The sequence below is a fragment of the Bifidobacterium colobi genome (genome assembly GCF_018555455.1).
Taxonomy (GTDB): domain Bacteria; phylum Actinomycetota; class Actinomycetes; order Actinomycetales; family Bifidobacteriaceae; genus Bifidobacterium; species Bifidobacterium colobi.
On the sequence record NZ_JAFEJU010000001.1, the window covers coordinates 115,344 to 230,686 of the forward strand.

Genomic DNA, 115,343 nt, shown 5'->3' on the forward strand with positions numbered 1-115,343 from the left:
CTTGCGCATGCGGCCGGTCGGCACCGAACCCATAATCCTTGTTGCCGGTAAAACTGCCGTGATCTTCCGGGAAGCCGGAAATCGTAATGGTGTCGCTCAACTCAGCACCAACAGCAGCGGAATGTTCGGTCACCGTGGATTCCACTTCAAGCTTGCTCCTGTTCGAGTTGCTTTCAGCGGTTTCCAAAAACGTACTGCTCCAATCACCAACAAGATATTCTTGCGCTTCCTTGCTTTGGTGTGTTTTACGGAACACCCACACCCAGGTGCCGAATCCTCCTGAGCTTGGTGTCACATACGGCTTGCTGCCATCAGGCTTGGTCATAGCCTGCACACGCGCGTGCTGATTAGGACCGGTAAACGATACGCTGCCATACGCCGATGGCTTATATCCATCGCCCTCAATGTTCGCTATGTAGTCATCCGCGCTTTGGCCAGTTCCGGGAGCAAGCATCTTACCTAAATCCTCTTTCGCCAAGCCATCGAAATAGTAGCCCTGCGCCTCAAGCAACATATTTGGCACCCAGTGGCTGTCCGCATCAGCCACCCCGCTGGTCACCTCGTCGAACACCTGCGAACCAGCATCCAACACTTTGTCGGAAGCCACAGTCGAAACCGATGGTGTGAAATCCTTGCGCACCTTGAAGTTCACCGCTTCGCCGGGCGTGGCGCTCATCGAATCGAATGCCATCATGTCCTGCAAGCCAATCATGCGCTTGAGCTGTCCGGAATCATAGGACGTAGTCGCCTTGACCGTGCCCCGCCCTGTGGCTTTCCAAGTGAAACTCTTGGCCGATGACTGCGAAGTATCACTGATGCTCGCCTTGCCATTCGCGGCGAACACCGCAGGACCTTCCAACGTCACGGTGAACGGCACGCCGGCAATCGGCTGCTGCGCACCATTGGTCACCGCTACCTTGACTTCGCCCTGCCGAAGGCCTTCGGCATAGGTGCGCTCCACCGTGGCGTTCGCCGGCGCATGGCGTTCCGCTTCAGCCCAAATCTCCGCCGCGCGGGCGATGATGTCCGCGCGAGTGGATTCAATCACCTTTCTATGCGATCCCCAGCTCGCGGCTCCGTACTTATCCTGTACGACCACCGCCACCGCAGCATGATCAAGCGTGCTGGCACTGCGGTACTTATCCAGAAGCCAAGCCACTCGAGCCGCATATTCATTCTTGACTATTTCAATCGGACCGATCTCATAATCAGTGAGAATTCCCGCCTCAATGCAGTAGAACTGGCTGCCGTCCGGACTGATTCCAGCCATCCCTACCGCATACTGCTGCCCACCGTGGTGGTACAGCACATAGGTATTGCTTGGCGCCTGCGTCAGCGAAGCTGCCTGCGCTGTAACCGGCAGCCCAACTAGCACGCCAAGCATCAGCGCCATACCCACTGCCATGGCACCGATTGCCATCATTCGTTTCCTCAACCATGAAGTCTTCATGCTCGTCCTTTCGCCGTGAGGATCGCTCGCGTCGTTGCGAGCCGATAGCCCCTGAGCATGGCAGATTGCAGCCGTTGAACGCTTGTTTTTTGACCCATGTGGTTCGAGCTTGCCGTTTTCCGGCGAGTTGTGGATAACTTGGGTATCGAGTTATCCACTTCAAGCCATTTATCGAACGTTCATCCAAAAGTTGTCCACAATGCACGCCAAATGTTGGATTCCCCTTAGAATGGGCGGTATGGCAGTACAACATAGCGCGGATTCGCGCACATATTCCGACAACAACTCCAAGGCCGTTGAGGCCGCTCAGACCGCAAAGGTCTCCAAGTCCGCCAAGTCGGCGAAGTCAAAGACGACCACCCGATCCAAGGCCGCACAAGCATCCAAGACCACCAAGACCACTCGCAAGCGCGTCGATGCGGAAACCGCACGCGCCAACGCAGCCCTCAAGGGTCTGACCGGCGAAGCTCCGGCTCCCACCATTGAGGCCAAGGAACTTGGCCAGTTTGGCCGCATCAACGTTATGGACATCACTCCGAACGAGGAACGCGGCATCTACCCGGCTCGCGTGGAACTTGGCGAACCGTTCAAGGTGACCGCCCAAGTGTTCATCGAGGGTCGTACCAAGGTGGGCGCCACCGCCATCGTGCGTAACGCCCGCGGCAAGGAAATGCTGCGCCGCGCCATGACCTGCACCAATCCTGGCCTCGACCGCTGGGAAGTCACGCTGAAGTGCGGCGAGCATAGCGATCTGAAGCCTTGGGAAGATGGTCACGCCGCAATCAAGCGTCAGCTTGGCGAATGGACCGTGACCATCGAAGGCTGGGAAGATACCTACAAGTCCTGGCTGCACGACGCCCGCATCAAGGTGAAGGTCCATGACGATGTGGACAACGCTTTGAACTCCGGCGCCGAGCTGCTGGCCCGCTGGGCGGTGACTCCGGACGCCGGACTTCCGGCCCGCGAGCGCAAGGCTCTGCAGCAGGCCGCTGAAACAATGGCTGATGAGTCCTTGAGCCCCGAGGAGCGTCTGGCCGCTGGCGACAACCCGCATATCGCCGCCTTGCACGAGTCCAACCCGCTGCGCGACGGCATCTCCCCCAGCCAGCCGCAGCGCTTCAAGGTGGAGCGTCCGAAGTCCAGCTTCGCCGCCTGGTACCAGTTCTTCCCGCGTTCCGAAGGCGCCACAATCGACCCGAACACCGGCAAGATCATTCAGGGTACGCTGAAGACCTCGATTGCCGGTCTTGAACGCGCTAAGAAGGAAGGCTTCGACATTGTCTACCTGCCGCCGATCTTCCCGATTGGTGTGACCAACCGTAAGGGTCGCAATAATTCGCTGGTCGCCGGTCCCGACGATCCGGGTTCCCCGTTCGGCATTGGCTCCGAGCTCGGCGGCCACGATACCGTTGACCCGCTGCTCGGCACGATGGATGATTTCAAGGCCCTGACCGCCCGCGCTCATGAGCTGGGCCTCGAAATCGCCCTTGATTTCGCACTGCAGTGCTCTCCTGATCACCCGTGGGTCAAGCAGCACCCGGATTGGTTCCGCCACAAGCCGGACGGCACCATCGCCTTTGCCGAGAACCCGCCGAAGAAGTATCAGGACATCTACCCGATTGACTTCAACGCCGATATGCCCGGCATCGAGAAGGAAGTCGAGCGTGTGCTGAACCTGTGGATCGACGCGGGCGTCACCATCTTCCGTATCGACAACCCGCACACCAAGCCGGTTCGCTTCTGGCAGGATGTGATCGCCGCCGTGACGCGCAAGCACCCGGAGATTCTGTTCCTGGCCGAGGCTTTCACCCGCCCTGGCATGATGCGCGCGCTGAGCTACGTGGGCTTCACCCAGTCCCACTGCTACTTCCCGTGGCGTAACACCAAGGAGCAGCTGGAGGAGTACCTGCCGGTCACCAATGGCGACGACGGCTACTACCAGCACAACACCTTCTGGCCCACCACCCCGGATATCCTCACCGCCTATGTGCGCGACAACGGAATCGCCGGCCATTGCGTGCGTGCGGTGCTCGCCGCCATGGGCTCGCCGAGCTGGGGCATCTACAATGGCTTCGAGCTCATCGAAAACAAGCAGCGTCCTGGTTTCGAGGAGCAGATCGACAACGAAAAGTATGAGGTCAAGGTTCGTGACTGGTCCAAGGCCGAGCGTTATGGCGTGGCCAAGATGCTCATTGCGCTGAACAAGATCCGTCGCGCTCACCCGGCTGCGCTGAGCTACCATAACCTGACCATCCTGCCCACCTCTGATCCGAATATTCTGGCATTCGCCCGCCATACTCCGGCCGAACTGACCGGCACTGGCCAGGCGGATACGCTGATTGTGGTGGTCAACCTCGATGGTCACAACGCGCATCAGTCGATGGTGCACGTTGAGCTCGGCGAGCTTGGTCTGCCCACCGACCGTCCGCTGACGGTGCGCGATGAGCTGACCGGCCGCGAATTCCAGTGGGGCTGGGACAACTACGTTTCGCTCGCCCCGTGGGCTGACGTGGCGCACATCCTGTCGGTGCAGTGAAAACCCGATGATGCCGACTTGCGCAGTCGGTAGTAGTGTGTGTAACGAATAGTTTCCAGATAAGGAGATAAACAATGGCAGAAACCTTCAACGTTGTGGTCGAGATTCCGCGCGGCTCCAAGAACAAGTACGAAGTCGACCAGGAGACCGGTCGCGTGTTCCTGGACCGTGAGCTCTTCACCGCTATGGGTTACCCGGATGACTACGGCTACATCGAGGGCACCCTGGGCGAGGATGGCGATCCGCTGGACGCCCTCGTGATGGTCACCAACTCCGTGTTCCCGGGCTGCGTGATTGAGTGCCGCGCTGTTGGCCTGTACCACATGGAAGACGAAGAGGGCGGCGACGACAAGGTGCTGTGCGTGCCGGCTGACGTGCGCTACGACGGTGTCAAGGACGTCAAGGATGTCAACGAGTACCACCTCGCTGAGATCAAGCACTTCTTCGAGCAGTACAAGGCCCTGGAGCCCGGCAAGGAAGTCAAGCCCGGCGATTACTGGACTGGTGCGGACGTGGCCGAGAAGGAAATCAAGGAGGCGCGTGAGCGTCTGGCCGAGGCGTCTAAGTGACAGCCCAGTGAGCTGTCACTAGCCGAGGTGAGCGGCTATGCCGCGAAGGCGCGTGAAACGCGCACGGCGAAGTGATTTCCGTCAGGACAGCCCAGTGGGCTGTCCGCGGCCACGTGCGAAGACGCGACAGCGGCTGAGCCAATAATGAGCCAGCCGAAGGCTGTCCGTAATTGCAGGACCGTGGCCGAGAAGGAGATCGCTGAAGCCCGCGAGCGCCTCGCCGCTTCCCAGAAGTGATTTCGACTGCGCTTCAGCGTAATACAGCATGACGAAAGGCTCCCTCGGGGGCCTTTCGTTGTATCAGGCGTCGGTTTCACCGACATGTTCTCCATGGCCGCTCTCCCTCCGTCCGGCTTCGCCGTCCACCTCCCTCAACAGAGGGAGGCATTATTAATCGCCCCTAGTGTTATGATGATGTTTTGTCTTTTCAACTAGGCGTAGGCGGCGTGTGGGAACGCTGGTCGAGGCCCATCGCACGAAGACGATTCGGCGATGAACCTTTTGCACTCTCTATGATTTCGATAATCATCCAAACCCTGTTGATTTCCATTTCCTTCTCCATGGACGCATTCGCCGTGTCTATCGGCAAAGGCCTCACCGTTCATAAAGTCCGCACGGTGGATGCCATCAAGACCGCGCTGTGGTTCGGCGGCTTCCAAGCGTTATTCCCTTTGCTTGGATATTTTGCCGCATCCGCATTCAGCTCATATGTCACCGAATTCGATCATTGGATCATTTTTGCTCTTCTGGCGTTCATCGGCGGCAACATGGTGCGTGAGGCGTTCGAAGAACCTGAGGAGAACGCCAAGGAAACCCCGCAGTTCGACTGGAAGCATATGCTGCCTCTCGCCGTGGCATGCAGCATCGACGCGTTTGCCGTGGGCGTGAGCTTTGCGTTCATGAAAACCAATGTTGTTTTCGCTGTGACATGCATTGGCGTGGTCACCGGCCTGTTCTCCGCGGCAGGCTTGTACATCGGACGTATTTTCGGATCCCGCTGGCAGCAGCCATCGCAGATCGCCGGTGGCGTGGTGCTGATCCTCATCGGCGTTAAAGTGGTGCTCGAACACCTCGGCATCATTGCTTTCTGACCCTAATCCTCACTATGTATGCGGCACAACGTACGTACCGCATACATAACGCCGATTCAATGCCGAAAACCCTCACTATGTATGCGAGTACATGGCTGGTACGCATACTTAGCGCCGCCACTCCACCGAACGGCGTAGGATAATACGGAGCATTTGACTTTTCGAGAGGTTCATATGACCGAGATCACTCAGAAGAATTGGAAGCACAAGGCGTTGAGCATGCTGCTGACCCAGCTGACCGCCTATGTGCTGCTCATCGCGGCCACAGCTATTCCTACGCGCAGCATGTTTCCGGCGATTCCACTGATTATCGCGGCATTGGTGCTGGGTGAGTTCGTGCTGTTCTGGCCTTTCCGCGGCTCCACGTTGGATCGTGCGGTTACCATCGCGTTCGGCGTGGCATCGCTGATTTTCGTCGCGGTACCTTTCCCCTCCAACGATATTCCACCTGAGCAGATGTCCAAGAACGGCGATGCCTACCCGTGGTATTCCTGGGCAGTGGCCGCCGGTCTGCTGCTCGTGGTGCTCGTCATCTTCTCCTTCGGCCGTCAAATGGCCCGCAAAGAACGCTCTCATCTGATTCGCGCCCTCTCCCATGCCGTGACGTCCGGTGTGGCCGCCATCGCAGTGGCTGGCTGGTGTTTCCTTCCCGCGCTTGGCTCCATGCTGCTCAAAGGCGACACCGAAAGCACCATCACCATCATCGCGCTGGTGATTCTAGCGCTGGCGCTTGCTGTGGCATCCACGCTCTGGGTTCGTGATGCCGACCCGGATCCGACGATTCGCCATCCGTGGATCGGCACCGGTCTGTTGCCGGTCATGCTCATGGGCGTCACCATTGCGTCCGCCACATTGATTCTCGCCCGCCTCGGCGCCTGAATCAGACTTAGTCCATCAGCCAAAACCCACTATGCGTGCGCTGTCTGTGAACCATATCGCAGACAGCGCACGTTCATATTCCGCAAAGGTACACCCCTGTCCCGTACGCGCGCGTACAATAAAGGACAACGTGACGGCGCTGACGTGAGAGCGTCCGTCTCACAGGTCACATATCGGTACTGTTCGTGAGCTACCTTGCGAATGTAAGCATGAGGGGGAATCAACGTGACGGATTTGACGTTGATGACATTCGCCAGCGACCCCGCCACCGTGTTGCCATCCCTTGCTCTGCTCTCCCATCGCGTGCGCGTGCTGCCCATGGACGCAGCCAGCCTGGTAAAGATGCCGGAGAACACCATTCTCTTCCTTGACGCCCGCGACGACTTGGCCACCGCGAAAACCCTGTGCCGATTGATTCACGCGTCCGGGCTGTCTACGCCGATCGTACTGGTGTTGACCGAAGGCGGTTTTACCGTGGTCAACTCCCAATGGGGCATCGCCGACGTGGTGGTCACCACCGCTTCTCCCGCCGAGGTCGAAGGCCGTCTGCGTTTGGTATCCGAACGAGGCAATGCCCCGGCTACCACCGCTTCCGGTTCAACTTCCGAACCGACCACCACGGTGGAAGATGGTCAGATTCGTTCCGGCGACCTGATTGTGGACACTAATGGATACACCGCTTCCCTGCATGGCCGTCCTATTGACTTGGCGTACAAGGAATTCGAGCTGCTGAAATACTTGGTGCAGCATCCCGGTCGCGTGTTCACGCGCGCTCAGCTGCTGCAGGAAGTATGGGGCTACGACTACTACGGCGGCACCCGCACCGTGGATGTGCACATCCGTCGTCTGCGCGCCAAACTCGGCGGCGAATACGAGCATCTCATCGGCACGGTGCGCAATGTGGGCTACCGTTTCGACCCGCCTGAAAACGACCGGGGCGATGCAGCCGCTCAGGAAGCTGCCAAAGCAAACGCGCACAACACTGCTGAGGCCGACGGCATTGCCGGCCAAGCTGCGTAAGACCATCTTCCATGCGCGAAAGTAAAACCGCTCGCATCGCACGCATGCACAATGAATATGCTGTGCTCTGCCAAGTAATCCCAACGCCAAAATGCGCGCTGCACTTCACATCTCCGCTGGAACTGCTGATTGCCACGGTATTAAGCGCGCAAACCACCGATAAACGCGTCAACACAGTCACTCCCGAACTGTTCGCCACCTATCCGACTGCTGCGGCATTGGCTGCAGCAAATCCCGCACAGGTTGAGGATATTATTCATCCGCTCGGCTTCTACCGATCCAAAACACAGCATTTGATTGGCTTGGCCACTGCTCTGGATGAGCAGTTCGACGGTGTGGTGCCGCATACGATGGATGAGCTGACGAGTCTGCCGGGCGTAGGCCGCAAAACCGCGAACGTAGTGCTGGGCAATGCGTTTGGAATCCCCGGCTTTCCGGTCGATACGCATGTGATGCGTGTGACAGGTCGGTTGCGTTGGCGTTCGGATTGGCGGACCGCGCATCCTGATCCGGTCAAAATCGAAAAGGAAATCACCGCGTGCTTCCCTCCTGAGGAGTGGACCGATCTGAGTCATCGACTGATTCTGTTCGGTCGTGTCACCTGTCATGCGCGCAAACCTGACTGCGCGCACTGCCCGCTGGCACAGTCCTGTCCAAGTTTCGAACCTGCAGCATAAGCCCCTGATGTGCGATAGCGACTTGCATAGGGCCGCGGCGCTACACTGGGCCGTATGCAGCATAGGAAAGCGAATCGTCACAGCAATGCACACGGATTGAGGAATTGGGGTATTTTCCTCGGCGTAGCCTGCGCACTGGCCGCTGCAGTATGTGCGGGGCTGTTCTTCATGGGCAATCGCGGTTCAATCGACGATTTGATGTTGCCTGAACCGGGCGGCACAGTGAAGGTGGGCGTCACCGATCTGCCGCAATCATTGGATGTCCGTTCGCAAAGCTCTCCTGCCGCCGAACGCATATTGCTGGACAACGTGTACGAAACCCTGATTCGCGTTGACCAGAAGAACCAGCTGCAACCATCGCTCGCCACCAGTTGGAAAATCTCAAGCGACGGGCTTACCTACACCCTGAGCATTGTCGACAAAGTCAGGTTCTCCAATAATCATCCTTTGGACGCCTCCGACGTGGTGTGGTCCCTGCAGCAGGCAGTCTCTCAAGATCATGCCGATGTGGATCAGCTCGGTGAACTCAAATCCATCACCAATCCCAACGCTTCTACCGTGGTCATCACCTTGGCCAAGCCAAATCCCACACTGCTGCGCGCACTGTCCGGCAGACTCGGCATCGTCTATGATTCCGAAGCCGGCGATGTTGACTACAGCAAGCAGGCCGTAGGCTCCGGCCCATTCACCGCCTACCTTGACACCGGCAGGCGCCTCACACTGACTGATAACCGCGAATACCACGGTGATCATCCCCAAGTCAACAACATCATGTTCGTTAAGGAAGCCGACGAGGCAACGCTGATCAAGCAGCTCAAGGCAGGCGACCTTGACATGGCGATGCCGGCCAGCACATCAGTGGCGCAGGAATTCGCCGCAGCAAGCGGATTCAAAGTCAGCGAGGGCACCACAACCAGCAAAGTACTGTTGGCATTCAACAATGGTACGGATTCGCTGATGTCGGACGAGCAAATCCGCAAAGCCATGCGTCACCTGATTGACGCCTCGGCCATCGCCTCCAGTCAGCCCGACTCAGCCGGGCCACTGGGCGGCCCCATCAGTCCGCTGGAGTCTGGATATGAGGATCGAACAGGGGACTTTCCGCACAATGTAGGCACAGCGCGCACCATGCTCGGCTTCTTCAGTCCAGAATTTATTCAAACAGTCAACTTGGTAGTCACCGAACGCTACCGTACATTGGGCGAGAACATTGCCCAGCAAATCAGCCAAGTACCATTACCGAAAGTCAACCTTGAAGTGGTCTCCGACGAGGATTATGCCAAGCGCATCCAGGATGGTGCATGGGAGCTGACCTTGATGAGCATGGACGATACCGATGATGCCGGCACCTTCGCGAATCCGGATTCCATGTTCCATTACGATCATGCGGAAGCCGAACAGGCGTATGCATCCGCGCGCGAAGCAACCAATGATCAGGAGTATGCCGAACGTATGAAGGCCTATGCGAAGATTCTTAGCGAGGATGCGGCCAGCGACTGGCTGTATACGCGCAAATGCTTCACCGTGGCCAGCGATACGGTATCCGGCTACCCGACGTCGCTGATCGAGACGCGCATGCCATTGGTCTCGCTGAAGAAGAATCAGCAGTAGTCTTTCCGCCGGTTATTCCTTGTCATACAACATGCATAAACTTTGGCCTTATGACTGAAGGCAATTCCATCATCAACGCCAACCTCACCCCGCTGCCCGACAAGGTCGGCGTAGACGGTCTTGAGGATAAGTGGCGCGCCGTTTGGGATGAGAACGGCACCTACAAGTTCAACAACACTCGTGACCGCAAGGCCGTGTATTCCATCGATACCCCGCCGCCCACCGTCTCCGGTTCGCTGCACGTGGGTCACGTGTTCTCCTACACGCATACCGACGTGATCGCTCGTTACAAGCGCATGCGCGGCTATGACGTGTTCTACCCGATGGGTTGGGACGATAACGGCCTGCCGACCGAGCGCCGTGTGCAGAACTACTACGGCGTGCGCGTGGACGTCTCCCTGCCGTACGACCCGGATTTCAAGCCGCCGTACGAGGGCACTGACGGCAAGAAGATCCAGGCCAAGGATCAGGTGCCGATTTCCCGTAAGAACTTCATCGAGCTGTGCGAGAAGCTGACCGCCCAGGATGAGAAGCTGTTCGAGGCACTGTGGCGCAAGCTGGGCCTGTCCATCGACTGGTCCCAGACCTACCACACCATCGGCGAACACCCGCAGCGTGTGGCCCAGAAGGCGTTCCTGCGCAACCTTGCCCGCGGCGAGGCCTATCAGCAGGACGCTCCGGGCCTGTGGGATGTGACCTTCCAGACCGCAGTGGCTCAGGCCGAGCTGGAATCCCGCGAATACCCGGGCTTCTACCACAAGATCGCCTTCCGCTTCGAGGACGGCACCCCGATTTACATCGAAACCACCCGTCCGGAGCTGCTGGCCGCCTGCACCTCGCTGATCGCCAACCCGGATGACGATCGTTACAAGAAGTACTTCGGCCAGGAGGTCTACTCCCCGCTGTTCAAGGTGAAGGTGCCGATTCTGGCCCACCCGGCCGCCGAAATGGACAAGGGCGCCGGCATCGCCATGTGCTGTACGTTCGGTGATGTGACCGATGTGCAGTGGTGGCGCGACCTCAAGCTGCCGACCCGTTCCATCATCCAGCGCAACGGCCGTATCGTGATGGACACCCCGGATTGGATCACCGATCCGGCCGGCCGCGAGATCTTCGCCGAGACCGCCGGCAAGACCACGTTCTCCGCTCGCAAGGTGATTGTCGACAAGCTGCGCGAATCCGGCGACATGGACGGTGAGCCGACGCCGACCAAGCGTATGACGAACTTCTACGAGAAGGGCGATAAGCCGCTCGAAATCGTCACATCCCGCCAGTGGTACCTGAAGAACGGTGGCACCGACCCGAAGCTGAACGCCGAGCTAATCGAACGCGGCAAGGAACTGAACTTCCACCCGGACTTCATGCGCGTGCGCTACGAGAACTGGGTGCACGGTCTGAACGGCGACTGGCTGATCTCCCGCCAGCGCTTCTTCGGTGTGCCGTTCCCGCTGTGGTACCCGGTCAAGGCCGACGGCTCCGCCGATTACGATCACCCGCTGACCCCGTCCGAGGATCGTCTGCCGATCGATCCGACCATCGATGTGCCGGAAGGCTACACTGAGTCCCAGCGTGATGTGCCCGGTGGCTTCACCGCCGAGAAGGACATCATGGACACCTGGGCCACCTCTTCCTTGACTCCGCAGATCGTGACCCACTGGGCCGAGCCGGATGAGGCATCCAAGGCGCTGTTCGCATCCACCTTCCCGATGGATCTGCGTCCGCAGGGTCAGGACATCATCCGCACCTGGCTGTTCTCCACCGTGGATCGTGCACACCTCGAGAACAAGTGCCTGCCATGGGCACACGCCACCCTGTCCGGTTGGATCTTGGATCCGGACCACAAGAAGATGTCAAAGTCCAAGGGCAACGTCGTGGTGCCGAACGAGCCGATTGAGAAGTTCGGTGCCGACGCCGTGCGTTACTGGGCTGCCGCTGCTCGTCTGGGTCTCGACGCCACCTACGACGTTGGCCAGATGAAGATCGGCCGTCGACTGGCCATCAAGCTGCTGAACGCCACCAAGTTCGCCCTGGCCATCGGCCGCGAGGACGAGAACCATCACGTTGGCGAGGCTGCCACCGCTGCATGGAACCCGGCCGATGTGACCGAGCCGCTGGATCGCGCCGCCATGGCCAAGCTGGCTCATGTGGTGCGTGCCGCCACCGATGCGCTGGAGGCTTACGAGCATTCCAAGGCTCTGGAAGTCATCGAAAGCTACTTCTGGCAGTTCTGCGATGACTACATCGAGCTCGTGAAGAACCGTGCTTACGGCACCCCGGACGAGAAGGGCGAGGCTCCTTCCGAGAAGGCCGTGCGTTCCGCCCGTACCGCTCTGGGCCTGGGTCTCGACGCCTTCGCGCGTCTGCTGGCTCCGTACCTGCCGTACGCCACCGAAGAGGTGTGGAGCTGGATGCACGCCGGCTCTGGTTCCGTGCACCGCGCCTCCTGGCCGACTCCGGAACCGTACATTGAGGCTGCAACCGGCGTTTCCCCGGAGTTGCTGACTTGGGCTGGCAAGGCTGTGGAGCAGCTGCGCAAGATCAAGTCCGAAGCCAAGGTCTCCATGAAGACCCCGATTCTCTCCGTGGCGCTGACCGCCGCACAGGATGGTGTGGACGCTATTCACGCCGCTCTGGGCGATATCGCTCAGGCCGGCCGTGTGGTAGGCAAGTTCGATCTGGTCGCCAAGCATGCCGAGGAATCCGCTGCCGAAGACGCTCCCGAGACCGAAGTGGCAGTAGCCGCCAGCGAGCTCGGAGAGCCGCCTGTTAAGAAGAAGTGATTCCACTTCTTCTTAACAGGCGGCCTTCGCGGCTGCTTATAGGGCAGCCGCTCACCTCGCCTACGGGAAGCCCACTGGGCTTCCCGCTATACGGCTCGGCCTGTTAAGAAGAAGTGATTCAGCTCATCTCTCCGTCAGCACTAACTGACTGAGAGGTTGCAAGCCGCTGAACTGATGCAACGTCGGTTCAGCGGCTTCTTTTTTCGAAATCATCCTTGAGCTCGTGAAAAACCGCCACTGAGTCAACCTCAGTGGCTTATTTTTTCGAAATAATCGAATACCTCGTGAAAATGCGCCACTGACCGAATCTCAGTGGCTTATTTTCACGACGGTGCCCCTTCTCCCAGGAACACCCAGGAACAGAGCACAACAATCTTTCCTTACACCGTGGGAACAACGATGAGATAACTTGGCGTCGAAGAATCCGGCTGCCGCGAAGTCACCGTCGAATTCAACTGTGTTGCAGCTTGCGCAATCAGCTGCCCAGCATCACCGATTTCCACAGTCTCACTAATCAACGTACTCATATCATGAGTCAGCAATGTAGCGCTGTCGCTTTGCCGAAGACCAAAGAGGACCGGCGCGGCATCCGTAGAATTATCAGCAGTAGCATCAGTCGTCTTATTCGAGGAGTTCGCATCCTTCTTCGCCGACGAAGCGTGCGACGAAGAGTCCGCAGCAGACGATTTGCCACCGGTACCAAGCGCTGAGGTCAAACCATTCGCATAACTCATCACATCACTGGCAGCCATCGACATCGTGTCATCAACCAGCGAAGCACCAGCATCCTGAGATTGCTGACGCTGAGCAGCCTGAGCCTGTTTGCGTGCAGCAGCGGCCTTGCGCTGAGCCGTAGCGGCCTTCGCTTTGCCATAGAACGACTGCGATTGCGGGTCAGCCAAACCTTGCGTAAGGATACGCGCAGCATTATCAGAAGCAGCAGTCTTCGATGCAGACGTGGCGCTATCATCATCGCTCTCGAACTGGTCGGCGAATCGCAGCAGAATCTGCTTCAGCGCTTGCGACTTACCGGTATGTTCCGAAGCAGCGGCGAGCGCAGCCATTGCCGCGTCCACCTTGGCTTGGGAATCCTTGAGCTCATCGCTGTTGTTGGTTTCGTCAATGGCCTGCTGCGCGTATGCCGTGGCCCCTGTTGAAGATCCACCAGTCAAAGCACTGAGCTTGGCTGTATACACATCCGTGTACTTCATCGAATAAGGAATCATCGCAGCGGACAGCTGCTTCTGACCGGCCGCATACTGCTGAGCACCTTTGGTGGCTTCCTCGGCCGCCTCCTTGGTGAGATCATCGGTCAAACCGGTGGTGCCCTGCTGCTGTATTCGGCGAATCACCTCATCCAGCGCGTCCACGGCACCATCGTGCATGTGAGCAGCACTCACATTGTTGACCGCATTCGCCAAGTCGAGCACCGCCTGAGCGAGCGGCGTATCACCAGACAGCTCGCCAGCCGTACCGACCAGCGCGGGCAGTTGTGTGGAAGTGCCAAGAGAACCGGAAAGATGGGTGGTATAGGAGCCCACATACGCGGCCATATAGTTCTGGAATGTCTGCTTATGCGCGGCTGCACGTTCGCTCGTGACGGTTTGGGCAAGCTGCTGCTCGTTGGTGCGCAAAGCTTTGAGCTGATCGACCAGCTGCTGATGTTCGCCGGAACCGGCATCGGTAAGGGAATCGACCAACATTGATGCATTGGCAGTCAATTGCTCTACCGCTGACTGCTGCCCATTGTTGGGCGCGGCAGCAGTGCCCGCGGCATCCGGAGCGGCACCTATTGCAGGAGTATCAGATTGAGTCTGACTATGCTGGTCCGGGTCTGCTGTCTTGGCACTGGAATCAGACGGTAGTATGGCGAGCGCGAGAGCACTCATCGTAAAGTGCTTCGCGTTCATGTAGACGTTGAAATCCAATGGAGCGGCGGCATGGCCCGTGGCAGCAATCACTGTAGTGGTGCCTTGGGTGTTTACGGTCACATTATCGTCTGCAGAGACGTCGCTGGCCACTTGACTGGGGATGGTGAATGCCACTACTGGAACACTGCGATTCGCGGTTTTGCCGGCTGTCTGTTGCGGGCGGACTGTGATGTGCACGCCGACCAGACCGCTGGCGTTGGATACCTGCTCAGCTTCCACATTCGGACCGTCTAGGGAATACGTGACGCTGACGTTCCATGGCAATTGCGCTTCGGATTGCGGTACTCGGCTCACCATCGCAGCACTATTGTTTTGGGTGCTATCCGAGGTTTTTACCGCATAGAACCGGCTGGGCTCGCCTTGCGCATCGGTCACCGCATATATGCTGCTTGCGGCTTCAAGTTCCGCAGCATAATCCGGTTCAGGCGGACGAACCAGCCATGCGCCGCCAACGGCACCGGTCGTGCACAAGGCGCAACTCAGCACCGCGGCAGTAAGCTTCATTTTCCGAATCCCCATTTCTGCATATAATCCAGCAGCATCCTAATGTAGCTGAGATTACGGTAGCTTCATATAGGCAATTCGCTCAGCGGTAACCAAATAGTTGTCTACGATATTCGCCTTATGTTGCCCAATATGGAAAAATGATCCGATGTCAAACAGCCAAACTTAGGCGAACACATCGAGGACGCCCGGATCGCCGCCGGCATCGGCGATGCGCTGATGCCGTTTCTTGGCCTCGGTGACCACGAATTCGCGGTATTTCTCCGCAATCTCCGGATCCAGACCAGCCTCGATGGCAATACGGTGCAGACGCTCGATCTGATAATCCTCACGTTTCATATCCTCAGGCGCGAATCCTGCATTGGCCTTCAGCACGCCCACCTGTGACGTGGTCTTGAAGCGCTCGGCAAGCAGGGAAATCACAGCGGAATCGATATTGTCGATGGATTGGCGCAATGCCTTGATCTGCGCCACCGCCTTTGCGGTCTCAGGATGGGCCGCCGCTTGGGCGGAATCGATGGTTGTCCTCTGCCAGTCACTGTTCGTTGCGCTCATAGTTTCGAGGATACTCCCCCGTCAGGGTTTTACGCGATCATCAACGTCTCACACGCCTCAGTATTCAGTACTTCGTACCTAATAAGGCATCCAAACAATGACCTAATGGCCCATCTCGCTTAGCAGGGGTTGATTCGGCCTTTCGGAAACATCTATCTGCTTTACGAGGGGTACCTTATCCGATGTATTGGCAGTATCCAGCACATTCACGTACCACCATTCCGCCATTTTGCAGACATCGATATTTGGCTTGCAACCCCTTGTAACGCAGATAGACCTCCGGCATATCGCAAATCAACCCCTTGTAACACAGTTACCGCGTTTCATGCCTGGGCGATCGCATTCCTGCTCAACAATCACTCATAATCGCTGCTAGGACCGATGGCGAGAGCATCATCATGCGTACGTCCCGTATGAATTGCAGTGTTAACCGTTTCAATTTCCGTCGAATCGTAGTCATAAGTCTGACCGTCCAGCTCATTTACCGGAATCACCCAACCTCCGTGCACCATGTAAAGTCGATCAGCTTCACGCAATTCAGCAAATGGCAACTTCTTATAGTACGTATGCTGACCTTCCTGAAGAGCCCACGCGAACAGCTCTCGCTGCGAAGTGCCATGAAGAATACCAATACGTGGATCGGGAGTAATCAACGTATCTCCGTAACGCACCACAATTGATGAATTGGGGCATTCCAATGTGCATCCGTCTTCAGTGAACAATATGGCATCGTCTACGCCACGGCGATCACATTCCCTATGCACCGCGCAATTGAATGCATAGCTCAGCGTTTTGGCGCCATGCAGAAGACGCTGCTGTGCAGTCCCGACAAGAGATTCATGCATCCGAGCGGAGTCATTGCATCGCAGATTACGCACAGGGGCGAATACCGAAATAACCGGTATTCGCCCCTTTAGCATCAAATCTGAAGCTATACAGCTCGATCAGTTGCCGTTGACCGCGTTGCCATTATTTGCCTGCTGCACGATGGCAGCGAGGAAGTCGCGGTTGGTGGCGGTCTTCTTCAGGCGCGGCACCAGCGTCTGGTAAGCCTGCTCCGGCTCCATGCCGCCGAGCAGTCGGCGCAGACGGTAGATGATCGGCAGTTCCTTAGGCTCGGTGATGAGCTCTTCACGGCGGGTACCGGAGGCGTTGATGTCGATGGCCGGGAACAGGCGCTTGTCCGCGAGCTCGCGGGAGAGACGCAGCTCCATGTTGCCGGTGCCCTTGAACTCTTCGAAAATCACCTCATCCATCTTGGAGCCGGTTTCCACCAAAGCGGACGAAATAATGGTGAGGCTACCGCCATTCTCGATGTTACGTGCGGCACCGAAGAACTTCTTCGGCGGGTAGAGCGCCTGAGCATCCACACCACCGGAGAGGATTCGTCCGGAAGCCGGGGCTGCGATGTTGTAGGCGCGAGCCAGACGGGTCATGGAATCGAGCAGCACGACCACGTCCTGACCAAGCTCCACGAGACGCTTGGCGCGTTCAATGGCGAGTTCGGCAACCGTGGTGTGGTCGGATGCCGGGCGGTCGAAGGTGGAGGAGATGACTTCACCCTGCACCGTACGCTCCATGTCGGTGACCTCTTCCGGTCGCTCGTCCACGAGTACCACCATGAGATGCACTTCAGGATTGTTGGTAGTGATGGCGTTGGCGATGTTCTGCAGGGTGATGGTCTTGCCGGCCTTCGGCGGGGAGACAATCAGGCCACGCTGGCCCTTGCCAATCGGAGCCACGATATCCATGATGCGGCCGGTGAGCTTGTTCGGCGTGGTTTCCTGCTTCAGACGCTCCTGCGGGTAGAGCGGGGTGAGCTTGGAGAACTGCGGGCGGTTCAGGGAGTCCTCGACGCTTTGGCCATTGATGGAATCGATGGCCTGCAGCGGCACGAACTTCTGACGCTGGTTGCGACGGTCGCCCTCACGCGGAGCACGAATGGAGCCATGTACGGCATCGCCCTTGCGCAGGCCGTACTTCTTGACCTGGCCCATGGAAACGTAGACATCGTTCGGACCGGGCAGGTAGCCGGAGGTGCGCACGAATGCATAGGAATCAAGCACATCGATGATGCCGGCAACCGGAACCAGATCTTCCTGCGGCTCTTCACGACGATTGTCACGGAGCTCATCGTCGGCGTTGTTATCGCGATCGCGGCCACGCATGCGACGGTTACGGCGATCATTGCGATCATTACGGTCGTTACGGTCGCCACGATTACGGGTACGACGAGTGAATTCGACGCGATCGTCGTCCGTATCGTTGTCCTCAACGGTTTCCTCGCGCTTCTGCGTAGGCAGCGTGGCGAGAATATCGTCGAGATCACGCACTGTTTCCTCATCCTGATCGCCACGGCGACGGCGACGCGGCTGTGCATCGTCATCATCATGTACGCGGCGAATCAGCGGGGCTTCCTCATCATCGCGACGGCGGCGACGGTCACCGCTCTGGCGGGAACCGCCCAGATCAAGACCGGCGAGCAAATCATCGGTGGATGCTTCGTCTGCATTTCTACGCTGCTTGCGCGTGCCGTAATCGCCGTCACCATCATGACGGTCAGTGCGATCGGCACGCTTGCGGTAGGAGCGCGGCTCTGCTTCAACGCGGTCGGCGTTCTCACGACTCCTGCGACGAGTGCGACGCTCGGTCAGCTCAGGAAGGTCGATCTTCGGCTCGGCGGCAGGCTGAGCAGCTCCAGCATTGGCATCTTGCTGAGCAACCGGTGCTTCAGCAGCAGAATCAGCAGCAGCCTCAACGTGATCGGTTACGGCCTCGACGGGCTTAGTGGCAGCCTTGGAACCTTTAGCGCCCTTGGCGCCCTTGGGCACACGTACCGTGACGCCAGCCGGGGGTTCACCTCCGCTGCGCGCGGCCTGTAGGGTGGCGAGGAGCTCGGGCTTACGCATAGTCGAAGTGCCGCGCAATCCCATCTGCTTGGCAAGTTCCTTAAGCTCAGGAAGCTTCATATCTTCTAGATTTTGGCTATTGGCCACTGGTTGCCCTTTCCATACCGAACAGGCATATGCCCACTTACGGAGTTAAGAGTGATTTTGCGGTTGTACCGCTCATGAATGTTCGCTGCATCTCTGGGGTTATCGCGAACTTCGTATACTCTACAACGCATCACCGACCAACGCAAAACGGCCTATCGCACAATGCGATAGGCCGTTTAGAAGCTCCGCCAACTACTTCTGCTCGTGGTAGGACTTCTCGGTGTTGACAGACCACACGTTCTTCTTGGAGGTCTTGCCGGTCTTGATGTTGTCCACTGCCTCCATGGCGGTGGCCATGGAATGATCCATGTTGTTGTAACGATGCTGACCGTTACGACCAACACAGTAGAGGTTACCGAAACCGTCGAGGTATTCGATGAGCTCATCCATGTGCTCGTAGGTGTCGAAGTAAGCCGGGTAAGCCTTCTTGACACGCTCACGATGGGAGTCGATAACCTCTTCCGGACCGTTGATCACGCGCATGCGGGTGAGCTCAGAGATGGCGAACTTGGTGGCATCTTCCTCAGACATGTTCCAGAAGGAGTCACCTTCCTCGCAGAAGTATTCGAGACCGATCCAAACGGTGTTGTCCACATCCTTGACCAGGTACGGGCTCCAGTTGTTGAAGATCTGCAGACGACCAACCTTGTAGCCCGGATCCTGCACGTAAATCCAGCAGTCCGGCACAATCGGCGGATTGCCGAGGGTGGGGATGTCGGTGGTGTTCTTGAGCTTCAGGTGCTTGACCAGAAGACCCACGGTCACGAAGTCGCGGTACGGCAGGCCATTGGCCACTTCGGTCATATCTGCTGGAGCTGCCTTGGAATCGGCGGCATCCGGATCGGCACCGGCGGCGTCGATGGCGTTAACCAGATCCTTGACCGGCATGGAGGAGATGAACTGATCGCCGGCAAGTTCGGTACGGTTGCCTTCGGAATCCTCGTACACCACGGACGAGATGGCACCATTGGTCTGACGCAGCTCGATCACCTTGGCATCGGTCAGCACCTTGACACCAGCGGCCTCGCAGTTGGATTCCACGGTCTCCCACAGCTGGCCGGGACCATACTTCGGGTACCAGAATTCCTCGATGAGGGAGGTTTCCACTTCAGCATTGGAACGCTTCTTGGGCAGCAGCTTCTGGAAAGCGTTCTTCAGCACACCCATGATGGACAGGCCCTTAACGCGCTGGGCACCCCAGTCGGCGGAAATCTGAGAGGGGTGACGGCCCCACAGCTTCTCGGTGTAGCCTTCGAAGAACATCGAGTACAGCTTGCGACCGAAACGGTTGATGTAGAAGTTCTCCAAGTTGTCTTCCGGCAGCTTGTGGAACATGGACTTCAGGTAGCTGAAGCCTGCCACCAACGTGAGCTTGAAGCCCATGGCCTTGAAGGTGTTGAGGCTCAGCGAAATCGGGTAATCGAAGAAGCGACGATTCCAATAAATGCGAGACACGCGGTGACGCTTCAGCATCACCTTGTCTTCAGTCTCAGGATCCGGGCCACCCGGCTCCATGTCGTGCTCGCGACCCAGCTTCTTATCATCGTAGGAAGGAGCGCCCTGCAGCGGCAGAACGGTCTTCCACCACTCCATGATGCGGTCGTCCTTGGAGAAGAAACGGTGGCCGCCAATATCCATGCGGTTGCCGTTATGCTTCACAGTGCGCGAGATACCGCCGAATTCACGGGTCTCCTCGAGCACAGTCACGTCATACTTATCAGAGCCGCCATCCTTGACGAGCTCCCATGCGGCGGTCAGACCAGCGGGGCCACCGCCGATAATCACCACGGATTGCTTTTCGCTCACTTGCATCTCCTTACAACAAAATCAGCGATAGTTTACCCTAAGCCTTGGAAACGCACGTTTTGTTTGTGTATTTCCTTACGATTTCTCTTCGGAACTAGCCGCTAGACCAATGGCCTTACGACTAATGCGCATGCATGGATTTAGTGGATGTCGTCAGGGATGTCGATATCGGTTTTCTGCACTTCTTCGACATTGACATCCTTGAAGGTCACGATGCGCACGGACTTGACGAATCGGCTGGAGCGATACACATCCCATACCCATGCGTCGGTCAACTGCACATCGAAGTACACGTCCTGGCCAGCAGAACGGACGTTGAAATCAACCTTATTCGCCAAGTAGAAGCGACGCTCGGTTTCCACAACATAGGTGAACAGCTTGATTACGTCGCGGTATTCCTTGTACAGGGCGAGTTCGGCGTCGGTTTCGTAATTGTCGAGATCCTCGGCACTCATGCTCGGTTCACTTCTCGCTTTCCGTATCACGCTTGCGGCCACGGCCCAGCGTACGCCACCAAGCTTCCTTGGAAGTCTTGCGTTCGCTCTGCCCATATGGCCAGTTGCTTTCCTCTTCCGCACTCAAACGGGACTTTTCATGAGTGACTTGAGACTCTTCGTTTGACTGCGATTGCACATGCACGGTCTGATCGTGCGCGCTCGGCTCAGTGTTGGGCGCAGTTCCGGAGCCCGGCCGGTCGGACTTGTGTGCCGGGTCATCGCCACCGTTCGCTGTATTCTGGCGCAATGCCACCGAATGTTCGCGTGCCGCCAAGGCCTCCTGCACACCAGGATTGTTTTCGATCAGATGCATGCCGAACGCATCCAGCGAACGAATCGGATCGTATTCGTCCACCAGAGTATCCATCACAATCAAATCCTGATACTTGCTGTTTTCCGCATCCCACAACGCATCGCGCGAAGTACCAGACGGCACAAAGCCAAGCGACTGGTAGACGGAAATTGAGCGCGTGTTCTTCTCAGGAACAGCCACCCAAATACGATGCATGCCCAGGCCAGCCGGTTCGGAAGCGAAGCCGTACGTCATCACGCGAGGCATGGCGTCGCGTGAATAGCCGCGTCCGCGATAGTCGCGACCAAGCACAATCTGGATGCGCGCGGAACGGGACCAGCCATCAATATCGATGAGGAAAATCATGCCGATCACATTGTCGGTGGATGCGGCATCAGTGGTGCCATCTTCATCATGATCAGCATCGGTGACCACCGCCCAAGCGATGGTGCGACGCAGTTCCGGATCGCCCACGCCGGACTCACCCGGAGTTAAACCAGCCTCCCAGGCCTGGGAGCGACGCACCCACGTGTGAATCATCGAACGTTCGGTAGCCGCATCCTTGCCCGTGATTTTGGATGCACCATAGAATGCATCGAGCTCGTCAAGACGTGGAAGATCCTCCACAGTAGCGGGGCGCAGATGCACCATTTCGCCCTGAATCGGCGGAATGACGATGCTCTGCGGCAAGTCACGCTTGACCTGTGCATCCGCTGGCATGCTCAACGTCTCGTTGGTCTCGGTCATTTGTTGTTCGTCCCCTGTTTCGGCTCACAATGACTCATGGTTCATGGCTCATGAATAGCTCACGATCAATGCCGAACATATCTTACTCTGCTGGGTGAACGCTGGAAAGCGGCTGTGCTCGTCAGCGTGCTGTGGCTCTGCCTGAAACCGCACTGGTATCGAGACGAACGCTCGGCGAGCGGGGCACACCCCCACTACCGCGCAGCAATGGTCTCCTTATGCAACAAAACAGGCCGTAACCGCGCGGAACTGTTTGGTTCGCGCAGTTACGGCCTGTTCAGCGGGTTATATGCTTAACGGCTCAGGACTTGATCTTGCCCATGACCACCTTGGTGACGGCCTTAGCATCAGCCTGACCACGTGTGGCCTTCATCACAGCACCGATGATCACGCCCATCGGCTTCATGTTGCCGCTCTTGAGCTTCTCAACCACGTCGGGGTTGGCCTCGAATGCAGCGTCGACGGCCGCTTCAATAGCGCCGTTGTCTTCGACGATCTTGTAGCCGTGCTTCTTAACGACCTCATCCGGAGTGCCTTCGCCCTTCAGCACACCTTCGACGGTCTGCTTGGCGAGCTTGTCGTTGAGCTTGCCGTCGGCGATGAGCTTCTCGACTTCAGCCACATCGACCGGAGTGATCGGCAGCTCTTCGAGGGAGACACCCTTGGCATTGGCGGCGCGGGACAGCTCGCCCAGCCACCACTTGCGGGCACCGGCAGCCTTGGCACCGGCCTTGACGGTCTCCTCGATCAGATCGAGGGCGTCAGCGTTCAGGATATCGCGCATCTGCAGATCGCTCAGACCCCATTCGGCCTTGAGACGGTTGCGGCGTTCGCGCGGCATCTCCGGCATCTGAGCCTTGATCTCTTCGATATGCTCCTTGGTGATGTGCAGCATCACCAGATCCGGATCCGGGAAGTAGCGGTAATCATCCGCATCGGACTTCACGCGGCCGCCTGCGGTGGTCTGCGTTGCTTCATCCCAGTGGCGGGTCTCCTGCAGAATCTCCTTGCCATCGTCCAGACGGGCGGCCTGACGGCGAATCTCGTACTGGATGGTCTTTTCGATACCGCGGAAGGAGTTCACGTTCTTGGTTTCGGAACGGGTGCCGTACGGGGCATCGGCGGACGGACGCAGGGAGACGTTCACGTCGGCACGCATGTTGCCCTGCTCCATACGGGCGTGGCTGATGTTCAGCGCACGAACGATGTCGCGGATGGCGCGCATGTAAGCGCCTGCGATTTCCGGAGCGCGGTCGCCAGCGCCTTCGATCGGCTTGGTCACAATCTCGATCAGCGGCACACCGGCACGGTTGTAGTCCACGAGGGAGTGGTCGGCGCCTTCGATACGACCGTCGGCACCACCGACGTGGGTGTTCTTGCCGGCGTCATCTTCGATATGCGCACGCTCGATCGGCACGCGGAATACGGTGCCGTCCTCCAGTTCCACATCCAAGTAACCATTGCCGTTGGTCGGCTTGTCGTACTGGGAGATCTGGTAGTCGCGCGGCATGTCCGGGTAGAAGTAGTTCTTACGGGCGAACTGGCTCCACTCGTTGATTTCGCAGTGCAGGGCAAGACCCAGCTTGATGGCGTAATCAACGGCGGCCTTGTTGACCACCGGCAAGCTGCCCGGCAAACCCAGGGAAACCGGGGTCAGCTGGGTGTTCGGTTCGCCACCGAACTCGATGTGAGCCGGGCAGAACAGCTTGGTGTTGGTGCTCAACTCAACGTGGGTTTCCAGACCGAAGACCACATCGTATTTCTTGGTGGCATCGGCGTACTTCATCAGTTTTTCAGCCATGATGTTGCTTATCTTTCCTTCCGATGCTGCTTACTTGGTGAGGCCGTCCAGCCACGGGGTCTTGAGGCTGTTCCAAATCGGACCGCCCCAGCTTTCCTCAAGTGCTGCCTCGAGTGCGGCTGCCGGCTTGTACATGACCTCGTCGCGCTGCTGCGGGGCGATGAACTGGAAGCCGACCGGCAGACCGTCGTCGGACAGACCGGCCGGGATGGACATGGCCGGCACACCGGCGAGGTTGGCCGGGATGGTGGCGATGTCGTTCATGTACATGGCCAGCGGATCATCCATCTTCTCACCGAACTTGAAGGCGGTGGATGGGGAGGTCGGGGAAACCAGCACATCAGCCTGCTCGAAGGCCTTCTTGAAGTCCTGGATGATCAGCGTACGGACCTTCTGAGCGGAACCGTACCAGGCGTCGTAGTAACCAGCGGACAGCGCGTAGGTGCCGAGAATGATACGACGCTTGACCTCGTCGCCGAAGCCAGCCTCACGGGTGTAGGCCATCATGTTGGCGGCGGTTTGCGGCACGCCGGCCGGCGGCATCACGCGCAGACCGTAGCGCATGCCATCGTAGCGAGCCAGATTGGAGCTCACCTCGGACGGCATGATGATGTAGTAAGCACCCAGGGAGTAGCCGATGTGCGGTACAGAGACCTCAACGACTTCGGCACCCATCTCCTTGAGCTTGTCGACGGCCTCGTTGAAGCGGGCCTCGACTCCGGGCTGGAAGCCGTCGCCGCCGAGCTCCTTGATGAGGCCGACCTTCAGGCCCTTGAGATCGCGCTTGGCGCCTTCACGGGCGGCGGCGACCATCGGACGCGGACCTTCCGGGATGGAAGTCGAATCGCGGCGATCATGGCCACCGATGACTTCCTGCAGCAGTGCGGAGTCGAGCACGGTGCGGGAGACCGGGCCGATCTGGTCCAGCGAGGAGGCCATGGCGATGGCGCCGAAACGGGAGACGCCACCGTAGGTGGGCTTGACTCCGACGGTGCCGGTCAGAGCGCCCGGCTGACGGATGGAGCCACCGGTATCGGTGCCGAGGGCCAGCGGAGCTTCGAACGCGGCGACTGCGGAAGCGGAACCGCCACCGGAGCCACCGGGCACGCGCTCGGTATCCCACGGGTTGTGGGTGGTCTGGTAGGCGGAGTGCTCGGTGGAGGAGCCCTGTGCGAACTCATCCAGGTTGGTCTTGCCGAGCAGCGGCATGCCAGCGGCCTTGAGCTTTTCGATGACGGTGGCATCGTACGGCGGCACCCAGCCTTCGAGGATCTTGGATGCTGCGGTGGTCTCGATGCCCTTGGTAACGATCATGTCCTTAATGGCGATTGGCACGCCAGCCAGCTCAGGCAGAGCAGCCTTGTCTTCGGCGGACTTCTTGTCGAAGGCGTCGGCCTGCTCGAGAGCCACATCACCGGAGACCTTCAGGAAGGCCTTGATGGACGGTTCAGCGGCTTCGATGACCTTGAGGTGGGCTTCGACCAGCTCGCGAGAGGTGACGTCGCCCTTCTTGATGGCGGCGGCCTGCTCGGCGGCGGATAGCTTAACGAGAGTTGCGGTTTCGTTGCTCATCGGGTTCACTCCTCACTTCCCAGGATTCGCGGTGCCACGAACATACCGGCCTCGGTCTTCGGGCCGCCGGCGAGCGCCTCTTCCTGCGTGAGCGGGGTTTCGGCGACATCCGGGCGCAAGTAGGCCTCAAGCGGCACCGGGTTGGCGGTGGGCTCGACGTCGTCGGATGCGACTTCCTGAACCTTGTTGATGGAGTCTGCGATGACGTTCAGTTCGCCCTGCAGACGGGTGATTTCCTCATCGGTGAGCGCGATTCGGGCCAGATCGCCCAAATGCACGATTTCTTCGCGTGAAAATGTTGGCATGCGCCTTACTATACGAGCGGTTTGTGACACGTGATTATCGAAATCACTGATTGGGACGCTTATCGGAATCCCCCAGCGGGGCAAAGTCTCTATCCACTCGAATCTTCGCCCCGGCTACTACCAACCATCGCGGCAAAACCCATATCTGGCCAAGGTAACGACCCTCTACGATCCTTCCGAGCGTGGCAAAACCTCGAGCCGGCCGACACCATGCACCAACTAAGCTCTCTCAACGCGGCAAAACCTTGAGTCAGCCGATGGTCAGCCCCGCTACCATACTGTCACTAGGGCAAATCCTCGGTAGCACCGATGAAAGACCCCGCCAACGCCCCATCAGCGCATCAAATCTCAAAGCCGACCGAGGAAACGCCCCACTAGGAGCCTCTGTGAGGGGAAGAACCTCGACTGCGCCGAGCATTCACCCCGCTCATCACCAATCGAAAGAGTACATCCTCGACTCAGCCGTAAGAATGCACCGCCATAGACCGCACTCGAACACATGAACGACAAATAACACGTATCTCGCGCCGGTTATCCACATTCACCCAATATCGCTCACAAGCCGGATACTCTCAAAACCGGCCACAATCGTTCAAAAACCGGCATAATCGACCGTAGCCTCATTCAGACGCCAAAGCTAGAACCACATTACCCCACACGACTGGAAGCCATTGCCACTATTGGCATACCGTCGAATCATGAAACATCACAAAGTTGTGGACGCCCTAATCACACAAGCCGAAGCGGAGCGCCGATGCGCATATGGCACGACCAAAGCACTCCGTTCGGCACTGGCACGACGGGCTCAGGCACTCGAGCTCCAACGCGTGTTTCCCAATATGTATGCCGCGCCAAAATATTGGGAATCACTGAAGCCAGATGAACGTACACGGCATTTGGCCCGAACCGCTCATCGCAAGCATCCCCATTGGGTTTTCGCGGGGATCACCGCGGCAGCCATTCATGGCCTCGAACATCAATGGCATCTTCATGACGGATCCATCACCATTATGACAACATCACAGGGGTGTAATGCCAGCAGTTCACACGTGAAACGCATATTTATGCCAGAGTGCACCCCGGAATACGTCAAGGGTCTTCCCGTCACCAGCAAAGCCCGCACGGCGGTGGATTGCGGTCTTTCCACCGATTTTCGTTTCGCATTGCCCATCATCAATTCGGCATTGCGCACCGATGTTACTGTTACCGACATCCTTACAATCTGCGGCTCCATGCGCCGCGATTGCACGCCGATGTTTCGATTGCTGCACTACGCCAACCCGGTATGCGAGAACGGCGGCGAATCATTGGCACTGGGCACCATCATCGACGGTGGGCTCATGGTTCCCGAGATGCAGCAGGAAATCATCGATCCACAGACCGGAACGCAGTATCGGGTGGATTATCTCTGGCGGCTGCCTTCAGGGCGTCTGGTTGTGGGCGAATTCGATGGCTACGAAAAATACGTGAATCCTCAGATGAATGACCGGCAAGGGGTCCGCGGCGCAGTCCATGCGGAAAAGGAACGGGAGACAGGACTCTATCGCGCCAACGTTGATGCCATAGTCCGCTTTACTTATGAGGATGTGATGGCACAGCATCCTATGCTCAACAAACTGCGCGCAGTCGGCATACCGAATGCGGTATCAACGACGGCATCAACGCTGACTATGGATTAGTGGGCGTGCGGCCGGACGCGCGGCTAGACACGGGCTATGCCGACGCGTACATAGCTGCACGGTGGTGTGTGATAGTTATTTGACATCCGCTTTTTTGGTGACAAGAAGGCCGCCGACCCAAGCCGCGGAGACCCAAGCAAGCAATATCAATACGGATTGCCACCATTCGGGAATCCAATAATCCTGCTGCGAGGTGACGGAGGAGACGGCATCGCTGCGGATGCTGGCTCCGAGGAAGTTGTTCATCGCCATATCCGGGGTGAGATACGCCAATGTGCCGAGCCAGGAAACTTGACTGACCGCCAGGGATACGATGGCCAACACGGATGAAAGCACCATAAGCAGTACAACTACCGCGCTGATGCCACCCACCGTGGAGCGGGTCAGAGCGCCCAAGCCCAACGCCATCAACGCAATACACATGATGGTCATCGGAAACCCAACCACGGTGATGGGGATAATACGCCACTGGTCGTCTGTGAGCGGCGTGACATCATGCCCCTCAACGAACAGCCAAAGCACGCCGGAGGCCAGCAGAATGCCGACGATGCCCGAGGCAAGTGCATAGAGCGCCACGGCGATTGATTTGCTGAGGTAGAACATGCCGCGCCTGGGATTAGCGGTCAGGCTGGATTGGATGGCGGAGGTGGTGTATTCGCTGGTGATGGCCATAACACCGAAGATGCCGATTACGAGCGCGGCAGTGCTGCCTGATGATGCCAGTACCGCCCATAAATCGACGGCGGCGAGTGGCTTGGGATGGTCCAGTGTTTTGCCGGTGGTGAGGTCAACGGTCGCCATGAACGTGGTGGTCCATGCGCTCAGTGCTGCCATACCCACCATGAGGGCCGCGGCCAGCCCCAGTAGAATCCATGTGGATTTCAGTGATTTGAGCTTGAGCAGCTCGGCTTTGAGCGAGCCAGCGAACGTCAGCCGAATGCGGCGATTCCATCGATTGGCGCGCCGGCTGACAGGGCGCTGCCCGGTACTGTTTGTGGCGCTGGCGCCGGTCATCGTCACGTTACTCATCGAGTCACCTCCGCAGCCGACTTGGTCTGATATTCAACTTGGTTATGGGTTAATGCCATGTAGGCTTCCTCAAGGGATGCGCGCTCTTCGATAAGTTCGTAGGTGATGAGTCCGGCTTGGGCGAACACGTGGGCTGCGGCTACCAGGTCGGCGCCGATGATGCGAAAGACTTCCCCGACAGGAGGATCTGCAGGCGCGCGCTGATCGGATACAACGCGCACTTCCTGAGCAGCGGCGAAAATCGACCTGAGTTTGTCTGGTTCAGGGGTGACCACGCGAATGGAGCGCGTGGAATGCTCGGCTACAAACTTGCTGACTGTCGTGGTTTCCAGAATATGACCTTGCCCGATGATGACGAGGTCGTCTGCGGTAAGCGCCACTTCGCTCATGAGATGCGAGCTCAAGAGTACGGCACGTCCTTGTGCGGCGTAATAGCGGCATAATTCACGTACCCATTTCACGCCTTCCGGGTCGAGTCCGTTAATGGGCTCATCCAGCACCAGATTATGAGGGTCGCCTAAGAGGGCTGCGGCAATGGACAGACGCTGGCTCATGCCGAGCGAAAAACGTCCGGCTTGGCTTTTGGCCACATTGGTCAGGCCGGTCATATCAATGACTTCGTCTACGCGACGTTTGGGAATGTTGTTGGTGTACGCCAGCGCGAGCAGGTGATCACGTGCCGAACGTGACCGATGCGCGGATTTGGCATCCAGCACTGCTCCGACCGTGCGCATGGGAGCGCGCAGCTTGGTGAACGGCTTACCATCGATGAGCGCTTGCCCACTATCCGGGGCGATAAGCCCCAACATGGCACGCATGGTAGTGGATTTGCCTGCTCCATTAGGCCCCAAAAAACCGGTGACCTTGCCATCCTCGGCAGTGAAGGTCACCTTGTTCAATGCTTGTTTGGTCTTGAATCGCTTGCTGAGCCCCTCAACCTCAATCATGATTCAACTGTAGCCGATAAACCGACACTACTTGCGGGAGTGTCAATGTAAACCGCCCCCATGCAGGTAAACAGCTGAAGAATTCTGTGAGCAACTATCCCGTATCTTCGGAACCGGTAGCAGTTCAGACTGTTACCGGAGCTGCATGTTGCGCAATCCATGCATGCATGGCTACAGCTGCCGCCGCACCGGCGTTGATGGACCGCACGGAACCGAACTGGGAGATGTAGACCACATCGTCCGCGAGGTCGAGGGCTTTTTGGCTCAGACCTGGACCTTCCGCGCCGAACAGCAGCAGGCAACGCTTGGGGAACTGATAGGTTTCCATAGGCACTGCGCCTGGAATGATATCCAGTGCGATAACGCGAGCTGCTTGCAGCTCTTTGATGCGAAGGTCTGCGTCGGCAAGTTCCTCCATTGCGTGCTGCATGGGAGAGCCCGCACCAGTGCTGTTCGCGCTGAATGAATCAGGAATCAATGACTGCGCCCCAAATTCAGTGGCATTCGCACCATATTGGTGAATGTGGATGGCAGCTGCAGCAGCCCGCGCACGCTCGGCTGCGATTTCTCCGGCAATGCGATGATGCCAGCATTCCACCAATTCGGCGATGGATGGATGATGCTCTACATGCTGGTAGAGCTCGGTCATCAAAGCACCTTTGCGGTTCCACTTGTGCGGGCCGACGATATGCACTCGCTTGGCTTGGAAGGCGTTGGCGGTTCGTACCATGGAACCGATGTTGAAGTCATGGGTCCAGTTTTCCACAGCGACTTCGAAATCATGGCGTCCGCGCGTATCCAAATCGTCTTTGATGGCTTGCACCGACCAATAGCGGTAGCGGTCGAGCACGTTGCGCCGATCGCCATCGTTCAACAGCGCGGTATCGAAACGTGCATCATAATTCGGTGATGCAGGGTCATCCGGGCGCGGTTCGCCAGGGTGAGTCTCGCTCCACGGTCCTACGCCGACTTCGCGGAATTCAGGTTCGCCCGAAGCTTTGGCGGCCAAGGAAATCTGGTTCGGTGCGTGCACTATTGCTCCTCTGCAAGCATCAGCATCGTGAGACGAGTCGTTGATTCTCTATGGAATATGGAACACGTCTCACAACAGTCGCCTCGGCTTTCCTCGCGTACGGAGGGAAGCCTACGACACGATTAACGAAGTTCGGATTCGTCAAACACTTGGACGAAAGGCAGTACCTGGCTGTCTCCTGTTGTCGGATTGACTACGTTGATGTCCTTGGCTCCGCCGCCGACAAGCGATGCAATAGCCACGACTTCGGCTCCCAGCTGCTTGACGATGCCGAAGTCGAGACCCAATTCGTTACCGTTACGCAGGGTGACCAGCGAGCTTGTCTGTACATAGGATTTTTCGGACAGCCAAGCGTCCAGCAGCACCACTCGGCGGCCTTCGATGGATGGCCCCTTGATAGAGGGGTATACGAAGTCCATTACAAAACCATCCAAGTCCTCGCCACGGGAGGCGGCGGCCTGAATCATGGCGGACACCATCGGCACTGCAGCTGCCGTCAATGCGCCGACCGCGTCGAAATCATCGACTGAGTAGCCGGCGTCTTCCAAGGCATCGATGAGCACATGACCCATAATCGGCGCTGCGTGGTGGTCAAAGGTCACTGCAGCCAGTTCGGAGAACGGGCGATCCACCACATGCTCTTTCAGCAAAGTGGCGAGCTGCTCACGCGGGTCCATCATGGCGAAGTTAGTGGTGTTCTTCGCGCCGGCTAGATCCGGCGTGCCAGTCGGGCGGAATCCTGATTCAGTCATGGTGCAAGCCTATCGCCTGAGGGGGTCAGAGAGCGGGACCAGTAGAAGAACATACACTGCCCATATTCCCTGCACATCACCTTGTACAACCGTTCCTAGGCCATCAATCTCACGCATCGCAGTCAAACCACCTGACCGCTCTCACCGTCCGGCGGCACGACTTCGGGTGCGGAAAGCTCACTGATGTTGCCTTTGTCGGATTCGATAAGCGGCACTTGCGCAATCACTTTGGACGGCTCGATTATCTGCAATTTGCGAGCCGTAGGCAGCACGCGGCGTTCCAGGCTTGCCGCGAACTTGTTGTAAGCGCCAACCGTCTTGGAAATCTGGGTTCCCAGTTTGGTGGCGTAATCGCCCAATACCGCGAATCGTTCATAGATTTCACGCGACAGATCAAACAGCTGCTTGGCATCATCAGTCAGCGATTGCTGCTGCCATGCGTAGGCCACGGATTTCAGCACCGCCCACAACGTCACCGGAGAGGTCAGCGCCACCTTACGGGAGAATGCATCATCCATTAATGTGGGATCAGCTTCGAGGGCGGCCTGCAGCAATGACTCGTTGGGGATGAATGCCACGACGAAATCCGGTGCGGTCGCAAACGCGTTCCAATAGGCCTTCTCCCCCAGCGCGCGCACATGCTCTCGCAATGCTTTGGCGTGGGAACGCAGCAGCTCATCACGCCGGGCCAACTCCTCAGGACTTGCGGTTTCAGGAATCTCACATGCCCGCTGATAATCGGCATATGGCACTTTGGCATCGATGGGAATGGTTTTGCCGCCGGGCAGATGGACAATCATATCCGGGCGCAGCGTGCGCCCATCGGCACCGGTAACCACTACCTGTGTATCGAAATCCACATGCTCTAGAAGACCTGCTGATTCGACAATGTTCTTCAACTGCGCCTCGCCCCATGCGCCACGCACCTTGTTGTTGCGCAACGCAGCGGAAAGCGAGCTGGTCTCTTTGTCCAGTCGGACTTGCTGATCGTTCAGCCCTTTGAGCTGAGCGCCCAGCGCACCCATCTCCTGTTTACGGCCTTCTTCGATCTGCGCGACCTTATTTTGCAGGGCATCGAGGTTTCTGGCAACCGGGGCGAGCGCCTCCAGTACCTTGCTCTGCTCTTTCAGCCGCGCTTCCTGCTCCTGGCGCTTCACTTCGGCGGCTTGCATGTCGGCCAATCGCTTTTCTTCAGCCGCCTTTGCTTCGGCGTTGCGGCGTTCCTCCGCTTCAGCCGCAGCACGTTCCCGCTCATGCTGTATGCGAATCTGTTCAGCCTGCTGCGCCTGCGTCAACTGCGATTTCACGAAGGCAAGCTGCTGGTTCAGCCCCTCAATCTGAGCGCGTGCGGCAGCGTTGGCAGCACCGAGTTCAGCCGATTCATGACGTGCATCCTGGAGCAGGGCCCGGGACTCCTCCAGTTCCTCCGTCTTGGCATTACGAGCCATTTCCTGGCCTTTATTTCTGCCCAGTACGAAGCCCGCGAAGAGTCCCAGACCTGCACCGACCACCAATACCGCAATCAGCAGTATCACGTTTCCCGTTTGTTCAAACATGCCCTCAGTATTGCATGAGTTTTTCGAGAGGGAATATTTTTTCCCTCTCGATTTTTATGGTGCATGATGGAAGAGCCTTGTTCCACGGTCCTATGATTTGACCAACCTCGCGATGGCCGCCGAAGCCTCTTTGAGCTTCTCGTCAGCCACCGCCCCGCCCTCAATCGATGCCTGACGAATGCAGTGACCAAGATGATCATCCAGCAACAACAATGCCACAGACTTCAACGCCGAGTTCGAAGCGGAAATCTGTGTGAGGATATCGATGCAGTATTTGTCGTCCTCCACCATCTGCTCGATGGCGCGCACTTGTCCTTCAATACGGCGAAGGCGGGCCACGATCTTTGCTTTGTCACCGCTGTACCCGTGCATGGTTGCACTCCCCTTACTTTTCCGAAAGCTGAACACCACCGATTATATACCCTATAGGGGTATTGGGTATACACTATGGATTGAGTAGAATACCAAGAGGAAGGAGCGAGCATGGGGTTCAACATATTCGCCTTGGTGGCGGCACTGCTAGCGGCAGCCGCCATTACATGGGCAATTCTGCGATTCTTCTTCGCGCCGCAACGCGGAGCATCCGGCACCATCAATAACGGGCAACAACACGCAACCATCACGGTCAAAGGCGGCTACTCCCCGGCAGTGGTGAATATGCAGGCAGGCCTGCCCATCACACTGACGTTCGACCGCCAGGAAACCGGCGAATGCACCTCTCATGTGGTTTTCGGCGATTTGGGTCTCGATGCGATGCTGCCCGGCAACACCCGCACAGACGTACAGCTGCCGCCCCTGCCCGCCGGTGAATATCCATTCGCCTGTGGCATGAACATGGTGCATGGCCTGCTGCGCGTGGAGGGTGAATCCAACGTATCCGCCATCCCGGCCAACGCCCTGCAGCATACTGCGGACGAGCCGCTAGACGCGGCACAAGCCGAGCAGCGCGAAGCGCAGGAGCGCCGCAATGAAATCAAGGCCCTTACCAAATTGGTGATTATCGGCGCAGTGCTCACTATTCCGGTATTCACCGCCACAATGCTGCACATGGCCAATCCGATGCTCGTCCCACACTGGATGGTCAACCCTTGGCTGCAAGCCATACTGATCACACCGGTGATGTTCTATTGCGGTCACCCTATTCATAGTGTTGGATTCCCGGCCTTGGCCCATCGCTCACCAGACATGAATTCACTGGTTTCGCTGGGTACCACTGCCGCATATGTATATAGCTTGGTCACCTGTATCGCGCCGTGGATATTCCCCGAAGGCTCTCGCGAGCCATACTTCGAATCGGTGGGCGTGGTCATCACGTTGGTGTTGGTTGGACGGCTCCTTGAGAACAAGGCTCGCGAAGGCACCGGCAAGGCCGTACAATCACTGATCAAGCTTCGTCCGCGCACCGCGCACAAGCTGCAGGAAACGGCCACGTTCACGTCTGCCGCAGCCCAACATGATGCAGCGAATGATGCAAATACCGAAGCTTCCACAGCACTATGGCTGAACCCGGCCAACAGCACCGATATTGACGTCGACGACATCACCGCAGGAGATTTGCTCGTAGTGCGCAACGGCGAGCGTGTGCCTACCGATGGCATGGTCGTAGCCGGTAAGGTCACGGTGGACGAGTCGATGATTACCGGCGAATCCAAGCCAGTCAACAAGACCAAGGATGCGTTGCTCACCGGCGCAACCGTTGTGTTGCACGGTGATTGCGTGATGCGCGCCACTCAGGTCGGCGCGAACACCGTGCTTTCGCAGATCACAGCAATGGTCGCTCGCGCACAGGCCACTAAAGCTCCGGTGCAGCAGATGGCTGATCGCATCGCGAAGTATTTCGTACCGGCGGTCATCATCATCGCGGTATGGACGTTTGCCATTTGGGTGTCGGTTGGCCCTAGCCCGCAATTGGCTCATGCGCTGGTGACCGCGGTCAGCGTGCTGATTATTGCCTGCCCATGCGCATTGGGTCTTGCCACGCCGCTTTCCGTGACCGTGGCGCTTGGCCTCGGAGCCACAAACGGCGTGCTGGTCACGTCCGCAAAGGCTTTGGAACAAGCACAGCGCATCGGCACGGTGGTATTCGACAAGACCGGCACCATCACCCGCGGCGTGGTGGATGACAACGCCGCTTGGAACAAGCCCAGCTACGAACAGGACACCATCAAAGATGGTTCGATCGAGGCGATTGCAGCATTGCGCGCACGCGGCATTCGCACGGTGATGCTATCCGGCGATAAAGCCGAAGTAGCCGGTCGCATCGCGCGAGAGGTCGGTATCGATACCGTGATCTGCGAGGTCAAACCGGATGGAAAAGCCCATTGGATTGAACAGCTGCAGCGCGAACGCGACGAACACTACACCGTTGGACAGTCCGGCACCGGAACGGAAGCATCGAACAATGCCGCCAATCAGCGCAACGGATCTACGCTGGCATCAAAGCCGGCAGCGAATCTCATCGCCATGGTGGGCGACGGCATCAATGACGCGCCCGCACTGGCACAGGCCGACCTCGGCATCGCCATTGGCACCGGCACGGACGTAGCCATGCAATCGGCCGACGTGACGTTGATGAGTGGCGATCTGCGGGGCGTACTCAAGACCATCAATCTTTCCGAAGCCACCATGCGCAATATTCGCGAGAATCTGGGTTGGGCATTTGGATACAACATCATCGGCATCCCCGTCGCCGCTGGCGTACTGTTCCCGTTCACCGGCTGGCTGCTCAGCCCGATGATCGCGGGACTCGCCATGGCATTGAGCTCCGTTTGCCTGGTGCTGAACGCCAACCGTCTGCATATGGCGCATATCAACACGAATATCAGCGCCGGCCTCAATGCCAGCACCGCAGCGTCATCGCCTACTCCCAACGCGAACAACTCGGTATCAGAAGGTCACGAACCCACTATCATCGTCGATGATCGTACCGAGCTCACACATCTGTCCGGCCAATCACACAACACCAAGGAGAATCCTATGGATATGAACATGCACATGCATCACAACGCTCCCATGGATGGCGAAACCGCAACCGATCCGGTATGCGGCATGACCGTCAGCGTGAACGCAGACGCGATCACCAGAGAATATGAAGGCAAGACCTACTACTTCTGCGGCGAGCATTGCGCCAACAACTTCGCCAAGGCCCCGCAGATCTTCCTGGAGAAGTAATCGAGCTACATAGAAAAAAATGACCTCCACCGTAACAGTGGAGGTCATTTTTTATACGCCGATATCCTCAATCAGACGAATCGAGCGGCACACACATCAGGCGCCGAAGAAGAACACGAACATCCAGCAACCGATGATGGCACCAACAATCGGAGCCACAACCGGAATCCAAGCCTCGCCCCAACGGGAAGAGCCCTTGGACGGAATCGGCAGAATGGCGTGAAGCAATCGCGGCATAAGATCGCGCGCCGGGTTCAGACCAGGGCCGGTCGGACCACCCATAGAGGTCACAAGACCCCACACAATGAAGCCGACCACGATGGAAGCGGCAGCGTAATCCTGCTTGCCCCACGGCAGGGAGAGGCAGCACAGTGCACCAAAGACGAGCACGAGGGTACCGAACATCTCATTGAGGAAGTAGTTGGCCTTGTCGTTGTGAGCATCGGTGGTGCAGAAAGTACCGAGAATAGCCTCAGCATCCTCGGTCTCCTTGTAATGCGGCCAATAAGTCAGGTACACGATGAACTGGCCCAGAGCGGCACCGAGCAGCTGAGCAATAATGTACGGCAGCACTTCGTCCCACGGGAACAAACCGTTAATAGCCTGAGCAAGAGTCATGGCCGGGTTGATGTGAGCGCCGGAGACGGCACCGAACATCAGCACCGGGAACATCACGCCGAAGCCATAGCCCATGGCGATGTTCAGCCAGCCGGCATGATGGCCCTTGGTGTTCTTAAGTTCGACGTTGGCCACAGAACCGTTGCCGAAAATCATCAGAATGGCGGTGCCGAAGAATTCGGCAGCCAGCTTGGTAAAGAGGGAGTATTCCACTGCTTCTTCTTTTCTCGTTCTAGTGAATAATGTGACCCGCAGCGGCCGAATGGCCAAGTCACGCAAACGGGATAAGTGTACGCCGAGGGCTGAACGTGAGATTAACGGAGAAAAAACAAAAAACCGGAACCTTTCGGTTCCGGTCTGTTTGTGCCCCCGCAGGGATTCGAACCCTGGACACGCTGATTAAGAGTCAGCTGCTCTAACCAACTGAGCTACAGGGGCGTTGGCTAGCTGTTGAAGTGTTCCTTGCAACGAGTGATAAATATACTCAGATTCTCTTCGAACGCAAGCCTCGGCGTGTCGCCCGGAATTTCAACGTTTTTATTTTCGTGATTTTTCAACGGAACGTCGACTCCGCACGCACAGTAAGCATGTCATCATCACAGCTTCACAAAATACACACACTATGATTGCTGCTGAGTCCGTCCATGATTATGAGATACCCGTATGAGATACCCGTATGAGATACCCCGTAATTCCTTACCAGTCTCTCCCTCAGTCAGCCTTCGGCTGCCAGCTCGTCCCGCAATTACAGACAGGCTTCGCCTGCGATCTGTTAACTTGCTGACGCTCGTCCGCGCCTACAAACAGCCCACCGGGCTGTTTGCTCTACGGCTCAGCCCATCAGAGGGAGCAAAAAAGAAAACCAATAAATCTTCCCCAGCTCAGCCCATCAGCAGGAACCAAGAACCGGAATAAACGAAAGCCCCGCGCTGTGCGAACACAAGCGCGGGGCTTTCAATGCTTAAGCTCAGACTTCTAGCCTGAAAGATTCCAGCATTACGCCGGAATGGTTCACTCGGCCACGACCTTCACGAAGAAGGAAGCGGTGATCTCCGGGTGGAGGGCCACCTTGGCGGGGAAATCGCCGGTGGTCTTGATGGTCTCGACCTCGATGGACTTCGGATCAACCGGAGCCTTGTCGGACAGGGCGATGGCGATGGCTTCCTTGGAGATGCCACCGAACAGCTTGCCGGACTCGGAAACCTTGGCAGCGATCTCGACGGTGGTGCCCTCGATAGCAGCCTTGGCAGCCACGGCGTCTTCACGGGTGGCAACGGCCTTGGCCAGACGAGCGCGCTTCATAGCGGTGATCTGAGCCTCAGCGCCCTTGGTCCAAGCGAAAGCCAGGCCCTGCGGGAACAGGTAGTTGCGAGCGTAGCCAGCCTTGACGTTGACAACGTCGCCCGGGTGACCGAGGTGAGCAACGGTCTTGGTGAGAATGATCTTGGTTTCAGCCATTGTTCAAGCCTTCCTAACTCAGCGACCGGAAGTGGCGTACGGCAGCAGAGCCATCTCGCGGGCGTTCTTAATAGCCTTGGAGATCTCGCGCTGTTCCTGAACGGTCACACCGGTGATACGGCGGGAACGGATCTTACCGCGGTCGGAGATGAACTTACGCAGCAGCGCAACGTCCTTGTAATCGATCTCGGTAATCTTGGCAGCCTTCAGCGGGTTCGGCTTCTTCTTGAACGGCTTGACCGGCGGCTGCGGCCTCTTACGTGACATGATGTTCTCCTTAAAATCTGTATCTTTGATTGCTGCTGTTGAGCTGTGTGCAATAGTGCTCGGTTATACGCTCAACGATCCAATGCTTAGAATTCCGGATCGTTATCGTCGCTGCCGAACTCGGACGAGCCACCAAATGTGAACCCGGAGTCAGCGGAACCAGCGGAGCTACCGGAGCTCCACGGATCGACTGCAGGCGCGGACTGTGCGGGAGCGCTCTGGGCTGCGGGCTGCTGAGAGTAGCCAGCGCCACCCTGATAGCCACCGGAGTAGCCACCATTGCCAGCCTGACCACCGGAGTAACCGGACTGGCCACCGTTGTAGCCACCCTGACCACCCTGGTTGCCGTAACCTTGGCCACCTTGGCCGCCCTGGAATCCACCGGAGCGACCCTGGAATCCACCCTGGCTGGTCTGACGCGTCACCTGTGCGGTGGCGCGAGACAATGCCGGGCCGATCTCGTCAACGCGCAGTTCCACAACCGTGCGCTGGCTTCCATCCTGGGCCTGGTAGGAACGCTGGGTCAGTCGGCCCTGAGCGATCACGCGCATGCCTTTGGACAGGCTGCTGGCAATGTTGGAGGCCAGCGACGAAGCGCGACCATCCCATGCCGAGCAGTTCATGAACAGCGTGTCGCCGTCTTCCCACTGGTTCGTGTTGCGGTTGTACTGACGAGTGGATGCAGCGATGGTGAAGTTCACCACCGTTGAACCGCTGCCAATAGTGCGCAGCTCAGGATCGCGGGTGAGGTTACCGACCACGGTGATAATGGTTTCGCCTGCCATGCCATGCCTTCTTACTTGCGATGATTCGCAACTTGCACATCAGCTCTTCAGCTGACTAAACGCTTAAACGCTTTGAATTCAGCCCTTACGAAGGATCTTCGTACGGATCACGGATTCGTTGAGGTTCAGCACACGGTCGAGCTCATCGCTAGTAGCGGGCTCAGCGGTGTACTTCACAACGACGTAGTTGCCTTCGGTCTTACCGGCAATCTCATAGGCGAGCTTGCGACGGCCCCAGTAATCGGGCTCATCGAAAGAACCGCCCTCCTTGGTGACGAGCTCCAGATACTGCTCGGTCAGCTTCTTCAGACCGCGCTCATCCAGCTCAGGATCGGCGATGAACATCAGTTCGTACTTATGCGCAGACATCACCCACCTCCTTCGGACTATTCGGCCACGGACGTTCCGTGGCAGGAGTGTGTATACGCTGTGCCCCAAAAGGGCAACTTCAGCAGTTTATGGCATTGGCCAGACAGCGCAAGCCGTGCAGACATGCCGTATCGCCGAATGATTCGTTGCCTCTTACCGCAGATACGCCGGCAACTGCGCAAGCGGGTCGGCGGTGACGGTAACGGATGCCGCCGGCTCTGCCGTTGCCGACGCTTTGCCTCCCTTGGCACCACCCCATACGCCAAGGCGATAGGTGACTGCTGCCACAGTGCAGAGCGCGAACACCACCAGCACCACGGCAAGGCCAATAAGGAACACACGCAGATCCTTGGGATCGATTGGCGGCTTCACACTGGGAGCTGGCAATGCAGACGGTTGTGATGCTGCCGGAGCTTGCGCCCCGGGTTGCGGCACTGCTGATTGCGCGGGCTGCGGGACTGCAGGTTGCGGTACCGCTGACTGGACCGGCTGCGGCACCGCCGACTGCGCGCCCGGCTGCTGAGGCACTGTTGGCTGCGGCACCGCCGGCTGAGATGCTGTACCTGGAACAGGCACCGCATGATTCGGCGCAGGAACACCACCGTTGGGTTGTCCGTTCGGCTGACCCGGAGCCGCAGTCGGTACTTGTTGTGGCGCTCCCGGCTGCGATTGAGGATGTCTCGGGGCAGGTGCCGCCGGCACAGGCGCGGAAGGAGCCGACGCAACACCACCCGGCACTGCGCCACCGGGCACTGGAGCCGATGGAACCGGCACGGCAGCGGCCGGCTGAGGAACTGCCGCAGCCTTCGGCACAGGTACCGCCGCAGGTGACGGAGCAACCGGCACAGGTACCGCGGCGTGCGGCGCAACAGGGCCTGCCGGAGCCGGGGCAGCCGCCACCGAGACTCCACACGATCCACAGAATCTTGCACCGTCCCTCAACGGCTTACCGCAATGTGGACAATTCATTTTTCACTCCTCACTATCATGACGGTCACGCTGATCTCACACATCACAGTTCCGCGAGCCGGTCGACCAGGGTCTGAGCCAGCAGATCCTTGGCATGGAAATCCCGCTCCAGTTGCTGCCAGTCCGCGAACAGCGCTTGCAACCGGTCTCGTGTGGACCGGATGATTTGCGCGTATTTCAGATCGATGCGCTTGCGCGTGAAGTGATTCATCAGCATCCACACGCCGCCGCCGATGGCTGCGAGCGCGCCTAATCCTGCGAGCGCCGGCTGGACAAACGCCAGTCCCACGCCGCCCAGCACGCCGGCGACCATCAGCACAATCGACCAGATGTCTTTGACTTGGGCTTTTTCGACAGCCGCCTTGCCCTCATAGAACTGTTTCGCCTGCGCGGCATTGCCTTCCACGTTGCGCAAATCACCTTGGATTGCGAAATCATCAATCACAATATGTTGCACCGGCGTGAACAACGTACGGTATCGCTGAATATACAGGTCTCCGGCTTGCTGCTGCAGTTCCTTGGTGGCCACAAGCATGTTCTTGCGCATCTGCGGGTTGGATTCCGCGCGACCGCTCGTGGTATAGATCCAGTCCATCATTTCGGTGATGATGTCGAAATCTTTCACATCATGCTGCTTGTGCGCCTCGTACGCCTGCTGGGCCGCCTGCACATCGCCTTGGAATTTGATGATGTATTCATTGCGGTCGATTTCGTCGTACACCTGCTGTTCCACTGTGCACGGTGCCGCCACTACGAAATCGATGTATTGCTTGAGGAATTCGTTGCGCTGCGCTTCCTCTACGTTCATGATTTCGGCAATGAAGTCGATAACGTTGGCGTTATTGGCGGCCAGCTGCAAGCTGCGTTGCAAGCCGGCATACGATGGCACCGATCCGCGAATCGCCTCGTAAGGGAACGAAGCATCGTCGGCCAATGCCGCGAACGCGTCCGCGATTCGACCGATTGTTGCGCTTTGCGCTTGCCCTCCGCGCCGCATGCCATCGGCAATCAGCGTATTGATATACCGGGTGATGATTTGGCGGGACTGATCAGACATGCTGTCTTCAATGGTTTTCGACAGCATGGAGAAGAACAGCAGCACCATTGGCTTCTCCGCGCCTTTGAGCTTGCCGGAAGCCAGATAGGAGAACCATTTGAGCGCCGTCTGCTCGCGGTGGAGCCGCAGATAGAAGATCATGAGGAACGATGCGGTTTTGCGTCCATCCAGTTTCATGGCGCGATCCAATGCGCGCTGTGCACGTTCCCGCTGGTCGGCATGCCATGCCACTACGGCGACCAGCACGCTGGTCAGCCAGTAATCAGGATTCTCCAGCTGTTTGCGCTCCACGGCTTTGGCGATAACCTGTTCGGAAATCATGGAGAAGTCCAGATTATCCATAATGCCTTGCACGATCTTACGCACTGTGCGATATACCGCGAAGTCATAGAACTTCTTGTTATTGCATTCGCGGATGCGCTTGTTGGCCAGCTCCATCTGCTTCAAACGCATGTAGAGCGCATCCATGCTTTGCTGCACTTCGTACGCTGCGATGATCTGCTGATGCGCCGAGCCGAGCGTGTTGCTGGCACCGCCCAGATGGGCGCGAATATTGTCGGAGGTGTTGTTGAGATCACGATTCGCCGCATCCATCGCACCGACCACATAGCTGATTTCCTGTGCGAGCTGATCATTCGCATGGTTGACGCCGTTGAGCACGCCTTGCTTGCGGGCCACTTCCGCTTTTAAACCCTCATTCGCCATCATCGTCTCCCGCCTGTTGATTCGTTACCGTTGCAACGGTTGTGTTTGTTGCCGTCTCGTCTGCCGAGGCCGACCGCGCATTGCGTGCGCCCCATTCGCGAATGTGCGCGATACGGGACGCGGATATCGGTATGGTCTCGTTGAAATGTCGTTCCATGGTTTCCACCGTTACCTGTTCCAGCCCGCCGAATACGCGCTGCTCGGCCAAGTCCTTCACCGACTGTTCGATGTCGGAGTAGGAGAAGCCTTCCGACGCATCCGCCAAGCGGCTTAATTCCGCCGCATCAAAGCGCTGATGCAGCGACAGTCCGGCATAAAGTGCAATAGCCGCTTCCCGCTCGGCATGGTTCGGCAGGTCGATGAAGAAGCTTTCCGAGAAGCGCCCCTTACGGAACAGTTCAGGTGGCAGATGATCCACATTGTTGGCTGTGGCCACTAGGAACACTTTCGCTTGGGATTCCTGCAACCAGAACAGGAATTGCCCGAGTACGCGGTTGCCCACGTCGCTTTCGCCCGAATCGGTGGACAAGGCCTTCTCGATTTCATCGATCCACAGCACACAGGGGGCAACATTGTCGATGTAGGTCAGCGCTTCCTGCATACGGCGTTCGGTTTCGCCAACGTATTTGTTGTAGACCGATCCAATATCGAAGCGGAACAGCGGCAACCCCCAACGGGCTGCAATCATCTTCGCTGAGAATGATTTGCCGCAGCCGGGCACACCCATGAGTAGGATGCCGCGCGGCGACTGCAGCGCATACCGGTCGAGCAGTTCGTTCGGCGCGAAGAACACGTTGCGTTTGCGATCCAACCAGGATTTCAATCCTTCAAGCCCTGCGACTTCGAGCTTCGCCGGGTACTTCACCGCCGTCACATTCGCCACGGGCGTATACAGCCGGCTTTTGCTTTCGGCAATCGCCGACACATCAGCATCCGTCAGCATGCCGCGGGCAACCAAGGATGAACGCAACAGATTGGTCACTTGGATTTCGCTTAAGCCTCGCAACAGCGTGGACAGCTGTTCCATGCCGGTCGCGCTGAACGAGACCCGATCCCCGTACTGTTCAGCGAACTTGCCGATCATGGCGAGACGTTCGTCGAACGTGGGCAGTTCCAGATTGATGAACAATCCGAATCTGGCAAGCCGCTGCCACACCTGCTCAGCAGCCACAATCACCAAGGTATTGCCGCTGTCTTTCGCAAGATAGGCGGCGGACAGCAGTTCGCGGGTATAGAGCGAATCCTGATCGAGCTTGCGCGTATCCCCCAGCATGAACGGTACATGCCGGCTCCGGCGGAATGTGTCTTTCACAAATGCCAGCGGATCGGAATCCACATCCTTGCCGGATGCGGATGCGGTATTGCCGCCGGAGTCGATTCCGCCTAATGCTTCGACCTGCTTGGCATCGGTGTAGCAGAACGCCGATATGCCAAGCTCCTGCACGATTTGCCGCAGCGCACGCTCCACACGGTGCCGTTCAGTGGTACGAACCACCACCAGCGGTACTCCGGCGCGTATGTAATCGGTTAGATCGGTTTTCATGGCCGCATAGTCACTCATCGGCTGCTCCACCTCCTTCGCAATCGCTGAATCACAACCCACACATCGTCTTGGGGCGACTCACCTGCATCAGCCACTGCACCCAGCACTGTGCTGACGTACCGACGAATCTCTCCAGCCAGCTGGCCTACTTGCGGTGCGGGCAGTCCAGGCACATCAGCAAAGAACAGCAATCGCTCGCAATCAGCCGAATACCGTGTGCAGATCAGTGCCACCGCATCGGCATCGGTGTTGTAGGCTTCGAGCGATGCTTCCAACCGACGTGTCTCCCGATTGAGCACGTCCTCGCAATACCGACGCACCATGTCCAGAACCGGCATCGCGCTGAAAGCATCCACACTGCCGTGGCGCAACACGGCAGCCAGTTCTTTCGACGGCGACTTTCGGCGGGCGTCCAGCAGGGCGCTCCACTGGTCATAGGTGGTTGGCGGCGAGAACGTCTCGATCATGACAGGAACGTCTCCGGAGGCTCAAGGCTCCATTCAGGCAGGCTCTTGTTCATTTCGGCCAGCGAGTTCTTCTTGGCCTTGGCGATGGCATCGGTTGATTCGCCGCCGAAGTTGGTGCCGATGGCGGCCAAGAGTGCGTCTGCAGCAGGTACTTGGGACTGCGGCTGGGATTGCGGCTTCGGCTGCGGGGCCTTGCCTGCCTGCTGAGGCATGGGTACGGCTGGGTTGGGCATCGGGATTGGATTGGTCATGATATGTCCTTTTGGTTGATGTGATACTGATTCGGATGGTTGGTCTGCGATCACTGCCCGGGAGCGATGAACTTGTATTCCAGTTCTTCGGCAATGAGGTTCTTCGTATTCGTGGCATCCGCGCAGAACCGCTTGAACATGCCGATCTGCGTGATGGTGCGGCCAAGTGCCTCGACAGCCGACTGCACTCGCACGGGGAACGCCTTCAATGCGCGGAACACGTTGAAGCCGAGGAAGCCGAGGCCAAGCACCACGCCGATGAGGAAGTACAGGCTCACGAACGACAATCCCATGCACAGCACGGCGGCCACAGCAGCCACCGCGTTCGGCACATTGAGGTACACCATGGTGAGCTTGTGCGTGTTGAAGTACTCGCGCAGTTCCTTCTCCTGTTCGGCTTGGTCGGCACCATTCGACATGCCTTCCCAGCCGTCGATCTTCAGCTTGTACCCGGTGGGGAAGCGCTGCTGGATGTTGGCGTAGAAGTTGTTCATGGCCTGCACCAGCCAACCCTTGGTATGACTGAGCGCGAACTTACGCACATGCACATCGGTGTCTTCGTTGTTGGAGTACAGCACCCAGCCAATCAGCTGTCGGCCGATGTTGAAGCCCTCACCCTTGAGTCGCAGAATCTCCTGATATTGGGCTTCCGCGTCCTCGCGATCTCCATTGTTCTTGATGATCAGGTTGTAGTACTGCTGCTGGGTTTTCAGCTCGTCCTCCTCCTGATCGTAATTGGTGATCAGCGAGGTGAGCACGGCGTCCACACGCGACTTGTAGTTGTCTTCGCGCTGCTCGATATCCGGCACATCCAAGCTATCCACCATGGCTTTGATGGGCGCGAACTTCGACATGTCGCGGTACACGCCTTCCACTTGGTCGGCGTTGGTGCAGAACTGGCGAATCGCTTCGAAGCTGAACGGTCTGGACGGCTGCATCTGCTCGATGTACTTGGCGTACGCGTTCACCAGATCGTTGGCAATGGCGGCATCCTCGTTGATGATGGCGATCCATTCGTTGATCGTCTCATTCACTTTGGCTTCCAACGCCTTGTCACGGCCGAAGGTACCTGAGATATAGGCCTGCAGCATGACCGCGGCCTCATTCTGCATGAAGGTCGGGTCCAAGGTCTTCAGGTATTCGGAGAACCAGCGGCGGGCCACCTCGTTACGCCCGAATCGCAAATTCAGCAGTGTGAAGAACAGCGTGGATTTGATCTTGTCGCGATGCGTGCACTCGGTGATGGCGTTGGCTGCGACCTCAGGGTAGTCGTTCACCCAGGAGGTGACGGCGATCAGCGCATACGAGAGCCAGTACCGTGAGCTGGTGAGCCAGAGTTCCTCAGACAGCTCTTGGATGGTTTTGTTGCGAACCAGGTTGATGTCGAAGTCACGGACCACGCCGATGATGGTGCGGCGGATACGGTCGTAGTCGCCGAACTGTTCCTTGATGACCTGGTCAATGCGGATGATGTTCTCATGAGCGAGCTGCACTTCCTCGCTTTTGACCATCTTCTGCTTGAACTCATTGACGCTGTTGTAGATCTGGTTGGTCGTGGCCTGAATCTGATTCGTGGTGTCATCGACCTTGCGCATCTGGGTGTCGATCGAGGAGCGGAAATCCTCGATGGTATCGCCCAATTGCCGAACCGCGTATTCACTATCCCCGCGAAGGCTGCTCATACGATTTCCTTTCCTCGTGACTTACCGCTGTGACGCTGTGGTGTTCTTGACGGGCGTTCCCGAATCCGTGAACAAATCAAGCGCATCCATCAATGCGCTCAAGCCCTTGTCCGCGTTCCGGTACGCTTCGCGCCAAGCGCCCATCTCAGCTAATGTTCGTTCGATGATTTCCAAGTCTTTTCGTTTTCTGATCAGGAACACCTGTTGCAGGTTCGCTATCTGGCGCCATAGGCAGAACGCGCCGACGAGCACCAGCAGCACCGAGATCACTATCGGCGTGGGATTGAGCCATGCGACTGCGGAAATCACCAAACCGAGAATGCCGGCCACGATCATGCCGATCCAGATCAGCACGAACTTGTCTTTGAGGTATTCCCAGATGCTGTGCTTCTTGAAGAACGCCTCGAAATTCGCCTTGGCGATGGAGATCTCGTTCTCATTGACGGTACCGGTCCAGCCATCCACGGAAATCGTGTACCGTTCCTGCTCGCGGCTACGGTATCCGTCGGCGAAACGCTTGGCTCCGGCACGAATACCGGAGAGGAGCTTTTCGATGGCGAAGCTTCTGATCTGCGGCAGGATCGCCGGATCATCCTCGGTGAACGCCCACTTCTTGAGCAGACCGTCGAAACCAACGGGCCCGGTCTCCGGGTACCGTTCGGCATATGCCTGTTCCGCCTGGTGCACGTCGCCTTTGGCCGCCACGATCAGCTCGTTGTACCGGATGCGACGGTGCAGCTGCTCCTCTTGGGGATCCATCGATTCGATAAGGTTGTAGATGGAGTCCTCCAACCGTTCCTTCACGTCACGGTCGTTTTCCGGCTCTTGGGCGATTTCCTGATATTCACGGGCTACGACGACGTTCTTCTCCGCATCCGAAAGCAGCGACTTCATGTCGCCGCTTTGCGTGCAGTATTCCGGCAGATAGAAGAATTCGAAGTCGGTGGTGTGCGCTTTGGTCGCAAGGAAGCGGGTCATGGCGTCCGCCACCTCGGTGTCGAAATCGATATTATGCACGGTGATTTCGTCGACCATATCGTTGATTTTGCTGGCAACCTGGGTGGCCAGCGTGCGATCGGAACCGAAGGCTCCAGACAAATGTGCTTCCAGCAGGTACTGGAATTCCTCGCCCACATTATCCGCGTGAATGGCGTTGAGATAGTACATGTACCATTTGAGCGCCACCTGTTTGCGACCGAACTTCAGGTTGCAGAACAGGAAGAACAGCGAGCTTTTCCGTTCGGACATCATCAACGCGCGTTTCATCGCACGGCCAGCTGCTTCGCGTTCGTTGCTCCACCACAGCATGACCGCCATCAGCGCGTACGACAACCAGTAATCCGTGTTGGCAAGGTAAGCGCGCTCCGCTTGCTTGCGCGTGGTTTCCTGGGAGATCAGGTGTGTGTCCACCGCCATCACACAGCCCAGCGCAATGCGCCGCAATTCATGGTAGAACGCGAATCTCGTGTGGTATTGGTCGGTGTACTGGGTCAGATTCTTGGTTGCCGTGGAGAGGTTCTTATAGGTGAAGTATCGTTCGGATACGTCGCGCAGCAGTTGCAACAGATCGCGGGCATCCACCGCACGGTTTTCGATGCGCTTGTTCAGCGATGTCAGATCATTGTTGACGCTTTGCCCCATGCTATGCGCATAGGTATTGAGCATATCGGCCTGATCGATAACGTATTCGCGTTCTTCTTTGAGCTCCTCATGCAACGCGATTGCCGCTTCAATCTCCCCTTCAAGGCGATAAAGCTCGGCTTCCAATTGGCGCCGTTCCGCCTCAATCTCCGCATAATCAGCCATCAGCGTCCTCCCTTCTCTTATGCCAGCAATCTGCGCTGCGTAAGCACCTGCAGTACCATGTCACGAACCTGTGGCGGATCAGGGCAGGCTGCGGGGTACTGCCGTGCCGCCATGCCCAACGATGCGAACGAGGTGACGTGGGCCAGCAGTGTGTCCAGCACACGAGGTTTGGCCGCGCCATCCACGTGGCTGTTCATCAGATAGTTCTCCACATTCATGGGGTTGATCGAGTGCATCTGCTCGGCGAGCACATTGATGAGCTTGACTTTGCTGTCCACGTCGGCGGAAGTCTCGATATACGCCGCCATGACGCTTTGCTTACGTTTTTCGCCAACGCCGATGTTCACCAGTGTTTTCCATATGGAGGCTTTGGCATCTACGGTAAGGTCCGCGCGCGTGAGCATCGCCATAATGGCCTGCTGCGAGAAGGTCAGATAATAACCTTCGTCCGATAGCGCATTCAGGCTGGCGGTCATGGCAGCGGGCCCCGCATTGGCGAGCAGCGCATCCACAATGGCAGCGGTGTCTTCATCGGTGAGCACGCCGCCTTTGAGCGAATTCAACATGGTGGACACCGATGCCTCATCGTTCGACGAGGCGATCAGGCGCGCGATGGCCGCCCCGTTCGGAATCACGCCACGTGCCACGCAGGCCACCGTGATGGCGTTCTTCAAGGCGACCGGATCGGCCGACGACATCACATAGTCGGATAGCGCGTCACGCCCATGCTGCTGGTCGACGCCACGCATCACGATTTCGCTGATGTTGCCCTGCTTGCGCTCGTTCGCCGGATATTCCTTGAGCAGACGCGTAAACAGCGCATCGGCATCCAACTGGGCGGGCGAGCGCAGAAGGCTATCGATCTGGCTGTAATCCTGATTGGCGAATGCGCGGTTCATCAGATCGCTGGCCGCCCGCTCGGAATGGATATCGCCGGCGTTGAATCCTTGGGAGATGAATTGCACGCGCGCATCATCCTGGAAGGTTTTGAACACGCTGATTAATAACGAACGAATATCCGAGGAGTCTAGCTGCTCATAGAAATCAGCTTCGACATCGCTGACGCGCGGGTCGAACGGGCTTTGCAACCTGCGGTATTCGGACTGTGCTTGCGCCAGATCAGTGCGCACCGCCTCGCGATTCGTGGCCATCATCAATTGCACACGTTTGATGGATGCGGTGAGCCGCGCCACAATGGCACCCGGATAGTTCGGATCGATTTTCTGGCAGTCGTTGAGATTGGTTTGCACCATGTCCCAGTTGCTCATGTCCGCATTGAGATCGAGCAATGAGTTCAGGGTTTGCACGGCAGCGTTGCGCGGAGAGAACTGGCCATCGTAGCTTTCCTCACGCTCATAACGGTTGCCGCAATAGATGCACACCATTTCCTTGGTCTGCGGATCAATTTGCAGCGTACCGCCACAGGTGGCGCATGTGCGTTGCTTATAGGAGAATGCCATGGAGCCGTACCTCTTCACTCATGCTTGCGCTCGACTTCGGCTCAATCATTGCTTGACGATCATCAGCTTGCGGCTGCGTTCGGCGTACAGTGCTTCGAGCTCTTGCACCTGCATCCTCTCGCTTTGGAAATCGCCGCGTGAAGCGCTGTCGCGCAGTTGCTGGACCTTGGCCATGATGCGGGATTCCACTTCAAGAATGGCAGGATGGTTGCGTCCGAACGCATCGGAATATTTCACCGTGTCGTTGAGGTGGTCAAGGGCTGCCATCAGCTGCGGGTCACCGCCACGCATACGGGTCAGATCAATCACCGAACCGATATCCACTGTCTGCAGATCCCATGTGGCGGCCTGCTGACGGCGCTCCTCGCTTTTCTTTGCGGAGGCGCGCTGAGCAGTAAAGCTCACGATGGAGATAATCAGGAAGGCAATCAAAATCACCAGTTGAATGAACAAGACGATTTTGAATGGCACAACCTGTTGGAAGAGAATGAACACCACGCTGACGAAGATTTCAGCGAAGAAGTAGTAGACGGCGAACCCGATCATCGGGATGCCGAAGAACACCGCCTCGACACCTGGCTTGTTCACCGCGAACTTCGGCATGAGGAACGTCAGCGCAAATGCGATGACCGCGAATACCAGCGAGCAGATGGCACCCGGGGTATATACGCCGGTGAACAGGAAGATCGCGGCCGCATACACAATGAACAGCAGCAGTCCGATGATGCAGATCACCATATTGGTTTTGCCGAATGGCTGCTTGCCACTGGGCTGCTGGGACTGCTGAGGTACCGTGGCCATGGCAGAGGGAGGCATGACTCCGGGAGCCGGTGGCACGGCAGGCATGGGAGCCGTATTCACGCTAGGCTGGGGTGGCAGACTCGCACTGGGCTGCGGCGGCAGGCTTGGCGCAGGTGGCAGCGGGACGGTCGGCTGTTGATTGGGGTTCATGGGAAGTTCCTTCTTCTGATTCTGACGTACTGTTGTGCGCTCGGTGACTGATTACTGGTTGAGACGGGTCAATGCGCGGACTGTGTTACCGCGTTGCGTGTTAGAGTTTCGTGCCGCAGAACGGGCAGGCCTTCCATCCTGGCTGCAGTTCTTGTGCACAGTTCGGGCACTTCGGCTTGCCAAGTGACGCGCCGCAGAACGGGCAGGCTACCCAACCGGGCTGTACCGGCTGATGGCACTGCGGGCATCCGGTTCCGGCGGCGTTGGGCGTGCTCGAAGCGGCTTGCGGTGCTGGCGTTGGCGTTGGCGTTGGTGCGGCTGACGAAACACCTCCCGGCATAGGAATCGGCGGCATACCCGGAGCGGAAGCTGGAGCCTGCGGTGCCGACTGCGCTGTCTGCTGTGGAACCGCACCAGCGGCAGTTGCCGTACCGGCAGTACCGCCACCACCAAAGAATCCGTTGATCATGCCGTTCACCGGAGCCGCCATGGCACCGGCGGTGCCAATGCCGAGCATGCCGCCGATAAAGCTGCCTGCGGCACCATCATTGCCCGCCAGTTCCTTCAGAATGGAGGCTTGCTGCTCGTCGGACCATGAGTAGCCCTGCAGACGACGTGCCTTCGCCTCGCTGTCGGCTTGAATCACACGCGCCGCAGCAGCGGATTTCGCCGCCTGGAATTCAGCAGTGTCCTCGTTATCGGAGTTGATGGTCTCCACATTGAATTTGACGAGCTTGGCACCGTATTCATCGAACAGTGCCTGCAGCGGTACCATAAGCTTGTCGCTGATCTCGCGCAAATGCGCATTGATGGTGAACAAGCCTACCTTGTCATTCAGCACCATCTTCGCGATTTTATCGGTGACTTCGGTGGCGATGATGCCGCGGAACTGATCGACTACTTGTTCATCGTTGAACACATTGACGAAGCCGACGAACTTTTCCACGAACTTCTTGGAGTTCTCGACCACGAACGACAGATTGCCGCGCAGCTGCAGATGCAACATGATGCCCAGATCCGGGTCCATGACCGGCAGCGTGGATTTGGTGCCCCACAGCATATCCATGGCATGCACCTTGTTCACGAAGAACACCTTGCAGGGGAATGCGGTCTGGCCGCCGGTGGCCATGCGCTGAATCGCGTTCAAACCGAAGTAATTCTGCGTTTCCAAGGTGTGGCGACCGGGACCGAGCACCTCGGTACGGCCTTCAATCATCACGATGGCTTCATGGGTTTCGTCAACGATCAGCTGCGTCGCCGCATTGAAATCCTCGATAGGGCTTTTCCAAACCAGTACTCGAGGATTGCCTTCAAACTGAATAACGTCTACAACATTCATCGCTCTTCCCCAATCGGTTTGGCGCCCTTGCACTCAACATCATAGACACACAATCATTACGAATGGGATATTTCCCATTGATTGATTCATGAAGCTAACTGACTGTTTGCCTGCCAGCAACCCGGCGCGGTCTCGTGAGGGGTCAATGTACACTAGGTAAGGCTGAAATTCACAACAACACAAAAGGATGCGAATAGCATGTCGGCGATTCTTGAAGGCACTCCGGATAAACGACTCGTATTGGTCACGGGCCGCGCGTACCCCGAGCTGGCTGAGAAGGTGGCTGAATGCTTGGGTACTGAAATTCTTGAGACCACGGCATATGACTTCGCCAACGGTGAGATGTACGTGCGCTTCGCCGAACCGGTGCGTGGCGCGGACGTGTTCGTACTGCAGTGCCACTCCGGCGACATCAACAAGTGGATCATGGAACAGCTCATTATGATTGACGCGTTGAAGCGCGCCTCTGCTCGTTCCATTACCGTGGTCGCACCGTTCCTGGGCTACTCCCGTCAGGATAAGAAGCATCGTGGCCGCGAGCCCATCACCGCTCGCCTGATTTTCGATCTGTTCCGCGCCGCCGGTGCCGACCGCATTATGACCGTGGATCTGCACGCCGCTCAGGAGCAGGGCTTCTTCGATGGCCCGGTCGATCATCTGACCGCTATGCCGGTGCTGCTTGACTACGTGCGTTCCGCCGTGGACCTGAGCAACGCCACCATCGTTTCCCCTGATGCTGGCCGTATCAAAGTGTCCGAGCAGTGGGCCGCCAAGCTGGGCAATCTGCCGCTGGCCTTTATTCATAAGCAGCGTGACATCACCCGCCCGAACCATGCCGAGGCGCATGGCATCATCGGTGATGTGAATGGTCGCGACTGTGTGGTGGTGGACGATATGGTCGACACCGCCGGCACCATCTGCGAGGCTGTGCGCACGCTCAACGAATCCGGCGCCAAGTCGGTGACGTTGGTCGCCACGCATGGACTGCTTTCTGGCCCGGCTGTGGAGCGACTGAAGAACTGCGGCGCTCACGAAATCGTGTTCATGGATACGGTGCCGGTTCCGGAGTCCAAGCGTTTGCCGAACATGACGGTGCTTTCCGTGGCGCCGCTGCTCGCCGCTGGCATTCGCTCCGTGTTCGAGGAAGGTTCCGTGGCCACGCTGCTTGAGGGTCTTCCGGAGGATATGCGTCCGCGCAATATCTACGCGTGATTGAGGCATCGGCCTAAGGCCGACGCAGTGTGCGTTCAAGGCGACCTTCGGGTCGCCTTTTTCTTCTCTCCCCCAGTCTCACTTCGTTCGACAGCCCCCTCGTCAGAGTGGGCCAAAACATCGTTGCCTCCCTCTGATGAGGGAGGTGGCATCACGAAGCGATGACGGAGGGAGAGACCGCAGTTCTCAAATAAAGGCACGCTCTCCGAAGATGGCAGTGCCGACGCGCACTATCGTGGAGCCTTCTTCAATCGCGTACGCCAGATCATGGGTCATACCCATCGAAAGCTCCGTGCATCCGGCCGTACCTTCGGCACCGGACGCGAGAATCTGATCGCGCGTGCGGCGCAAGTGCGCGAATCCCGCGCGAATCGTACGCTCATCATCCACATGAGCTCCGATGGTCATCAACCCCTGCAATTCGAGCCCGCCCATGGCACCGATGCGTTTGGCCAGATCAATGGCATGGCTGGGCGCGCAGCCGGACTTGGATTCCTCACCGGATTCGTTGACCTCCAGCAATACGCCTACCGTGATGCCGCGCATCGTGGCACGGCGGGCGATCTTCTCGGCAAGTTCAATCGAATCCACTGATTCGATGGTATCGACTACCGGCAGTACTTTGCCGATCTTATTGGATTGCAGCTGGCCAATGAGGTGGAAAGGAATATGCCCCGCAGTCGCCACAGCAGCTGGGGCATCAGTCACATCAGTCGCATCAGTCACACCCAGCGAAAAACCACGCTCAGCCAGTCGCTTCGACAAGCCGGCTGATTTGACGGCAACCTCCTGCGGACGATTCTCGCCAATCATGCGCACACCGGCATCGATGGCAGCCAGAATCTCCCCCACATCGCGGGTCTTCGTAGCGGCGAGCAGCTTCACCGAGCCAGCATCGCGCCCAGCAGCAGCCTCAGCCGCCGCAATGCGCTCAAGTACGCGATGCACACCGTCTGCAATCTCCTGCGCACGAGCCGCATCAATAACCTCGTTCGCGAGATTCTTATGATCCATATATGCCGTCATATTGTTCTCCCCACTGAATCGAAAATCCATCTTACCTTGGGTAGAGCAAAGCCTCCCACGAATATTCACGGGAGGCTTTGAGAAAAGGCACACTATAGGCGCTTAGCGGCGTTGGAAGACGCGCATTTCACCCACTTCACGATTGGCCCATGAGTAGTATGGCACTAACTTCAGCGTGGCCGGCTCTCCAGCGCGTGCTTCATCAGCGTCCATATAGAGCGGCGCATCGTCGTCATCAGTTGCCTCGCGCACGGCCGGCAGTTCGATGGTATCCACGCCGCCCAGCAGGTCAGATTGGAAGGCAACAGCTGCGTCGGCACCGGTCACGCCATTGGCAAGACGGTAGTTCCACAGGTCGCCGGGGTTGTCCACCTGCTCGGCGCAGTAGACCAGCGGGCCACGCGTAACGGCCACCTGGCCGGCATCAGAGCGCACATGCGAGTTCGCACGGACGAACTTCACCGACATATCGAGGTCAAGGGCAATATTCAGCGTGTCACCGGCGTTGACCAGCAGATAGACGAATCCATCATCCACGTTGGCGGTAGCGGGTTTGCCGTTCACCGTCAGCGTGTAGGAGCCGAGCGACCACCCCGGGATGCGCAGTCCGAAGCGTACGGAGCTGAGTCGAGCCGCGGCAGGCAGTGCGACCGTGTATTCCACATGCCCATCCCATGGGAAGTTGGAGCGCTGCTCTACGGTCAAGCCGGACGTGAACTCGGCATTGTTGGCGATGAACTGGTGGCTCAACACCGTCTTGCCGTCATCATGCTCGGTGTAGATGTATCGATCCACGGAGGCGATGAGTCGGGCGATATTCGCTGGGCAGCAGGCGCAGCCGAACCAGTCCACGCGATGGGAAAGCACATGATGACGGTCCGGGTTCGCAAGTCCATCCGGAGTGGTTTCCAAAGCGTTGACGTAGTAGTACTGCTTGCCATCTAAGGAGATGCCGGCGATGGAGCCATTGAATAGTTCCTTCTCCAGCACGTCGGCGTACTCACCCTTGGCATCGATGTCCAGCATCTGCATGGCGAACATGCACATGGACACCGACGCGCAGGTTTCGCCATACATCGTGTCGTTCGGCAGATCATAGTCGTAGGTGAACGATTCACCCACGTGGGTGGAGCCGATGGCACCAGTGACGTACATGCGCTTGGTGACAATGTTCTTCCAGAAACGCTTGGCGGTTTCGATCAGACCCTCATCGCCAAGCAAGCGGCCGACATGTGCCACACCAGTGCACAGGTAGCCGACGCGTACGGCATGTCCATCGGCAGTCTGCTGGTCGCGCACGGGCTTGTCTGCTTGGAAATAGCTCGGCTTGTAGAAGCCTAAATCCGGGAAGATATTGTCGCCGTTCATGGCCTTGAGCTGCTTGGCGTAGAACTCGGAATCCTGCCCACGCACATCGATGAGATACTGGGCGAGCGTCAGATAACGCTCCTCATGAGTCTCCTCATACAGCTTGGCGAGAGCCAGCTCGATTTCCGGGTGTCCATCAGCACCATGAATCTTGCCGTCTTCCGGACCGAAGTTCGCGTCGAGGCAGTCGGCCATCTTCTTGGCCACGTCCAGCGCCTGCTCGTTGCCGGTCACCTGATGGTAGGCCACAGCAGCCTCGATGTAGTGACCCATCACGTACATCTCATGGCTCTGCTGGATCAGCGAGAAGCGCGGACGGTTGGCCCACACACCGGACTTGATTTGATACGGCGTATCGAGATAACCATCGTCCTGCTGGGCGCGGGCGATGAGATCAACCGTCTTATCGCACAGTGCTCGCAGTTCAGGGTCCGGATGATAGGCCAGCGCGTAGGCGGCTTCCTCCAGCCACTTGTAGACGTCGGAATCCTGGAAGACCATACCGTGGAATTCGTCGTCTAGCTCGCCAGCAGCCACCTTGAGATTGGCTACGGCATGGCTTTTGTTATCGGAGAGCTGGTTGCCGGCAGGATCGTCGGGAACGACGGTGTCAATCTCGTCGTTCATCACGCCCCACTGGTACGGAATAACCGATTCAACGATCTGGTCACGACGCTGCTTCCAGAACGGAGAGGTAATCGTTACTTTCATAATCATCCCTTCACAGCGCCGGCCATGAAGCCCTTGACGTAGTACTTCTGGAGTGCAAGGAAGAGGATGGCGCATGGGATGAGCAGAACCACAACGCCGGCCTCGGTGGCACCGTAATCAATGACACCCATCGTCTGCTGACGCATGTTCACCATGGCGAGCGGCAAGGTGGACTTGGCGGAAGAGCTCAAGTACAGCGGAATCATGAAGTTGTTCCATGCTTCCAGGAAGGCCAGCAGACCAACGGTCACCATAGAGGGCTTGACCACCGGAACCAGAATCTTGACCAGCGCCTGGAAGGAGTTGCAACCATCAACCATGGCGGCCTCTTCCATATCCTTCGGGATGGCATCGAATGCGTTGCGCATGATGAAGGTGCTCATAGGCAGCTGGAACAGCGTAATCACCAGGCCCACGCCAAGCAGGGTGTCGTTGAGGCCGATGTCCTTGAACCACACCATCAGCGGAATCAGCAGGGATGCGTACGGCACCATCAGGATGGACAGGGTCACCATGAAGCCGAGGTTGCGGCCCGGGTAATCAAAACGGGAGAAGGAGTAGCCGGCCAAGGTGCAGACCACCACGGAGAACACCACGGCAACAAGGCTCACGATGATGGAGTTGAACAGGTACTTCGGCAGACCCTCCTGATAGCCGAACAAGGTCAGGTAGTTGGCCACACCCCAGCCCTTGGACTGGGCGGAACCCGGCTGCGGGCTGAAGGAGCTGATCACCACCCAAATCAACGGGCTGATGAAGATCAGGGCCAGCAGGCCTTCAAGAATTCGAGCGATGACGCGCTTCCACAATGGGGTAGTCATAATGAATTACCTCCCCTTTCTCACTTGGTGTTGTCGCGCATGCCGCGCATCTGGATGGAGTTGATGATCACCAGGGCGATGAGCACGATCAGCGAGAGGGCTGCCGCCATGCCGAGGTCCTTCTTGGAATCGAAGGCGAAGTTGTAGATGAGCTGCACCACAGTCATCGTGGAGTTGTTCGGACCACCCTTGGTCAGAATGAAGAACTGATCGAAGGCGAGGATGGAACCAGTCACGCAGTAGACCAGGCACATCACGATAGTGGGCTTCATCAGCGGCAGGGTGATGGAGCGGAAGATGCGCCAGGTGCCAGCGCCATCCATGCGGGCGGCCTCGTACAGGTCACCGGGAATGGCCTGCAGGCCGATCATCATGAGCAGCATGTAGTAGCCAGAGAAACGCCAGACGATGACGATAATCGTGGCCCACAGTGCGGACTGGCCAGTGGCAAGCACCGAACCGCCTTCCTGCATCAAACCCAGCGTAGAAAGAATCTTGGTCACAGGGCCGACCTGCGGAGAGTACAGTGCGTAGAACAGCAGGGACGCGGAGGCCAGACCAGTTGCGGACGGCAGCAGGAAGCAGGTTCTGAGCACGTTGTTCCACTTGGTGGATTCCTGCACGATCAATGCCATACCAAGGCCGAGCACCAGCAGGAAAATCGTTACGATCACGGTGTACTCAAGCGTGAACCAAATCGATGGCCAGAATAGCTTGTGCTCGAACACCTTGGTGAAGTTGTCCGGGAAGTTGGTGCCACGGTTGCCGCCCAGCAGGCTCCAACGGGAGCATGCCATGATGACGAGCAGCACAATCGGAACAAAGAACAGGACGATAATCATTACCCAGTCCGGAAGCGCGTACAGAATACCGCGCTTGAACGCCTGGGCCTTTGCCGTGGACTTGTGCTCAGGCACGGCCGCGGCGGACTTGGAAACACTCGACATGTTTCACTCCTTTGTGGGGAAATGGATGTGATCGGACGATCGAACATTGATCGATTTTCGGACTCGAATGCAATCCGTTATCAAGGCCGATTCCATGCGAAGGAGAAAGGAAGGAGAGTACAACAAGAGTTGGAATCGGCCTTGGCAACAGAACACAGTCGCAATGATGTGTTGTAGGCATAAGAATGCTCCCCTCAGTCACCTGCGGTGACAGCTCCCCTCGAGGAGGGGAGCGATGATTATGCTCAGTTCCCTTGAGAGGAACTATCGCGTAAGCGATTGAGGGGAGCGATATTCAGTTATTGGTAGCTAGTTCAGCTGATTGCTGAGTCTCGGACTCACTGAGCAGACAGGACGTCGGTCACAGCCTGGTTGTCGGACTTCAGGTTGCCGCTACCCCAAACAGCGTTCTGGACGAGCAGCTGCCACGGGGAACCAGCGGCGTTGAAGGCTTCGTTGAAGGCCGCGGACTTCGGGGTCTGACCATTGCCATCGATGATGGTGGAGTTGATGGTCTGGATACGAGGATCGGCATCCTTGTAAGCGGTCTTCAGGGTCTGGATGTTGGAGGCGGTGTAGCCGTTGTCAGCGAAGACTTCCTTCTGAGTGTCGGACTGCATCAGCCAGTAGAGGAAGTTCCAGGCCTGAGCAACGTGCTTGGAATCCTTGGAAATACCCATGGCATCGCCACCGAGGAAGGTGGAGGTCTTGCCGGAAGTACCGGCGATCGGGGTCACGCCGACCTGGAATCCGCCGGACTTCTCAGCATCAAAGATGTCGTTGAGTGAGGTGTTCGGGTAAGGCATCACACCAATCTTGCCGTTGGCGAACGGAGCGGTCCAGGTGGCACCGGTCTCTTCCTTGGAGCCTGCGCCGAGGCCGTTGGTAGTGTTGGCGAGTTCCTTGTAGGAGTCGAGCACGGCCTTCATGGAGTCGTTGTTCAGGGTGGCTTCAGTGCCGTCGTCGTTCATGACGGATTCACCATCAGCCCACACGGACGGGAAGAGGTCGAAGACCAGTGCGCCACCGGACTGACCAGCGAGGTAGGAGCCGGCAACGCCGTCCTTGTTCAGGGCTGCAACCTTCTTGGCCTGTTCGGTGAAGGTCTTGATGTCGGTCGGACCCTGCTCAGGATCCAAGCCAGCTTCCTTGTAGAGATCCTTGTTCCAGACCCACACGGAAACGTCGGTGATGAACGGCAGGGTGTACTCAGCGCCATCCACGGTGCCGGCCTTGATATGGCCCTGCTGGATATCCTTCAGGTTGTCGAGACCGTTGATTTGATCAGTGATCTCGGTGAAGATGCCCTCGGAAGCCCAGTACGGAATACGGACAACGTCGCCGGCGAGGATATCAGGCAGGGAGTCGGTCTGGGAAGCGCCACCAACCTTACCTTCCATATCGTCGTTCGGGATGATCTCCAGCTTGACCTGGTTCTTGTGGCTCTTGTTGTAGGCCTCAACAGCAGCCTTGGCCTGACGCTCCAGCGGGGAACGAGTCCACAGGGTGATTTCGGTGCCGTCGTCGGTGCCCTTAGCCGGGATGCCTTCGGCGGTGGCAGAACCACCATTGCCGGAACCGCCGCAGGCGGCCAGCGGGATCAGCATTGCAGCGGCAGCGATGCCGGCAAGTGCACGAGTGACCTTGTTGAAGGACATATTCGCTTCTTTCTCTAAAATGTTCCGCTCATCTCTGAGAGGCGGTGGCGGAGTTTCCGCCTCCGGTCCTTCGCGGTTTCATTGCATCCTCCTTCGGTGAATGAAACTCTGCGAAAGCCTTTTCTCAATATAAACGATGGCCGCTCAATTCACAAAAACGCTTTCGCATTTTCGCATTTTTTCGCACGTCAAACCCGTTTGATGCTGATTTACCTCTCATCCAGCAGAGCAATATCGGCCATTTCCCAGCGTTTTCACGGCGTGTCGTACATAATGCACAAAACCGCACACAACACAAACGCTTTTATTCATTTTCTGTAAAAGCGAACATCTCACACCACATCTATCTCATCAAGAAATGCCCTTGCGAAAATTTTCGCAATCGAGGTATACTGTAATGCAGTACAAATCCATATACCGACTTCGTGGCATTGCCGCCACGGCATGCTTGGCATCGGCAACCAATGGCGGCATCGCATATCATGTACGCCTACCAATACAGCATGAGGTCCCGCAACACAGCAAGGAGTAGAGGACACGATGGTAGCGATTCCGTCTGGACGTTCGGCGCGATTGGAAGATGTAGCCGCGCTGGCTGAAGTATCGCTGGCCACGGCTTCCAAGGCACTGCATAACAAGCCCCGCATCAGCGAAGAGACCAAGCAGCGCGTGCTCGATGCCGCCCGCCAATTGAACTATTCCCCTAACAAGCTGGCACAATCTCTGGCGCGCGGCACTTCAGGACTTATCGGCTTGGTGACCTCCGACCTTCAGGGACGCTTTTCCACACCTATTCTTATCGGTGCGGAAAACGAACTTCGCGCGCAATCCACTTCCGTGTTGCTGGCCAATGCCCGTGGCGACGTTGCGCTGGAGCGTCAGCACGTGGAGAAATTATTGTCCCTGAAAGTAGACGGCCTGCTCATCGTGCAGCGCGAAACCAACCCACGCCCTTCGCTCGGCCAGGATTGGGGCGTGCCGCTGGTCTATGTGTATGGGCCCTCAACCGACACCAATGACTGCTCGGTAACCTGCGACAACGTAGATGCCGGGCGCATGGCGGTCAACCATCTGATTTCTTGCGGTCGACGCCACATCGCCATCATCGGCGGCGACGAAACCTACACCGCGGCCACGGACCGCACCAAAGGCGCATTGGAAGCGTTGGCCGAGCTCGGCATTCAACCAGCTGGCCCTATTCGCTATGGCAAATGGGCGGAAGAGTGGGGACGTGCGGCTACACGTCTGCTCATCGACCAAGGCGTGAAATTCGATGCCGTGGTCTGCCAAAGTGATCAGCTGGCTCGAGGTTGCATCGATGTACTCAAACAGCAGGGCCTCAGTATCCCTGACGATGTTGCCGTCATCGGCCATGATAACTGGTCTGTGCTCACCTCCGGATCGCGTCCATCCCTAACATCCATCGACAACGAAACCGAAGCCATTGGACGCCGAGCGGCACGCTATTTGATGGATGCCATCGACGGCAATCCGCATCACGGCGTGGACTATGTGCCTTGCCGCCTCATTCAGCGCGAATCCACGCTGCCGCTGGATTAAGACATCGCTCTTTCCTTCGGAGGACCCGAGCCGGATATCACTCGGCTCGGGTCTTCGCGTATTTGACCATCAATATCCACTCGTAGGCAGCTACCGTGCATTACATTGCTCTCATAATAATTATATCGGTATCATTATTACTAGTTTTCTATTGTTATTGCTGCGTTTTTTAATTGTTATACCGGTATAAATCTTGTATGATGTTCCTCGTTATCACCCATAACAACGAGGTATGCACATGCAGATGACCACCATCGCCATCAGCCAGCCGATGCAGGCTCATGATGACAACACCACCATTGCTCCAACCAGCAAACCGACCCATGTAATCATCGGGGTCAGCGAAGGCAGGCTCCCGCGTATCGTCGCCATCACACGCGGATCGGTTCCAGCGGCCACATCGGTAGCGGCGGCAATGACAGTCGAGAGCTCCACCAAGAAACCGGATGCACAATTCCCCCAGACGCTTGACGCTGGCCTGCAAATCGGCGAAATGCCCACGCTTCTGCCCACGCAGTCCGAAGGCTGGACCGGCACCCCAGCCATCCAAGCGGCCCGCAACGGTGTGGAAGTGTTCCCCAAGTTCACCGTGACCCATATCGAGTCCAACGCAAGCTCCGTGACCTTCGACGCTGCGGACAATATCGCCAAACTCGCGCTTACTATGACCGTCGCCATTGGCTCGGAAGGGCTTATCCGCGTGGATACCACCCTGACCAACACCGGTGAATCTCCTCTGACCATTCAACGTATGGCACCGGTTCTGCCGCTGCCACCCCAGGTTTCGGAAGTCGAATCCTGCACCGGCCACCATCTGCGCGAACGTGCTTTGCAGCGGCAGGCGCTCACCGAAGGCGTGTTCGCCAAGGAATCGCGCATGGGCCGACCAAACTTCAACGCCACAACCCTGCTCACCGCCGGCGAGCGCGGATTCGGTTTCGAACACGGTTTCGTTATCTCCGCTCATGTGGCGTTCAGCGGCAACACCACCACGTTCATCGAGCGCACGCCGTACACGCATGGTGTAATTGGCGGCGGCGAGCTGCCTTACATGGGTGAAATCGAATTGGCGCAGGGCGAAACCTATCACGCGCCGCGTCTGCTTGTCGGCATCGGCGAGGGATTGAACGAGGTTTCGGCGAAATTCCACACCTACTTGCGCATGCTGCATCCGGAACTTGCCAAGCCTCGCCCGGTGATGCTCAATACTTGGGAGGCCATGTACTTTGCGCAAAGCGAGGGCAAGGTTATCGCTTTGGCCGATCGAGCCGCCGAAGTTGGCGTGGAACGATTCGTGATTGATGACGGCTGGTTCAAAGGCCGCCGTGATGACACCAAGGCGCTCGGCGACTGGCAGGTCGACTCCACGCTGTGGCCGGAGGGTCTGGGAACCGTGGCCCACCATGTGCATGATCTCGGCATGGAATTCGGATTATGGTTTGAGCCGGAAATGATCAGCCCGGACTCCGATGTAGCGCGCGCCCACCCCGATTGGATGCTGGCACCGAATGGCGAGCGCCTGCCAATGGCCTCGCGCGCGCAGCAGGTCATTGATCTAACGAATCCCGCGGCCGCAGCCTATGTGGAGCATGCAATCGACACCTTGGTGAGCGAATATCATATCGATTACATCAAGTGGGATCACAACCGCTTCCTCACCGAGCCACTCTCCCCTGCATCCGGCCGCCCTGCCGTGCACAAGCAGACCGAAGCGTTCTATGCGATTGTCGATCATCTGCGCGACCGCCATCCGGGATTGGAAATCGAATCCTGCTCGTCCGGCGGCGGCCGTATCGACGCCGGGGTACTGGCCCGTTGCAGCCGCGTATGGGCTTCGGATTGCACCGATCCGGTGGAACGTGCCGATATTCAGCGCGGCACATCGCTCCTAGTGCCGCCTGAAATGATCGGCGAACATATTTCCGAGTCCCCGAATCATGCGACCCGCCGCGCCACGTCGCTCACCATGCGTGCTTCGATGGCGTTCTTCGGCCATCTCGGCATCGAATGGAACATTATGAAATTAAGCGATGCCGATCTTCAGCAACTCAAGAGCTGGGTGGATCTGTATAAGCAGCGCAGGCAGGATATTCCGCAGGGTGTTCTGGTGCATGCGGATACGCCGGATCCGGCCATTCGCGTCGATGGGCTCATCGCACCGGATCGTTCGCGCGCGGTGTTCCGATTCGCCGTGGTCTCCTCATCCCAGGATTACCCATATGGTTTGGTCAGGCTTCCCGGCTTGGATGATGCGGCATGCTACCGTATTCGCCCGCTTGGCGGCATCACTCGCTATGAGCAGGAATTCAGCCCGAATTGCCGCACGGCGTTGAGCTGGTGGACCGATGAAGGCACGTCAGTGGACGGCGCGACGCTCACGCAGTGGGGTATTCGCCCGCCGCAGCTCGCACCCGAACATGCCGTGCTGATTGAAGTAACGCGTGAGTAATATCAATCGCGCGTCTGCATCTGTGAGTGCGACTACCGCTCTTCGGCAGCCGCGCTCACGCGTTCGCCGGTGGATTCGCGTTGCACCAATTCGCCGGTGATCTTGTCGAACATCGTCCATGCCTCGCCGCGTGGACGGTTGTTGACTACATCGTCAATCTGCTGTTTGAGCATCGTCACCGCATGCTCACCAGCCTCATCGAAATGCTGGCGAATCGTGGTCAGTGGTGGATTCCATACCCTGGAAAGCGTATGGTCATCGAATCCGGCCACAATTACATCATCCGGTACCCGCTTACCTGCGAGTGCCAGCCCTCGCATCACACCCATCGCAATCTCATCATTGCCGGCGAAAATAGCGGTGACGCTGTCGTCTTCGCCGAGTTGTCGACCGATGGCGATGGCTTTTTCGGCATCCCATGTTGTGGCGATCGGCGCCGGGGCTGGCACATGGGCATCGCTCAGCGCCATGCGCCAACCATCCTCACGCGCATCCACATCGGAAGGCACTGCCACATAGTGCACGGTGGCATGCCCCAAAGCCAACAAATGCTTGGTCATGGCATAAGCGCTGTCATATTCGCACAAATGAATCTGGGCGCGATCCTCATGCCGCGGTCCGCCAATGATCACCAGCGGAGTTGTGGATGGAATATGGGAGACCACGCTATCGGTTAGGCGATCGTAATCAATCAGAATCACACCGGCCGGGCTGCGGTCAAGGCAGGAGCGCACACTGCCCAGCATCCAATCGCCACCGCGCGAGTCAAGCACATAAATCGTAGTCGGATAGCCAATCTCCTGGGCTTTGCGTTCAATGCCATAGAAGGTCTGCGTGCGGCCGTACAGCCTAGTATCGGCAGACATCACCGCAATCGACTCGCTCATATCGAGGGCAAGTGCGCGGGCGATAGGATTCGGCCGGTAGTTGAGCTTTTCGATGGCTGCCGCAATGGCCGTGCGCTTTTTCTCGCTGACTCGGCTGGGATCCTTCAAATATCGCGACATCGTGGGCACTGAGACGTTGGCCACCGCCGCCACATCACGGATGGAAGGCGCAGTGCCGCGTTTCGTTCTGGGCATGCATATACCTCCCTGCCCTGGCTTGGGGTCTCCAAAGTCAACCATTGTGCATACCGCGCGGGCTGCAAACCCGACTCGTATGCTGTGCGCTTTATTGTACGCATCCCATCATACCGATGTATACCGGTACAAAATAGGAAACAAATAGCGCCCCGAGATGGGGCGCTTAAAGCTCAGGCTAGAAAAATGGTTGCGATTAGGCTAGAGCCGGCTGGGAAGCCTTCTTGTGGGTGAGCTGCCATACCAACACCGCGGCGATCATGATGGCGAAGCCAGCGGTGAACCAGGGGAATGGCGCAGCCGGATCGGTGGAACCGGTAATCATCGTGACCGCCTTCATAGCCAGCGGTGAGACGAACACGCCGACATGGAAGGACAAGATGATCATCGTGGACCAGAAGGCCTGGGAGCTCTTCTTGGCGTACTTCGGAATGCGGTTGCACAGGAACGGTCCCAGAATCGGGCCAGGGAAGTTGAACAGGAAGAAGCCGATGACCAGCACCGCGTAGTTGCTGCCGGCGAGGGAGACGAGCAGGCTGCCGAGGAAGTAGACGCCCATACCGATGTAATAGGTGTTGTCGCCGAACTTCTTCTCCAAGAAGCCGTAGACGAAGCCGGCCACCACCGCGAACAGAATACCCACGGATATGATCACGGACGAATCATGGTGAGGATCATTCAAGATCTTCTGCGCGATCTCGGCGAAGCGCACGTTGATGGCGTTGAAGAACACCATGTACAGCGCGGCGCACACGCAGAATGCGCCAAGGATGGGGCTGGTCTGCTCCGGGTAGATATTGACGTTCTCCTCGGCTTCCATGTCCGAAGAGCCTGACTTATCAAGATGAACGTCCGGAACCTGGAACCAGAACCAGATGAGCACCGGGAAGGCGAACAGGTAGACGATGAAGGCGCCCTGCCAGCCGGCGATGAGCACGAACACGGAAACCAGTGCGGTCATGATGGCTTGGCCGAGATTCTCCGTGGCGCCGCGGATGCCGAGCAGGGTGGCGCGGCGATTGCCTGAGTACAGCATCTGAATCAGGGTTATGGCCAGTGAATTGTACAGGCCGAGGCCCATGCCGAAGAGCACACGTGCGGCCATCACCACGGCGAAGTTCGTGGCGAACATCGGCACGAATGCGGTGATGCCCACGAGGAACAGACCGGCGCCGATAACCTTCTTCAGACCGAAAAATCGCGCCAATGCCGGGCTGATGAGCAGGGTAGCCAGTGCGGTCAAGGACGGCGTGGTGGAGAGCAGCTCCGCGGAGGTGTTATCGACGTTGAGTGCGCGCCCCAACTGTGGGATAACGCCGTTGACGACGCTGTAGCTGGTGAGGAACAGCGATATGGACAGCATCGGCAGGATCACCGAGAGGCTGTTGACATCCTTCTTCGTTGTGGATGACATAGGGTTTCCTTTTTCTCTGTGGTTGTGTGCACCGGTGGTTGGTGCTGACGTAGTGGTGGACGAATTATTGCCGACTGACTTGGACTGTTCGCCGTCCTTGCCGACCTCGTTCTCCGTTGTCAGTGGACACTATATTTTGATACCGGTATAAAGTCAAATACAAACAGTGAGAAAGCTTATATTTCGGCGTTTCTTGATTATTCTCCGATTGCTTCTTTTATCGGTTTAATTTTTTTCATTACAATCATATGGCAACTTTGGCAATATTGCGGCGACATGGCAACGCATAGGAAAAATAGAAATTTTGCACTACGGCAAGAGGCGCTCTGCGACTGCCGCTACCGCTTCTTGACCTTGCGGCCCTTCAGGTAGATGTCGATCACGATCCACACGCCCAAGATGAACGCGATGACATAGCCGAGGAAGCCCACAATCGGAATGCCGAAGATGATCGGCTTCATGCCGGCGTAATAGACAATCGACGAACCGATGAACAAGCCCACCACAATCAAGGCCATCGTCAAGCGATTCACCATGTCGGAGAGCAACTGGAATGGCTCCTGCGAGCCGACGAGCTCCATATTCATGCGCAACTGGCCACGGGTCAGCATGCGGGCGGCCACATTGAGCTCGCTCATGGCATCCAATGCGCTATGCAGGGCCACGTGACTTTCCACGCCAAGGCTTTTCAGCTCATCCTTGACGGCTTGGCTGGTGGTTTTGGAGGTCGCTATGTGCTGGGAGATAATCTCAATCATGTTCACGTCCGGAATGAACTCATCCAAGAGTCCTTCCAACGTGACCAGCGCGCGCCCCACCGTGGTGATGGAGCTGGGCACTTCGATGCCGTGCCGTTGCGCCAGCGAAGTCAGCGCGGTAATGAACGCCGCCAAGTCCAGGTCCTTCAAATCAACCGTGCCGTATTCCTTGACGATTACGTCGAGATCCGCCAGCAACGACGGATAATCAGCCGGATCGGCTTCAGCACCGGCGAATCGCAGCAAACCATCCGCCAATTCCGGCGAATTCTGCTTGGCCACGGCGAAAATCATATCTTTCATCACGGCACGGGTTTTCGCATCAAGCCGGCCGGTCATACCAAGATCGATGAGTACGATCTGGCCGCCGCGAATGATGATATTGCCCGGGTGCGGGTCGGCGTGGAAGAAGCCGTCGTCCAAAATCTGGGTGGCGTAATTGTCCACCAGCTTGGTACCGATGTCTTTGAGATCGTATCCGGCGGCGACCAATTCGTCGGCATGAGAGACGGAAATGCCGTCCACGTAATCCATAACCACCACGTGTTCGGTGCACAGGTCCGGGTACGGCGTCGGGCAATCCATGTATTTGAATCGTGAGGCGAAACGCTTGAATTCAGCGAGATTACGCGCCTCTACCAAGAAGTCCGTTTCAGATTCGAAGGTGTCCCACAGCTCTTCGACCACGCCTTTGAGGTCCACAATCTGCGAGCTGTTCATCACCTTGGTGGCGGCTTTGGCGATGGAGCGCATGATGGCCACGTCCTGCGCCATGGTTTCACGAACACCAGGGCGCTGCACTTTTACGGCCACATCCTCGCCGGTTTTCAACGTGGCGCGATGTACCTGCGCCAATGATGCGGAACCCAACGGCTTGGGGTCGATGGAGGCGAACACTTCGTCGGCCGGACGCCCGTATTCGGCGGACAGCACATCCAGCACTGTGGAATACGGCATCGGGTCGGCATCCGCGCGTAATTTGGCGAGTTCGTCGCAGAAGCTCTGCGGCAAGATCTCGGACCGCATCGAAAGAATCTGCCCCACTTTGACGAACGTAGGGCCAAGCGCCTCGCACATCAGGCGCATTTTTACCGGCGTGAGGCCTTTGAGGGCATCGAATTGGTTGACGATGCGCACGATTTGCGCCAATCGCTTTATTTTGCCGCGGCGCGTCAGATGATAGCGCTGCGAAAAATCATCCCGTCTAGGGCCGAACAGTCCAATGGTTTCCGGACTCACCGACGCCCATTCGGTGTAGGTCGACGCAGCAATATTAGCGACTTCGGAAGTGGAAGCCGACGACATCGAGCCGGCCGCCCCATCAGGAGTGGCCGGCTTGCTGTCAACCGTGTCGTTCGGCGCGGACGGTGCCGCTGCCGGCTTCGAGGTTTCCGAAGTCACGAAATAGTCTCAGTCCTTGTCCGCGGATTCGCTCGGCTGTGCGGCATCTGCCGCGGACTCGGCCGGAGCGGATTCCGCAGTATTTCGTGCAGCGTCATCCTTGTTGGCATCGTTGACCAAAGCCTCGCCGACCTTGCGCTTCAGCTCCGTGTTCAGGGACTTGCCCTGCTCCACAGTCAGCTCGCCTTTCTTGACCAGATCGTCAACAATGGCGCTGCCCTTCTCGTAACCGGTGGCCAAGGCGCCGATGCCTGCCAGCAGGACCTTGCGAACGCCCTCACCCAGATCGAAATCAGCCATAATAACCCCTCCTTCGAGGTTCGACGCGACCTGATGCCTCGTCTCGTATTCACCAGATTAGCGCAAACGCAAGCCCTTGGCGCTAGTCCTCGCGGCGTATTTCGTCTGATTTTTCGCGCAGCTGGCCAGCATGGTCAGGCTCCTCGGTTACACCCCCTGATTGGCGTTGTAATCCTGCGGCATGTCCTTGAACTTGGACGTAGCGCCAAGGAAGGCCAGATGGAAGGTTTCGGTCGGACCGTTACGGTGCTTGGCCATGATGATATCGGCCTCGCCCGGGCGATCCTCTTTGTCGTAGAAGTCCGGTCGGTGCACAAGGAACACCACGTCGGCGTCCTGTTCGATAGAACCGGATTCACGCAGATCGGAGAGCTGCGGCTTCTTGTCGTTACGCATTTCCGGACCACGGTTCAGCTGGGAGAGCGCCACCACCGGTACCTCCAGTTCCTTGGCCAGGAGCTTCAGCGCACGGGAGAATTCGGACACCTCTTGCTGACGGGATTCCACGGCCTTGCCGGAGGTCATGAGCTGCAGGTAGTCGATCACCACGAGTTTCAGATCATTCGTCTGCTTCAGGCGACGGCACTTGGCGCGAATCTCCATCAGCGACATGTTCGGGCTATCGTCGATGAACAGCGGCGCGTTCTGCATCTTGGTCCAGAACTGGTTCAGCGTGTTCCAACGCTCCGGCGTAATGTCATCCGCGCGGCGCAGCGCCGCCATCGGAATATTGGTTTCGGCAGAGATGATGCGCTGAGCAAGCTCCACCTTGCTCATCTCCAAGCTGAATACTACGGACGTCAGATTGTGGTGAAGCGCTGCGGCTCGAGCGAAATCAATACCCAGCGTGGACTTGCCCATTGCCGGACGGCCTGCGACCACTACCATCTGACCGGGCTGCAAACCCTGCGTCACATCATCGATGTCACGGAAGCCGGTGGGTACGCCCTTATTCACCAAACCTTGCTGCAGCTTGTCCAGCTGATCCAAGGCATCATGCACCACCGGGCCAATCGCCGTATAGTCCTGACGCACCTTGCCCATCGACATCTCATAGATCTCGGATTGCGCCAGATTCACTACATCTTCAGCCTGCGAACCTTCGGCCGAGTATCCGAGCTGGGCGATTTTGGTACCGGCTGCAATCACATTGCGCAAAATCGCGCGCTGATGCACGATTTCGGCATAGTACATTGCGTTGGCGGCGGTCGGCACCGAAGCCACGAGACTATGCAGATAATCCGCTCCGCCGACTTTTTCAAGGTTGCCGTCGGCAAGCAGCTGATTGGCCACCAGTACCACGTCCACCGGCTGGCTTGCGGAGAACAGGTCGATGATGGCGGTGTAGATCGTCTGATGCTTGGGCTGATAGAAATCAGTCACGTCAATGGTTTGCGAAACCTCACCGATGGCATCCTTGCTCATCAGCATGCCGCCGAGCACAGCCATCTCCGCATCGTCATCATGTGGAGGCACACGGTCGAAAATGGGGTCGGCTGCGGCGCTCCCCTGTGCACCGCCGGCCGCACGGCTGTTGCCGCCGCCTCCAGCCGAGCCGCCTGAGTAGCCCTGATACGCGTTGTCGTTTCCTTCTGCCATAGCTCCCCAGTATAGAAGGCGGCGGTGCGCATGAGCGGCGTTCAACGGTGAATACCCAGTAGGCTTCCGGATTCTTCAATCATCGACTACGTATTTTCCCAAACTCACACTATGTATGCGGCAGAACCATAACCCCGCATACTTAGCGCCGTTTCAGGTGCCCAAACCGGCGCTATGTACGCGTACCGTTCGTTGCCCCGCATACATAGCGCCGGTTTATGCCCCAAAAACTCTCACTATGTCTGCGACCGCTTCGTTGTGCCGCATACTTAGCGCCGATTGATGCTCTACGAGATCAACAACGTCTCACATCCGACCGCATCATTAACGCTACGTTCACCGAAAAGTGACCCACACGACACGCAGAAGACGCAAATGTGGATAGAAAAATAAGTTATCCACATTTTGGGGATAACTTGGTGGATAATCCACTGAGTTATCCACATACGGGGGATAACTTGGTGGATAGTCTGGGGATAACCTTTCGAGGCGAAAGAGGCGAGTTGCGCAACGTAGTGAGGCATGATATGCAAGCGGACGTGCACACAGACAACAACACGATGCAGCAGCGCCGTCTTCACGGTTCCAAAGAAGCCGAGAGTGCAGCGCCAAGCACAGATGAAGGCACCGCCATACGCGAACGCGCCACCAGCCGGCGCATTCTCGCCTTGGCCTTGCCCACCTTCGGTCAGCTCATCGCCGAACCGACCTTCATCCTCATCGACACCGCCATCGTGGGGCACATCGGCGATGCCGCCTTGGCCGGTCTTTCCATCGGATCCACCATCATCCTGACGGCCGTGGGCTTGTGCATATTCCTCGCGTATTCCACGACCGCCCAGGTCGCGCATCTGTTGGGTGCCGGTAAACGACGCGAAGGATTGCAAGCCGGCATTGACGGACTCTGGCTGGCGCTCGGCATCGGCCTCATACTTGGCGTCGGACTCTTTGTCGCCGCCGAGCCATTATGCCGTGCACTGGGCGGCCAAGGCGAAGTACTGCATCAGGCCACAATGTACACGCGTGCGGTGGTGCTGGGAGCTCCCGGCATGCTGCTGGTGTATGCGGCGAACGGCATCTTTCGCGGATTGCAGAAGGTACGCATCACACTGATTGCGGCGGTCAGTGGCGCGGTGTTGAACACAGTGCTGGAAGTGCTGTTCGTATTGGTGTTCCGCTGGGGGATCACCGGTTCCGGTGCGGCCACAATGATTGCCCAATGGTATATGGGATTGTTCCTGGTCATCCCCGCGATGCTGTGGGCAACCGCCGATGGCGCAAGCCTCAAGCCGCAGTTGGCGGGTATTGCGGCGGCTGGCGGCGACGGCATTCCGCTGTTTATCCGCACATTGGCGATTCGCGCGGCGATGGTGGTCACCGTAGCGAGCGCTGCACGCATGGGTACTGCGGTGTTGGCAGGCTTTCAAGCGGTGAACTCCAGCTGGAATTTTGCGATGAATGTACTGGATTCGGTCGGTATCGCAGGTCAGACTCTGGTGGCCACCGCGTTGGGTGCCGGCCAACGTACGCGCGCGAGGGAACTGACTCGAGACACCGGACGCATGGGCATGCTTACCGGCGTGGTGATTGGCGTGGGATTCGCTGTTGTCGGCCTATTCGCCGGGCACTTCTTCTCCTCCACGCCGCATATTCAGGGATTGATTGCCATCGGCATGGTGACAATGGGCGTATTCTTCCCGCTGCAAGGTTGGATGATGGCCATCGACGGCATCCTGATCGGCGCACGCGACTACCGGTATTTGGCGTTGACCTGCGGCTTGACTGCTGCAGTGTACATTGTCTGCATCATGCCACTGGCTGGCGTTGTGGCACCGCAACTGGGTAGCGATGCCGCACGTACGGCGCTGCTATGGGTGGCATTCAATGTGATACTGATGGGCGGGCGCGGCCTGTTCAACGGATTGCGCATCCGCTCGGATGCGTGGATAGGATAAGGATCGGACATTATCCGACGCCCTGTTTTGCGGCACAGTCTCAGCACAGCCTTGCTTCTCTCCTGCCGCACGCATTCGGCGCCCCACCTCCTTCGTCAGAGGGAGGCAATGCATTACATAGCGGCACGAACGGCGGAGTACATGGTGTGCACGATTTGCTCACGCCATTTCGACCAGCCGTACTTTTTGGTGATTGACTCGCCTGCCGTGGCACCGAGGGAAGACCCGTCCGCGCGCGTAAGGTCGTACAGCATGTCCAGCAACAGTTTGTCATGATTGAGTCGCTCGGCTAGCTCAGCGGCAACCGCAGGATCATTGGGATCCTTGCCGGTGGCGAATTCGGAAAGCGTCAGATGTTCGCGCACGAGCACGGTTGCCCAGTCAATAATCTGCTGCGAGTATCCCATACGTTTCAAAATCACCGGCACATGGCGAGCACCCTCAGCGGCATGGTCACGCACGAACGCGCGCTTGCCGATGTCATGGGTGATGGCCGCGAGCAGCAACGCCTGATAATGCTCATCATCATAGCGTCCGCCGGATGACGTATCTCGCGTGATACGCGATGTAACTTCCACCATATGACGGTCAATGGTGTACCGGTGTGCGGCGGATGCGGACGGACGGTTGCGGATACCCAACCATTCCGGCATCCACCGGCCGGGAATATCCACGAAGTCAATGCTTTCCCACACATTCATGAGCTCCGGCCCGCAGGCCAGCAGCCGCACGAACAGTTCGCGGGACTCTTCATCCCATTGACTGTCTCGAATCGGGCACTTCTTCAGGTTCACCAGCGTGGACGGATTAATCGGCAAGCCGAATTCACCGGAGGCCACCGCCATGCGCAATGCCAACTTGGCGTCCTGCGCGGGATCCACGCCGGGAGCCAGCACCAGTTCACCTTCATGCTTGGCGATGCCGGGGGCCACGATATCGAACTGCGGCGCCTCACGCTTACCGCCGGCACGTTGCGAGAACATTTGGAAGAATGCGAAGCGAGGCTTCTCATGGGTGAGCGAATGCTCGGCGCGGGAGGCTGTGGAATCCAACGCAAAGGAGATACGGCGGCCGAGACGGGCGAGCATGGTTTGCAAATCATCAATGGAGTAGGCCGCGCGTTCCTCCTCCGGCCATGTCGGATCAGCCAAGCCCAGCATGGCTGCGACCTTGGCCTGATACGGTGTCAGCAACAGATTCGTATCCTTGCCGGCTACCAAATGAATACAATCGCGCACATCAAGCAAGCGTTCCACAGCCTCGTCGTAGCTACCGTGCGGGCGATCCGCCAACCACGAGGTGGCGAGCGCCGCAATCAGCACCGAGTCGCGCAAGCCGCCGCGAGCCTCCTTGATATCCGGCTGATTGACGTATTGCAGTCGAGCGAATTCATCGAGCCTGGACTTGGCGGAATCCAGCAGTTCCGGCAAGCGTTTGCGCGCGGCTTTACGCCAACGTTCCAGAATGGACGCGGCGGTAGTGCGAATCAGTGCGGTGTCGCCGGCGATGGGTTTCACATCGAGCCAGCCCATGGCCGCCGGCAGATCATGGTCAGTGACTTCCTCGCATTGCGCGCGCGTACGGATGGAGTGGTCAAGGTCGAGTCCGCTATCCCAGAGCGGATACCAGAGCTTATTGGCGAGTTCGTTGAGCTGCTGATCGTTGAGCGCGCGGGGCTCGTAGATGATGACCAAGTCAAGGTCCGAGCTGGGGCCAATCTGTCCGCGAGCCAGCGAGCCGACTGCGGCAAATCCGATGCCTGTGTCCGGCACGGTGAACGAAACGGCTTCGCAAGCCTCACTCCACAATTTCGTGAGGCACTGCATGGCCAGCTCAGTGCGCGCCTTGCGTTTGGCGGTGCCGTTGCGGTACACGCCGTCCGCGTCCGGCTGGCTCATTGCCATGAATCGTTGCTTCAAACCATCTACTGCCGATGCCATTGCCCCAGATCTTTCATCATGTATTCTATCTGCGTTACAAGGGGTTGATTCGTGAGGTTCAGAACATCTATCTGCGTTACAAGGGGTTCTTCTAGGCCGAAACCACAGTTAGGAACCATATTCCGTTACCGTCATTCCGCCATTTTGCGCGTTGGGCTACTTGAGCACCAACCCCTCGTAACGCAGATAGACCTTTTGCATGAGACGAATCAGCCCCTTGTAAGTGAGTTATTCACGTTTGAACGAAAAACAGTCGTATAGAGTCGGGAAAAGTCGTATATAAAAGTCCCCGCACGGCGACAAACGCAACGTGCGGGGACCTGTCTTATCAGTAGTCCGAACCTTGTGTAGGGGGAAGGTCTCGGACGTCTTTATCAGATCGCGGCGGAACCGGTCTCACCGGTACGCACGCGGGTCACGGAGTCAAGCGGGGCAACCCACACCTTGCCGTCACCGATGGTGCCGGTGCCGGCGGACTTGACAATCACACCGACCAGCGTCTCGGCATCGGCGTCATCGGCCAGAACCTCGATGCGAATCTTCGGAATCAGGTCCACGGTGTATTCAGCGCCGCGGTAGACCTCAGTGTGGCCACGCTGACGGCCGTAGCCGTTAGCTTCGGACACGGTCAGACCGTGCACGCCGGCGGCTGCGAGAGCCTCCTTGACGTCGTCGAGCTTATGGGGCTGGATGATAGCGGTGATTAGCTTCATCTCACTTCACCTCCTTGAGAACGGAGCTGGCAGTACCAGCAAAATCGTAAGCACGTTCGCCCTGATCGGCAAGGTCGATACCGCCGACTTCCTGAGCTTCGGTGACGCGCCAACCGATGGTCTTCTCAAGAGCGAAGGCGATGATGGCGGTGATCACTGCGGAGTAGAGGATGGCAACGAGTGCGATGACCAGCTGAACAACGAGCTGCTTCCAGTCGCCGCCAGCCAGCAGGCCGGTTCCTTCGCCGAAGAAGCCGATGAGCAGGGTGCCGGTGAAACCACCAACGCCGTGGACGCCGACAACATCGAGGGAGTCATCGTAACCGAGCTTGAACTTCAGGCCGCAGGCGAGGCAGGTCAGTATGCCGACGATGGCGCCGAGCACGATGGCCCACAGCGGGGAGACCACATCGGCGGCCGGGGTGATGCCGACCAGGCCGGCGACCATACCAGAGGCAGCGCCCATGGCGGTGTAGTGGCCAGAACGAATCTTCTCAGTGAAGCCCCAAGAGAGCATTGCGGCAGCGGTTGCTGCGGAGGTGGAGACCCAAGCGTAGCCAGCGGTGCCGTTGGCGGCGAAGGCGGAGCCTGCGTTGAAGCCGAACCAGCCGAACCACAGCAGGAAGGCGCCGAGCATCACGAACGGAACGTTGTGCGGGCGGAACGGCTGGGTACCGAAGCCCTTACGCTTGCCGATAATCAGCACGATAATCAGAGCAGCGACTGCAGCGTTGATGTGGACGACCGTACCACCTGCGAAATCGTGGGCTGCAGCACCGATGGCCTTGGAGATCGCGCCATCAGCGGAAAGCAGACCGCCGTTCCAGACCATGTGGGCCATAGGAGCGTAATCGAAGGTGATCCACAGGGCAACGAAGATCATCCAAGTGCTGTACTTGACGCGCTCGGCGATAGCGCCGCAGATCAGGCCGACGGTGATCATGGCGAAGGCCACCTGGAAGGCAACGTCAACGGAAACCGGGTAGTTGTTGGAGTTCAGACCGGTGGTGGTGAACACACCGTCCTGGGCGACCATGGAATCCTTCAGCAGGAATCCGCTGGCCGGATCGCCGAAGATGCCGCCGATGTCGGAACCGGCGTAGGCGATGGACCAACCCCACAGGGTCCAGATAATCATGGTGACTGACAGTGCAGCCGCCTCAAGCATCAACATGTTCAGAACGGCCTTGGCACGAACCATACCGCCGTAGAAGAACGCCACACCAGGCGTCATGAGGAAAACCAAGGACGCGGATGTGAGGATCCATGCGGTATTTCCGGAATCAAGCGCTCCCATGTCTACCTCCCTCTCTCTTTCGTTCATGGCGTCGAGGGTTCGGATAATCTCGAAGCCCCGGCGTCTAGTTCCAATAAATGCCGTCCCCCTTGTGGGGGCTAACAGTTCGTCAGTAAAAGCCGGTCGCGTTTTCAATTCGTTACATCAAGTTACGCGATTGTTAAGCGCCGGAGGCCGCATATGCCGCTTTCGATTCGGCGGTTTCCGCGTGATTCCAATGGATACGGCAAGGCCCCGAACTATGTTTCGAACATAATTCGGGGCCTTGTTTGTGTGTGTTGACGCGTTTCACACGTTCATAACGTGGACACGCATGCGCAGTTTCTCGTCTTCTCATCTGCTGACTGACGGATTCCTCACAAAGACTGACGGATATATAACGCCGACTGACGGTTTTATAACGAATTTCGTTGAAAAACCGTCAGCCAGTGTTGAAAAACCGTCAGTCAACTGAGAAATCAGGCGAGGATGCCGTCCACGAATCCTTCCGGATCGAACGGTGCCAGATCGTCCGGGCCTTCGCCAAGACCCACGAGCTTGACCGGCACGCCAAGCTCCTTCTGCACGCTGATCACAATGCCGCCCTTGGCTGAGCCGTCCAGCTTGGAGAGCACCACGCCAGTGATGCCGATGGCTTCGGCGAACACCTTGGCCTGAGCCATGCCGTTCTGGCCGGTGGTGGCATCGAGCACCAGCAGTACTTCGCTGACCGGCAGCTGCTTTTCGGTGACGCGGCGAATCTTGCCAAGCTCGTCCATCAGGTTCGACTTGTTCTGCAGTCGGCCGGCGGTGTCGATGATCAGCACGTCGGCGTTGAGTTCCTTGGCCTTGCCGGCGGCCTCAAAGGCAACAGACGCCGGGTCGGCGCCGTCCTTATCCGAGCGCACCACCGGCACGTTCACGCGAGCACCCCAGGTCTCGAGCTGATCGGCGGCTGCAGCGCGGAAGGTATCGGCCGCTCCCATCACCACGGATTTGCCTTCGGCCACGAACAGTCGCGCCAGCTTGCCAGCCGTGGTGGTCTTGCCGGTGCCGTTCACACCCACCATGATGATGACGGACGGCTTGTCCGCCCCCGGTTTTTCCGCATTGAGCCGACGGTCGGTATCACGACCCACCAAGTCGAGCAGCTTGTCCTTCAGCGTGGCGCGCACCTCGGCTGGATCCGCCTTGCCGGTGATGCGGGCATCGGTCCTGAGATCATCGACCAACTGGGCGGAGGCATCCGCACCCACGTCGGCCAGCAGCAGCGTATCCTCAACGTCTTCCCAGTCGGACTCGGACAGATTATCTTTGGCGAGGATGTTGAACAGCGCTTTGCCGAACGGGTTGCCGGACTTGGCGAGCTTCGCCTTGAGTCTGGTCAGCCTGGAGCCCACGGATTCCGGGGATTCCGACTGAGCGGCAGGCGCAGGCGCAGCGGTTGCGGACGCAGCAGCAGATTCCTTAGCAGCCGGTTCCTCGGCAGTCTCCGTACCAGCTGCGGCAGTATCAGGCGCAGCTGATGCTGACTGTGCAGCCTCGGACTGTACAGCCTCAGCCTGGGCTGCTTCAGCAGCCAAGCGCGCGTCGGCTGCCGCCTTGGCATCGCGCGTACGCTGATTATCCGGTGCGATCTTACCCATCGCACGATCAAGATCACGCTTACGCGACTTGGAGAACCACACGCTCAGAGCGATCAGTACAACCGCCACAACAATCACGCCAACAATGGCGAGCAAAGTATTCATTTCCATACTTGCCAGTCTAATGTGCACCATCGCCGCGAATCAGCGGCCGGCAATAGTTCACGCCTGCCAACCGGCCGACCGACGCACCCACCGACTATGGTGGTCGGCATGGCACATTCCTCACGTATGACGTCGCTGCAGCGGCGAGAACAGCTGATCGCAGTCGGACGCTCCCTGTTTGCCGCCAAAGGATTCGAAGCGGTGAGCATGGAGGAGATTGCCGCGCACGCCAAAGTCTCCAAGCCGATTGTGTACGAGCATTTCGGCGGCAAGGAAGGCCTGTATGCGGTGATTGTGGACCGTGAGATGCGTGCGCTGATCAGCACCCTGGCCGCGGCATTGGATGCGCCAACGATGCATCCGCGTCAGATTGTGGAGCGCACGGCGTTGGCATTGCTGACCTATATCGAGGAGAATGCGGAAGGCTTCCAGGTGCTCGTGCGCGATTCGCCCAGTACCGACCCCTCCGGCTCGTTCAGTTCGCTGCTGGGCGATATTTCGATGCGCGTGGAGGATATTCTGTGCGAAGCGTTCAAACGGCAGAAACTGTCGATTAAGGGCGTTCCGTACTACGCCCAGATGCTGGTGGGGATGACCGTGTTCACCGGACAATACTGGGCGGATAGGCCGAAGGTGAGCAAGGAGCAATTGGCCGCCTACATCGTGGACCTGGCATGGCATGGGTTGAGCCGGCTTGATTCCAAGCCGCAGTTGCGATTCGAGGGAGCGCGGGCCCGCAAGGAAGCCCAGCGCGAGGCGCAGAAGCAATCGCATCTCAGTGCAAACTTAGCGGACGACGAGGAAACTGTGAGCACTACCGTAGAGGCGGAGGGGTCTGCAATGCAGAACGTGAGCGCAGAGTAACAGCTTACGCAACGCTTCTGTTCATAACGCCGGCCAAGTGCTACGGTTTGAACAGCATAACGAACATTTCGATTGTTACCATCGATTGAACCATGTGAGGACGTAACGGGTATGGCCAATGCGGCAACAACGGCAAAGACACTCACTTTTGTGATTCCTGCATACAACATGGAGTCGTATCTTGACCGCTGTGTCAACTCAGTGCTGTCCGCGAAGCACACGGCAGATATCGAAGTGCTTATCGTGGACGACGGGTCCAAAGACGGCACGCTGGAGTATGCACAGAAGCTGGAGCGCAACAATCCCGGCATTGTGCGCGCGATTCATCAGGAGAACAAGGGGCATGGCGGCGCGGTGAACACCGGTCTGGCGGCGGCCCGCGGCATGTACGTCAAAGTGGTGGATGCGGATGATTGGGTGGATCCGCAGGCCATCAACACTGTGATGGATACGTTGCGAGCGCAGCGCGAGGCCGCCGAACCGATCGACATGCTGGTCACCAACTATGTCTATGACAAGGTGGCCAAGCGTCACAAGCATACGGTGAACTTCCGCCGCGTGATTCCCGCCGGCCGAGTGCTTGGCTGGGATGATCTGGGGCATTTCGGTCTGGCACAGTACATCATCATGCATGCACTGACCTTCCGCACGCAGGTGGTGCGTGATTCCGGTCTGAAGCTGCCGGAGCACACGTTCTACGTGGACTTCTACTACTCCTACCAGCCGTTCCCGTGGGTGCGCCGTATCCAGTACCTGGATGTGCCGTTCTACCATTACTTCATCGGTCGCGAAGGCCAGAGCGTGCAAACCGATGTGATGATCCGCCGCGTCGACCAGCTGCGCTTGGTGAACCGTCTGATGACCGAGGCGACCCCGGAGCGCGGCACAGTACCCAAGGGCCTGTATCGCTACATGATTCACTTCCTAGCCATTGAGTCTTCGGTGACCTCGGTGTTCCTGATTCTTTCGCGCGATAAAGCCAATTACGCGAAGAAGCGCGAGCTGTGGGATGCGATTGACGCGTACTCGCCCGCCATCGGCCATGATGTGCGCGGCAAGCTCATGTCTCGCGCGATCAACCTTCCCGGTTCGGCGGGCCGTTGGCTTGTGCGCAACGGCTACACCGTGGCCGAGAAGGTCGTCGGCTTCAACTGAGTCGGCACCGTGGTCGATTCGAGAGCCGACCGACGGTTTGCCTCGCCAATATAGCTTGCGCGGGGCAAACCGTCGCCTCAGTCGAGATTGCGCCCTGCTGAGGAGGCCTCAACGGGGTAGTTCCAATATCCATCCGAGGTTTTGCCTCACTGATGGCCTCCCAGCGCAGCAAATCAACCACTTGACCGAGAGTTTGTCTCGCTGACAGCTTCTCTGCGAGTCAAAACATCGACTCAACCAAGAATTTGCCCCGCTAACGGCCTTCCAGCGGGGCAAATCAACCACTTTCTCAGCGAAACGCCCCGCTAAGCAGCCGCCCAGCTCCAATCACCCTTAGTCGGCCCAGCGGTCGGACATGGCGAAGCTGTTGTGCATGAGATTGCTTGCCGTGTAAACCACATTGTGGAGCAACTTGGTGGTGTGCTCACGCAGATAGTCGGCCATCTGCTGGTTGGCCTTCTCGAGTGCAGACTGTACTGCGGCGTTGGATGCTTCGGCTTCATCCAACGCGATGTCGGTCTGTTCCACCAGACGATGTCCGAACGCGCGCACGCCTTCCGCATAGCCGGCGATGGCATTGTGCGTCTCGAACCAATGCGCATCCGCCACCACAGCGATCAGTCGGTTCGTCCAGTAGAGATTATCGGTGGAGACTTCCGGCGTGGTGTCGCGCAGGTAATCCGGCGTATCGCGCACGTTCGCGTAGAACGGTGCAATGGTGGTGAACGGGCCGGAGCCGAATGACACCCACATCACCGCACGATTGGCTGCCGGCTCATACGGGCGCAGTTGAATGGCCACCATGTGGCCGGTGCGGTTCACACCGATTGGACGGTAACGATGACGCGATTCCGGCGTGCCCTTGGTTCCATACGGGTCGTACGGCGTGCCCTCGAAGTGGCTGGACAGCAGGAAGTCCACATCCTCCAAGCTCACTTTGTTTTCCGGCACACGGCACCACGGAATATCGTCGGATTCCGGCGTGTACTGCGCCGCCGGCGAATCCCAGTCCTCACTTGGATTCAGATAACGCTGCATGTACCATGCGCGCGGCGTGTTGTAGATATGATCCTTTGGCGTGGTGTCACCGAATACCTTGCGCGGGTTGAATCGATTCGGCAGCGCGGCGGCTCGGGCTGCAATGCGCGCGGCACGGTCTGCGACTGCGGCGTCGACGCTCGATACAGTAGCGGCTGAACGACGCGCATGCGAACCAGTGCCGGAACCGTGCGCGTGACGGCCGCCACTGGATGCCTGCGCACCCATCGTACGGTCAAGATGATGCTCGGCAATGAATTCGCGCAGGTCGGCGCTGCACATGTACTCACGCTTGCGACCAAAGGCATCGGCAAAGCTGAAATCATCGATGCCCAGCTGATTCGGGATTGTGGCATAGCAATCGTCCGGCACACGTCGGGCGATCCAATGGTGGCCGCCAATGGTTTCGATATACCAGATCTCGTCGGCATCCGAGATGATCACGCCGTTCGACTCGTAGGTACCGTAGGTTTCCAGTAGTTTGCCGAGACGGCGAACACCCTCGCGCGCGGTTTTCACATAGGGCAGCACCAGAGTGATGATGTCTTCCTCGCCGATGCCGCCTGGTTGCTCGGCCTGATAGTCGGCGTCGCCCGGCTCACCGTGCGCGGGCTTGAGCTCGACCATTGGATCGGCGGCAAGCACACGTTCGTTCACGGCGATGGTTTCGGTGGCGCTCATCGCCACATTGTGCTCGTTCGCACCGGCTTCCGCCAGCACGCCGCGATTATTGAGCACGTTGGGAGCGATGGTGTAACGGCAGGGATTGTCCGGCAAATCGATGGACACATGGCTCAGCACGCTCACATAGTGATGCGGCTGGTCTTCCGGAGCGACTGCGATCAAACGCTTGGGATCATAACGACCGGAACCGGAATCATCGTCGCGGGCGATGATGGTCGAGCCGTCGTAGCTTGCATTCTTACCGATGAGAATCGTAGTGCATGACATGGTGCACCACTGTACCCGCTGCGCGTGCGTGCCCCGTGAAGATGGCGCCAGCGCCGCTCATGTTGTCTGCTGTTGCTCGAACAGTGGACACCAAGAACGCAAAAACCCTTGGAACCACTGAGATTCCAAGGGTTTATCCGTGCCCCCCCGTGGGATTCGAACCCACAACCCACGAATTAAACGAATCGGATTCCGGTCATTCGATAGGGGCTTTCTTATGTTGTGAGACCAGTGTACAGCACTTGGAACCGTTGGGGTTTCAGCGGGACTGACCGGTCCCTTGAAAGCCCATGCGGCCGTAGGCGACACGCCCGTCCTTTTAAGCTTTTATTTAAGCGGATTGGACGAGGGGCTGCCGTGGCGCCTTCTCCGGGCGGTCCGGCATGGTGCCGTTCCCCGCGTCCGGCGCGGTTTGCCGGGGTCGCAAAAGGGAGAACGCGATCATGGAGTTCAAGGATCGCCGGCAGCCGCCGGACAGTTGGATACCGTGGCTCGACCAGTGGGTCGCGGACATGCGCTTCCGCAATCTGAGCGAGCGGAGCATCGGATATTACTGGTACAAGATCACCGATCTTGCCAGGCTGACGAACAAGCCGCCGTGGCAGATCGTCCAGGCGGATCTCAAGTCGTACATCGTGCGCCCGCCGTCGAACGCGGCCCGCCGCTCGACGATGAACGCGGTGCGCAACTTCTTCGGCTGGGCCAAGAAGGCCGGCCTGCGCGCCGACAATCCGGCCGAGGATCTGCCGTCCATCAAGCGCGAGACCCGTCACAAGGTGCCGGCCCCGGAGACCGCCGTCGGCCAGGGGCTGCATGACGCCGACCGGCAGACCCGGCTCATGGTCATGCTCGCCGCCGAGGCCGGTCTGCGCCGCGCGGAGATCGCGATCGTGCGCCGCGAGGACGTGACCGAGGATCTGTCCGGGCGCAGCCTGATCGTGCACGGCAAGGGCGCGAAGGACAGGATCGTGCCGCTGACCGACGAGCTGGCCGACGCGATCCTCGCCTCGCCCAAGGGCTGGCTGTTCCCGCACGTCAGCGGCAAGGGGCCGGTGTGCGGCGACACCGTGTACCGCAGGATACAGCACGCGACCGGCTGTTCGCCGCACACGCTGCGCCACCGGTTCGCGACCGCCGCGTACATCAGCTCCGGCGGCGACATCCGCGCCGTGCAGGAACTGCTCGGCCACGAAAGTCTTGCCACCACGCAGGCGTACGTGACCGTCACCCCGCTCAACCTGCGTTCCGTGGTCAACTCCGTCAAGCAGTACGGTGAGGGCATGAACGTCGGACAGGTCGTGTCCACCAGTGGCGGAATGATGCCGGCGACGGAATGACAACGTAAGCGCAAACGGTCTCTCCAAGTTATTGAAAGAGACCTGGAGGGACCAACATTTCATTAAACGATTAGATTTACAGATATTGTAAATGAACGGTAAACGCAGTCTGAACTTCCCGTGCAGGTGTGCAGATGGAATGGCTGTTAACGTTGTCATAAACGCGGTTCTGCGCTACCGTCTTGTGCTTCGGGCTTGACGGAAAGGGACGAGTATGGTCAGCAATGGCCGGCCCGCTTCAAGGACGAACCACCACACGCGCCGCAGCGTCGGCGACGACCAGATACCCACACGTCTCTCCCTGGCCGTGCCGGCGTATCGGAAAGCAAAATGAGAGAACATGAGCAAGAAGAACATGATGCCCGAACCGTGGAACGACTGGGTCGACGAATGGTCCGCGGACATGCGGCTGCGCAGCCTGAGCGAGAATACCATCAACCTGCGCCGCTACCAGATCGGCGCGTTCGCCCGGCATACCGGCAAGCATCCCGGCGAGGTCACGGCCAGCGACATCCGCAAATGGCTCGGCCGCAAGGGACTGGGCAATGCGGCCAAACGCGGCGACCGATGCATGTTCTCCATGTTCTACAGCTGGGCGCAGCGCAACGGGAAGCGCCTCGACAACCCCGTGGAGGGCATGCCGACCATCAAACGCGAACAGCGCAAGAAGCGAGCCGCACCAGAACAGGCCGTCCTCATCGGCCGCGACAGCAGCGACCCGCGCACCCGGCTGATCATCATGCTCGCCGCCGACGCCGGCCTGCGCCGAGCTGAAATCGCCCAAGTGCGCGGAGACGACCTGATCGACGACGAACTCGGCTGGAGCCTGATCGTCCACGGCAAAGGAGGCAAGGACCGCATCGTGCCGCTAAGTGACGAACTCGCTCGGGAAATCCGCCGCCGCGGACCGGGCTGGCTGTTCCCCGGCGAGAAGGGCTGCGACCACATCTGCGGCGACACCGTATACCGCCTCGTCAAGGACGCCACCGGGTATCCGCCCCACTCCCTGCGCCGCAGGTTCGCCACGGCCGCGTACATCACCTCCAACGGCAACGTCATGGCCATCAAGGAACTGCTCGGCCATGAAAGCCTCGCCACCACGCAGGGCTACATCACCGTCAGCGGCCGCATGCTGCGCACCGTCATCGAGCAGGCCCGCGGATACGAGGCGCGCGGAACTGGCGACGGATAAAGAACCTTCGCTGGCAGTTATGCCGCAAGATCACAAGCGTAGAAACGCAGACTGACGGACGATGAGACTATGGCTGTCATGCGATTGCATGACAGCATGTTGTCCGGCTTACGTGACGGCGCTATATATCGACTTATCACAATGATTGTCGAAGGGGATTCGTCATGGATGGTCGCACGGTATCGGTCAGGCTTTCGGTCTGGTTCGAGGGCGTCAAGTGGCGTATCGCCAGTGGCCGGCGGGCGACGTTGCATTGGTGGTATCTGGTGTTGGCCGGCGTGCTGATCGCATGGCTGGGAGTCGCGGAGGTCGTGGCGTTGCCTTCGTATGGCGGGTATGCGCGGGAGGTGTTCTCGAACCTGTTGGCTGGAGTGCCGTCCGCGCCGCCCGCCGCCGTGCAGGTGACGGTGTTCCAGTGGTCGTGCTCGGCGGCTTGGCTGGTGTCGGCGTATCGGCAGTGGGCTCGTCGCCAGTTCGCGTGGATGATCGTGACGATGGTGTGTAGTCTGTTGTATGTGCCGTTCGTGGTTTATCTGGTGCATGAGGTGATGGACCAGCGTAAGGGAGTCGTCCGTTTGGAGGAGAAGCCGGCGGAACCGGATATCGTTGACGACGATGGGATGGCCGACGACGAGGCGGATGTGCAAGATTCGGAGCCGACGGTTCGTCACGACGAGGTTTTCTCATGAACGCCGCGGTCGAGGCCCGTGGTTTGGTCAAACGGTATGCGTCCGGTCCGACGGTAGGTCCGATCGATTTCGAGGCTTGGCCGGGTCAGGTGCTGGCGGTGGCCGGGTCGAATGGTGCGGGCAAGTCCACCACGCTGCGCATGGTGCTCGGCCTGTCCGCTTCCAGTCAGGGCCGAGCGTTGATTATGGGATGCCCGTACCGGCTGTTGGAACAGCCCGGATTGCATGTGGGCGTGTTTCTGGGTGGACGTCTGGGTGACGAGTCGATGACGGGCGGCGAGTATCTGACGTTCATGGCCGGCATGATGGGATTGCCCGACGTGCGTCGTCGTGTGCGTCACGTGATGCGTGATTGCGGATTGGATCGCTGGCCGAAGGCTCGGATCAAGGGGTATTCCACGGGCATGCGCCAACGGTTGGGAGTGGCTGGGGCGATGCTCGCCGACGCGCCGATCATCGTGTTGGACGAGCCGTTCAACGGACTGGACATCGCCGGCAGGCTCTGGCTGCACGATTTGCTGCAACGATGGGCTCTGCCGGCAGGACTGTTATTCTGGCCGCCCATGAGATCGACGAACTGCAACGCATGGCCACTCACGTGCTGATCATCATGCACGGCAGGCAGATGGCCTACGGTCCGCTCGAACAGGTCATTGCCAATGGTGGTGGCGAGTCGGGAACCGTATTCCGGTTCGCTCCCGATGTGAACGAAACCGGAAAAGCCCTGGTGCTGGATGATCTGACCGCGATGGGAGCCGACGTTCGCTCCTTGGAGAATGGCCTGTATTTGGCCCGACGGATGGATGCGGCCGACGTGTTCTCCGTCTCGGCCAGACGCGACGTTCCACTGGTTCGACTCGACCACGTCGAGCCGACGCTGCGCGATGTGATGATTGGCGTGATTCGCCGGTCTTCGGAAAAGGAAGGCACATCATGAACGGGTGCGGACAGTGTTTGCGACGCATGATACTGCTCATGCGTTACGTGGTATGCCGCCCTGCGCCGCTCATGGCATGGACCGGACTGCCGGTGGCGTTCACCGCGTTCGCCGCACTGGCCAGCGCCTCCGTCCGGCTCATGTTCTCCTCCGATTCCAGACTCGATGGCCTTGCCACGCTCACGGGATTGGGGCCAAGCATCGCCGGGGCGGTCATGCCCATGAGCGAACCCGTGGCGATCATCGCGGCGCTGCTATCCGTCCGCGTCCTGATCAACACGGCCACAGCCATGCCATTGTTCCTGAGCGAACCGAAACGGACGCGACTGTTTCTGACCCTGTGTGCCGACATCGTCGTCGCCGGTTTCCTTGCATCTATAGTCGGAGGGCTTGCCGCGACCGGTGCTTCCCGTCTCATCCTCGGCTCCGTTGTACCGGCGCAGGCATGGCCCGCTCCGCTGTCCGCATCGTTGCTCCTCTGCCTCCCCGTGGCGCTGATACTTACAGGGCGCATGCTTGTCGCCGCCTCACTGTGCGTGGCCTTCAATTCGATTGGCAAGGGCGCGATCGCCTACATCGCCTTGTACTATCTGCTGCCCATCATCGCAGCGAACCTGCCGAACCCTCAGACATTGCACGAGTGGCTGCCTTCCATCGCCGGCACCGCCATACTGGAACAGTCTCCCGGCATGAATCCGACGTTGAGCGGGCTGATCGTATTGGCATACGTCATCATTGCGGTCATCGCCGCATGCGCGGCCCAGACGCAAAGGGACGTCTAAAACCATGCAGAAGGAATCCGCCTATGTCTACGGAGATTCCTGTCATGCGATCGCTTGACATGATGTTGTGCTGTCGGCCGTTCTCGGATTGAATAAGGATTATCGGAAAGTGCCGGCCCTCGAAGAGGAGGATGATCATGACCGATGGTACTTCACACGGCTCCAGTAATAGGCGTTTGTGCGGGAGCGAGGGACGATGGCGTTTGTCCGCTGCGGCCGGAACCTGCGCGTTGTATTCCGTTGTGCTGGCCGTATGCGGTCTTATCCGGTACGGATGGACTACGGAATGGTTCTGGAGTTCCGGATCACAGGCGATCACGTTTCTCCTGCTGGGTGCCGGCTCGCTTGCCGCGAAAGGATTCGCCTATCGCGGCAAGGTGGCCGAACGGCTGGAGCCGGATACTCATGACCGGCTACTCGCCGATAGATCCGACGCTATCGCCGCGAAGATAACATTCATCATCTGCATCAACCTGTGCATCAACATGTTCACCATCGCCTCGGTATTCGGCGTCGAGCCGCTGCAGTATCTGGCATGGGGCTTGGCATTGGCCTGCATGTTGTATGTGGTGGTTTCGATCGTCGCCAAAGCCCAGTACCGAAAGACACTGGAGAAGCCATGAATCAGCAGAAGGACGCAACTGGAATGAAACAGATTACAGCGGACTTCGCGAGCTCCTCGGCTGGATTCCACCATTTGCTTGTAAAAGTGTGGGAGCTTGTAGCGTACGCATTGATCCTTGCAGTGACATTGGTCTTCAACTCGATGCAATTCCCTAAATAGGTGGTCGTCCCACTCGTTCTGGCAATCCTATCGGTCCGGGTCGCCCGAATACTTCTCGCAAAAAGAAGGAAGGATCGGGCGGATAAAGCCTGTGAGCAGGGACATCACATATAGTCAGGTTCCGTAAGTTGGGGGTTCCTTATCCTGTATAGCCGGTTTGCGTGCCTGTCCTGTGAGTGATGACAGCGTGGCAAGCGGACGTGGAATCGTTCGTATGCTGACGGTATCGGTTCGGATCGATGATCGATTTGGAAAACATAGGAAAGGCACAACGAGGAAGATGCGACACTGTCACAAGACGGCGATTGCCATAGTCGCCGCGGTATCGGCGGCGGTCATAGCGGCCGCCTCGCTCATCGTCTGGTATCTCGTCCCGCATTATGAGCGCTCGAACGAGCCGGCAGCCTATCGGATCATCTATTCGGCCATGCTGGAATCGAACAAGGGCGGCGTGCTGACCATTGACCGCAGGGGCGGCATCATTGCGGATGAACGGGTCCCCGAATTGCAGGATGTGTCCGTATACTCGTATGAGAACGGCGAATTCATCGCCGGCGGCCAACGCTCGAACATGCATCTCATCATCGACAAGGATGGCGTGATGCGATCGTTCCATCTATTGGATAATCCGAACTATTCCGGTGTCATGTCCATCGGACCGTATGGCGGCGGGGTCGTGGCGGTGATGAACGGCAACGATTCTCCGGAAGACGACTCGTACCTCAACCTGCTGGTCGTCCAGGACGGTGCGGGCAAAGTCACCGAGCGGAAAAAACTGAAGATCTACACCGAAGGCCAGGCCTCCGACGGGCAGCACCTGTTCATCACCGGTCATGAGCTCACGTTGAGTTCCAACCGATACCAGGGCAAGATCATCCGCTACGGGTTATCCGACCGTTCAGTCAAGGCACAGGTGACCGACGACGCTCTGCTGTACTTGCGGCCGGTCGTATGGAACAATCACGTGCTGGTGGCCGGCACGGACATGAACGGGACTCCCCGGCAAATCGACATGTTCGATGCGAACACCTTGGAACGGACGGACAGCACCACGATCTCCTCGGACTTCCAGACGCTTGTGATCGTTGCGGGAAAGCCATGGGCCGTAGGAACACGGCAAATCTGCCCCGTCATCAAGCAGCCGTTCGGCATCGGTAATCAGTGCATCTCCATGACTACGGGGTCATCGCCGTATGTTTCGCAGGCCATCGTCGTGGACACGCGGATCGTCATGCTGGTCCGAGAGTCCTTGAACCCGGCCGTGAAGGTCCCGGCACGTGGAGTGAAGCAAGTCGGCATCATCGCGGATGCCGACACGACTACCGGCAAGGTGTCGACCACACCCGCGCTTATTCCGACCAACCGCAGCAGCGACAGCATACTCATCACACCGGCGGCACCATAACCGCGAACGAACAACGACATCTCCGTATGTCCGATTTGCACTAGCTCGATATTGAGAGCGATGCATGTTCACCTATCGGCAGGCTTGATCAGGTGCGGATCTCGGCCGATGATTCCTGTTATGTGATCGCTTGACGGCATGTTGTGCGGTCGGCCGTTCCCTGATTGAATGGAAATCGCAAGAGAACCGAGTCCCAACGAAGGGAAGTGATCGCAGTGGGAAAGCCCACTCCTAACACGTCGGTACAAGACGTCAACGCCAGACGATTGGTCGTGATCCTGCTGTGCGCATCCATAGCATTGCAGGCTCTTACGTTTGCGATCCCGGGAGGCGCCTTGAGCCTGCTCTGCCGAGCCGTCGAAGTGTTGCTGCTGGTCATGGCGTTGCTTGCCGCTGTGAAAAGCAACGCTCAGCAAAAACCGCTTCTTGCCATAGGGATTGGCGTAGCTGCAAGTTTGGCGGCTACCGCTCTGGTGATCGCGCTCCTGTAGTTCAAGCTGCTGAACCTGCCGATGGTTCACGGCTTGTTTGGGATGGTGGCATCCAGTTGCCAGTGCCGCTGTTCCGTGTGGATGGTGAAGCTGCCGCCGGCTTTTTCGATGATGGCGCGGTAACGGTCGAGGCCACTGCCCAATCCAAGTTTCCCGTCATGTTCAGTGATGGTGTCGCTGACGGAGATGTGGAGCTCTTCAGTGTCGAAGCTGATGGAGACGGCGTACCATTCGGCCGGGTCAGCGTGCTTGGCGATGTTCGCGTAGAGTTCCGTCAGCAATCCTGTGAGCAGTCGCATCATGCCCGGGGAGAGCGGACGACGGAGTTCACCGAGCAGGTTGTCGCCGGTGAAGCCGAGCGATTCGAGTTTCGTCTCCTCGTCGTCGATCAGGGATTGCAGTTCCGCCTGTTGCACGGTGGCGTGATCTGCGGTCGTTGCCAGCGGGAATGTTGCCGTGCTTCGCGGTTCCGACGGTTCTGACTGCGGATGTTGCTCCGGATGTTCCTCAAGCGAGTCGATGACCTCGTGAGTGTGGGTCATGGCGCGATCGGCCGCGTCGCGCAGGTCCTGAAGCTGCCGCCGATACGTGTGCTCGTCGGCGGGCATGTCTTCGGTTTCGGCGTGGTCGATGCGTAGGATGAGATAGGCGAGATCGTTGCTGATGGTGTCATGCAAATTGCGGGCCGTGTCCTCGTGTTCCTGCTGGCGACGCAGCAGATACGAGTCATTATCGCGCTGCCGCATCATGTGCAGTAACAGTCCGGTCACTAGCGGGAAGCAATAGAGCGCGATATGCATCAACGTAGATACCAGCAGACGGCTGCTACTAGGTGGTGCGGGAGCGACCAGCAACACGAGCAGCATGCCGGTGGCTATTACGCCAGACCGTATGTTGAGATAGGCAAGGAAGCCCGTACAGATAATGCTGATGGCCAGTGGAGTGATCATGAGTGTCATCACCAGCAGTATTTCTCCGCCCACGAGTACCATCCAGAGGAACCATTGCGGGCGGAACATGCCGCCGATCAGACCGATGAGCATCACCAGGACCAGCGCAAGATGCTGCACGCTCACCGTTGAGGAGGCATCCGTCGCAGTCCGAGCCGTGTATTCCGCGATGAGGGCCGCGGCCAGCAGCAAGCAGGTCGTCGAGATGACCGGATGGTCGTTGCCCGGGCCGAGTCGCCCGGCAAGCCGGCCTACAGCAGATCGTATCTGGCGCATGTCTCCAGCACCTCCTTGCGACTGGTCACGCCGAGCTTGTCGGCCGCGCGATGCACGTACGTGAACACGCTGCCCTTGGCGATGCCCAGACGGGCCGCGATCTCGTCGGTGGTGAGCCGCTGCGCGTACAGGCGCAGGATGTCCTTCTCACGCGCGGACAACGAGTCCTTCATGTCCTCGGACATCCTCGCCGGCACCGTGCCGGACGGCAGCGCATGCGCCGAAACCGCGTCACGGAATCCCGCTTCGGACTGAGCGGCGGTCGGCATGCCATGCGCCGCTTGCCGCACGGCGTCAACGATGTCCATCCTGAGCTATTCCTTGGCGAGCAGTCCCTGCGCGCCGGCCGCGATCGCCTCCGCCCGGTAGACGTCCGTCGAATACGAGGTGACGCACACGATACCCACCTCGCTCGTCCTGCGCCGGATGCGCCGGCACACGTCCGCGCCGGTGATGCCGCCCAACGCCATGTCCAATACGAGCACGTCCGGCCTCGTGTGCGCGTTGTGACAGTGCTCGATCGCCACCGCAGGCGAACCCGTGCTCCACACGATGCGCAAATCACGGGACATGGCCGCGATCATCGCGCACATCGCATCCAACGCGAACGGATCATTATCCAACACGCCGATGCGGATCACGTTCGCCGTCTCCGGCTCGTTCCCACCCATGACACCCACTGGGCTGATTCTAGTTGTGGTTGCAACGCCTTTATGTTAGCAAAGTGTTAGGAATCGCCGCCGTAAGTTCCCGCGCATATATGTAACCCGTAAAAACCGGTCCTCGCCCCGCCCTGAATTCATACGATGAAAACGAAATGACTCGATGACGTTGTCGGCAGCCGCGCAGGCCACTCCGGAGCATATGACTCCGCGAGACAGGCAAGGCGGGGCTGCGGAATACGGCACCGGGTCCGTTCGATGATAAGGAGAAAGACATGCCTTGGTGGGTGGATGTTGCCTACGTTGTGAGTACGGTGGTCATCTTCGTCCTGTTCGACCTGTTCGGAAAGTGGGTGGACAGACTATGACGACGTTCTTCACTGTGCTGGGTGTCATGCTGGGTGTCGCGGGAATCGCGTACATGATTTATTCCCTGTGCCGGCCCGAGAAGTTCTGAACCATACCGGACTGTACTTGAGAGATCTTAGGAATCAAAGGTTCATCACATGGTATATGTATTTGCGATCATGGCATTCGCGCTGATTGCCATCATCCTCGCGGCGATATACAAGCCGCTTGGCGATTACATGTTCAACGTGTTCACGACCGACAGGGACCTCTTCTTCGAGAAGTGGATCTACAAGGTCGTCGGCATCGACTCCAGGAAGGGCCAGACCTGGAAGGCGTACCTGCGCGGTGTGCTCGGGTTCTCCCTGATGAGCGTGCTGGTGCTCTACCTGCTGCAGCGCGTGCAGCAGTGGCTGCCGTTCTCGCTGGGCTTCCCGAACGTCCAGGGCCCGCTCGCGTTCAACACCGCGGCCTCGTTCGTGACCAACACCAACTGGCAGTCGTATTCGCCGGACGTCACGCTCGGCTACACCGTGCAGTTCGCCGGCCTCGCCGTGCAGAACTTCGTGTCCGCGGCCGTGGGCATCGCCGTGGCCGTGGCGCTCGTGCGCGGGTTCGCATGGCGCAGGTCGGAGACCATCGGCAACTTCTGGGTCGACCTGACCCGTTGCACGATGCGCATCCTGCTGCCGATCTCCATCGTCATGGGCATCATTCTGATGGCGCTGGGCGTGGCGCAGAACTTCGCCGGGTTCGTGGACGTGAACACCGTCGCCGGTGGCACCCAGAAGATCATGCAGGGCCCGGTGGCCTCGCAGGAGGTCATCAAGGAGCTCGGCACGAACGGCGGTGGCTTCTTCAACGCCAACTCGTCGCACCCGTACGAGAACCCGAACATGTGGACCAACCTCATCGAGATTCTCCTCATGCTCGCCATTCCGGTGGCCCTGACCCGCACCTTCGGCCGCATGGTCGGCGACATCCGGCAGGGCTACGCGCTGCTCGGCGCGATGGTCATCATCTTCGGCATCAGCTTCTTCGCCGTGGTGACCGCCGAATCCTTCGCCAGCGACCCGATCACCTCCCTGACCGGTGGTTCCATGGAAGGCAAGGAGACCCGCTTCGGCATCGTGTGGTCCGGCCTGTTCGGCACCACCTCGACCTCGACCTCCACTGGCGCCGTCAATTCGATGCACGACTCGTACACCGCACTCGGCGGCATGATCTACATGCTCAACATGATGCTCGGCGAGGTGAGCCCGGGCGGCGTGGGCGCGGGCCTGTACGGCATCCTCGTGATGGCCGTCGTGGCCGTGTTCATCGCCGGCCTCATGGTGGGCCGCACGCCGGAATACCTCGGCAAGAAGATCGGCCCGCGCGAGATGAAGATGGCCTCGCTGTACTTCCTCGTCATGCCGATCACCGTGGTGGTGGGCGTCTCCCTGAGCTTCGCCGTGCCGTTCGCACGTCAGTCGATCTTCGACACGTCGCTCAACAACAGTGGCAACCACGGCTTCTCCGAGGTCGTCTACGCCTTCACCTCGGCCGCGAACAACAACGGCTCCGCCTTCGCGGGACTCACCGCCGACACCCCGTGGCTCGACACCACGCTGGGATTGGCGGTGCTCATCGGCCGTTTCCTGCCGATCGCCCTGGTGATCGCGCTGGCCGGTTCGCTTGCCAAGCAGGACAAGGTGCCGGTGACCGCCGGCACGATGAAGACCGACAACGGTCTGTTCGTCATCCTGCTGGTGTTCGTTATCTTCCTGATTTCCGCGCTGACGTTCTTCCCGACGCTTGCTCTGGGACCGTTGGCAGAAGGTTTGGTGGCTTGATATGACTTCCGCAACCGCGAACGACGTCAACAACAGCGCGACCTCCATCGCGAACGACGTCAAGAAGTCCAACGAGCAGTCGTTGGGCGCGATGCTGGGCAAGAGCCTGCCGGATGCGTTCCGCAAGTTCGACCCGCGCAACATGTGGCACAACCCCGTGATGTTCATCGTGTGGGTGGGCGCCGCGTTCCTGACCCTGCTGGGCGTGTGCCAGCTGTTCGACGCCGCCCTCACCGACGGCGAGCCGGTCTACTTCACCTGGATCGTGGCCATCGTGCTGTGGGCCACCGTGCTGTTCGCCAACCTCGCCGAGGCCGTGGCCGAGGGCCGCGGCAAGGCGCAGGCCGACGCGCTGCGCAAGACTCGCACCACCACGCCCGCCCGTCTGGTCAAGGGCTACGACGAGAAGAACGACCCGGACGTGCGCGCCCCCGAGCGCGGCGAGGGTCCATCCTACATCGAGGAGGTCCCCAGCTCGGACCTGAAGCTCGGCGACGTGGTCGTCGTCTCCGCCGGAGAGCTCATCCCCGGCGACGGCGACATCATCTCCGGCATCGCCTCCGTGGACGAATCCGCCATCACCGGCGAATCCGCGCCCGTCATCCGCGAATCCGGCGGCGACCGCTCCTCGGTGACCGGCGGCACCCGCGTGCTCTCCGACCGCATCGTGGTGCGCATCACCCAGAAGCCCGGCGAAAGCTTCGTGGACAAGATGATCGCCTTGGTCGAAGGCGCCAACCGCCAGAAGACCCCGAACGAGATCGCCCTGGACGTGCTCCTGAGCTCCCTGACCATCATCTTCCTCGTGGTGGTGCTGTGCATCAACCCGCAGGCCTCCGCGGTGGGCGCCTCCGTGAGCCTGACGGTGCTGGTCGCCCTGCTCGTCTGTCTCATCCCGACCACCATCGGCGCCCTGCTGTCCGCCATCGGCATCGCCGGCATGGACCGTCTGGTGCAACGCAACGTGCTCGCCACCTCCGGCCGCGCCATCGAGGCGGCCGGCGACGTGACCACGCTGCTGCTCGACAAGACCGGCACCATCACCTACGGCAACCGCCAGGCCTCCGAATTCCACGCCCTGCCCGGCGTCGACCACGACGACATCGTCAAGGCGGCCGCGTTGAGCTCGCTGGCCGATGCCACGCCCGAAGGCCAGTCGATCGTGGCGCTTGCCAAGTCCGACGGCTTCGACGTGGACGAGGTGCCGGGAGCCGTGGCCGTGCCGTTCACCGCCGAGACCCGTATGTCCGGACTCGACCTGCCGAACGGCGACCGTATCCGCAAGGGCGCCACCTCCGCCGTCGAGGCATGGATCGACAGGGAAGGCGGTGCCATGACCACCGAGGTGAGGGACGCCCTGCACGATCGCGTGGCCGCCATCTCCGGCCAGGGCGGCACGCCGCTGGTCGTCGCCGAGCAGTATGCCAACGGCGAGGCCAAGGTGCTCGGCGTCGTCCAGCTCAAGGACGTCGTCAAGAAGGGCCTGAAGGAGCGTTTCGCCGACCTTCGCAAGATGGGCATCCGCACCGTCATGGTCACCGGCGACAACCCGCTCACGGCCAAGGCCATCGCCAAGGAGGCCGGCGTGGACGACTTCATCGCCGAGGCCAAGCCCGAGGACAAGCTCGCCTACATCAAGAAGGAGCAGGCCAAGGGCCAGCTCGTCGCCATGACCGGCGACGGCACCAACGACGCCCCGGCCCTCGCCCAGTCCGATGTCGGCGTGGCCATGAACTCCGGCACCTCGGCGGCCAAGGAGGCCGGCAACATGGTCGACCTCGACTCCGATCCGACCAAGCTCATCGACATCGTGGCCATCGGCAAGCAGCTGCTCATCACGCGCGGCGCCCTGACCACCTTCTCCATCGCCAACGACGTGGCCAAGTACTTCGCCATCATCCCGGCCATGTTCATGGAGAAGTTCCCGGGACTCGGCCTGCTCAACATCATGGGTCTGCACAGCTCGCTGTCCGCCGTGCTCTCCGCGATCATCTTCAACGCGATCATCATCGTGCTGCTCATCCCGCTGGCCCTCAAGGGTGTCAAGTACCGCGCCGAGGCCAGCGAGAAGATCCTGGGCCGCAATCTCAGGGTCTACGGTCTGGGCGGCATCATCGCGCCGTTCATCGGCATCTGGATCATCGACCTGTTCGTCCGTCTGATCCCGGGCTTCTGATCCGAGGATCGACTAGGAAAGAGTGATTGTCATGAAGAATACCATTTCGCTGAACCTGCGCGCCTACTGGGCCGGGCTCAAGGCGGTGATCGTCTTCACCGTCATCGTGATCGTCTACACGTTCGCGATGACCGGCATCGGCCAGCTGGGCATGCCCGACAAGGCCAACGGCTCGATGATCGCCAACGCGCAGGGCGAGGTCGTCGGCTCGTCGCTGATCGGCCAGTCCTTCACGGACGCCAACGGCGACGCGCTGCCGCAGTACTTCCAGTCCCGCCCGTCGGCCGCATCCGACCCGAACAAGGACGAGGACAGCCAGGGCTACTACGCGGCCGCGTCCGCCGGCACCAACAAGGGCCACGCCGACGCCGATTTCATCAAGTCCACCTCGGAGCTGCGCCAGACCATCGCCAAGCGTGAGGGCGTGAACCCCAAGGACGTGCCGGCCGACGCCCTCACCGCGTCCTCCTCCGGGCTCGACCCGGAGATCAGCCCCGAATACGCGGCCATCCAGGTCAAGCGCGTGGCCAAGGAACGCGGGTTGAGCGAGGAGCAGGTCGAGAATCTGGTCAGGAAGTGCACCACCGGTCGTGGGCTCGGGTTCATCGCCGAACCCACGGTGAACGTGGTCCGGCTCAATCTGGCGCTTGACGAGCTCAGGTGAGTCGGCACGCGGTCCGTCGGCGATTCGGCTGACGCGTTGTCGTCGATCGCCGTGGCGGGCCGCGGCCGGCCGCCAGGGGTGGTGATGCGGGGTATTCGCGTCACCACCCCTGACGGCGTTTATCGTATACAGTCGTATTGGAATGTCTGGGAATACAGGGGCTGATGATATGGCACAGGCACGAGGAACGTTCAGGGTGCTGCTGGGCGCCGCGCCAGGCGTGGGCAAGACGTGCGCGATGCTCAGGGAGGGGCATCGCCTGCAGGAGGACGGCAAGGACGTGGTCATCGCCCTGTTGGAGACCCACGGGCGCGCCGCCACGGCCAAGGCCGCCGAAGGGCTCGAGATGATGCCGCGGCGCCGGCTGCGCTACCGTGGCATGTGGCTCGAGGAGATGGACCTGTTCAAGATCATCGAACGGCATCCGCAGGTGGCGCTCGTCGACGAGCTCGCCCACACCAACGCGCCCGGATCGGTGCACAAGAAGCGCTGGCAGGATGTCTTGGACCTGCTCGATGCCGGCATCGACGTGATCACCACCATCAACGTGCAGCACATCGAATCGCTCAATGACGTGGTGCGCGAGATCACCGGCAGCACGCAGAAGGAGACCGTGCCGGACAAGGTGCTGCGCTCCGCCTCCCAGGTCGAGCTGGTAGATCTGCCGCCCGAGGGCCTTCGCGAGCGTTTGGCCGCCGGATTCGTCTACAAGCCCGACCGCGTGGATGCGGCCCTGAGCAACTACTTCCGCGTCGGCAACCTCACCGCCCTGCGCGAGCTGGCCCTGCTTTGGCTGGCCGGGCGCGTGGACGAGGCGCTCAAGGCCTACCGCGAGGAGCACCACATCAACGCCAAATGGGAGACGCGCGAGCGTGTGATCGTTGCGCTGTCCGGCGGGCCCGAAGGCGAGCAGCTGCTGCGGCGCGGGGCCCGTGTGGCCCGGGCGTCCGGTGGAGGCGACCTCATCGCCGTGCACGTCACCCCCGAGGACGGGCTGGCCGGCTCCAACCCCGCCCTGCTCATCAAGCAGCGCGAGCTCGTCGAGGAGCTGGGCGGCACCTATCATCAGATCGTCGGCGAGGACATCTCGGAGGCCCTGCTCGACTATGCGCATGCGAACAACGCCACGCAGGTGATCGTCGGCGTCTCCCGGCGCAACGCGCTTTCGCGTTGGCTGGGCCGGCCCTCCACGCCCAACGGCATCATCGAGAAATCCGGGGACATCGACGTCCATATCGTCACGCACTCGTTCGTCAAACAAGGGCTTCAGGATGCCCTCCTCGAACAGGCATCCGATCGCGTGGAGGCGCAGGGCGGCCGGGTTCGCGTTCGCCATGCTGTCCGTGCTGCTCACCGGCTGGATGCTGTACCGGTTCAGCGCGCCCGCCTATGCGCAGCGCGACGCCCTGGTGCTGCAGATGCTGGTGGTGGTCTCCGCCGTGATCGGCGGGCTTATGCCCGCCATGGTGTGTGCGGTGCTTTCCGGACTGGTGCTGGACCTGCTCTACACGGTGCCCATAGGCGCCTTCCACGTGGTGCGCGCCTCGGACATGGTGACCATCGTGCTCTACGTGCTCGTGGGCATCATCGTCTCCGCGGTGGTGGACCGCGCCGACACCATCGCGCGGCAGGCCCAGCGTGCCAGCGCCGAATCGGAGATCCTGGCCAGCGTGGCCGGGGCGGTGCTGCGCAGCGACGATCCGCTCCAGGCCATCGTGCACCGCACCCGCGAGGCGTTCGGCTTCTCCTGCGTGCGCGTCGTGCAGGGCGGTCACATCATCATCTCGGACGGCGAGCCGGGTACGAAGACGGATTCCGCCACCGACGGAGGCGGAGACGTGGCCGCCTCGGTCGCGGAGCCGGAGACCATAGCCATGTCGGACGCCGGGCCGGAACTCAAGCTGTACGGCAAGCCCGTCGAGGCGTTGGACCAGCGCATGCTGCTGGCCATCCTCTCACAGATCCAGACCGTGCTCGAGCACAAGGATCTGGAGCGCAAGGCCAGAGAGATCGGCCCGCTCGCCGCCGCCGAGAAGGTGCGCACCGGCCTGCTCAACGCGGTCAGCCATGACCTGCGCCGTCCGCTTGCCTCGGCCACCGCCGCCGTCTCCGGCCTGCAGCGCATGGGCGACACGATGAGCGCGCGGGACCGCAAGGAACTGCTCAACGTGGCCTCCAACGGTCTGAAGCAGCTCACCAAACTCGTCACCGACCTGCTCGACGTCTCGCGCATCCGCGAGGGTGCGCTGCCGCTGTCGCTGGTGGCCACGGACGTGGGAGAGGAGATCATCCCGCTGTTCGACGAACTCGGCATCGGGCCGTGGTCCATCGACCTGGACATCGCCCCCGACCTGCCGCTGGTCGTGGCCGACCCGGCCCTGCTCCGCCGCGCGCTGTCGAACGTGCTGGTCAACGCGATGCGGTTCACCCCGTCCTCCAAGCGGGTACGGCTGTCCGCCTCCTCGTTCAACGGCATGGTCGAGATCCGCGTGGCCGATCAGGGCCCCGGCGTGCCCGACTCGCGCAAGAACGACATCTTCCTGCCGTTCCACCGGCTCGGCGACACGGACAACACCACCGGTCTGGGTCTGGGCATGGCGCTGTCGAAGGGGTTCGTCGAATCGATGGGCGGTTCGATCAGTCCCGAGGACACGCCGGGCGGCGGCCTGACCATCGTGATCACCCTGCGCGTGGCCGACCAGAAGCTGCGCGCCGGACAGCCGATTCCGGCCGGCGACCGGCCCAATCCGGCCGACATCCTTGCCAAGGACACGCTGAACGTGTCGGGGGCCATGTCCGATGTGATCCTGCCGCTGCCGGGCAGTGGGCAGTCCGACGAGCGCGGGCTCGACCGGTTCATCAACTACGGCATCATGCGCGGCGGCAAGGATGCGGGGGATGCGGACGCCGACGATTCCGGCTCCCCGGCCGACGGCGACGCCGGGGCGGGTGCGGAGTCGGCGTCGGGCTCCGATTCCGCACCCGACGAGCGGCGGGACGCTGCGGACGCGGATGTTGACGAACAGCGCTACGACGGCGTTTCCGCAGACGGCCTGCGGTCTGGCGAGGAGCCGGCCTTGATGGATGTCGTCGACGCCGGCACCGGTGATAGAACGACGGGCATGGGCCCGTCGATGACGGATTCGGGAGAGGAGGCACGCCGATGAAGATTCTGGTGGCGGACGACGATCCGCAGTTTCTCAAGGCGTTGAAGATCACCCTGCACTCGCAGGGCTACGACATCGTCACCGCGCGTGACGGCGTCGAATGCATCACGGCGGCGGTCGAGGAGCATCCCGACCTGTTCGTGCTGGATCTCGGCATGCCAAGGATGGACGGCATGGGCGTGATCCAGGGCGTGCGCGGCTGGACCGAGGCGCCGATCCTGGTGGTGTCCGGGCGCACCGACGCGCGTGAGAAGGTGGCGGCGTTGGACGCGGGCGCCGACGACTATGTGACCAAGCCCGTGTCCATCGACGAGCTGCTGGCCCGCATCCGCGCCCTGCTGCGCCGGGTTTCGCAGGAGAACTCAGCGGAAAGCGAGACGCCGCTGATGCGGTTCGGCGACGTGACCGTGGACCTCAACGCGCACGCCGTGTTCCGCGGGGGAGCGGGACGCGAGATTCGCGTGCGGCTCACACCCACCGAGTGGAAGGTGCTCGAAGTGCTGGTGCGCAATGCCGGCAAGCTCGTGACCCGTCAGGACCTGCTCACCTCGATCTGGGGGGCGCAGCACGTCAAGGACACTGGTTATCTGCGACTGTATGTTTCGCAGCTGCGCAAGAAGATCGAGCCGGACCCCGCGCGGCCCAGATACCTGAGGACGGAGACCGGCATGGGCTACCGTCTCGACATCGAGGGCGGGCCGGAGGCCTGAGACGCGGGTGCGGTTGCGCTCCGCTGGACCCCGGTCGGGCCCCCATGCGACGGCCATCACGCGATGACGTCGGCGGTGGCCTCAGGGATGGCGCGAATCACGTCGCCCGCCACGATGGGGTGGCCAAGCGTCATGACCCGCTGACGGCGGCCGTGCCCCACCAGCTCGGGCTCCTGCCAGCCCTGCTGCTCGGATTCCGAGGCGATCGCCGCGGCCATGCCATGCAGGTAGGCGGCGGACGCCACCGTCTCGGCCGTGGTGATCTCGGCACCCTGCTGCGCCAGCAGTGCGCCGGCGAGCCCGGCAAGCACGTCGCCGACGCCGGCGGTGGCCCGCCATGTGGGGGCGCTGCCGGAGACATAGACGTGGTCCTCATCCACGACGATGGTCACCGCGCCCTTGAGCAGCACCGTCGCGCCGGTCAGCTCGTGCGCGTGGCGTGTACTGGCGAGCGGCTGGGACACCACATCCTGCGCGGTGAACCGTGACGAATCGGTGGAGCCGGCGTGACGCGGCCGGCCGGTCCGCTCCGGTGCCGCGGCGATCGCGTCCGTCCCGTCCCGGCCGTCCGTCGGTGCGTCGGTCCCCAACGCACCGGATTCGGCGGTGCCGGCGTCGGCGCGGACGGCGGCACCATCGGAAGCGGGGCCGGCAGGGGCGTCCTCCGTCGTCTCATCGGCCTGAGCGGCGCCCGACCTCGGCGACGAATCGGCCTCGAGCCGGTTGAGCAGCGCCGCCATCTCGCCGGCGTGCGGCGTGATCACCACCTGACCGGGCACAGATAACGCCCGAATTCTTGCGCACTTTGGTCTGGCCTTGAGATAGGGGCATGGCCCGTGTCCTGTGTACGTTTTTCTGTCGCCAAACAAGATGAACCGCGATTGGAAAGCAGGACACGAAGCCATGTCACATCGGATGTATAAAGATTGACCATGCAGGGTGCCCATCCGTGTCACAGCCGACGTATGGAATCGCGCATCACCGGAGGACAGTCGATGCGGATGGTTCTCGAAAATCCCGCACGATCGGGGGATTCTACGTCTTCCAGCAGCATCTTCACCCCGACCACGCCAAGCTCATAATGAGGCAGTTGCACCGTTGACAACGGCGGCGACATATGCGCGGCAATGACCTCCTGGTTGTCGAACCCGACCACTGAAAGATCATCGGGGATCCGCAGACCACGATCACGCAACGCATCGTATAATCCCATGGCCACACGGTCATTATGACAGCACACACCGGTCGCCCCGGTCTGCACCACCTGCTCGGCGATTCGCATGCCGCCTTCTTGATACGGCATGGTGTCGAACATCAGACTCTCGTCCGCGGGGATGCCAGCCTCCTCAAGTGCCGCAAGATATCCGGCGCGTCGCCCCGTTCGGGCGGGTGAGATGCTGGTCGAATTCACAAAGGCGATTCGCCGATGCCCGGCATCGATCAGCATCTGCGCCGCGGCCTTGCCGCCACGGAATTCATCCGGGACCACCGCCGTGACCTCGCTGTTCGGATCGCTGCAATTCACCAGTACCGTGGTGACCTGCGTCAGCTCCGGCGGCATGGTGATCTCATGGTGGTACCACGTCGAGTAGATGACACCGCTGACGTTGTGCTCCATGAATTCCTCGATGGCACGACGCTCAAGGTCACGGTCGCCCTCGGTGTTGGCGATCAACAGTACATATCCACGCTTCCAGGCCTCTTCCTGAGCGCCATGGATGATCTGTCCCGCGAACGGTGTCGTCGCGATGGAATCCGCCACCAGACCGATGAAATTCGATCGTCCGCGAGCCAGTCCCTGCGCCAGGGTGTTCGGCCGATATCCCAACTCATCGATGGCCTTGAGCACTCGGGCGCGCGCGTCCTTGCCGATGCGCGCGCCCGGCTTATGGTTCATGACCAACGACACCGTGGATACCGAGGTTCCGGCCGCCGCGGCCACATCCTTCAACGTCACGGAGGAACGTTTCCCGTTCTTCCGCTCCCGCGAGTTCTCAGATGCGGGGTCTGCTATTCGCTGCACTGCCATCGATCATCCCTTGGTCGCGCCACCTTCCAGGCCTTGGATCATAGCCTTGTTCAAGACCAGGAACACCAACATCAATGGTGTAATTGTGACACAAACGGCGGCAAAAGTAGCAGTCCAGTCCGTGTTGCCCATCGCCCCGATGTAGTTCTGCAAGCCAAGCGGAATGGTCTTCAGATCATCGGTTAGCACGAAGGTGTTCGCGAAGATGAATTCATTCCAGATGAAGATGCTGTTGACCAGCACCACCGTCACGATCGTGTTGAGCGACAGTGGCAGTGTGATCTGCGCGAAGATGCGGTACGGGCCGGCGCCGTCGATCGATGCGGCCTCATAGGTCTCCGAGGGAATGTACTGGTAGAACGAGCTGAACAGGAACACCGACATCGGTATCGAGAAACCGGCCAGCGGGATGATCATCGACCAATACGTATCCAGTAGACCGACCTGCGAATAATCGATGAACAACGGCACCAGCGAGATCTGCACGGGCACGATGATGCCCATCATGAAGATCATGCGGATAATCTTGCCGCCCTTGAATCGCAGCACTTGCAAAGCGTATGCCGCCATCATGCCGAGAATCACGATGAAGAAGTTCGAGCCGAAGGTCACGATGACGCTGTTCAGGATATACCGACCAAGGTTTCCCGATTCAAAGGCACGTGCATAATTATCGAGCGTGAACTGCTGCGGTATGCCGAACGGATCCCCCGCAGCGAAATCATGCTCCGTGCGCACGCTGGTGATGAACAGCCATAGCAGCGGATACACCTGAATTACCATGATGATCGCGATCAGCACCCACGTGATAATACGATGCACCGTGATACGCCGATGATGCCGATATCCTTCCACGTTATTGAAGGATTGCTTATACCAGGATCTCATGCTCGGCAACGATTCCACACCCGTCATTCGTCCACCTTCCTTTTCATCAGTCCGAAGATCAATCCGACCGCGACCAGGCATTCGACCACGATGAACACCGACATCGCGCTGGCATACCCGTAATTCGTGTTCGTGAACGCGGTACGGTACATGTACGTGGTCACGAGCTGCCCATGGCGGCCATTCGACAGCAGGTAGGGGATATCGAAGCCACGCAACGCATATGTCACGGCCATGACCACCGTGGTGATCCACACCGGCCGAATGTACGGGAAACGAATCTTGGCGAACAGCTGCCATTCGTTGACACCGTCGAGTTTGGCCGCCTCCTCGATCTCGGCCAGGATCGACATGAACGCGGCGTAGATGATGAGCATGTACAGACCGGAGAACCGCCAGCCTTCCGGGACGGACACTGCCGCAAGCACCGTATGGGTGTCGGACAGCCACGGCCTTGCCAGATCACCAAGCCCGACCACTTGCAGCAACCGGTTCAGTAGGCCCACCGGATCCATCGAATAGATGCGCTGGAACAGGAAACCGATGGCGACGGTCGAGATCACCGCCGGCAACAGGTACAGCGTCTTGATGACTTCACGGCCACGAGTGAGCTGCATGAGCAATGTGGCGACCAGTAATGCGCCACCGAGCTGCAATACCAGACAGATCATCATGTAGATCATGGAGTTGCCGAACGCTTGCCAGAACACCGCGTCACCAGCAAACATCTTGGCATAGTTACCCAGACCGACGAATTGCATGTCGCTGATGCCGTCCCACTCAAAGAAGCTGAGAAACAGCGACTGGATCACCGGCATCAGCACACCGAGGCCATAGAACAGCAACGGCGGCAAAAGGAATATCAACACTGATTTTTTCGAACGATACGGCAGCATGGAGGCTCCTTGCAATCTTGGAAGGCGGCGGGAGATGACCGTTGCAATGGCAGTGCTTTGGGTAACCGGCCATCCCCTGCCGACATATATATTCGCGAGCGTTACTCGGCGAAGGCTTTCGGACCGTTCTCAGCGATGACTCCGTCCATCGTGTCGATGAACTCGTCCACGCTCACATCGCCCTGCACCAGCAGCACCAGTTCCTGCTGGAGTCGGGTGTTCGAGGTCGAGTCAAGCTGAGTGTCCCACGGCATCGCGGTAACATCGCCGACATTGTCCGATTCATCCACCACGCGCTGGTAGAGATCCGTGGCATTGCTTGGCAGCGTGGTGCCATCACCGGTAGTGGGGTTGACCTGGCCGGTGGCTCCATACACCTTCGGGTACTGCTCAAGCGCATACTTCAGGAAGTCGCGAACAAGCGGGTCATATCCCTTGGTGTTGACGGCCATGCCGATACCGGACGGCGCAACATACTCGTTCTGCGTTGTGGCACCTCCATCGGTGACCGGTAGCAGGAAGTAGTCGATCTGATCGCGCACCGAGGCGTCCAAATCTTCGGTGCCCAGCGTCGGCAGATCCCACGAGCCGGTGTTGTAGATCGCCGCTTTACCGGAAGTGAACAGTGCCTGCGCATCCGCATATCCAGTGGAGGAGAAGCCTTCCTGGAAGCAGCCCGACGATCCGAGGTCGGCCATCCATTGCACGGCCTTCCGGCCGGTCTCATCCGACAACTTGGCCTCGCCCTTCTTGAGCTTCTTGATGTAGTCATTGCCACTCTCCCGGAACGGGTAGTAGGCCATGAACCTCTCCAGCGGCCACATATCCTGGCCGTCCATGGTGATCGGAGTGATACCGGCCTTATTGAGCGCGGCACACATCTGAGGTATGTCGTCAAGCGTCTTGGGGATGTCCACTCCCGCCTTGGCGAGCAGCGCCTTGTTGTAGAAGAACACCTCCACCTGAGATTCAAACGGCACCATATACAACGAGCCATCATCAAAACGCTGGTAGTCCAAGGCGGACGTGCGATAGTCATCGTACAGACCCATGTCCTTCAGCATCGCCTCGACGTCCACCATGCTGCCTTTCTTCGCCAGCTTCGCGGCGAACGGCGTGGCATCGATGTCGAAGAGCTCCGGCAACTTGTTGGCGGCGGCAAGCGTCTCCAGTTTCTGGATGTAAGACGGTCGGTCTGGCGTGGTGATGAACTTCAGCTCAAATCCTTCGTGATCCTTCGCGTAGTCCGCGGCGATCTGCTTCATCGCCGTGATCACGCCACCGTCCACCGGGCGGGACAGCAGCCACGATATCTCGTGCGGTTTGATCTCGCCTTCGGGATTCACATCGTCCGGTTTCACTGAGGACGTACTGGTTCCGCACCCGGACAGTACCAGCGCAGCAGCGGCCAATACGGATACGGCCAGCGTTTTCATGGTTCGCATCGTAATCATCTCCATTGATTGATCAGATTTGTTGTTTACGAGTATGTATGTGGTTGGATGTTGTTCGAGACGACCGGTATCGCCTGATGTCTACGTAGGGGTAGCGGCACCTCCCTTTCCAAGGAACGCGGCCATTGCCGGGAACCTTTACTTCGTCTCTTCCGTATTCCTGGTGAGGACCGCGAAATCAGAGAAGCGGGTTACGCCGTCATTGGAGAACACGCCGAACGATGATCCCCATGATGTTTCCAGACGCGTGCTCAACATGACATCCTGATCGAGATTCACTACGCAGATATCATCTTCGATGATGATGTCAAATTCATGCCTTCCCACCGGCAGATCGCACGGTCTTTCCAATTCGACGGCAAAGGGAACATCACCGGAAATCTGCCATTGCTCGCCGCCGGTCCGAGGTCTCGGCCACCGATCCACCACCATACGGCTACGCTTGGGCTCAAACCGGATGATATGGCCAAGGTCGCCGTCCTTGCTGGCCTTCACGATCACTCCGGCATCGGCACGATCCTCGCCGATCTCGAACGTGCCGTGCAGCAACGCGCATCGTGGCACATCGAGGTCGAACATCTTCGCATCATATCCGTCCGAGCGCCCCACGGCATGGTTCCCCACGTCGTTCCACATCAGATCGGAGAAGGCGGACTTGACTTCATGGGGAATACGGAACGACAACGAACCGTCTGCGTTCTGTGTTCCCTCCGACACCGACATGGTGCCGGCCCATTGCCAGGCACCCTCATCGGATTCCCCGATACGGCTGGGGATCCAGCCGAAAAACAATCGTCGACCGTCGCGCTGCGCGGTCTTGGCCGCGTAAAACGCCCGACCGTCCACGCTGTCCTTGCCGCTCGAGGGAGCGACCCACGGCCCTTCCAACGAACGGGACATACGATAACGCGTCGCAAAAGCGTCTGAGAACTCCGAATACACCAGATACCACCAGCCGTTCCAGAAGAACACATCCGGGCATTCCTGCGTAATATATCGACCGGGATCCCATAACGGTTCCGCTATCTCCCAGCGAGACAGATCCTTGGATACGCACTGGGCGACCACGCCGCGCCTTCGATCGGCACCGGACGTATGCCGCGCAGCGAGCACCAGTCGCCAAATCTTCGATTCCTCATCCCAGAACACGAACGGGTCACGCCAGTCGCTCTGCTCATACCCTACGGGAGCGCCGAAGATATCCGCAGGAATCTTATGCCATGTCGCCATGCCGTCTTCACTCACCGCATGCATCACCCGCTGCAGGGGCAGACCGTTGTCACCGCAATGACGTGGATTATGACCGGTATAGAACAGGTGATGACGACCATCATGGTCTTTGACTACGCTGCCGGTATACGCGTTGAAATCCGGATCCTGAGCCGTGCCGTGCACCAAACGATCGCCGCGGTCCTCATAATGCACAAAGTCCTTGGTCGTCACCAATCGCCAGCTCATTCCCTCGCGTGGGGATTCCCTACGCTCATGTAGGTAGAACAGATGGAACTCCTCCCCTTCGCAGTAGGGAATGACGTCGCCCACCCATCCTTCGGCCGGTTTATAGAAGATCGTATTATTCATTTCCTTAGCTCCTTTGCTAAAGCGTTTGATCAATGTGATAGTTATATTAGATCACCAAAAATCAACCTTGTCAACAAGCACATCGTAGGAAATACGACCCTATTGATAAAACGCTTCATCTATAAGCGTTTCGACCCGACACGCCGATGGAAGAGAGTCGCCCATCCTCCTATCGACAAATCATCAAACTGTTTTGACGCTCCTATCAAACCGGTATAACTTAAAAGTTAACGGCACCATTCTGGACGGCAGAGAGTATTCCGGCGGTCGATTGCCACAGGAGAGCATACGCATGGTCAAGGAAGCGAATGCGACTCTGCAATTGGATCTGGGAACACGACTTGATGATCTGTACGATCAGCCTCATAGGGAGATGGACAACGAGAGCGGTACGCTGGTCATCATCCGTGATGCTGATTCCTCGGAATGGCATTTCTTCGAATGTCTGATCTGAAAGGATCTTCCATGAAGTATCTGCTTATCATCGATATGCTGCCCACATACGGGCTATTGTGCTACCTGCTGGTTAGCATTTGCATCACGCTGGCGTTTCGCTGGCTTGCGCATGCGTGCGAAGACCGGCGACGACTGCGTTTCACCGTCATCGCACTGCTGATCGGTTCGTTGCTCGTTGCCCTGCTTGCTGGTTGTGCGTACACCATCGCTATGCCATATGCACAACCGGACATGGTTGATTTCTATCGTGCATACCGTCCCGCCGTGTTGGTGTTCCTCACGGGATTGTTCTGTGTGCAGTCCGTGTTCGGTGTCGCCGCCGTGCAAGCGCCCCGTAAACGACATAATGTCTGAAAGGATTCGAGATATGCTTCTTTGTCTGATCGGTTTATTCCTGCCGATAGTCCGGTGGTGCTTCTCCATGTATGGGTTCGCGAAGAACGGTCAATTGGAGAGGAATTATCAGGTCGGCATCAAGACCCGCTGGACCATCGCCTCGGACGAAACATGGGAATACATACACCGCAAGTATGCGTTCGTGTTCCTCGGCTGTGGTGTTCTGACCACTCTGATGCCATTAGACGTACTGGTCGGCATGATTGCAACCCGTGACATTAATACCATGAACATGATCTGGTGGTGGATGCTTCTTGCACTTGCCGCCATGCTTGTTGCTTGGCTTGTCGCATGCGGCACCATCGCGAATTTCGACGCAAAAAGGCATTACCTGGAATCGAACATATGAAGATATTCAGAAGGAAGGATAGGCATGACGATTCGTATCGCTCCGATCGAACCTCGATGGTTCGAGGAGAAGGCGCAAGTGCAGTCGCAAACATGGCGGGAACTCAACCAGGGCAAGATTCCGCAGGAGATCGTGGATGCCATCACCCCGCAGTTCGCGTTGAAACTCACCGAAGCCCACGCCAAGAACTCCGATCAGGTCACCCTAGTGGCGCTTGGCGACGATCATGTGATCGGGTTCGCGGAACTGCTGCGCACGCCGCGTCCGCCGATCGACCGTCCCGAAGCGGCGGAACTGGCCTCATTGTACGTGTTGCAAGACCGGCATCGGCACGGCGTCGGACGCATGCTAGTCGAAGCGGGCAAACAGGCCACCGGCAATGACCGGCTCGCGTTGTGGGTCGCCGGGTTCAACGCCAATGCGCAGGGCTTCTACCGGCACATCGGCTTCCACGAGACCGGTCTCACCCAAACCGAGGACATGGGACCGGAACTCGAAATGATTAACTACTGACGAACTACTAATGGAACTGTAAACGGCGTCAAGCACATCGGTATGGGACGAGTGGCACAGGGCTCCATCGTTCTTTGACGCAGGCAACTACATCAATATATGAATGGTCCGTTTTCGGAAGGTTCATAATCTCTGCGTGAATCTCCGGCATCGGAATAATCAATAGGATGGCCAAGGATTCCTAGACTTGGCGGTTGTTTATCGCCCGTGGCATGGTTTGCCGATACAACTGATTCCGTGGCAATGACTGCAACAGACTTGGACTGTGATTCTGGCCCGCTTGGAGTCACAGTTGTCTCGGATGTTTGTGGCTTAACGTCATTTGCCTTCGAGTCGGCATCAATCAACGGTTCAAACAATGCGTTGAGTTGCCGCTGCGTGAGCCCGAACCGTTCGCCGATCTCACGGCGCGATACCCCGTAGTCGCGGGTGTAGTCCTGCACGATCGGTCGCGCGGCGTCCAACGCTCTGGTGAAATCGGTGAGTGCATCGTACAGCGCCGCGGTACGATTCTCCCGTTCCTTGAGCTGCGCCCTGTACTCTTCAAGTGATTTGCGTACCCAGTCGGCGCGTTCCTTGCGACGGTTTCCGACGGCCATCCTCGCCTCCTTTGGCTGTGTCGTTATGTTGCAGCGTGATTATCCTTGCGTGACCATCAGCGCTGTGGCGATGCGGTTCAATCGCCGATATCGGCGTTAGGAATCGAGGTTAGTCATGGCGTGTTCAGGTGGTGGTCCCGGATTGATTTTTGAGTCAGGTCGGGGAATAGCAAGCATTGCAACCGTACGTACGGTTGCGCGGATTCCCTTCCGGTCATCCGCTGCGGGACACCCGCGACCCGATAGGCTATGGCCATGAGTTGGCAGGACTCGCATCCCAATCGCTGCCGTCGCAAGACGGTCACGTTTACTCCCGACGAGTGGGCTGAGGCGAATCGTTTCTACCAGCGGGTGAAACGATCACGCGGCGGAGTCCTGTCGTTCTCGGCCCATGCCCGCGCACTGCTGATCGACGCGCATACGGTCATGGTCACGGTCGCATTGGATCCCGGCATGGTTCGCGCGGACATGGCGCGTATCGGCAACAACATCAACCAGATCGCCCATGTGGCGAACGCGACAGGGCTGATCACGAGCGGCGACGTGGCGCGCGTGCTGGACGGCCAGCGCGAGCTGACGGCGTTGCTGCTGCGCATGTGTCGGGAGCGTGACGAAGCGGTGGAGGCGGCGCGATGGCTGTCGTCAACATGAGTCAGATCACCGTCACTCTGCACAAGGCAATCGCTTATATCGCCAATCCCGACAAGACCGAACATGGCGCTTTGGCCTCGGCGAACTTCAGCGATGATGCGACGAATCCCGTGGAGTTGGCGCGGCGCATGATGGCCACGGTCGAACAGTCAGCTGGCGGGAATCGTGCCAACGGCGTGCTTGCGCATCATGTGATTCAATCGTTCAGTCCGGAGGACAGCCGACGCGTGACCGCGCGGGAATTGCATGAGTTGGGTGTGCAGTTCGCCGACGAGTTCACCGGCGGCGAGTACCGGTACGTGATCGCCACGCACGTCGATCGCGGGCACACGCATAACCACATCATCATCTGCGCGACCAGTGACGTGACGTTCCGCAAGATGCGAACCAAACCGGGGGTCACGATAAGCAGACTGCGTGAGATCAGCGACCGGTTGTGCCGGGAAGCCGGACTGGACGTGCTGCCCGAGCTGAAACCTGCGCGAGAGCGGCGCCGTCATGGCGTGAGCTTCGCGGAACTGTATGCGTCGGCGAAGGGCGACGCGATCAAGGATCGTATTCGCGCCGCGATCGATACGGCCGCAGGCGCCTCCACCGATTTCGATTCGTTCGTACGCGAGTTGGACAGCGCCGGCGTGATGGTCGTCGTGCGCGGCCGGCACTTGACGTTTACGGACATGGCGAGCGGACTGCGGGTGCGCGACGTGAAATTGGGACGCGCCTACGACGAGCTGAACATCATGGCCCGCATCGGCCGGCATACGGTCATGCCGATCAGTTTCAACCGGCGGATGATCGCCGAACGAACCGGCAATGCGATGCGAGTGTGGCTGCCCGGCACGAGACGGCGACTGCTGATTACGATTCCGTTGACGCGGATCGTGCGCGACGGGGACACGTATCGCGCGTACCTGCCGGCGGCGTCGCTGCAGGTCATCACGGGACGGCGAGGCCGTTACGCCAAGCAGGTGCGTGCGGAGGACCTGTACGGGTACTTCTCCCGCCCGCCCACACGGCTGGAGTCCGCTGTGCATGAGCGGATGACGGTCGCGATCGGCAAATCGGATGCGCAGCGCCGCTGGTATGCGATGCAGGCGCGACGACTCGATGAGCTGAACCGGCTGGCGGACGAGTTGAATACGGCTGGCCGGCTTGCCGCCAGTGGCGCCGCGGTGGATGATGCGATCGCCGAAACGACGCGGCGCATCGAGGCGGAGCGGGAAGCGTTTCAGGCGGCGTTGGTCGCAGCTTGCGACACGGACGAAACGGACGGTGACGGGCCGCTGTCTGACGATGCGGCAGTCGAACTGCGGGAGCGTGAACGCAGACTCGACGAGTTGGCCCGCGAACTGGACACGTTACGTCGCGTACGCGCTCAGGCTCAGCATGTCAAGCAGCGGCGGCACATCCGCCGACCCGAATAGACGACGGTTCATACATGGAAAGGATTAACGATGATCGAGGAACGATTGGAAGACACCGGCCGGCAGATTGCTATGGGAGTCGGCCGCGCCGGTGGCGGTTTCGCACTGCAGGTCGGAGAGAAGACCGCCGGCTGGTTTCTGCGATTGGGCGGGCGCGGCTTGTCGGCGATGCGTGGCGTGATACGGAGAGGCCGCGATACCGGGCGGATGAGCGAGAAACGATTGCAGCGCCTGGCCGGCGGTGACGTTCATGCGATCGAGTTGGAGCGGCATCAGGTACGTGCGGTGGTGCACAGTCTGCGTCGCGCGGGCGTGCGGTATTCAGTGGAGAGTGATAGCCAGTCAACGTGGATTCATTTCGAGGGACGTGATCTCGATCATGTGACGCACTCGGTGCGGCGGGCGCTGCAGGATGTCGGCTATGAACTGCGGATCGACGGCCGGCAGCCGGCCGAGCGGCGCGGAAGCGAGAACACTCAGCCGCAGCAGGCAACGGAACCGGACCGGGGCGAACCACAGGAGCCCGCACCGGTGAAACCCGAACAATCATCACCAACACGTCCCGATGCCGCTCAGTCAGGATCGCGTATCCCGACCGCAACGGCCGAGCAGCGCGACGAGGCATCCCCGGCAGTCGCGGCGGAACAATCCGCACGGCCGATATCGGACGATGAGCAGCCGCCGCAATCCCCGGTCGTATCATCACCGGCTGCACATGGCGAGACTGAGACCGTTGCCGATGAGGCCAATCGCCAGACCGTGGCAGAACCTGCTCCATCGGAGCCGCGTGCGCCGGTTTCGCCGAAACCGACGGCGCGATGTGGGGAACGGAAAGTCAGCCGGCGTGACACGCTCGCGGAACTCCGTGCACGGATCGAACGCAAGCTCACCGGCAAGCCGGTGCAACCGGTTGCAACGCGGAAACCCGGCCGCCCTCGGACCAGATAGGAGTTTTCAGGATGGGAACGAAGCGATACATGATCGTACGCGGCGAACTCCTCGCCGACCCGGTATTCACGGTTTCCGCCACAGGCGGTCAACTGGTGCAGCTGAGGATCGGCGTGCGCATGCCGAACGGTTTGGCCGAGCCGGTAATCGTGCAGGGCGGCTCCGTGATGCCCACGTACTGTAAGGCGCAACAACTGGAACAAGGCGACCTGATCGTGGCAAGCGGCTGGGCCGACGCCGGCAACACCTCCCATGACATCGCCAACGCCGAAGTTCGGGTGAACGCGGACATGATCGCCGCCTCCACGTCAATGAACTGGAAGGAGCCGGCATGATCGAGCGGAACATGCCGATGACGCTCACACGGCTTGACCGACTGTTGTGCGGAGATCGTGAGGCATCCAGCATTGAATGGTGCGGAACGAACATGCTCATCATCGACTATGCGGATAACTCTGTGGATAACTTTCGCGAGATAGCGTCTGGGACAGGAGGAACAGCGGCGGAGGACATAGGCGCCGGTTCGTCAAACGGTGGCCGTCGAATCTCCGTCACGCCGCTCGCAGTCACAGAACCGTTGCCGAATACGACGGAATCTCAGACCGCATCTCAACCGAATCGTGATGCTGCACCGCTTACCCGTGAGATGGTGCTGGAATCACTAAGGCGTCGTACCAATGAGCGACTACAGCGCAAACAGTCGGAGCAGCGTGCGCGAATAACGGAAAGTATGGTGCGATGAAGCGTTTCCCCGTAATCTGCCTGACGATATTGTCCTCCTGCCTGCTGTTCTGCCTCGGCAATCGCGTGTGCCTGCAAGTGCGCGGCGACATGACGGCCGGCCTGTCCGCCAGCGAGATCATCGACCGGATGTTCGTCGGGATAGCGGAGCGCCCGCTGTTTCTGTCCCTGCACCGAGCCGATCTTATTGCCGGACTGGGCACGGTGATTGCGATAGGCCTGATCTGGCTATACCGATGGTCGATGCGCCGCGACCTGCGAGAGGGCGAGGAGCACGGTTCGGCCAAGTGGGGCACGCCGGCCGATATCCGTCCGTTCCGGCAGGGCGGGCGACGCGACCTGCTGATGACCGCGACGGAAGCGTTGGGCATCGACGGTCGGGTGACACGACGCAACTTGAATGTGTTGGTAATTGGCTCGTCCGGTTCCGGCAAGACCAGACGGTATGTGCTGCCGAACCTGCGGCAGGCGAACATGTCGTATGCGATCACCGATCCCAAAGGCGAGATCCAGAACGCGGTCGGCGAGCTGCTGCGCGACAAAGGCTATGCGATCCACTGTCTGAATCTCATCGACCTTGAATGCTCCGACCGGTTCAATCCGATGCGCTATCTCAACCCGTCCGACCCCGAGGCCGGCATTCTGCGCCTGACGGAAAACATCATCGCGAACACGGCCGGCGACAACAGGCAGCCCGGCAACGGCGACGGGTTCTGGGAACGCGCCGAACGCAACCTGCTGAACGCGCTCATCGCATGGGTGCGGTTCGCCGAGGACGAGCCGGACCTGAACCGGGTCACGGACATGCTCGACCGGATGGAAGCCAGCGAAGCGGACGAGACCATGCAATCCGACGTGGACCTCATGTTCGACGCGGCGCGTGAACTCGTCGCCGAATACCACGCAGACCCCGGCCGACATGACGTCGAATCACGGCAGACGCTGGAGGGTTTGGACTTCGCCGCACGCCAGTACCGCAAATTTCAGCAGGGAGCCGGCGAGACGAAGAAGTCGATCATCATCTCGCTGGGCGTCAGGCTCGCCCCATTGCAAGTCGGCAACGTGCGACGCATCCTGTCGGGAGACGACATGCGACTGGACGAGATCGCATTGCGGCCGACCGCCGTGTTCCTCGCCTTGCCAGACACGGAGAACACGTTCTCGTTCCTCGCGGCGATCCTCTACCAATGCCTGTTCGAGTCCAACGTGTACCAGGCCGACCATGTGGACGGCGGCGATCATCGTCTGCCGGTGCACTGTTTCCTCGACGAGTTCGCGAACGTCGGTCGCATCCCCAACTTCCAGAGGCTCATCGCCACCATTCGCAGCCGCAACATCTCCTGCTCAGTCATCATCCAGAACTACGCGCAAGGCAAGGCCATGTACCGCGACGATTGGGAGACCATCGTCGGCAACTGCGATTCGATGCTGTTCCTCGGCGGCACCGAAACCAGCACGCTCGAATGGGTGTCCAAACGATTGGGCTCCCAGACCATCGACGTCATGGACGACAGCGAAAGCAAGGGCATCAACGGTTCATACACAACGAGCTGGCGGCGCACCAAACGCGAGCTCATGCAACCCGACGAACTCGGCCTGCTGCCCACCGACGAGTGCATCTACATCCTGCGCGGCGTCCGACCGTTCCGCAGCCGCAAGATACCGATGTGATGCGCCCTAAGCGCAGTGCAGGCGGACGCGTCGGTAGTGTTTCTTTGTTTCTTTACATACATAAATACAGAAAAACTACTGGCCGGCACAGCGGTTACCCGCCACGCCGATTTTTGGATTGTCTGGCGGAAGTGTGTATCTTAGTGCTGTTGCCCCTTTAGCTCAACGGTTAGAGCAGCATCCTTTTAAGTTGTGGGTTGTGGGTTCGAATCCCACAGGGGGCACAGTTCAACCCTTGGAAGTCAACGTTTCCAAGGGTTTTTCTGTACCGGCATCCCAGGTTTGACATGGAAATGGTCATGCCGGTGAATCTGGGGTTCCCGACCGGTGTTTTGCTGCGGTCGTGCCGATGCGGGTAGGCTTGCCCTTGGTAATGTCAACGCGAATGGGCGGGGAGAAGCGCATGGAATCGAAGACCAACGAGACGGCGGCGTTCGCCCGTATGCGCGAGAACCAGTATTTCGATCGCAAGAGCGCGCGCATCAAGCCCGAGGACGTGGCACGGCATCTGATTGCATTCGCGAACGCTTCGGGCGGCCAGCTGGTCATCGGTATCGAGGACGACGGCGAGATCACCGGCTTCAAGCGCGCGAACGCGAAACCGGTCGAATCGTTCGAGCAGCTGCCGATCACGCAGTGCGCGCCCACCCCGCAGGTGGCCGCCCGGCGTATCCCGTGCGTGAACTCGTCCGGCGAGGATGATCTGGTCCTCGTATTGGACGTGTCGCCGTCGTCGAACCATGTGGTCGCGAAACGGTCGAACGGCGACGTGTATCTGCGTGAGGACGATCGCAGCGTGCTGTTGGACCGTGAGCAGGTGCTCGCGTTGGAGTACGACAAGGGGCAGCGTTGGTTCGAGGACGAGCCGGAAGACCGGTCG

The 115,343-nt window shown here is 59.0% G+C and carries 97 protein-coding genes, 2 tRNA genes and 4 pseudogenes (2 of these 103 cut by a window edge); 43 read left to right on the forward strand and 60 right to left on the reverse strand.

From position 1 onward, the window contains the following. Positions 1-1,450, reverse strand: partial view of a cell surface protein gene (locus tag JS530_RS00545; protein WP_214375338.1) — the 5' portion only. It extends 488 nt beyond the left edge of the window; the window shows 1,450 of its 1,938 coding nt (coding positions 1-1,450); it begins with the start codon at positions 1,448-1,450; its stop codon lies off the left edge, out of view. 229 nt (positions 1,451-1,679) lie between these two features. On the opposite strand from JS530_RS00545, the gene JS530_RS00550 reads away from it, so the two are divergent. The 8 genes from JS530_RS00550 (at position 1,680) to valS (ending at position 12,613) form a co-directional block, all read left to right on the forward strand. Beyond that, entirely contained in the window at positions 1,680-3,986 is a 2,307-nt protein-coding gene (locus JS530_RS00550) for an alpha-1,4-glucan--maltose-1-phosphate maltosyltransferase (RefSeq protein WP_214375339.1), read from the forward strand. 74 nt (positions 3,987-4,060) lie between these two features. Next, positions 4,061-4,555: an inorganic diphosphatase gene (locus JS530_RS00555; protein WP_150379038.1), complete on the forward strand. Its 495-nt coding sequence runs from the start codon at positions 4,061-4,063 to the stop codon at positions 4,553-4,555. A gap of 512 nt (positions 4,556-5,067) precedes the next feature. Further along, positions 5,068-5,646 (forward strand): manganese efflux pump MntP, encoded by a 579-nt coding sequence (locus JS530_RS00560; protein ID WP_214375340.1) that lies wholly within the window; start codon positions 5,068-5,070, stop codon positions 5,644-5,646. 174 nt (positions 5,647-5,820) lie between these two features. Beyond that, on the forward strand, positions 5,821-6,525 hold the full coding sequence (locus JS530_RS00565; RefSeq protein ID WP_214375341.1) for a hypothetical protein: 705 nt from the start codon (positions 5,821-5,823) through the stop codon (positions 6,523-6,525). A 243-nt stretch (positions 6,526-6,768) separates the two neighbouring features. Further along, positions 6,769-7,545, forward strand: coding sequence for a winged helix-turn-helix transcriptional regulator (locus JS530_RS00570; protein WP_214375611.1), 777 nt, complete (start codon positions 6,769-6,771; stop codon positions 7,543-7,545). An 11-nt stretch (positions 7,546-7,556) separates the two neighbouring features. After that, on the forward strand, positions 7,557-8,222 hold the full coding sequence (gene nth / locus JS530_RS00575; RefSeq protein ID WP_214375342.1) for an endonuclease III: 666 nt from the start codon (positions 7,557-7,559) through the stop codon (positions 8,220-8,222). A gap of 54 nt (positions 8,223-8,276) precedes the next feature. Further along, positions 8,277-9,833, forward strand: coding sequence for an ABC transporter substrate-binding protein (locus tag JS530_RS00580; RefSeq protein ID WP_214375343.1), 1,557 nt, complete (start codon positions 8,277-8,279; stop codon positions 9,831-9,833). A 50-nt stretch (positions 9,834-9,883) separates the two neighbouring features. Then, a complete protein-coding gene (gene valS / locus JS530_RS00585) occupies positions 9,884-12,613 on the forward strand; it encodes a valine--tRNA ligase (protein WP_214375344.1) in 2,730 nt (909 codons plus the stop codon). Positions 12,614-12,993: 380 nt separating this feature from the next. On the opposite strand, the gene JS530_RS00590 is transcribed toward valS, so the two are convergent. The 10 genes from JS530_RS00590 to gatC form a co-directional block, all read right to left on the reverse strand. Beyond that, positions 12,994-15,048, reverse strand: a complete 2,055-nt coding sequence (locus JS530_RS00590) for a hypothetical protein (RefSeq protein WP_214375345.1) — start codon at positions 15,046-15,048, stop codon at positions 12,994-12,996. 165 nt (positions 15,049-15,213) lie between these two features. Beyond that, positions 15,214-15,603: a chorismate mutase gene (locus JS530_RS00595; RefSeq protein ID WP_214375346.1), complete on the reverse strand. Its 390-nt coding sequence runs from the start codon at positions 15,601-15,603 to the stop codon at positions 15,214-15,216. Positions 15,604-15,959: 356 nt separating this feature from the next. Continuing rightward, positions 15,960-16,448: an aminotransferase class IV gene (locus tag JS530_RS00600; RefSeq protein ID WP_240541015.1), complete on the reverse strand. Its 489-nt coding sequence runs from the start codon at positions 16,446-16,448 to the stop codon at positions 15,960-15,962. A 99-nt stretch (positions 16,449-16,547) separates the two neighbouring features. Continuing rightward, positions 16,548-18,599 carry a transcription termination factor Rho gene (rho, locus tag JS530_RS00605; RefSeq protein WP_214375347.1) on the reverse strand — a complete coding sequence of 684 codons (2,052 nt, stop codon included), beginning with the start codon at positions 18,597-18,599 and terminating at the stop codon, positions 16,548-16,550. 192 nt (positions 18,600-18,791) lie between these two features. Next, positions 18,792-20,405: an NAD(P)/FAD-dependent oxidoreductase gene (locus JS530_RS00610; protein WP_214375348.1), complete on the reverse strand. Its 1,614-nt coding sequence runs from the start codon at positions 20,403-20,405 to the stop codon at positions 18,792-18,794. Between the two features lie 140 nt (positions 20,406-20,545). Further along, positions 20,546-20,860 (reverse strand): DUF2469 domain-containing protein, encoded by a 315-nt coding sequence (locus tag JS530_RS00615; protein WP_033890645.1) that lies wholly within the window; start codon positions 20,858-20,860, stop codon positions 20,546-20,548. A 7-nt stretch (positions 20,861-20,867) separates the two neighbouring features. Beyond that, the gene (locus tag JS530_RS00620; protein WP_214375349.1) at positions 20,868-21,941 is read right to left on the reverse strand and encodes a GNAT family N-acetyltransferase; all 1,074 of its coding nucleotides are present in this window, start codon (positions 21,939-21,941) and stop codon (positions 20,868-20,870) included. 301 nt (positions 21,942-22,242) lie between these two features. Then, positions 22,243-23,742: an Asp-tRNA(Asn)/Glu-tRNA(Gln) amidotransferase subunit GatB gene (gene gatB / locus JS530_RS00625; RefSeq protein ID WP_214375350.1), complete on the reverse strand. Its 1,500-nt coding sequence runs from the start codon at positions 23,740-23,742 to the stop codon at positions 22,243-22,245. 30 nt (positions 23,743-23,772) lie between these two features. Next, positions 23,773-25,314: an Asp-tRNA(Asn)/Glu-tRNA(Gln) amidotransferase subunit GatA gene (gatA, locus tag JS530_RS00630; protein ID WP_214375351.1), complete on the reverse strand. Its 1,542-nt coding sequence runs from the start codon at positions 25,312-25,314 to the stop codon at positions 23,773-23,775. Positions 25,315-25,319: 5 nt separating this feature from the next. Continuing rightward, positions 25,320-25,619 carry an Asp-tRNA(Asn)/Glu-tRNA(Gln) amidotransferase subunit GatC gene (gene gatC, locus JS530_RS00635; RefSeq protein ID WP_044089358.1) on the reverse strand — a complete coding sequence of 100 codons (300 nt, stop codon included), beginning with the start codon at positions 25,617-25,619 and terminating at the stop codon, positions 25,320-25,322. 698 nt (positions 25,620-26,317) lie between these two features. Here gatC and JS530_RS10960 point away from each other — a divergent pair. After that, on the forward strand, positions 26,318-27,298 hold the full coding sequence (locus JS530_RS10960) for a hypothetical protein (RefSeq protein WP_214375352.1): 981 nt from the start codon (positions 26,318-26,320) through the stop codon (positions 27,296-27,298). A gap of 75 nt (positions 27,299-27,373) precedes the next feature. On the opposite strand, the gene JS530_RS00645 is transcribed toward JS530_RS10960, so the two are convergent. From JS530_RS00645 to JS530_RS00670, 7 genes and pseudogenes are all read right to left on the reverse strand, one after another. Then, the gene (locus JS530_RS00645; protein ID WP_214375353.1) at positions 27,374-28,327 is read right to left on the reverse strand and encodes an ABC transporter permease; all 954 of its coding nucleotides are present in this window, start codon (positions 28,325-28,327) and stop codon (positions 27,374-27,376) included. Next, positions 28,324-29,274, reverse strand: a complete 951-nt coding sequence (locus tag JS530_RS00650; protein ID WP_214375354.1) for an ATP-binding cassette domain-containing protein — start codon at positions 29,272-29,274, stop codon at positions 28,324-28,326. Before JS530_RS00650 ends, JS530_RS00645 begins: the two co-directional genes overlap by 4 nt. A 124-nt stretch (positions 29,275-29,398) precedes the next feature. Next, the gene (locus JS530_RS10995) at positions 29,399-29,752 is read right to left on the reverse strand and encodes a TrmH family RNA methyltransferase (RefSeq protein ID WP_425350841.1); all 354 of its coding nucleotides are present in this window, start codon (positions 29,750-29,752) and stop codon (positions 29,399-29,401) included. 38 nt (positions 29,753-29,790) lie between these two features. Continuing rightward, positions 29,791-30,307: pseudogene (locus JS530_RS11000) on the reverse strand (RNA methyltransferase); the annotation flags it as partial. 122 nt (positions 30,308-30,429) lie between these two features. Then, positions 30,430-31,059: an orotate phosphoribosyltransferase gene (locus tag JS530_RS00660; protein ID WP_214375356.1), complete on the reverse strand. Its 630-nt coding sequence runs from the start codon at positions 31,057-31,059 to the stop codon at positions 30,430-30,432. Between the two features lie 122 nt (positions 31,060-31,181). Then, positions 31,182-32,615: a DNA recombination protein RmuC gene (locus JS530_RS00665; protein ID WP_214375357.1), complete on the reverse strand. Its 1,434-nt coding sequence runs from the start codon at positions 32,613-32,615 to the stop codon at positions 31,182-31,184. A gap of 90 nt (positions 32,616-32,705) precedes the next feature. Then, the gene (locus JS530_RS00670; protein WP_214375358.1) at positions 32,706-32,987 is read right to left on the reverse strand and encodes a metal-sensitive transcriptional regulator; all 282 of its coding nucleotides are present in this window, start codon (positions 32,985-32,987) and stop codon (positions 32,706-32,708) included. Positions 32,988-33,098: 111 nt separating this feature from the next. Here JS530_RS00670 and JS530_RS00675 point away from each other — a divergent pair, with 111 nt between their 5' ends. Further along, positions 33,099-35,786 (forward strand): HAD-IC family P-type ATPase, encoded by a 2,688-nt coding sequence (locus JS530_RS00675; protein ID WP_214375359.1) that lies wholly within the window; start codon positions 33,099-33,101, stop codon positions 35,784-35,786. A gap of 96 nt (positions 35,787-35,882) precedes the next feature. On the opposite strand, the gene JS530_RS00680 is transcribed toward JS530_RS00675, so the two are convergent. The 17 genes and pseudogenes from JS530_RS00680 to JS530_RS00755 all read right to left on the reverse strand — a co-directional run bounded on the left by JS530_RS00680 (position 35,883) and on the right by JS530_RS00755 (position 51,513). Next, on the reverse strand, positions 35,883-36,617 hold the full coding sequence (locus JS530_RS00680; RefSeq protein ID WP_214375360.1) for an MIP/aquaporin family protein: 735 nt from the start codon (positions 36,615-36,617) through the stop codon (positions 35,883-35,885). Positions 36,618-36,768: 151 nt separating this feature from the next. Next, positions 36,769-36,842 (reverse strand) — tRNA-Lys (locus JS530_RS00685). 573 nt (positions 36,843-37,415) lie between these two features. After that, positions 37,416-37,862 (reverse strand): 50S ribosomal protein L9, encoded by a 447-nt coding sequence (gene rplI, locus JS530_RS00690; protein ID WP_214375361.1) that lies wholly within the window; start codon positions 37,860-37,862, stop codon positions 37,416-37,418. 18 nt (positions 37,863-37,880) lie between these two features. After that, positions 37,881-38,129, reverse strand: coding sequence for a 30S ribosomal protein S18 (gene rpsR, locus JS530_RS00695; RefSeq protein ID WP_033890661.1), 249 nt, complete (start codon positions 38,127-38,129; stop codon positions 37,881-37,883). Between the two features lie 86 nt (positions 38,130-38,215). After that, positions 38,216-38,914, reverse strand: a complete 699-nt coding sequence (ssb, locus tag JS530_RS00700) for a single-stranded DNA-binding protein (RefSeq protein WP_214375362.1) — start codon at positions 38,912-38,914, stop codon at positions 38,216-38,218. 78 nt (positions 38,915-38,992) lie between these two features. Next, the gene (gene rpsF, locus JS530_RS00705) at positions 38,993-39,283 is read right to left on the reverse strand and encodes a 30S ribosomal protein S6 (RefSeq protein ID WP_003828111.1); all 291 of its coding nucleotides are present in this window, start codon (positions 39,281-39,283) and stop codon (positions 38,993-38,995) included. A 153-nt stretch (positions 39,284-39,436) separates the two neighbouring features. Further along, on the reverse strand, positions 39,437-40,183 hold the full coding sequence (locus tag JS530_RS00710; RefSeq protein WP_240541017.1) for a hypothetical protein: 747 nt from the start codon (positions 40,181-40,183) through the stop codon (positions 39,437-39,439). 6 nt (positions 40,184-40,189) lie between these two features. Continuing rightward, positions 40,190-40,252 (reverse strand): annotated as a pseudogene (locus tag JS530_RS11005) (zinc-ribbon domain-containing protein); the annotation flags it as partial. 43 nt (positions 40,253-40,295) lie between these two features. Continuing rightward, on the reverse strand, positions 40,296-42,017 hold the full coding sequence (locus JS530_RS00715) for a hypothetical protein (protein ID WP_214375364.1): 1,722 nt from the start codon (positions 42,015-42,017) through the stop codon (positions 40,296-40,298). Next, the gene (locus JS530_RS00720) at positions 42,004-43,575 is read right to left on the reverse strand and encodes an AAA family ATPase (RefSeq protein WP_214375365.1); all 1,572 of its coding nucleotides are present in this window, start codon (positions 43,573-43,575) and stop codon (positions 42,004-42,006) included. Before JS530_RS00720 ends, JS530_RS00715 begins: the two co-directional genes overlap by 14 nt. Beyond that, positions 43,572-44,024 carry a hypothetical protein gene (locus tag JS530_RS00725; RefSeq protein WP_214375366.1) on the reverse strand — a complete coding sequence of 151 codons (453 nt, stop codon included), beginning with the start codon at positions 44,022-44,024 and terminating at the stop codon, positions 43,572-43,574. The genes JS530_RS00720 and JS530_RS00725 overlap by 4 nt, the downstream gene beginning before the upstream one ends. Further along, a complete protein-coding gene (locus JS530_RS00730) occupies positions 44,021-44,275 on the reverse strand; it encodes a hypothetical protein (RefSeq protein WP_214375367.1) in 255 nt (84 codons plus the stop codon). The genes JS530_RS00725 and JS530_RS00730 overlap by 4 nt, the downstream gene beginning before the upstream one ends. Positions 44,276-44,325: 50 nt before the next feature. Beyond that, entirely contained in the window at positions 44,326-45,957 is a 1,632-nt protein-coding gene (locus JS530_RS00735; protein ID WP_214375368.1) for a hypothetical protein, read from the reverse strand. A 21-nt stretch (positions 45,958-45,978) separates the two neighbouring features. After that, positions 45,979-47,763 (reverse strand): hypothetical protein, encoded by a 1,785-nt coding sequence (locus tag JS530_RS00740; RefSeq protein WP_214375369.1) that lies wholly within the window; start codon positions 47,761-47,763, stop codon positions 45,979-45,981. A 17-nt stretch (positions 47,764-47,780) separates the two neighbouring features. After that, the gene (locus JS530_RS00745) at positions 47,781-49,223 is read right to left on the reverse strand and encodes a TFIIB-type zinc ribbon-containing protein (RefSeq protein ID WP_214375370.1); all 1,443 of its coding nucleotides are present in this window, start codon (positions 49,221-49,223) and stop codon (positions 47,781-47,783) included. Between the two features lie 45 nt (positions 49,224-49,268). Next, entirely contained in the window at positions 49,269-50,174 is a 906-nt protein-coding gene (locus JS530_RS00750; protein WP_214375371.1) for a hypothetical protein, read from the reverse strand. A gap of 100 nt (positions 50,175-50,274) precedes the next feature. Next, positions 50,275-51,513, reverse strand: coding sequence for an SPFH domain-containing protein (locus JS530_RS00755; RefSeq protein WP_214375372.1), 1,239 nt, complete (start codon positions 51,511-51,513; stop codon positions 50,275-50,277). 198 nt (positions 51,514-51,711) lie between these two features. On the opposite strand from JS530_RS00755, the gene JS530_RS00760 reads away from it, so the two are divergent. Further along, a complete protein-coding gene (locus tag JS530_RS00760) occupies positions 51,712-52,725 on the forward strand; it encodes a ribose-phosphate diphosphokinase (RefSeq protein WP_214375373.1) in 1,014 nt (337 codons plus the stop codon). A 186-nt stretch (positions 52,726-52,911) separates the two neighbouring features. Here JS530_RS00760 and JS530_RS00765 read toward each other — a convergent pair whose 3' ends face one another. The 5 genes from JS530_RS00765 to JS530_RS00785 form a co-directional block, all read right to left on the reverse strand. Next, positions 52,912-53,751 (reverse strand): YggS family pyridoxal phosphate-dependent enzyme, encoded by an 840-nt coding sequence (locus JS530_RS00765; protein ID WP_214375374.1) that lies wholly within the window; start codon positions 53,749-53,751, stop codon positions 52,912-52,914. Between the two features lie 102 nt (positions 53,752-53,853). Beyond that, on the reverse strand, positions 53,854-55,830 hold the full coding sequence (locus JS530_RS00770) for a glycoside hydrolase family 127 protein (RefSeq protein ID WP_214375375.1): 1,977 nt from the start codon (positions 55,828-55,830) through the stop codon (positions 53,854-53,856). A gap of 2 nt (positions 55,831-55,832) precedes the next feature. Further along, complete coding sequence (locus tag JS530_RS00775) at positions 55,833-56,651, reverse strand: carbohydrate ABC transporter permease (RefSeq protein WP_214375376.1); 819 nt, start codon at positions 56,649-56,651, stop codon at positions 55,833-55,835. 20 nt (positions 56,652-56,671) lie between these two features. Beyond that, the gene (locus JS530_RS00780; protein WP_214375377.1) at positions 56,672-57,598 is read right to left on the reverse strand and encodes a carbohydrate ABC transporter permease; all 927 of its coding nucleotides are present in this window, start codon (positions 57,596-57,598) and stop codon (positions 56,672-56,674) included. Between the two features lie 338 nt (positions 57,599-57,936). After that, entirely contained in the window at positions 57,937-59,256 is a 1,320-nt protein-coding gene (locus JS530_RS00785; protein WP_214375378.1) for an ABC transporter substrate-binding protein, read from the reverse strand. A 540-nt stretch (positions 59,257-59,796) separates the two neighbouring features. Between JS530_RS00785 and JS530_RS00790 the strand changes: the two genes are divergently transcribed. Both JS530_RS00790 and JS530_RS00795 read left to right on the forward strand, forming a co-directional pair. After that, positions 59,797-60,816, forward strand: coding sequence for a LacI family DNA-binding transcriptional regulator (locus JS530_RS00790; RefSeq protein ID WP_214375379.1), 1,020 nt, complete (start codon positions 59,797-59,799; stop codon positions 60,814-60,816). A 238-nt stretch (positions 60,817-61,054) separates the two neighbouring features. Then, complete coding sequence (locus JS530_RS00795) at positions 61,055-63,265, forward strand: alpha-galactosidase (RefSeq protein ID WP_214375380.1); 2,211 nt, start codon at positions 61,055-61,057, stop codon at positions 63,263-63,265. A gap of 32 nt (positions 63,266-63,297) precedes the next feature. Here JS530_RS00795 and JS530_RS00800 read toward each other — a convergent pair whose 3' ends face one another. The 5 genes from JS530_RS00800 to dnaB all read right to left on the reverse strand — a co-directional run bounded on the left by JS530_RS00800 (position 63,298) and on the right by dnaB (position 69,819). Then, positions 63,298-64,347 carry a LacI family DNA-binding transcriptional regulator gene (locus JS530_RS00800; RefSeq protein ID WP_214375381.1) on the reverse strand — a complete coding sequence of 350 codons (1,050 nt, stop codon included), beginning with the start codon at positions 64,345-64,347 and terminating at the stop codon, positions 63,298-63,300. Between the two features lie 196 nt (positions 64,348-64,543). After that, a complete protein-coding gene (locus tag JS530_RS00805) occupies positions 64,544-65,761 on the reverse strand; it encodes an MFS transporter (RefSeq protein WP_214375382.1) in 1,218 nt (405 codons plus the stop codon). 338 nt (positions 65,762-66,099) lie between these two features. Continuing rightward, entirely contained in the window at positions 66,100-67,824 is a 1,725-nt protein-coding gene (locus JS530_RS00810) for an ABC1 kinase family protein (protein WP_214375613.1), read from the reverse strand. Positions 67,825-67,929: 105 nt separating this feature from the next. Next, a complete protein-coding gene (locus tag JS530_RS00815; RefSeq protein ID WP_214375383.1) occupies positions 67,930-68,220 on the reverse strand; it encodes a phasin family protein in 291 nt (96 codons plus the stop codon). A gap of 147 nt (positions 68,221-68,367) precedes the next feature. After that, entirely contained in the window at positions 68,368-69,819 is a 1,452-nt protein-coding gene (gene dnaB / locus JS530_RS00820; RefSeq protein ID WP_214375384.1) for a replicative DNA helicase, read from the reverse strand. Positions 69,820-70,346: 527 nt separating this feature from the next. Between dnaB and JS530_RS00825 the strand changes: the two genes are divergently transcribed. Beyond that, entirely contained in the window at positions 70,347-71,774 is a 1,428-nt protein-coding gene (locus JS530_RS00825) for an MATE family efflux transporter (RefSeq protein WP_214375385.1), read from the forward strand. Between the two features lie 113 nt (positions 71,775-71,887). Here the strand turns inward: JS530_RS00825 and JS530_RS00830 are convergent, their stop codons facing one another. From JS530_RS00830 to ftsY, 4 genes are all read right to left on the reverse strand, one after another. Continuing rightward, positions 71,888-73,714, reverse strand: a complete 1,827-nt coding sequence (locus tag JS530_RS00830; RefSeq protein WP_214375386.1) for a [protein-PII] uridylyltransferase family protein — start codon at positions 73,712-73,714, stop codon at positions 71,888-71,890. A gap of 374 nt (positions 73,715-74,088) precedes the next feature. After that, entirely contained in the window at positions 74,089-74,427 is a 339-nt protein-coding gene (locus tag JS530_RS00835) for a P-II family nitrogen regulator (RefSeq protein ID WP_214375387.1), read from the reverse strand. A 1-nt stretch (position 74,428) separates the two neighbouring features. After that, positions 74,429-75,724 carry an ammonium transporter gene (locus JS530_RS00840; protein ID WP_214375388.1) on the reverse strand — a complete coding sequence of 432 codons (1,296 nt, stop codon included), beginning with the start codon at positions 75,722-75,724 and terminating at the stop codon, positions 74,429-74,431. A 458-nt stretch (positions 75,725-76,182) separates the two neighbouring features. Beyond that, positions 76,183-77,460, reverse strand: coding sequence for a signal recognition particle-docking protein FtsY (gene ftsY / locus JS530_RS00845; protein ID WP_214375389.1), 1,278 nt, complete (start codon positions 77,458-77,460; stop codon positions 76,183-76,185). Positions 77,461-77,562: 102 nt separating this feature from the next. Here ftsY and JS530_RS00850 point away from each other — a divergent pair, with 102 nt between their 5' ends. After that, a complete protein-coding gene (locus JS530_RS00850) occupies positions 77,563-78,318 on the forward strand; it encodes a TetR/AcrR family transcriptional regulator (protein ID WP_214375390.1) in 756 nt (251 codons plus the stop codon). Positions 78,319-78,429: 111 nt separating this feature from the next. Next, positions 78,430-79,473 carry a glycosyltransferase family 2 protein gene (locus JS530_RS00855; RefSeq protein ID WP_214375391.1) on the forward strand — a complete coding sequence of 348 codons (1,044 nt, stop codon included), beginning with the start codon at positions 78,430-78,432 and terminating at the stop codon, positions 79,471-79,473. A gap of 333 nt (positions 79,474-79,806) precedes the next feature. Here JS530_RS00855 and JS530_RS00860 read toward each other — a convergent pair whose 3' ends face one another. Further along, positions 79,807-81,462, reverse strand: a complete 1,656-nt coding sequence (locus JS530_RS00860; protein WP_214375392.1) for a C69 family dipeptidase — start codon at positions 81,460-81,462, stop codon at positions 79,807-79,809. A 443-nt stretch (positions 81,463-81,905) separates the two neighbouring features. Between JS530_RS00860 and JS530_RS00865 the strand changes: the two genes are divergently transcribed. The 9 genes from JS530_RS00865 (at position 81,906) to JS530_RS00900 (ending at position 89,079) form a co-directional block, all read left to right on the forward strand. After that, positions 81,906-82,799, forward strand: coding sequence for a tyrosine-type recombinase/integrase (locus JS530_RS00865; protein ID WP_214358580.1), 894 nt, complete (start codon positions 81,906-81,908; stop codon positions 82,797-82,799). 340 nt (positions 82,800-83,139) lie between these two features. Beyond that, positions 83,140-83,991 carry a tyrosine-type recombinase/integrase gene (locus JS530_RS00870; protein WP_214358579.1) on the forward strand — a complete coding sequence of 284 codons (852 nt, stop codon included), beginning with the start codon at positions 83,140-83,142 and terminating at the stop codon, positions 83,989-83,991. Positions 83,992-84,155: 164 nt separating this feature from the next. Then, positions 84,156-84,680 carry a hypothetical protein gene (locus tag JS530_RS00875; RefSeq protein ID WP_240541018.1) on the forward strand — a complete coding sequence of 175 codons (525 nt, stop codon included), beginning with the start codon at positions 84,156-84,158 and terminating at the stop codon, positions 84,678-84,680. Further along, a complete protein-coding gene (locus JS530_RS10720) occupies positions 84,677-85,285 on the forward strand; it encodes an ATP-binding cassette domain-containing protein (RefSeq protein ID WP_240541019.1) in 609 nt (202 codons plus the stop codon). The genes JS530_RS00875 and JS530_RS10720 overlap by 4 nt, the downstream gene beginning before the upstream one ends. Further along, complete coding sequence (locus JS530_RS10725; RefSeq protein ID WP_240541020.1) at positions 85,267-85,617, forward strand: hypothetical protein; 351 nt, start codon at positions 85,267-85,269, stop codon at positions 85,615-85,617. Before JS530_RS10720 ends, JS530_RS10725 begins: the two co-directional genes overlap by 19 nt. Beyond that, positions 85,614-86,399: a hypothetical protein gene (locus JS530_RS00885; protein ID WP_214358578.1), complete on the forward strand. Its 786-nt coding sequence runs from the start codon at positions 85,614-85,616 to the stop codon at positions 86,397-86,399. The genes JS530_RS10725 and JS530_RS00885 overlap by 4 nt, the downstream gene beginning before the upstream one ends. A gap of 137 nt (positions 86,400-86,536) precedes the next feature. Next, on the forward strand, positions 86,537-87,022 hold the full coding sequence (locus JS530_RS00890; RefSeq protein ID WP_214358577.1) for a hypothetical protein: 486 nt from the start codon (positions 86,537-86,539) through the stop codon (positions 87,020-87,022). A 441-nt stretch (positions 87,023-87,463) separates the two neighbouring features. Next, positions 87,464-88,588, forward strand: a complete 1,125-nt coding sequence (locus JS530_RS00895; protein WP_214375393.1) for a hypothetical protein — start codon at positions 87,464-87,466, stop codon at positions 88,586-88,588. 215 nt (positions 88,589-88,803) lie between these two features. After that, positions 88,804-89,079 carry a hypothetical protein gene (locus tag JS530_RS00900; RefSeq protein ID WP_214358575.1) on the forward strand — a complete coding sequence of 92 codons (276 nt, stop codon included), beginning with the start codon at positions 88,804-88,806 and terminating at the stop codon, positions 89,077-89,079. Between the two features lie 26 nt (positions 89,080-89,105). On the opposite strand, the gene JS530_RS00905 is transcribed toward JS530_RS00900, so the two are convergent. Genes JS530_RS00905 through JS530_RS00915 form a run of 3 tightly spaced genes read right to left on the reverse strand, consistent with a single transcriptional unit; the run spans position 89,106 to position 90,976 of the window. Further along, positions 89,106-90,305 carry a histidine kinase gene (locus tag JS530_RS00905; protein ID WP_240541021.1) on the reverse strand — a complete coding sequence of 400 codons (1,200 nt, stop codon included), beginning with the start codon at positions 90,303-90,305 and terminating at the stop codon, positions 89,106-89,108. After that, positions 90,281-90,613: a response regulator transcription factor gene (locus tag JS530_RS00910; RefSeq protein WP_214358574.1), complete on the reverse strand. Its 333-nt coding sequence runs from the start codon at positions 90,611-90,613 to the stop codon at positions 90,281-90,283. The genes JS530_RS00905 and JS530_RS00910 overlap by 25 nt, the downstream gene beginning before the upstream one ends. Positions 90,614-90,619: 6 nt before the next feature. Beyond that, positions 90,620-90,976, reverse strand: coding sequence for a response regulator (locus JS530_RS00915; RefSeq protein ID WP_240541022.1), 357 nt, complete (start codon positions 90,974-90,976; stop codon positions 90,620-90,622). Positions 90,977-91,473: 497 nt separating this feature from the next. Here JS530_RS00915 and kdpA point away from each other — a divergent pair, with 497 nt between their 5' ends. The 6 genes and pseudogenes from kdpA to JS530_RS00945 all read left to right on the forward strand — a co-directional run bounded on the left by kdpA (position 91,474) and on the right by JS530_RS00945 (position 99,867). Next, positions 91,474-93,150 carry a potassium-transporting ATPase subunit KdpA gene (kdpA, locus tag JS530_RS00920; protein ID WP_214358573.1) on the forward strand — a complete coding sequence of 559 codons (1,677 nt, stop codon included), beginning with the start codon at positions 91,474-91,476 and terminating at the stop codon, positions 93,148-93,150. 1 nt (position 93,151) lies between these two features. Next, positions 93,152-95,326: a potassium-transporting ATPase subunit KdpB gene (kdpB, locus tag JS530_RS00925; protein ID WP_214358572.1), complete on the forward strand. Its 2,175-nt coding sequence runs from the start codon at positions 93,152-93,154 to the stop codon at positions 95,324-95,326. Between the two features lie 31 nt (positions 95,327-95,357). After that, on the forward strand, positions 95,358-95,990 hold the full coding sequence (gene kdpC, locus JS530_RS00930; RefSeq protein ID WP_214358571.1) for a K(+)-transporting ATPase subunit C: 633 nt from the start codon (positions 95,358-95,360) through the stop codon (positions 95,988-95,990). A gap of 238 nt (positions 95,991-96,228) precedes the next feature. Then, positions 96,229-97,146, forward strand: a pseudogene (locus tag JS530_RS10730) (universal stress protein); the annotation flags it as partial. 178 nt (positions 97,147-97,324) lie between these two features. Next, positions 97,325-99,157, forward strand: coding sequence for a sensor histidine kinase (locus tag JS530_RS00940; RefSeq protein WP_240541023.1), 1,833 nt, complete (start codon positions 97,325-97,327; stop codon positions 99,155-99,157). Next, a complete protein-coding gene (locus tag JS530_RS00945; protein WP_214358569.1) occupies positions 99,154-99,867 on the forward strand; it encodes a response regulator in 714 nt (237 codons plus the stop codon). The genes JS530_RS00940 and JS530_RS00945 overlap by 4 nt, the downstream gene beginning before the upstream one ends. A 56-nt stretch (positions 99,868-99,923) precedes the next feature. Here the strand turns inward: JS530_RS00945 and JS530_RS11010 are convergent. From JS530_RS11010 to JS530_RS00975, 6 genes and pseudogenes are all read right to left on the reverse strand, one after another. Next, a pseudogene (locus JS530_RS11010) lies at positions 99,924-100,646 on the reverse strand (NAD(P)H-hydrate dehydratase); the annotation flags it as partial. Between the two features lie 173 nt (positions 100,647-100,819). Then, the gene (locus JS530_RS00955) at positions 100,820-101,896 is read right to left on the reverse strand and encodes a LacI family DNA-binding transcriptional regulator (RefSeq protein ID WP_214358568.1); all 1,077 of its coding nucleotides are present in this window, start codon (positions 101,894-101,896) and stop codon (positions 100,820-100,822) included. 3 nt (positions 101,897-101,899) lie between these two features. Then, positions 101,900-102,811, reverse strand: coding sequence for a carbohydrate ABC transporter permease (locus tag JS530_RS00960; RefSeq protein WP_214375395.1), 912 nt, complete (start codon positions 102,809-102,811; stop codon positions 101,900-101,902). Beyond that, positions 102,808-103,680 (reverse strand): carbohydrate ABC transporter permease, encoded by an 873-nt coding sequence (locus JS530_RS00965; protein WP_214358566.1) that lies wholly within the window; start codon positions 103,678-103,680, stop codon positions 102,808-102,810. Before JS530_RS00965 ends, JS530_RS00960 begins: the two co-directional genes overlap by 4 nt. Before the next feature lie 101 nt (positions 103,681-103,781). After that, positions 103,782-105,125 (reverse strand): ABC transporter substrate-binding protein, encoded by a 1,344-nt coding sequence (locus JS530_RS00970; protein ID WP_214375396.1) that lies wholly within the window; start codon positions 105,123-105,125, stop codon positions 103,782-103,784. A gap of 147 nt (positions 105,126-105,272) precedes the next feature. After that, on the reverse strand, positions 105,273-106,715 hold the full coding sequence (locus JS530_RS00975) for a glycoside hydrolase family 32 protein (protein ID WP_214358564.1): 1,443 nt from the start codon (positions 106,713-106,715) through the stop codon (positions 105,273-105,275). 292 nt (positions 106,716-107,007) lie between these two features. Between JS530_RS00975 and JS530_RS10735 the strand changes: the two genes are divergently transcribed. From JS530_RS10735 to JS530_RS00995, 4 genes are read left to right on the forward strand one after another with little or no spacing between them, the layout of a single operon-like run. Further along, entirely contained in the window at positions 107,008-107,169 is a 162-nt protein-coding gene (locus JS530_RS10735; protein WP_240541024.1) for a hypothetical protein, read from the forward strand. A gap of 11 nt (positions 107,170-107,180) precedes the next feature. Beyond that, positions 107,181-107,525, forward strand: coding sequence for a hypothetical protein (locus JS530_RS00985; RefSeq protein ID WP_214358562.1), 345 nt, complete (start codon positions 107,181-107,183; stop codon positions 107,523-107,525). Positions 107,526-107,538: 13 nt separating this feature from the next. Further along, the gene (locus JS530_RS00990; protein ID WP_214358561.1) at positions 107,539-107,916 is read left to right on the forward strand and encodes an SdpI family protein; all 378 of its coding nucleotides are present in this window, start codon (positions 107,539-107,541) and stop codon (positions 107,914-107,916) included. A gap of 24 nt (positions 107,917-107,940) precedes the next feature. Continuing rightward, positions 107,941-108,429 (forward strand): GNAT family N-acetyltransferase, encoded by a 489-nt coding sequence (locus tag JS530_RS00995; protein WP_214358560.1) that lies wholly within the window; start codon positions 107,941-107,943, stop codon positions 108,427-108,429. Between the two features lie 92 nt (positions 108,430-108,521). On the opposite strand, the gene JS530_RS01000 is transcribed toward JS530_RS00995, so the two are convergent. Next, positions 108,522-109,028: a hypothetical protein gene (locus tag JS530_RS01000; RefSeq protein ID WP_214358559.1), complete on the reverse strand. Its 507-nt coding sequence runs from the start codon at positions 109,026-109,028 to the stop codon at positions 108,522-108,524. 255 nt (positions 109,029-109,283) lie between these two features. On the opposite strand from JS530_RS01000, the gene JS530_RS01005 reads away from it, so the two are divergent. From JS530_RS01005 to JS530_RS01040, 8 genes are all read left to right on the forward strand, one after another. After that, positions 109,284-109,679, forward strand: a complete 396-nt coding sequence (locus tag JS530_RS01005) for a MobC family plasmid mobilization relaxosome protein (protein WP_214358558.1) — start codon at positions 109,284-109,286, stop codon at positions 109,677-109,679. Further along, entirely contained in the window at positions 109,661-111,103 is a 1,443-nt protein-coding gene (locus JS530_RS01010) for a relaxase/mobilization nuclease domain-containing protein (protein WP_214358557.1), read from the forward strand. Before JS530_RS01005 ends, JS530_RS01010 begins: the two co-directional genes overlap by 19 nt. A 30-nt stretch (positions 111,104-111,133) precedes the next feature. Beyond that, on the forward strand, positions 111,134-112,051 hold the full coding sequence (locus JS530_RS01015) for a DUF3801 domain-containing protein (RefSeq protein WP_214358556.1): 918 nt from the start codon (positions 111,134-111,136) through the stop codon (positions 112,049-112,051). An 11-nt stretch (positions 112,052-112,062) separates the two neighbouring features. Next, positions 112,063-112,386, forward strand: coding sequence for a hypothetical protein (locus tag JS530_RS01020; protein ID WP_214358555.1), 324 nt, complete (start codon positions 112,063-112,065; stop codon positions 112,384-112,386). Then, positions 112,383-112,793: a hypothetical protein gene (locus JS530_RS01025; RefSeq protein WP_214358554.1), complete on the forward strand. Its 411-nt coding sequence runs from the start codon at positions 112,383-112,385 to the stop codon at positions 112,791-112,793. Before JS530_RS01020 ends, JS530_RS01025 begins: the two co-directional genes overlap by 4 nt. Further along, the gene (locus JS530_RS01030; protein ID WP_214358553.1) at positions 112,790-114,463 is read left to right on the forward strand and encodes a VirD4-like conjugal transfer protein, CD1115 family; all 1,674 of its coding nucleotides are present in this window, start codon (positions 112,790-112,792) and stop codon (positions 114,461-114,463) included. The genes JS530_RS01025 and JS530_RS01030 overlap by 4 nt, the downstream gene beginning before the upstream one ends. Positions 114,464-114,614: 151 nt before the next feature. Continuing rightward, positions 114,615-114,687, forward strand: a tRNA-Lys gene (locus JS530_RS01035). 179 nt (positions 114,688-114,866) lie between these two features. Further along, on the forward strand, positions 114,867-115,343 hold the 5' portion of the coding sequence (locus tag JS530_RS01040) for an ATP-binding protein (RefSeq protein WP_240541025.1). It continues 975 nt past the right edge of the window; only the first 477 of its 1,452 coding nucleotides appear in the window; the start codon lies at positions 114,867-114,869; its stop codon lies beyond the right edge, outside the window.

Coding starts and splice junctions, on each gene's coding strand:
- rpsF (WP_003828111.1), bottom strand. CDS start 39,283: ATGTCTGCGCATAAGTACGAACTGATGTTCATCGCCGATCCTGAGCTG.
- JS530_RS00940 (WP_240541023.1), top strand. CDS start 97,325: ATGCTGTCCGTGCTGCTCACCGGCTGGATGCTGTACCGGTTCAGCGCG.
- rpsR (WP_033890661.1), bottom strand. CDS start 38,129: ATGTCACGTAAGAGGCCGCAGCCGCCGGTCAAGCCGTTCAAGAAGAAG.
- JS530_RS00805 (WP_214375382.1), bottom strand. CDS start 65,761: ATGTCATCCACAACGAAGAAGGATGTCAACAGCCTCTCGGTGATCCTG.
- JS530_RS00675 (WP_214375359.1), top strand. CDS start 33,099: ATGGGGTTCAACATATTCGCCTTGGTGGCGGCACTGCTAGCGGCAGCC.
- JS530_RS00830 (WP_214375386.1), bottom strand. CDS start 73,714: ATGGCATCGGCAGTAGATGGTTTGAAGCAACGATTCATGGCAATGAGC.
- JS530_RS00735 (WP_214375368.1), bottom strand. CDS start 45,957: ATGAGCAGCCTTCGCGGGGATAGTGAATACGCGGTTCGGCAATTGGGC.
- dnaB (WP_214375384.1), bottom strand. CDS start 69,819: ATGGCAGAAGGAAACGACAACGCGTATCAGGGCTACTCAGGCGGCTCG.
- JS530_RS00565 (WP_214375341.1), top strand. CDS start 5,821: ATGACCGAGATCACTCAGAAGAATTGGAAGCACAAGGCGTTGAGCATG.
- JS530_RS00945 (WP_214358569.1), top strand. CDS start 99,154: ATGAAGATTCTGGTGGCGGACGACGATCCGCAGTTTCTCAAGGCGTTG.
- gatC (WP_044089358.1), bottom strand. CDS start 25,619: ATGCCAACATTTTCACGCGAAGAAATCGTGCATTTGGGCGATCTGGCC.
- kdpC (WP_214358571.1), top strand. CDS start 95,358: ATGAAGAATACCATTTCGCTGAACCTGCGCGCCTACTGGGCCGGGCTC.
- JS530_RS00970 (WP_214375396.1), bottom strand. CDS start 105,125: ATGCGAACCATGAAAACGCTGGCCGTATCCGTATTGGCCGCTGCTGCG.
- JS530_RS00665 (WP_214375357.1), bottom strand. CDS start 32,615: ATGTTTGAACAAACGGGAAACGTGATACTGCTGATTGCGGTATTGGTG.
- JS530_RS00875 (WP_240541018.1), top strand. CDS start 84,156: ATGGATGGTCGCACGGTATCGGTCAGGCTTTCGGTCTGGTTCGAGGGC.
- JS530_RS00840 (WP_214375388.1), bottom strand. CDS start 75,724: ATGGGAGCGCTTGATTCCGGAAATACCGCATGGATCCTCACATCCGCG.
- rplI (WP_214375361.1), bottom strand. CDS start 37,862: ATGGCTGAAACCAAGATCATTCTCACCAAGACCGTTGCTCACCTCGGT.
- JS530_RS00825 (WP_214375385.1), top strand. CDS start 70,347: ATGCAAGCGGACGTGCACACAGACAACAACACGATGCAGCAGCGCCGT.
- JS530_RS00760 (WP_214375373.1), top strand. CDS start 51,712: ATGTCGGCGATTCTTGAAGGCACTCCGGATAAACGACTCGTATTGGTC.
- JS530_RS00965 (WP_214358566.1), bottom strand. CDS start 103,680: ATGCTGCCGTATCGTTCGAAAAAATCAGTGTTGATATTCCTTTTGCCG.
- JS530_RS00850 (WP_214375390.1), top strand. CDS start 77,563: ATGGCACATTCCTCACGTATGACGTCGCTGCAGCGGCGAGAACAGCTG.
- JS530_RS00660 (WP_214375356.1), bottom strand. CDS start 31,059: ATGACTGAATCAGGATTCCGCCCGACTGGCACGCCGGATCTAGCCGGC.
- JS530_RS00910 (WP_214358574.1), bottom strand. CDS start 90,613: ATGGACATCGTTGACGCCGTGCGGCAAGCGGCGCATGGCATGCCGACC.
- JS530_RS10725 (WP_240541020.1), top strand. CDS start 85,267: ATGGCCACTCACGTGCTGATCATCATGCACGGCAGGCAGATGGCCTAC.
- JS530_RS01005 (WP_214358558.1), top strand. CDS start 109,284: ATGAGTTGGCAGGACTCGCATCCCAATCGCTGCCGTCGCAAGACGGTC.
- JS530_RS00725 (WP_214375366.1), bottom strand. CDS start 44,024: ATGATCGAGACGTTCTCGCCGCCAACCACCTATGACCAGTGGAGCGCC.
- JS530_RS10720 (WP_240541019.1), top strand. CDS start 84,677: ATGAACGCCGCGGTCGAGGCCCGTGGTTTGGTCAAACGGTATGCGTCC.
- JS530_RS00590 (WP_214375345.1), bottom strand. CDS start 15,048: ATGAAGCTTACTGCCGCGGTGCTGAGTTGCGCCTTGTGCACGACCGGT.
- JS530_RS00580 (WP_214375343.1), top strand. CDS start 8,277: ATGCAGCATAGGAAAGCGAATCGTCACAGCAATGCACACGGATTGAGG.
- kdpB (WP_214358572.1), top strand. CDS start 93,152: ATGACTTCCGCAACCGCGAACGACGTCAACAACAGCGCGACCTCCATC.
- JS530_RS00975 (WP_214358564.1), bottom strand. CDS start 106,715: ATGAATAATACGATCTTCTATAAACCGGCCGAAGGATGGGTGGGCGAC.
- ftsY (WP_214375389.1), bottom strand. CDS start 77,460: ATGGAAATGAATACTTTGCTCGCCATTGTTGGCGTGATTGTTGTGGCG.
- JS530_RS00815 (WP_214375383.1), bottom strand. CDS start 68,220: ATGGCTGATTTCGATCTGGGTGAGGGCGTTCGCAAGGTCCTGCTGGCA.
- JS530_RS01030 (WP_214358553.1), top strand. CDS start 112,790: ATGAAGCGTTTCCCCGTAATCTGCCTGACGATATTGTCCTCCTGCCTG.
- JS530_RS00740 (WP_214375369.1), bottom strand. CDS start 47,763: ATGGCTGATTATGCGGAGATTGAGGCGGAACGGCGCCAATTGGAAGCC.
- JS530_RS00765 (WP_214375374.1), bottom strand. CDS start 53,751: ATGACGGCATATATGGATCATAAGAATCTCGCGAACGAGGTTATTGAT.
- gatB (WP_214375350.1), bottom strand. CDS start 23,742: ATGGCTGAAAAACTGATGAAGTACGCCGATGCCACCAAGAAATACGAT.
- JS530_RS00620 (WP_214375349.1), bottom strand. CDS start 21,941: ATGACCGAGACCAACGAGACGTTGAGCATGCCAGCGGATGCACAGGTC.
- JS530_RS00955 (WP_214358568.1), bottom strand. CDS start 101,896: ATGGCAGTGCAGCGAATAGCAGACCCCGCATCTGAGAACTCGCGGGAG.
- JS530_RS00810 (WP_214375613.1), bottom strand. CDS start 67,824: ATGTCGTCGGCTTCCACTTCCGAAGTCGCTAATATTGCTGCGTCGACC.
- kdpA (WP_214358573.1), top strand. CDS start 91,474: ATGGTATATGTATTTGCGATCATGGCATTCGCGCTGATTGCCATCATC.
- JS530_RS01025 (WP_214358554.1), top strand. CDS start 112,383: ATGATCGAGCGGAACATGCCGATGACGCTCACACGGCTTGACCGACTG.
- JS530_RS00550 (WP_214375339.1), top strand. CDS start 1,680: ATGGGCGGTATGGCAGTACAACATAGCGCGGATTCGCGCACATATTCC.
- JS530_RS00750 (WP_214375371.1), bottom strand. CDS start 50,174: ATGAACCCCAATCAACAGCCGACCGTCCCGCTGCCACCTGCGCCAAGC.
- JS530_RS00600 (WP_240541015.1), bottom strand. CDS start 16,448: ATGCATGAATCTCTTGTCGGGACTGCACAGCAGCGTCTTCTGCATGGC.
- ssb (WP_214375362.1), bottom strand. CDS start 38,914: ATGGCAGGCGAAACCATTATCACCGTGGTCGGTAACCTCACCCGCGAT.
- JS530_RS00780 (WP_214375377.1), bottom strand. CDS start 57,598: ATGTCGAGTGTTTCCAAGTCCGCCGCGGCCGTGCCTGAGCACAAGTCC.
- JS530_RS00670 (WP_214375358.1), bottom strand. CDS start 32,987: ATGCACGGGTACAGCGGTGACAAAGCAAAGATCGTGGCCCGCCTTCGC.
- JS530_RS00745 (WP_214375370.1), bottom strand. CDS start 49,223: ATGGCATTCTCCTATAAGCAACGCACATGCGCCACCTGTGGCGGTACG.
- JS530_RS00775 (WP_214375376.1), bottom strand. CDS start 56,651: ATGACTACCCCATTGTGGAAGCGCGTCATCGCTCGAATTCTTGAAGGC.
- JS530_RS00800 (WP_214375381.1), bottom strand. CDS start 64,347: ATGCCCAGAACGAAACGCGGCACTGCGCCTTCCATCCGTGATGTGGCG.
- JS530_RS01020 (WP_214358555.1), top strand. CDS start 112,063: ATGGGAACGAAGCGATACATGATCGTACGCGGCGAACTCCTCGCCGAC.
- JS530_RS01010 (WP_214358557.1), top strand. CDS start 109,661: ATGGCTGTCGTCAACATGAGTCAGATCACCGTCACTCTGCACAAGGCA.
- JS530_RS00650 (WP_214375354.1), bottom strand. CDS start 29,274: ATGATTGAGGTTGAGGGGCTCAGCAAGCGATTCAAGACCAAACAAGCA.
- JS530_RS00870 (WP_214358579.1), top strand. CDS start 83,140: ATGAGCAAGAAGAACATGATGCCCGAACCGTGGAACGACTGGGTCGAC.
- JS530_RS00615 (WP_033890645.1), bottom strand. CDS start 20,860: ATGAGTGCCGAGGATCTCGACAATTACGAAACCGACGCCGAACTCGCC.
- JS530_RS00795 (WP_214375380.1), top strand. CDS start 61,055: ATGCAGATGACCACCATCGCCATCAGCCAGCCGATGCAGGCTCATGAT.
- valS (WP_214375344.1), top strand. CDS start 9,884: ATGACTGAAGGCAATTCCATCATCAACGCCAACCTCACCCCGCTGCCC.
- JS530_RS00715 (WP_214375364.1), bottom strand. CDS start 42,017: ATGATGGCGAATGAGGGTTTAAAAGCGGAAGTGGCCCGCAAGCAAGGC.
- JS530_RS00905 (WP_240541021.1), bottom strand. CDS start 90,305: ATGCGCCAGATACGATCTGCTGTAGGCCGGCTTGCCGGGCGACTCGGC.
- JS530_RS00960 (WP_214375395.1), bottom strand. CDS start 102,811: ATGACGGGTGTGGAATCGTTGCCGAGCATGAGATCCTGGTATAAGCAA.
- JS530_RS10735 (WP_240541024.1), top strand. CDS start 107,008: ATGGTCAAGGAAGCGAATGCGACTCTGCAATTGGATCTGGGAACACGA.
- JS530_RS00915 (WP_240541022.1), bottom strand. CDS start 90,976: ATGGGTGGGAACGAGCCGGAGACGGCGAACGTGATCCGCATCGGCGTG.
- JS530_RS00865 (WP_214358580.1), top strand. CDS start 81,906: ATGGAGTTCAAGGATCGCCGGCAGCCGCCGGACAGTTGGATACCGTGG.
- JS530_RS00855 (WP_214375391.1), top strand. CDS start 78,430: ATGGCCAATGCGGCAACAACGGCAAAGACACTCACTTTTGTGATTCCT.
- JS530_RS00985 (WP_214358562.1), top strand. CDS start 107,181: ATGAAGTATCTGCTTATCATCGATATGCTGCCCACATACGGGCTATTG.
- JS530_RS00570 (WP_214375611.1), top strand. CDS start 6,769: ATGACATTCGCCAGCGACCCCGCCACCGTGTTGCCATCCCTTGCTCTG.
- JS530_RS00860 (WP_214375392.1), bottom strand. CDS start 81,462: ATGTCATGCACTACGATTCTCATCGGTAAGAATGCAAGCTACGACGGC.
- JS530_RS00770 (WP_214375375.1), bottom strand. CDS start 55,830: ATGAAAGTAACGATTACCTCTCCGTTCTGGAAGCAGCGTCGTGACCAG.
- JS530_RS01015 (WP_214358556.1), top strand. CDS start 111,134: ATGATCGAGGAACGATTGGAAGACACCGGCCGGCAGATTGCTATGGGA.
- JS530_RS00755 (WP_214375372.1), bottom strand. CDS start 51,513: ATGAATGTTGTAGACGTTATTCAGTTTGAAGGCAATCCTCGAGTACTG.
- JS530_RS00835 (WP_214375387.1), bottom strand. CDS start 74,427: ATGAAGCTAATCACCGCTATCATCCAGCCCCATAAGCTCGACGACGTC.
- JS530_RS00895 (WP_214375393.1), top strand. CDS start 87,464: ATGCGACACTGTCACAAGACGGCGATTGCCATAGTCGCCGCGGTATCG.
- JS530_RS00720 (WP_214375365.1), bottom strand. CDS start 43,575: ATGAGTGACTATGCGGCCATGAAAACCGATCTAACCGATTACATACGC.
- JS530_RS00785 (WP_214375378.1), bottom strand. CDS start 59,256: ATGTCCTTCAACAAGGTCACTCGTGCACTTGCCGGCATCGCTGCCGCT.
- JS530_RS00890 (WP_214358577.1), top strand. CDS start 86,537: ATGACCGATGGTACTTCACACGGCTCCAGTAATAGGCGTTTGTGCGGG.
- JS530_RS00595 (WP_214375346.1), bottom strand. CDS start 15,603: ATGAGCGCAACGAACAGTGACTGGCAGAGGACAACCATCGATTCCGCC.
- nth (WP_214375342.1), top strand. CDS start 7,557: ATGCGCGAAAGTAAAACCGCTCGCATCGCACGCATGCACAATGAATAT.
- JS530_RS00790 (WP_214375379.1), top strand. CDS start 59,797: ATGGTAGCGATTCCGTCTGGACGTTCGGCGCGATTGGAAGATGTAGCC.
- JS530_RS01000 (WP_214358559.1), bottom strand. CDS start 109,028: ATGGCCGTCGGAAACCGTCGCAAGGAACGCGCCGACTGGGTACGCAAA.
- JS530_RS00645 (WP_214375353.1), bottom strand. CDS start 28,327: ATGAGTAACGTGACGATGACCGGCGCCAGCGCCACAAACAGTACCGGG.
- JS530_RS00560 (WP_214375340.1), top strand. CDS start 5,068: ATGATTTCGATAATCATCCAAACCCTGTTGATTTCCATTTCCTTCTCC.
- JS530_RS00730 (WP_214375367.1), bottom strand. CDS start 44,275: ATGACCAATCCAATCCCGATGCCCAACCCAGCCGTACCCATGCCTCAG.
- gatA (WP_214375351.1), bottom strand. CDS start 25,314: ATGAGCAACGAAACCGCAACTCTCGTTAAGCTATCCGCCGCCGAGCAG.
- JS530_RS00885 (WP_214358578.1), top strand. CDS start 85,614: ATGAACGGGTGCGGACAGTGTTTGCGACGCATGATACTGCTCATGCGT.
- JS530_RS00990 (WP_214358561.1), top strand. CDS start 107,539: ATGCTTCTTTGTCTGATCGGTTTATTCCTGCCGATAGTCCGGTGGTGC.
- JS530_RS00995 (WP_214358560.1), top strand. CDS start 107,941: ATGACGATTCGTATCGCTCCGATCGAACCTCGATGGTTCGAGGAGAAG.
- JS530_RS00555 (WP_150379038.1), top strand. CDS start 4,061: ATGGCAGAAACCTTCAACGTTGTGGTCGAGATTCCGCGCGGCTCCAAG.
- JS530_RS10960 (WP_214375352.1), top strand. CDS start 26,318: ATGAAACATCACAAAGTTGTGGACGCCCTAATCACACAAGCCGAAGCG.